This is a genomic window from Thiobacillus denitrificans DSM 12475, from assembly GCF_000376425.1.
GTDB lineage: Bacteria > Pseudomonadota > Gammaproteobacteria > Burkholderiales > Thiobacillaceae > Thiobacillus > Thiobacillus denitrificans.
In genome coordinates this window covers 1-106,863 of sequence record NZ_AQWL01000010.1, presented here as the reverse complement: position 1 = coordinate 106,863, position 106,863 = coordinate 1, and the positions used below count along the sequence as shown (strand labels likewise).

Genomic DNA, 106,863 nt, shown 5'->3' with positions numbered 1-106,863 from the left:
AAGCTCGATCGGTGTCGTGGCGCCGGGCTTATCCCGCCGGTCTCAGCCAGTATGCGTTGTATGGATGAGTGGTTTCGATCAAACAACTGGGCGATCTGTTGAAGGGACTCCCCTTTCCTCCAACGTTCCCACATCAAGGCTTTCTGGCTTTCCGTGTAATAGATCCGAGGTCTTCGTTTCATCTGCAACACTCCTTCTGCTTACGCAGTCTCTAGTGTGTTGCATCCACCGGTTGAATCCGCCGCCAATCACCGGACATCAGCGGTGTAGGAGCTGTTCGATGAGCCATGAGGCAATTACGGATGTGGACGGGAAAGCGCCTTCCCATTTCCAGCAATTGGGCGACAAGTTCCCGCCGATGAAATCACTGAGGGATATCGAGAGCGGATCCCAACGCTCCGCGGTTTCGGGATGGCGGACACGCCAAGTAAGGAATTTAAGATGAGATAGCGCATGGGCTACTTCGACGTCTGTAGTCCCATGCTCCAGTTCGGAGATGCAGTGAAGCACCTCATGGGCTGGGGATTCCTCTTCGTCTTCAAAATAGCATCGACCGATCCCGTCATAACGGGCAAGCCATGCAAGCACAACGGCCGTCCATTGGGACAGTTCGATTTGTTCGAATCGTGCCGCAATGTGTGCGAAGAGCGTGACAGGATGATCCTGGTTGTTGGGTTCTTCTGTGGAAGTCACGGGCACTCTTTGCGCGAGGAGTGAAATGTCCGTGATGCTATGGACTCGGCCTTGGCTATGCAGCAGTTAATTCAAACAAAGTTTTTTTGATTGATTGCTGAAGTGTTTTTTGTTTTGTGGTAGCGTTTTTATGGCAGTAAGTCTTGAAATATAGAATGTCGTGGCCTTATGCGTATTCCAGTGAAACCCGCCACCCCAAGCGTTGGAGTTAGCGGTCATCATTCTGTCATTCGCGTAGCCGAGCATTGCGCCGTTCTCAACGCCCGCATGCACCATGTCCATTCTCACGCACAACGATTTGTCGTATCTGCCCGATGGCCAGTGCGACAACGAACCGCCACAAACGCCGTATCCCTTGTGGCTTTCGCTGGTGATTTTTCTTGGCATGTTCGCCATGCTGCAATGGGTATGGAGCGAATCACGCGACACTTGGGTCGAACGGCTGGTCATACATGAGGCCACGGTCAAGCCAGCCGCCGCGCTGGTGCAAGTCATCACCCCTGAGGTGAACGCCAGGCCGGTCGCTGCCAGCATCAAGGCGTCGGGCGGCGGGCTCAACATCCTCAACGGCTGCGAAGGCACCGAAGTCATGTTCCTGCTGATCGCCGCCTTTGCCGCCGTCAATCTGGGCTGGCGGCGCAAACTGATCGGCTTGGCCTTAGGGCTGGGCCTCGTGTTTGTCCTCAACCAGGCGCGCATCCTCGCCCTCTTCTATGCCTTCCGCAACGAGCGCAGCCTGTTCGACGTCTTGCACACCACCGTCCTGCCTGCGGTGCTGATCGCGGCGGTCGCCCTGTATTTCTATGCCGTCCTCCACCGCAGACGCCTGGCCTAGCCCGGGCCGGTTCGCGCTGGCGCTGATCCTCGGTCTTGCCGTCACGCTCGCGGCCGCGTGGGCGTGGGGCGAATCCCTGATCGAAAGCGTGCTGCCCCTTACCAGAATCCTGCTGGGCTGGATCGACGACCGCTTCGGCATCCTGTTTCTCGGCGTCGAGCACAACTGGCAGGACACCGTGGTGAGGCTCAGGGTGAACATCCTCCAGCTCTTCGTCATGGGCGGAAAGGTGATCGGGGAGAGCCCGACGGGATGGCTCGAAGTCACCACCACCACCGGCGCGATGCTGCAACCGCTGGTCATCGCCCCCGCCATCGCCTTCGCGTTGCCGGGCGCGCTGTATACGAGAGCCCTTGCCTTCGCTCTTGCCGCGCTCTTGGCCTTCGGCTTCCTGCTGATTGATCTGCCCATGACTTTGCATGCCTACGTGTGGGACATGTTCGTCGACAACCTCGACCCCAGCCGCTTCTCGCTGCTGATGGTCTGGCACGAATTCCTGCACGCAGGGGGGCGGCTGGGCGTGGCGGTAATCCTGGGGCTTGCCGGGTGGAGGCTGGCGCGCAAGGCTGCCTGAATGGGTTTGCTCATAAATTCGCCGCGCTGTCTATACAACTTTAGTTTAAGAGCCGTTTGGCTCAGGCACTGGCCGAATCCGGGCGTGACCAACCGTCACAATCTGTGCGTAGCCTCCCCGCTGTCCAGCCCTTGGGAGAAGGCTCGTGAAGTGCCATCGCATTGCCTATTCATTTTTACTCGCCCTGATCGCCGCTTCCGCGGCGCAGGCGGGCGTGTATGCGACCCCGGCGCAGCGCGCGGCTGAATGGCTGGAAACTCAACAGGATGCAAGCGACGGCAGTTGGCACGACGTTTCCGAAGCACGCACTTTCCTGCAGACCGCCGAAGCCGTGCTGGCACTGCATCAGGTCAATCGCCGCCGCGCCCCGTACTATGCCGGCCAAACCTGGCTCGAAAACCACGACCCGCAGAATCTGGATGCGCAGGCGCGCCGCCTGCTGGTGCTGCGTGCCACCCAGTCCAGTGCCCAGCCCGACATCGACGGCCTCCTCGCCGCAACGACCATCCCGGCCACAGGCCAAGCTGGCTGGGGGCTTGCCGAGCGTTACCAGGCTTCGCCCCTAGATACTGCCCTGGCACTGGATGCCCTGCGCACGGCGGGCGCCAGCTTCGACAGCGCGCAAGCCGTTGCGTACCTGAAAGCGGCACAGCTCACCGCCACGGGCGATAAAGGCTGGCCCACGGCAGCGGGCAGCACCACCGATGCCTACACGACCGCCCGCGTGGTCATGGCGCTCGCGCCGTACAAAGCGACCGACTCAACCCTGGCTATCCCGCTGGCCGATGCCGTCGCCACCCTCAAGACCCTGGTCACCACGTCCTCCGCGCCGCATGTGCGCGCTGCGGCCGCGCTCGCCTATCTGCGCATAGACCCGGCTTCGGCGGACGCGGTGACGCTGCTCGATTCGCTGGTCACGCTCCAGCGCGCGGCCGACGGCGGTTTCGACGCCGGCGTGTTCGCAGCGGGGCTGATCGCGCAGGCCTTCGCCGCCGGAGAAGGCGCGGACGCCGCGACCAGCCGAGAGCGGGTGAACGTGCCGGACGCAGCGCTAAGGGATGCCATCAACGCGGCGCTGGGGCGCGGCGCGATGGACCAGCTCAACCGGGGCGAGCTGTCGCAACTGACCACCCTCGACATCTCGAACAGCGACGTGAGCAGCCTCGAAGGTCTGCAATACGCAACCAGCCTCACCACGCTCAACGCGTCGAACAACAACATCTCGGACACTTCGCCGATCGCAGGCCTGACCAATCTCACCAGCACCAACCTGGCCGGCAACCCGGTATCGAGTCCGAGCGACGGCGACGTGCCGATCCCGCTGTGGGCGCTGGGCGCGCTGGGCGCGGCGCTGATGGGTGCTGTCAACCGTGCCAACCGCCGCCCGACGAACGAACAGGTTTAAGGAACCGCCATGCCGCCAAATCGTACCCAATTGCTTGCTGCCGCAGTGCTGGTCATTTCGCTTCCCGTGCATGCCGCACCGCCTGATGCCAATGCCGAGCCTGCACCCAAAACCTCCGTTCGCGAGCTTGCTCCTGCGCAATTGAGCGCCATCCGCGCCATCGGCCGCAACGTGCTCGCCGCTAAGAAAAGCGCGGTGGACGATCCTGCCGACGCCGAGCAGCTCGGCAGTCTGCGCACCGCCGTGAATACGCTCGTCGCCGCCGAACTCAATGCGGACGATCGGGCCTCGATCACCGTTCAGGGCGGCGAAGCGCCCACTCGCCCCCAAGCGCACGCGCTGGCCGCCGAACAACGCAACACCGCCCGTGCCGATGCCCGCGCGCTTGCAGCGCAATTACGCCAGCACGGCGGCGTATTGGCTTCCCGTGCGCTTGCGGGCGTCGATTCCGGAACGGCTTCGGCAGGACTGCCCGTGGCCGGGCAGCGCGCGCAACTCTTCGACCGCCTGGCGCAAAAGCTCGATGCGGCGCTCGCCGACGGCGAGCCCGAGCGTCTGGCGAAACTGCTGGATCTGCAACAGCAGCTTTCGCCCTCTACCAACCGCTTGCGCGATGCGCCGCCTGTTGCCACGCCCACCCTGCAAGCCATGCCGTCCACCAGCGCAACCCCGATCCGCGCAGTGGGGGCTTCTGAAGCGAAGCCGCAGGTAGCGCCGGTCAAGGCCAAGCCGCGCAAGCCCAAAGCAAAATGAGCAGGAGCCCATCCATGATATCCATGCCTTTCATTCGCGCGGTCCGGCTTGCCGCTTGTGCGCTGGCGGTTTGCCTGGCCGCGCCCGCCCTGGCCGCTACCCTCGGCGAAACCCCGGAAATCGTCTACTCCGGCGCTGACGCACAAGCCCTGGCCGACAAGGCCACGGCGCTCGGCACCGCGGTCGGCATCTACGAATATCTGCACAACACCGTCGAATACTCGGCCTACCACGGTTCGCGCTCGGGCTCGGTCAACACTTTCCTCGGCCAGCGCGGCAGCGACGTGGACATCGCCACCACCCTCATCGCCATGCTGCGCTCGCAAAACATTCCGGCGCGCTACGCCGTCGGCACCGTGCGCATTCCCGCCGCGCAGCTGACCAACTGGCTCGGCGTCGGCAGCCTGGACGTGGCCGTGCAGGTGCTGAAAGACCAGGGCATCCAGGGCGTCACCCTGGCGTCCGACAGTAGCAGCGTGGACTTCGAACACACCTGGGCCGAGGCCTACGTGCCTTTCGACCAGTACCGGGGCATCAACACCGTCACGCCGGCGGTCGATTGTTCGCAAACAGCCAATGCCGCGCGCTGCACCTGGGTGGCGCTGGACGCGAGCTTCAAGCAGAAAACCTACAACGGGCTGAACCTCGACCCCTACAACGCCGTCTCCTTCGACTACACGGCCTATTACAACGCCATCAAGAACAACGACACCGCGCGGCGCGACAAGAACCCGCTCGCCATTCTCGAAACGCAGATCGGCGACTGGCTGCGAACCAACCATCCCGGCAAGACGCTGGAAGACGTGGAAGACGCGGGCGAGATCGTCGAACTGAACGAAGGACTGCTGCCCGCCTCGCTGCCGTATCAGGTAGTAGGCGCCACCCGCCGCTACGATACGGTGGCTGACCACGACGCCGCCGTGCCCGCTACCGAACCCAAGAAGTGGGGGAAGCGCCTCTCGATCAGCTTCTACATGGTCGCGCCGCTGGATGGCGGCGGCACGCTCACCGTCACACTGGGGGCGGGGAATGCGCTTCTGGCCGAAATCAACACCAAGCGGCTGACCCTATCTACCGAGTTTCCGGCACCGGGTAACATCCCCAATGTGGTCACCCGTCTGGGCGGCACCGAGATCGCCCGCCCCTTGTCGGGCAACGGCACCATCGTTGGTTATACGCCGAGCGTCGGCGACCCCTTCACCCTGACCGTGAGTATGGACGGCGCGCCAGGCGCAACCAGCAGCGAAACCGACCGCACCATCTCCGCAAGCTATTCCGGCATCGTCGGCGGCTATTACCTGGTGGCCACTGGAGGCGAATCCTCCAACTGGTCGCAGGTGCACCGTGCCGCCGACCAACTGCTCGACGCCAACGGCCAGTACAAGATCGTCTTCAACCCCGGCGAAGCGGGCTGCCTGGCCGACGGCGTCAACTGCACGCCCTATGTGGACGCCACCGGCAACGGCTGGGACGCGGCCGACAAGAAACTGTTGGAGGACAAGCCCGCGCTCGATGCCCTTACCGGCGGCCTGCTATACGTGGGCGCCACTCAGTATTACGCCAAATTCCGCGAACAGATCGAACGCAGCGACCGCCTCATGAAAACCCGTACCCCGGTGATCGGCTTTCTCGGCGTGGTCAGTTCCGTCTACGAGGCCGAGTACATCGACGGCACCGCCTTCTCCATCCTGCCCGGCGGTCTGCTCATCGACATGAAAGGCATTCTGGTCGGCGGCGCCTATCGGGCAAACGATGCAGGCGTCATCTACTCCAGCCGTCAGTTCGAATTCATGGGGCACGTCGGTTCCTCGCTCGAACACGAAATCTGGCAGGAACTCACCGGTTACGATGCCGTGTCCACGGTGCGCGGCATCCAGATGGCGCTGGCCAACGGCGCGACGCTGCTCAACCCCAAGAAAAATGCCACCGAAGACACCTTGCCCAGCCTCTACGCTTCGTTCGGGTTCGCCTCGACTGCACCGTCGGGCTTCACGTCCTACCCTTACACCATCTTCTCCACCGCGCCCGCAACTTGGAAACACACGGTCAATGGTTCGTTGTTCGATACCTTTCTTGCCACGGTCGACTTGACCACGAGTTCGCTGAGGCGCCTGTATGCGAGCTATTACTATTCCTCGCCTACCGGCCAACTCTACGGCTGGTCGAAGTGCGTCTCGGACCAGATCGCTTACATCAACAGCCTGCCGAACGGTTTCTACACCGGGTCTACCTGTTCCGGAGAACCGTTCAACAACGCCACGAAGACGACCATTCTGGGCATCATCAGCGACGACTGGAGCACCTACATCATCCCCAGCATCCTCGGCCAGACCTACTTCGACTACTTCGACCGCAACCAGGGCTTCACCCTCGCCAGTCAGGTCTACCGCGCCATCCCCGCTGCGATCGACGCGCACGATACTGCGACCATCGTCGGAATCCGCAACACCCTCTACCTGCGCGACATCACCCAGACCTGGTTCGAGTACCTGATCCCCTCCAAGCTGACCACAGGCTCGACTTATCGCTTCTCGGTCAACATAAGCAAGGGCTACATAACGGCGGGGGACAAGCTCACCAGCATGGGCATGAGCATCGCCAACAAGAGCTTCGTAGCGGGCGGCGGCTACGTCGGGCTGGACAGCCCGGCGCCTGCCGCAGACAACATCGCCGCCGACACGCAAACCGCAGAAGGAAACTGACACCATGCGCCGCCATCCTGCCTCGTCCGCCATGCAATCCGGTTTCCTCGAACGCCACCGACGCCCGCTTGCCGCCCTCACGCTCGCCTGCTTCACGTTGACGAGCGCAATGCCCGCCCTTGCCGGCGGCTACGTCGACGGCGCCGCCGTTCTCAACCCCGCCAAGGCCATCAACACCGGCGGCGTGTCGGTGCTGCCCACCTTCAACAACGACCAGTTCAACGACCGCGTACTGGTGGGCACGGTCAACAACGACGCCATCCGCACCCCGTCCACCGCCGATCCCATCTCCACCGTCTCCGGCAACAACTACCACGACGAAACCGACTTCGTCATTCGCGGCCGCAATGGCTTGAACCTCGTCTTCACCCGCACCTACAACAGCGCGCCGAGCAGTACCTCTGTGGACCGCGGCCTGGGCTACGGCTGGACCCATTCCTATCTGATGCAGCTCAAGTCCAACGACTTCGGCGACTGCCCCAACTGCACCTCGGCGCAGAAGCCCGAGAACGCCAACAGCAAAACCAGCTCCGTCACCTACACCGACGAGCGCGGTGGCGAGCAGGCCTACCTGGTCGACGAAACCAGCTATGCCGTCACCGCGCCCAAGGGCGTCTACGACACCCTGACGCTCGACAGCCCGGCTGCGGGGCAGCACACTTTGGTCTTCCGCAACGGCGTGAAGTACATCTTCGAAGTGCCAAGCGGCAGCCTCAAGACCACGCCCAACCTCGTCGCCCGCCTCAAATACATCGACAACGCCTGGGGTGACCGCCTGACGCTCGCCTACGATACCAACGGCCGCCTCTCGACGATCACCGACAACCTCGGCATCTCCACCCGCACCGGGCTTGTCTTCACCTACGACGCCAATGGCCGGCTCAAGGACGTGTCCGACTGGACCGCCAGAAAATGGAGCTTCGCCTACGATGCTTCCGGCAACCTCAGCACCCGTACCAACCCGCTCGCCGAAGTGCTGACCTACGCCTACGACGCCCCCCGTCATCTGCTCACCGAAGTCGTCCAGCCCCTTGCCCGCGATGGCCAGCCCGTCAAGACCGTCTTCCAGTACTACCAGAACGGCCGCGCCTTCCAGCAGACCAACGGCCTCGGTCAGGGCGACATTCTCGACTACGACCTCTACCGCAAGAGCACCCGCGTCACCGACGCGCGCGGCGGAATCCGGGAGTATTTCTACGACGACAACGGCCGCATGACGCAGCTCAGGGAGCCCGACGGCGGCGTGCTGCTGTTCGAGAACCAGGGCGACGCCATCAGAAGCAAGAAATACGACGCCCAGGGATATGCCACCAGCTACAGCTACCGCGCCGACAAGGCCTTCGCCGGCGCCAGCGACGCCAACGGCAACGTCACCCGCGAACAGGACGCCCTGAACCGCACGGTGGACATGACGTATGGGCCGCTGGACCAGGTGGCCACGGCCAAGGACAAGCGCGGCACGGTCACCACCACGACTTACGCCACCGCGACCTCCGGCTGCGACTACGCCAACCGCCCCAAGGAAACCCGCATCGGCGCGCTGGCAGGCTCGGCCAACGTGCTGCTGGCCAGCCAGTGCTGGAACAGCGACGCCACCCTGAACTACAGCCGCCAGTATCTCGACGCCACCCGCTACCGCGAAACCCGGCTGACCTACGAAACCGGCAGCGGCGGCCTCAACGTATCCCAGCAGCAGACCGTCGGCCAGCCCGCCAACATCGCGATCACCCAGACCTACACCTGGGACAGCCTCGGCCGCAAGAAAACCGAAACCCTGAAACGCCGCACCAGCCCCACCGACGCCACGCTGATCGATCTCACCACCAGCTACGACTACGACGCGCTGGACCGCGTCACCAAGGCCACTGACAGTCTCGGCAACGAAGTCGTCAACAGCTTCGATGCCAACGGCCAGTTGTGGAAGGTCACCCATCGCTACAAGAAGCCCGACGCCACCTTCGACGTGCGCGATGTCGTCACCCGCACGTTCGACGCCGCCGACCGGGTCAAGACCGAGACCGACGCCGAGGGCAACGTCACCACCTATACCTACGACGAAACCGGCAACGTCGTCGCCGTCACCGACGCCGAAGGCCACACCGCCCGGGTCGAATACGACGCCATGAACCGCCGCACGGCGGTCATCGACGCCACCGGCTACCGCACCGAAACCAAATACAGCCTCAGGGGCGACGTGGTGGCGGTGACCAACGCCAACGACGAAACGGTCAAATTCGAGATCGACGCCCTCGGCCGCAAGACCGCCGCCGTCGATCCGATGGGCTTCCGCAGCGAATTCCAGTACGACGAGAACGGCAACCTCACCTGCACCATCGACGCCAATGCCCAGGCCGGGCTGCAGACGAAGAACACCCAGACCCCGGCCTGCTCCGAGACCCGGCAATACGACGAACTCAACCGCGTCACGAAGATCGTCGATGCCGACAACGGCGAAACCGTCTTCACCTACGACCTCGCGGGCAACCGCCTCAGCGTCAAGGACGCCGAACTCAAGACTTGGAGCTTCGCCTACGACGACCTCGGCCGGCTGAAGAGCGAGACCGACCACAGCGCCAAGACCATCGGCTACCAGCCCGACGAAGCCGGCAACGTCTACGAGCAAACCAACCGCCTGAACGAGGTGACCCGCCTCACCTACGACAAAGCCAACCGCCCGACCCGCGCCGATTACCTCAAGGACAACAGCGCCGAGACCTTCGGCTACGATGCTGCGGGCAACCCCAATGCCGCCGCCAACGGATCGGTCGGCTACGGCTTCGCCTGGGACCGCCTCAACCGCCTGACCCAGAAGACCGACGGTCGCGGCAAGAGCCTGTCCTTCACCTTCGACAAGGTAGGCAACATCCTCACCAAGACCACCTACCAGGGCTCAACCACGAGCTACACCTACAACGCCGCCAACCGCCTGGTCATGCTGCGCAACCCCGACTACCTGCAAGTCGATTACCAGTACGACCCGGCGGGACGATTGCTGTCCAGAGTCACCAGCGCAGGCGCCAGAACCACCAGCCAGTTCGACGCCAACGGCTGGCAGACCCGGCTCACCCAGTACGACGCCGCCAATGCGCTGATCTCGGATACCAGTTACACGAGAGACCGCACCGGCAACATCCTCACCAGCGTGGATGGCAGCGGCACCACCACCTACGCCTACGATCCCCTGTATCGCCTCAAGACCGCCGACTATCCCGGCACGGCCAACGATGAGCTGTTCACCTACGACAAGGCGGGCAACCGCAAGACGTACACCAAGGGCAGCCTGACGGCGAACAGCAACACCCGTTACTACAACTACACGGCAGATACCAATCGCCTGCTGGACATCCGCATCGGATCGGCAGCGGGCACGGTTGAATCCAGCTTCAGCCATGACTTCGAGGGCCGGTTGACCAGCCAGATGGGAACAGGCGCGAAGACCCTGACTTGGGACGCCAAGGGCCGGGTGAAGACCGTGGGCGCGGAAACCTACAGCTACGACTCGATGGACTACCGCATCGGCAGATCGGGCGGAAGCTTGGGCAGCCTCGACTACTTCCTCGAAGGCGAGCACCTGGAGTCGGTGTACTCGGGAACGAACCTGTACGCCAAATACTTCCGGGGCAGCAGTACGGACGAACTGGTGGCGGGCTACCTGTACGACACCGACGCCAAGCTGAAACCCTTCCTGTTCCATCACGACAATGTGACCAGCACCACGGCGGTCAGCGGGCATAACGGCGGGACGTTGCAGAGCACGACCTTCAGCGCCTTCGGCGGCACGCAGAGCACGACGGGGACGAGCCCGAACCGGTTGAAGTACACGGGGCGGGAGGACGACGGGACGGGGCTCTACTACTACCGGGCGCGGTATTACGACCCAGTCATCGGGCGGTTCGCCAGCGAAGACCCGCTGGGGTTCGAGGCAGGGATCAACTTCTATGCCTATGTGGGCAACAATCCGGTCAATGCGAATGATCCGGACGGGATGAATCCGGTATCCATCGTTAAGCTTGCTGAGAAACTTACGGCAAAGGGTATTGAAGGAGTTGAGAAACTTATCGCGAGACGAGGCTGGCGTGTTTCAGAGAGGGAAGCTGTTGAGCAGGCGGCAGTAAGGGGACAGAACGGCGGGATTGTCTGTCCTAGTTGCGGAAAGGAAGTCTTAAAATACGACATCAATCATGTGAAGAAATGGGGCGAAACTCAGAGAGAGTTTCTGAACACGCTCGACAAGGGCGGGACGGTCACCCGATCCGAGGTTAGGGACGCTTACGGAAAGAACATTGAAGCTATGTGCCCGGGGTGTAACCGGGCTGATAATAAATTGCCCGCAATTGCAGCAGGGACAGTAGCAGCAGGTGTGAGTGGAAATGCACAGGCGGGTGACAGCGGTATTTTTGGTTCGGGAATTACTTTGCGCGGCATCTTCGAAGGTGTTCTCGACTTCTTCGTCTCTCCAGGAACGGCAAATGCGCCAGGGTTGCCGAGCACTCAAGGTGGTGCTTCCAGCTCATGGGGCGGCGGCGCTAACGGTGGCTTCCTGCTTTACCCGAATAAGTCCAACACGAATATGATGCGGTCGGTCTACAGTAAATGACAAATTTGTATTGATTGGAGTTCTGGTTGTGGAAGTGAATCTGCAAGGAGAAACTGTTCTTCGCCATCTTGAGCGATTCTTAGGGCCGTTAAAAAAGCGATGGCTGAATAATGCTGCGCCATCGTTCCAAGTGTTGTTGTTTTCGGAGCGCCCTAAGCAGGATAGCCAATGTTTGGTCACGTATGGCTTGTCAGCTCATCTGTTGCAAATCGTCGGTAACGGCGACAACGCGATCAAAATGGAGCTGCTGATTTGCGCCGACTCCTCCTTTGATCCTGATGCGCTGGCGGCACTGCTTTTCGCAGTCGGACAAGATGCCGTTACGCAGCACGCGACCCCTGGAGTTCGTAGGGTCTTGATGGGATCGGGTGCTATTTTGCTCAATCCAGTGTTCGAACATTTCTATTTGGCACTCCCTGGATATTTCCCGGCTGAATTCGAAGTGTGTGAGGCTGTGTCTCCGCCAGTGGCAATTGTCCAGTTAATTCCAATATCGTCCAAGGAACGCGAAGCAATAGAAAAACGGGGATGGCGTGCTTTCGAGGAAGCGATGGTTGAACAGCACATCGACTTGTTGGCGTTCGATAACCGCCGAGAACTGATGACCACTTAATTGCGATATCTGACCCACCGTCAAGGAATACCAGGGATTGGTTTGGAATTTTAGGGTCAGGTATATTACTTGGGGCGATGTGGGCGACTTCGTGCTTGACTTTCTGGTGCCTGGAGGCATTGGTGGAGCAGGTCAAGGAAGCGACATAGTGCCCCGCGCACAAACTTCCAGTTACGCGCCATATCAAGGTGGCTACGGTGGCGCCGCGGGTGGGGGCTTCCTGCTCTACCCGAACAAGGCCAATACCAACATGATGCAATCAGTGTATTCAAAGTGAGTCAACTCTTTTACGGCACTGTTTCTGACATGAGAACACATTGGATTAATTCAAACGGCGGACCGTACATATTGGCAAGTAACCGTGTCGCTTCGTTGTGGCGAGCCACGAATGGAATATCTGTGGACCATGGCGATGGTTGTGCTAACGATTATCAGCGCGCCTGCGAAATAAATGGATACGCTGGTGTGATACAAAGCGATGGCGAGTCAATACTTGTTATTGGTGATTTGCCGAGCGACTTGGCTGTGTATCTGAACACTGACACAGAGGTCGTCCTTGTTAAATGGGTCGGAGCAGAATCTGAAGAGCAAATTTTGGCAGCTCTTGATATTGAAAGGGAATTGCCCTTTCAGAGACTAAATTTTGACCTTAGAATTACCGAATCCGAATTGGTGATCTTTGATTCATCGGAGTTGTTTGCTGATGCAGGCGAAAACAAACTTTCTCTAAAATTATCTCTGGGCACTTATTCGGTAGAGGTTCTAAGTTACGAACCTCACGACCAACTGATGCTACAGTTATTTCGACTTCGGAAACTTCTGCCAATACCAATATGATGCAATCTGTCTACTCCAAGTAAGAGCGCAGCGCATGTCACGTGGACATTCGATTTACCACTATGGAACTAAGGCCGATTACGAACTGGTAATCGCAGATGTCGCGGCTCAATTTGCGGTGAAATACGCAGTGGATGAATGGAGACTTGAACCAGACCATCGGGTCTATACGTCGCCACTAGATGCGCCGGATTTCGACCTCTTCAAATGGGGCTGGTCGCCAGGCACGATGTTTATTGTTTTACCGGAAGACGCCGCCTTGCCCTTCTCGCACATGCCGCATCGGCAGGTTCCGGAGAAGTACGGAATCATTCCGTCGTCAGTCGATGAGAACTACCGCTGGATTGGCTTCCACCCGAGCGGCCTCCACAAAAGCGAGCAATGGGGCGAGGGATTGTTAGGGGGCTGGCTCGCCACTAACTCTGAACACCCGGACTCGCTCGCCATCTTTAATGCCTTCAAGAAGTCGATCAAGAAACGCTTCGAGTATTTCCGTTTTTCCGGCGTCTATGTCGGCCCCGAAGCAGTGAAGTATTTCGAGGCGGGCGGTCGACTGACAGGTGATCTTCGGAGCCCACGGGAGGGCGATGTGAAACGTGAGCCACCGCCCGCTTCGAACATTGCATAGCGGGTCTTGTTTGATATGAGAGCACATTGGATTAATTCAAACGGTGGACCATACATATTGGCAAGCAGTTATGCCGCCTCGCTGTGGCGGGCAACAAATGGAATATTTGCGGACAATAGCGATGAGTATGCTAACGATTACCAGCGCGCCTGCGAAATAAATGGATACGCTGGCGTGATACAAAGCGATGACAGGTCAATACTTGTTATTGATGATTTGCCGAGCGACCTAGCGGTGTATCTGAACACAGACACAGAGGCCGTCCTTGTGAAATGGGTTGGAGCGGAATCTGATGAGAAAATTTGGGCAGCTCTTGATGCTGAAATGGAATTTCCTTTTCAGATATTAGATTTTGACTTTCAAATTACCGAATCAGAATTAGTGATATTTGATTCATCGGAGTTGTTTGCTGATGTAGGCGAGAACAAACTTTTTCTAAAACTATCTCTGGGTGTTTATTCGGTAGAGGTTCTAAATTACGAACCTCACGACCAACTGATACTACAGTTATTTCGACTCCGGCGATTTCTATCGACTACGACCCCATGAACCCCGCACGGCCAACACGAATATGATGCAGTCGGTGTATTCAAAATAGAGATACAGAGCAATATGGCACGCGGAAAAAGGATTTGGCATTTTGCAACAAAGGCTGACTATGAACCAGTGCTGATGGATGTTTCGGAACAGATGCGACTGAAATTTGTCGTTTATGAAGAACGGTTGCAGCCTACTGATTTCCGTGTTTATGGATCGCCACTAGAAGCGCCAGAATTTGGTGTTAGTAGTCAGCCCGATTGGATTCAAGGAATTCAATTTCTGGTGTTGCCTGAGACCGCACCTTTACACTTCGAATATTGGCCTAACCGACAGGTGCAAGAGAAGTATGGGTTCTTCGGTCAGCAGGGCAATGACCAATCCGTCGTGTTCCACCCGAGCAGCTTCTATCATGGTGAAAAAGGTGAAGGGTTGCTCTGGGGTGAAATCAATACCATTTCCGAACACCCTGATTCCCTTGCAATATTTGATGCTTTCAAGAAATCCATCCGAAAACACTTTGAACGCATTGACGTCTGTTACGTAGGGGTTGAGGCCGCGAAGTATCTCGATGCGGGCGGACGTCTTACCCAAGATTTGAGAGCACCATGCGAGCGGGACATTCAACGTGCGTGATGTGGGTGCCCCGTTCATCTGTCCGATGATTCCCAAGCTGAAGACTGACGCTGCCGCAGCGGGTGTCGCAGCTGGGCTTGGTGCGGGAAGCGCGCAAGCATCTAATGGTGGCATACTGGGTTCGGGCATCACATGGGGCGATGTGGGGAATTTCTTCGTCGATTTCTTTACGCCGGGTGGCGTCGGTGAAGTTGGCCGAGGAAGCGATATTGTTCCAAGTGCTCCGGCAGGTTACATGCCTTCGCAAGGAAGCTATGGCGGCGCAGCGGGTGCCCAATACATTCCTTGGAGGAGAGACGCATGCGCAAGCTGAAGACAAATTCACAGGATGATTTTCGCGTCAAAGCCTATGCGGGCACCAACGGTGTGCTGCTGGCCTTTGATCTCGCGGCATCGCGGCGGCAGGGCCTGCTGGGCTTCGCGATCCAGCAGAAGGAAGGAACGCGAAAATGGCAGTGGCTGCTCAACAGCCTGACTTTCCCGGACCGAGCGCACACCTTGCCGAAGTGGAATGCCACGCCAAGCAACATTGCACCGATCCAGAAATTCCGATGGGCGGACTACAGCATCGAAGCGAACACAGCATGCAAGTACCGTGTGCACCTGGTCTACGGTACGCCGGATGCGCCCGTGCTGGGCGAGTCGCTCGAAGTGGCCGTGACCACTGACGACGGCAAGCCCAAGGACCATCGGGTGATCTTCAATCGCGCAGTTGCCGCAAGCCAGTCCTTCGGACGCCAGTTCCCCAAACTCGACGCGCTGCTCAGCGCCAATAACGACCTGCCCATCGAGGACTGGCCGGCGAAGCCTCGGGACTGGCTGCAGCATGGCCTGCTCGATCAAATCCTCGCGTTCATCGAGCGCGCCAAGAGCGACAAGTGGACGCTCGACATTGCCATCTATGAGTACGAACTCAAGGCCATCGTCGATGCCGTGAACGCGGCGCACAAGCGCGGTGTGAAAGTGCGAGTGCTTTATCATGCCAAGGCGGGAGACGAGCAGACGGAGCAGAATGAAGCGAGTCTCAAGAATATCCCCGCAGCAAAGAAGCGTGCACGGGAAACGCAGAAGATCTTTCACGACAAGTTCATCGTACTCGGCAAGATCAACGCCGCCGGCGATCATGTTCCCCGTGCAGTTTTGTGCGGCAGTACCAATTTCACCGAGAACGGTGTCTACCGGCAAGCCAACGTCGTGCATGTGGCCGATGACAAATCCATGGCTGCAAGCTATCTGCAACTGTTCGACGTGATCTGGGACGATCCTGCCGACGTCGCCGCCACTCGAAAATGGATTGGCACGAACAACCCGATAGACCCGACGCAGGCGCTGTTCGCGGGATTCTCGCCGCGCCCCGGCGGCGCGGACCTTGCCGAGTTCATCAACGTGATCAACGCGGCCGACAAGGACCTGCTGTTCGCCACGGTTTTCAAGCTACCCGAGGCCATCCTCGATGCCCTGCTTGGAACCGAGAACGACGATGTGCTGCGCTATGGCATCCAGAATACTGCCAGCCGCATCACGGGATTTCATGCGGACAGAACCGCTGAATTCACCGCCACAGCCTTGCTATCGAAAGGACTGGAAGGTTGGGTGAAAGAGGGCTTGAAAGGGCAGCGGGGCAATCTACTCGTGCACCTCAAGGCCATCGTTGCCAACTTCACCACCGACGCCCCCGTGGTGATCAGCGGCAGTCACAATTTCAGTGCCGCCGCGAGCAACGGCAATGACGAGAATTACCTCATCATCCGGGGCGACACCGATCTAGCGGATCGCTATGGCCTGGAGATTCTGCGCTTCTACGAGCACTACCGGTTTCGCTACTACGCCAAGCTGCTCAAGCTGAAGCAGGTCCGCCCGCTTGCCATTGACGGCAGTTGGGCTGATGCCTACTACACGGATGGTAGCCTCAAGGCGCTGTCAAGGCTGCGCTTCTCCGGGAGGTAGGTTTCAGCGGGCTTCGCAGCCCGCGTCAACCTGACGCAGGGATGTTAGGCGATGGACGGGCCGCGCTGCCGCCCGAACTCCCAGGAGACACCCCACTGCTGCGCACCTCGGCCGTCATCGAGAAACGCGAAGCGTCCGCTGGCGAGTTGCGCTCTTTGTCCAGCCATTTTTAGCCCTTAACCAGTAAGCCGTTCCCCCTTAAGCCCCCCGTATTCCTTTGTGTTCGCGTCTATTCAAGCGAACAAGCCCTTTCGGGTAAGTCCCTTGGCCCTTATTGGGTTTTCTTTTTTCGGGCAACCAATCATTTTATCCATTTCTGATTTTATTTTCAGCAATCAATCAGAAAAACATTCTTTTGATTTCCGCTGGAAGCGGGATGAGCGCATCCCTAGCATTCGCCCCATGGTTTCCCTCTCCTCCCCTTGGGTTGTCCTCCTGACGGCCCTTTTTTATACCCAAGCCCACGCCTTCTGTTTTGATGAGGCGGGGGCGATGTATGGGGTCTCACCACTATTGCTGAAGGCAGTGGCCCAAGTTGAGTCGAATATGAGACCGCATGTGGTTAACAGCACTCACACAGCGAGTACGCAGTCTCAGGACATTGGGCTGATGCAGATCAATACCCGGTGGCTGCGGAGGAACCCTATCAAGTCGCTCGGATACACCGAGGCCCACCTCTACGATCCCTGTACCAGCGTCAAGCTGGGGGCCTGGGTGCTGGCGAACAACTTCACTCGATATGGCGCTTCGTGGGAAGCGGTCGGTGCGTACAACGCGGCATGCACGCGACTAAAAGGCGATGCGTGCCGCCGCGCACGAAATGGCTATGCCTGGAAAGTCTACCGGGCAATGAGGAAATCCTCATGAAACGCATGTTCACATTGCTTGCCCTGGTCTGGGCAGGTTCGTCGATGGGTGCCGACTGGCAGGTGACGCAATCCGATTCCATTAGCGCTTATGTCATGTGTCATGAAGGCGATTGCCCTGTAAGGACGGCGAAGGTGCTTGACCTGCCTGTAGCCGTTCCCATGCCCGCGAGGGTATCGGATAGCGCTGCTAAGCCGGTCGCCGTGCATTCCTCTACTTCAGTTCGTTTTGCGTTGGCATCGGCCAGGCTCAGTCAGACCGAGAAAGCCACGCTCAAGGCTTTTCTCGAACGGCATCGTGACGCGAGACGTTTTTTGATTCTTGGCAGCACAGATCAGGTTGGCAAGAAGCGATTTAACGAAAGCCTGGCGTACAAGCGCGGGATAGCGGTCGCGGTTTTTATGCACGCCAACGGAGTCCAGAAACGGAATATCAAAGTCGATTCGCGATGCTGCATCGAGCATCCGCCCAGAACGAACCCTGGCGCAAGACGTGCGGTGATCAGCATTAACGAATAGGGATTGGGAATGACAAAAAACACTACCGAACCGGGATACAAGGCAGTCCTCGTGCGCGAGGAAACCAAACTCAAGCTGCAGGAGCTTGGGAGAGCCCTTCCCAACAGGAACCTGTTCTTGGAAAGGCGGCTGGCCACAGCCGCCATTGAATACTGTCTGAACGATGGGACAGCGAGGCAAGCCATGCTGGATTTGGTGCGCCACATCGTGATGCGAGACCTTGAGACTGCTGAGACACCGGGACCATGAGACCCATCTTTCAATACACACGCTCAAGGAGAATCAAATGAAATTTATGAAAATGTTCAGCAAGAAACAAGTCGTTGTCAGCGGGCTTCTCTCCGCTCTGATGGTCAGCTCGGCATGGGCCACCACCGCCGGCGGTGGTGTGACCGGTACAGAATTCCAAGCCCTGTTCGACATGCTGGTGGGTTGGGCCGAAGGCTATCTGGGTAAAGCGCTGGCGATCGCCGCGTTCGTGGTCGGTGCGCTCATTGGCTTCGCCAAGTCTACCGCCATGCCGGCGCTGGTTGGCATCGTCTTCGCCATCGTGTTTGGCCTTGGCCCGACGATCATCAACGGCATGTTCGCCGCTGTGATTTAAGCGAAGCATCACCGGATTGAACAGCATGGCCAATCAAGATTCGCCAACGATCCCGACCCGCCTGGACGACCCTCCCAAGTTCATGTGGTGGGATTTCGATGTGGCCATGCTGTTCATGTCCTTCTTTGTATTCGGCCTCATTACAGGCTGGCTCGTGAGCTTCACGGTGTTCGGGTTGGTGATGGCCTGGCTTTACCGCAAAGCCAAATTCGGCCAGCACAGAGCTTATGGCATGCACCTGCTGTATTGGCATCTACCCGTCAGTCTGGGAATGAAGGCAACACCGCCTTCGAGCATACGAGAGTTCATTGGCTGATGAGAATAGACAAACTGAGCGGCCAAGTGGCCGTCACTCTCGGGGTGCGCAGATGGGCTGTGATGATGTTCGCCCTGTCGCAGATCGCATTGCTACTGATGTTGATCGCCTTCCTTACGCGAGGCGACACACACCGCGAAACACTGGTTCCACCGACGATCCACACAACATTCTGGATCGAGGATGACAAGGTTTCCAAAGAATATCTGATCGAGATGGGCGTGTTTCTGGCCCAACTCTACTTCGATGTGACACCGCAGAACGTGGACTTTAATCACCGCACACTCAAGTCCTATATCGACCCCCGCTTCTACGGGAAGCTGGAAATCGAAGCCGGCGCTTATGCCCAAAAGATCAAGGCGGATAACGCCAGCACGTTCATGGCGATCGCGATGGTCATGCCGGACGAGGCAAAACAACGAATCGCTGTTCAGGGTGTGCTCAACACCTATCTGGGAGACAGCAAAACATCACAGGTGAACAAAACCTACGTATTTGAGTTTGGCCAACGCGGCGGCCGTGTGCTGCTGACCGGTATGAGAGAAGGTAAGAATGCTGCCCGACCGTTTGAAGAAATCACTGCTCCTTAGCCTTAGCCTTTTTTGCTTATTTGCCGTCCCATCCTCTCATGCTCTGCAGGTAGTGGAAGGCGTCGAGGGCAAGACCCTGTTCGTCAAGGTGAGTCTGAGAGACTTGAACCGCATCTCGATCGAGGGAGGCCGGGTTCGCCTGGTCAAGTCCGCCGACGACGGAATGCTCACTGGCAGTGCGGACGCCACCACCGGGCAGGCCCTGATTCAGCCATTGGCCAAGGATCCGTTCGGAGTGTTTGTGTTCAGTCAAAGCGGGAGAACCTACACGCTGGTGTTGCAGCCCCAGGATATCCCAGGGGAAACCATCGTGATCAAGGAAGCGGCTGCCCCTGCTTCTGTTGCAGCAAAGCCAGGCGAGATTGAACGTGCCGCCAGTTACCAGCAGGCGATCAAGAAAATGATTCAGGCATTGGCAGGTGAAGGTTTGCCTGAAGGCCTGGAGGTAAAGAAGACCTGGGAGGAAATCCGCCTCTGGAAAGGCTCCCGTTTTGCGCTGGAGCATGTTCTCACCGGACATTCACTGGTGGGTGAACAGTATCGCCTGTTCAATATCAGCGACGCCCCGGTTCGGGTCGCCGAACAGGAGTTCTACAAAAAGGGCGTGTTGGCCGTGTCGGTGCGCGACTTGACCGTTGAGCCGGGTCGCAGCACCCAGGTCTTTGTGGTGAAACGGAACGAGGGGGTGCGGTAATGGCGCGAATCATACCCACCCTCAAGGCGTCGCCTGCCCGCAAGAAGCAACTAATGATGGCGGTCGGCGTCGGCGCCGTGATTGTCGGGGTGGCCTTGGCTGCGGCATGGTTCGCCGACTCCGGGAGTAATAAAACTGATCTGGCTTCTGTGGACAAGCCTGAACAGGTCAGCCTCATGGCTGTTCCTGGTCAGCAGCTGAACGACAAGGATGTTTGGCGGGCGAACGAAGCATCAAAGATCGAGGCGCTGAATAAGGAAATCGCTGCGATCAAGCAGAACATGGTGAATATCCCACAAAGCAGTGGTGGATCCATGCAAGGCACCGCCGGAGCGGGAATCAACGAAGTGCCGATGCCTCCCCCGGCAGCGGTAAATCAGCCCGGAGGCAATTTACGCCCGCTGCAACCCATGGGTTCGGCGGCATTGCCGCCCCCTCCCCCACCGCCTCCTGGAAGGCCTGGGCAGTTCGCACAGCCTGGCATGGATCCGAATGCGCCGATGCAGCCCGTGGTGAAGCGCGCGTTCACGCTCGAAGTTTCCAATTCGACGGTGGCTGCGCCTGCCGCACCGCAGGCGCAGCCACAAGCCGCTGGCATGTCGTCCGCCCCAGATAAGGAAGAGAAGACATCGGCTGAGAACTATCTTCCTGCCGGGACGTTCATGCGCGTGGTGTTACTGGCAGGTCTGGATGCGCCGACGGGTGGACAGGCGCAAAACAATCCTCATCCGATTCTGATGCGAGTGCTCGATCTAGCCCAGTTGCCCAATCGCTACATGGCCGACATGAAGGATTGCGTGGTCACGGCCAATGGCTACGGCGACATATCTTCTGAGCGTGCATATATCAGGACAGATCGTCTGTCGTGCATCGACCAGAAAGGCGGGGCAGTCGACGTATCGCTTAAAGGGTATGTAGCCGGTGAGGATGGCAAGGCCGGGATGCGCGGAAGGCTGGTTTCCAAGCAGGGGCAGGCGCTGGCGAATGCCTTCCTCGCGGGGATTGGCTCAGGCATCGGGCAAGCGTTCAAGGAATCTTCGAGCACTGTATCGACCTCACCGCTGGGTTCCACCAGCACGGTGACGGACGGCAAGGAGTTGCAGGCTGGACTGGCATCCGGCGTTGGCAGCGCGATGTCACAGCTATCGAAGTATTACATCAAGCTGGCCGAGCAGGTATTTCCGGTGATTGAAGTGGACGGCGGCCGCGTGGTCGACGTGGTACTGACGCGCGGCCAGAGTATCGAGAGGCGGTAAAGAACATGAGACCCCAAACCCGAATGAAAACCCTGCTGTCCAAACTGTTGATTCTGTCCTGCATGCCAGGATTTACGCTGGCTCAGGATGTAGAAGCCCCCCCCGTTCTGCCTTCTCAAAAAGTGATTGCTGAAGCCGCAGCTACGGCCGTGACGGATGCCGGCGAAGCTGCGCGTGCGAACGATCAGGTCGCGGTCCAGCGCAATCTGCGGCTGATGTACCCGAAGACACGCTTCGGAAAGATTTCCACCACCCCGCTGCCGGGCATCTACGAAGTCGTGATGGGCCGCAATGTCGCATTCGTGGAAGAGTCGGGGCGGTATTTCATTTTCGGGCGCATGTTCGACATGGAGAAGCAGGAGGACATCACCTCCGAAGCCGAGGCTGCGCAGCCGACGTCACCTGCCGTCGAATTCGCCTCACTCCCGCTGCAACACGCGATCAAGAACGTGCATGGCCAGGGTCGGCGGGTGCTCGCCGTGTTCTCAGATCCGGACTGTCCGTACTGCAAGAAGCTGGAGCAGGAGCTGGCGAAAGTGGATGACGTGACGGTCTACACCTTCCTTATGCCACTGGAGCAGCTTCATCCTGATTCGCGCGCGAAGGCAGATGCGGTCTGGTGCAGCAAGGATCGCTCGGCCGCCTGGTCCGCGCTGATGCTTGAGGGCAAGGTTCCCAAAAAGACCAAGGGTTGTCAGGCGCCGCATCAAGCGGTGCTGCCTCTGGCTGAGATGTTGGGGATCAACGGTACGCCATTCCTGGTGGCCGGTGATGGCCGAACCATGCCGGGGGCTGCGGCTGCCGCGCGGATTTCCACCTGGCTTGATGCCGTGAAGAAGCCTGCCGCGGCCAATATGCAGGGAGGTACACAATGAAAATCGGGTATCTGTCGCTCGCCGCCGTGACCTTGCTGGCTGCGGGCTGTTCTTCATTCTCCGGACTCTCTGGCTCTAAATCGGAACTGGCTTGCAAGGCCCCCGATGGGGTGATCTGCACGTCGGTTTCCGGCATTTACGCGAACTCTCTGGCCGAGGCCTTGCCGGGACAGCAACTACCGAAATCCCAGGATAAACCATCTCAGGATGCCGGCAGCAAGGATCCAAGGGATGACGCGACGATGCCGCCTCCTGTCTACTTCTCCCCACGCGACCTGGCGACGCCGAACAGCGGCGATCCGATTCGCATGGCCCCGTTAATGCTACGGGTGTGGATCGCTCCCTGGGAGGATACGGAAGGTGATCTGCATGATCAGCACTATCTCTACACCGTGGTCCACCAGGGTAAGTGGTTAATCGAGACCAACCAGCAGCAGATTCGTGACGCGTACAAGCCGGTGTTCCCGCTCAGGGGTCAGGAAAAGCCAGATCAGGAACGTCCGGATGCAGCAAGCTCAATGCCCGGCGTATCGGTTCAGGGGGGCGGCAATCCATGATGTCCGCGCTGGCGCAACCATTTGTTACGCTGAAATCGTGGCTGATGCGCGAGGACGAACTGGCGACGCCATCCCCGGTGGCGGACGAGAACCATTTCACTACGCGACAGAACTACAACCGCTTCTCTGATCTCTTGCCATGGACGGGGTATTGGGAGACCGAGAAAATTTTCGCCATTGAGGGCGAGGCAGAAGGCAGCATCGAGGCGATTGGCTACGCCATCGAAATGAACCCGCAGACAGGCGCTACAGACGACATGGCGCGCCTGATTCAGGAAATCTATCGGGATATGCCAGCCGGAGCCGGGGTGCAGGTTCAGTTGTGGGGAAGCCCGGACATTGATGCCTTCCTGAACAATTTTAAGAAGGTGGTGCGCCCCGAATTGCTGCAGGACGACGCCCAGCGGTCATTGATCGCGCGCATGACAGCCGAACGTTCTGCCCATTACCGTAAGGCATCCCTCGTTCCGCCCGTCAGCTCGCGCCCGAGCGTGATGCGACGCTACCGGGTGCTGCTGTCTGTCACGATGCCGGTAAAGGATGTGGAATACCGCACGCTGGAACGCATCATCGCCTTGCGCGATGCCCAGGTATCCAAACTCAAGACGTATTACCAGTTCGAGCGGGTCTGGGGGGCGGAGGATCTCATGGCCTGGGTGCGCACCATGCTGAGTCCCGCACAACATTCAGCCGATCCGGTCTGCTATGACGACGGACAGGCATTGCGCTACCAGATGATTACCCGTGACACCGTGGCCTCGGTGGGCAGGCTCGGCATCACCCTGCGCTCGCCAAACGGGGATGCAGTCTGCGTACGAGCGCATTCGGCGCAAGGTTATCCGAAGCAGTTCGACCTGCATCAAGTCGCCAGCATGCTGGGAGACGCCAATAAGGGATCCATGGGCTACCCCTGCCCCTTCCTCATCACCATGGGGGTGCAGATTCTGAATTACGACGAGCACAAGAATCTGACGCAGATGAAAACGGCTCGGGCGATTCAGGTTTCGGAAAGTCCGATGGGGAAAGCGCTACCGGACGTGAGCAAGCGGGCGGCGGACTGGAAATTGTTGCAGAACGCCTACGACGAGGGGGGAGGTGCATTGCGTCTGTACCATCAGGTGCTGCTTTTCCCCAGTCCGGATGCCGTAGCCGAAGCGGACGAGGCGGCCAGAGCCATCTGGCGCAGCCTGGGCTTCGCACTGAGCCCCGACACCTATATGCAGACCCAGGCGCTGATGTCCTCGCTGCCGATGGCACTCGGTCCCTCCCTGCAACGCGACATCAAGATCGCGCAGCGGTTTTCCACCAAAACGACCGCCAACGCGGCCAATCTGTCGCCTGTTCTGGGCGAATGGCGCGGTGTCGGGGCTCCGGTGCTGACCTTCACGGGGCGTAATGGCCAGACCATAGGCGTGAATCTGTTCGACAACCCGTCTGGCAACTACAACGGTTGCGTGGTGGGCACGTCCGGGTCTGGCAAATCCGCATTCCTGAACGAACTTGCCGAACGCTATCTGGCGATGGGGGCGAAGGTCTGGATTATCGACGTGGGCCGTTCCTACGAGAAGCTGTGTCACGCGCTCGGCGGTCAATACATCGAGTTCACCAAGGAAGCGAATGTCGTCCTCAATCCGTTCACCATGGTGAACGAAATCGACGAAGACATGGAGATGTTGAAGCCGTTGATCGCCCAGATGATCTCCCCTGGACGCCGACTGTCAGATTACGAACTGTCCCAGCTCGAACTGGCGATTCGAGGACTTTGGGAAGAGCGCGGACCGCGATCGAGTATCGACCTTCTTGCGGAGAAGCTGAAGCTCGCCTGTCACGATGGCGGCACGCTTGAGCATGGCGAGGAAGAGGCCTGCGATCCACGCATCCGCGATCTGGCGGTGCAGCTGACTTCCTACACCTCGCTGGGCAGCTACGGCCATTACTTTGAAGGCCAGCACACGGTCAATTTCAATTCCAATCTGGTTGTTCTGGAGTTGGAAGAGTTGAAATCCAAGAAAGACCTGCAGTCGGTGGCCCTCTTCATCCTGATGTACCGCATCACCCAGGAAATGTACCTGGCGCCGCGCGAACAGCCCAAGGTGGTGATCCTGGATGAAGCCTGGGATTTGCTCACGGGCGGTCAGACGGGTGACTTCATCGAGGCGGGCTACCGCCGCGCCCGGAAATACGGTGGTGCCTTCCTGACGGGCACGCAGGGCATCAACGACTACTACCGTAGCGCAGCCTCACAGGCCGCACTGGAAAACGCTGACTGGCTGTTCATGCTCAGGCAGAAGCAGGAGTCCATTGCCAAGCTCGAAGAGAAACTGGCCTTCACGCCGCACATGGCTCACCTCGTCAGCAGCTTGCGCACCGAACAGGGCAACTATTCGGAAGTGTTCGTCTCCTGTGGCCAGGCTGGTTACGGGGTCGGGATGCTACTGCTTGACCCCTACTCCCAACTCATGGGTTCGGCCAACGCACGCGATTTCTCAGCCGTGCGGCAGAAGCTCGAAACTGGCTTGTCCATGGCCGATGCGGTCGATGCCGTTCTGCAGGATCGGAAGGCGGCGATATGACCGAGATTACAAGGGCCGGGAGTAATTCTGCTGAAGTATCGGCTACGGAAGATCAGGCTGTGGCTCAGCCTGAGATGGGGTGTGATTTTCTTATGATGAGCTGGATTTCGCTGTTGATGGGATTTCTTGTCACAACAGTGACGCTTGCGGCATACCACTTCTGGCTGGCGAAACCGACCGCGGGATTCGCGGTGGTAGACCTCGCCAGTGTCGTCAAAATCAAGGAAACCGAATTCACCACTTTGCTCTCCCGGCCGAACGTCAGCGACGAGGACCGGAAGGCTGCTTACCTGCTTGTCAGCAGGATCGGCCCTACGATCGAACACGCAGTGGACAGGCTGCAGAAGGAATGCGGCTGCACCATCATGGTGAAGTCGGCGGTGATCGCGGGGCCGGCCGATGACCTGACGCCGCGTTTGAAAGCGATGCTCGGCATGTCGACAGGGACTGAGGCTCAAGGCTTCGGAGTGAAACCATGACGAAGGCTGTAGTCACCCCAAGCGCGGGCAACTTATGGAATCGTTGGCTGGTTTACTGGCACACCGAGATGATTCCCCATCTCCGACGCAACTGGCTGTTTTGGAGCGGGCTGGTGGGCGCCATCCTGCTCTTCAATGCGTTCTTCACGTTGGCGATTACGGTCACGGAAAGCCTGCCATACCGGGTATTTGTGGTGATCAAGGGCGACCTGAGTATCAAGCGCGGTGATTACATCGCCTGGCGCTGGGCGGGCGGTGGTCCATACAAAGCCGGGCTTTCGTTCGTGAAACAGGTGCGTGGCATTGCGGGCGACACCGTGACCTCAGAGGGTCGGGATTTTTTCGTAAACGGCGAGTTCATGAGCACCGCCAAGCCGCGTACCCGGACAGGCGAGCCGTTGGCGCTTGGCCCGACCGGCGTGATTCCGGCCAACCATTTCTATGTTTACGCACCCCACAAGGATTCGCTGGATTCGCGCTTTGCGCTGACGGGCTGGATTCCGCTTGAGCGTGCCTCCGGGCGTGCGATTCCGCTGTTTTGACATGATCAAGAAGGCTCTGGCGATGATTCTGTGTGGGTTGATCATGTATCCGGCCTGGGCTCAGGAGATTTTGGGGCCGTCCTATCCCATCACCGAACCGGACATGCTTGAAGCGATACAGGACAAGCTCAAGTCCATGGAAAAAAACGGTCGTCTCGGTCAGCTTCAAAGAGAAGCCATCGAGCGATCGAAACAAAGCATCGAGCGGCCGGACCCAGTGAAGGGCATCGTCAAGACGCGCCAGCCGCGCACCTTCTACTTTGATCCGTCGTGGCGCGTCTCGCGCGACATCACCACGCCAGATGGCAAAGTCATCGCGCGTGCGGGTGACATGGTCAACCCGCTCGACTATGTGCCCCTTTCCAATCACCTGATTTTCTTCGATCAGAGCGACCCGAAGCAGGTAAAGAAAGCCGCCGAGATTATCAAGCGATTCAACGGAGCGGTGAAGCCGATTCTGGTCGCGGGTGAACCCTTGGCGCTCACCAGACAGTGGAAACGGCAGGTGTACTTCGACCAGAGCGGGCATCTGGTCATGCGCTTCGGGATCAAGCAGGTCCCTGCGCTGGTGTCGCAAGAGGTAGCGCAAAGGCGCTTGCGCATCGACGAAATGAAAGCTGAGTGAACGTGAATACTTTTACCTGTATTACCGATCCCGGACTGACCCTGCAAATTGCTGAATGGTCAGATATCGACAGGCCGCATTGTGGCAGCACCAGGATCGTGGTGGCCTGGGACGACAACCGGCTGCAAAGCCTGATCATCAAGCAGACAAAGAAACCCGTGGGCTTGCTGGGAAGGTTCAACTGATGAGCTCGCTGCTCCGGAACATTCGTGCTGTTCTGGTGCTTGCCTTTGCGGTTTCGCCCAGTTCATGGGCGGCAACGACCACTTGCACCGGCAAGTTCATGAATCCGATCACGGATGTTTGCTGGTCGTGCGCGTTTCCGCTCAAGGTCGGCGGCACCACGATCATGGATTTTGGCCAGGAGGATTTTGATAGCGGTGTGAGCAACCCGCTGTGCGCATGCTCAAGTCCGCCCAAGGTGGGTTTGAGCATCAGTTTTTACGAACCGGCGCGGCTGGTCGAGGTGGTGCGCAAACCCTACTGCTTCCCCTCCCTTGGCGGGATCACCATTGATCCCGGCGTGCCGGCGCCAGCGCATGTTCAAGCGCGTGGGGGTAAATCGTTCTACCAGGCTCACTGGTACATCAGTCCCCTGATGTTCTGGCTGGAAGTCATCGTCGACAACCCGTGTCTGGAACAGAATGTTTTCGACCTGGTGTATTTCACCGAGCTTGATCCGCTGTGGGCGGATTCGGAGCTGACCTTCATCCTCAATCCTGATGCAGTGCTGTTTGCCAATCCGCTGGCTCAGGCCGCCTGCGCCGCAGATTGCGTGGCTGCCACGGCTGGCTTTCCTCTGAACGAGCTTTTCTGGTGCGCGGGCTGCCAGGGATCCATGTACCCGCTCAATGGCTGGGTGGGCAACCATGTCGGCGCCGTGCAGGCCTCGACACTGATTGCCCAGCGCATGACCAACAAGATGCACCGCGAATTGCTGGTCTGGGGCGCGCACGGAACGTCTGGGCAGTGCGGCTACTACCCCATTCCGCTCATGGACAAGCGCGCCTACAAGACCCAGATGACCTACCCCATCCCCAACACCAAAAAAGAGGATGGCAAATGCTGTTCAACCATGGGACGCACAACGGTCATTTCAGGCGCAGGAAAGGAGTTCCCATACAAGGGCGAGGATTTCGCTTACATGCTCTTCCGCAAGCGGGACTGCTGCCAGGGGGCCTTTGGATTCTGATCGATGAAGAAGCCTGTGATGAAAATTCTGTTGCTTGTTCTGTTCGTTGCCACCACATCCGCTGGGTATGCGGCTGACAACCCCCCTACTCTGCCAGAGACAAATGGCTATGGCGATAACGCAGTGGCGCGGCAGAAGTCGAGTCAGGCGATCGATGCTGCCAGTCAGGCGGCGCGCAATGGCCTGGTTCGTGCCTTCCCCAAAATCAAGGTTCCATCTTCCGGCGTGGACATCGGCCAGATCGCGGCCCGCTTCAACCAGACAGCGCAGAAGCCGGAAGACGACAATCTCATGATCTTCGTCACTCTGGGCATGCCGGGCAAAGCGCTGATAAATCTGGCCAGACAAGCCGCGCGCACGCGTGCCGTGCTGGTCTTGCGTGGGGTCGAAGGCGGGCTTGCCAAGGGGAACTGGCCGCGTGCGATGGAGGCACTGAAGCCGATTGCCGAAACGGGTGCTTCCATCATCATCCACCCCGATTTATTCCGGGCATACAAGGTTGATCAAGCCCCCACGTTTGTCCTGACGACAGGACGGCAGGGCGAGGCCTGCCTGAACAACCTGAGAAAGGAATGCACCCAGAGCCTGCGCGCTACTGGCGATGTCACCCTGGATTACGTGCTTGAGCGCTGGGCACAAGGCGGCAGTCCACTGGCCGCTGAGGCACGATCACGGCTGTCCATGCTGGAGTACCGGCCGTGAAGGCTTTACTGCTACCACTGTGTCTGGTCTCAAGTGTGACCTGTGCCGACATGACCGCGAACGATGCCTTCAATGAGGGCAACACCTTCGGCAAGGCGAATGTTGGAACAGCCAAGAGCAAGATCAGCACCACCACAGCGAGCGACTCCAACACGGGAGTGCCGAACTATACGGCCACCGATCCTGCTTCCAGCTACTACATGGGCGGCACAGGTAGCCTGACGGCGCCAGCCACCGCGGGGGTGACAGGCTGTACATCCACCGCAGGAACGGCAGATCCCGATCCACATACCCACGGGAAGTGCGAAGGCGTCAGGATGCTTATGAATGACCCTGGCAAGAAGAACGTGATGTTCCCGCTCAATTCCACTACCGATCCGCTGGTTGTCAAACGCAACATGGTGTCGGGCGATGCAGAGACATATCTCGGCAGTCTGATCGTGAGCGGGGGTTATGCCGGATGCGCAGAAAAGACGGTCAAGGATCCAGACAAGTACCAGACGGAAACCTGTAATCAATACCTGACGGCAGGTGAGGAATCCTGCAATGAAATTTTGACGGTTACGATTACGACATCTGAGTCTTGCGTACCAGGGACATGGTATGGCGGCTATTCATTGGGTATTCCGGTTTACGGCTGGGTAAATCAGGTCGACATCTACTGCGACATGAATCGTTCGGATGGAATGCTGAGACTGCGTTTCACTCCGATTGGGCTACACGGTGTTTGCAGTATCGGGTACCTGGATGTTCCAAAATCGCCATTCACCGTGGCAGATTCAGTTGGCTGGGGTGTAATTGGCCAGACATGCGACGGCGACGGAAACTGTTCCGATTCTTACGGCCCAGTCAATTATGAGTTGACCAGCATTCACAACTGGAAGGGAGCTTGCACCGTAACGAATTACATCGGATACGAACCAGGTTATGCCCAAGGGTGTGTCGGAGATACGTGTAATTTCACCTTCAGAGCACTGGATAGCCGCTGGGGCAATCAGGCTGTGGCGACTGGCGGTCCATTCACGCCGCCGAAGATAATCGTCACAGAAACGGACTCCTGGGATAACCAGTGTACGGCGCTGGAGGCCCGGCTTCCATGATGCCGCTTACCTTGATGCGGCTGATAGCTCGGCTACTCATCGTCACTCTCCTGTTCCCCTTGCTCTCGTCTCCGGTGCTGGCAGGGGATGGCTCCTGCACAAAGAATTCCAGGGTCTGCATAGAGGGGCCGGAAACACGCATGATCAGCGGCTATCCGGTGACTCGCGATTGCTGGAAATACGAAAGCAAGTACGACTGCATCTCCCAGAACTACGTGGACGATTGCGCGCCTCTAGCTGCGCAGGGTTGTGCGCAGATCGGCTCAAGCTGCGTGGAGTATGTGGACGGTGATCCAGCCAAGTGCTCGCTCTATGAGCAGACGTATCAATGCAAGGTGGCGGATGGCGAGTCTAAAACCATCACGGATTGTGGCGGACAGACCTACTGCGTTGATGGCACGTGTTTTGATGCGGGGTACACGCCGGACGGTGATTTTGCGCTGGCGATCACCGGTATGGAGGCGCTGCGGCAGGCCGGCAACTACATGGATCCGGACACCCTGACGCTGTTCAACGGCAAGAACAGCAAATGCAGAGTGACGCTCGGGATTTTCAGTTGCTGCAAGACTAACTCGATGGGGAGCAATCAGAACAACAGCGACATGATGACCAGCATGGGCGCGAGTCTGGTGAAGAGTTTCGGAACGGAATCAATCCAATATTTAGGGTCTACAGCAGTCTACGATTCGCTGTTCCAATCGGACGCCCCGAATTTCCTGATAAATGGAATGGAGTCAATTCTTGGGGGAAGCGGATCTTCATCGGTCTTTAGTCCTTCGTTCAGCTATTTTGGACTGACCGTTGGATACGGCGCCCCTGCAGCCGGAACAACCGTGCTGCTTGGGGAAAGCGGGACGTTCTTCATCGGTTTTGATCCCGCTTCGTTTGCGATTGCCATCGCAATCTACATCATTATGGAGCTCGTTTCATGCGAACAAGAAGAGCAAATTCTTGGCATGAAGCGCGGGCAGAATCTTTGCGTTCATGTCGGTACCTATTGCTCCCAAAAAGTCCTTGGTGTCTGCGTGCAGAAGAAGCAATCGCACTGCTGTTTCAACTCCCGTATCGCACGATTGATCGCCGCTTCTGGGCGATCTCAGCTTGGCAAATCCTGGGGGAGCCCCCAAAGCCCGGATTGCGGTGGCCTAACCCCCGCTGAACTCCAGAGCATCGACTTTAGCTTGATCGACTTTTCCAGCGTGGTGGCGGATGTGAAGGCCAGCGTCAAAATCCCGGATTACGCGATCGACCGTGCCACGGCAAAGATCAACAGCTACTACGGCACGCCTTAGATTGATTGGAATGAAAGGCGATTATGAAGTCATCTTTGTCACTAGCCATGCTCAGAACATGAATCGGACAATCGTAATGCTGCTTCTAACTCTTCTTGGATCCAGCCTTGAATCCGTGGCTGCTCCGACGCTACCTGAGACAGCCAATGTGCGAGGCTTGTTACTTGCGGCCATTGACTCAGGGGACGGGACTGCCCAAGCCTGGCTCATCGGTGATATGGCTCAGAAGCTTAAGAACGACACGAAGGCACCTCCGAACACGCGGGTCAAGGCATCCGTAACGACTGTGCAGGTTATCCGGCCCGGCTGTAAGCGGTTGAGGCTGGTGCTCGGCATGCCAGACCACAAAATGAGAACGGTGAATGGCACGATGGAGCCGTTCAGCATGTTCTACGAACTCAATCTATGCAGGGATGGCCAGCCGCCACAGGTCTCGCCTGTCGGGACGGGAGAGGCGCGTTGAAGCGACCGATTGCCCTGCTTGCTGCAGTGGCATTGTTGATAAGCCAGGCAGTGTTTGCTATCGCCGACTCGGGCCCTGCAAGTAAAGGCTGGTGGGACGATACACCGTGGCAAAACCCGGAGCGCGGGTTCAACTGGTATCCGCCGGATGCACCACCGGTGAAGAAGGACAAGAAGGCTGATGCCAAGCCGAAGTCCATCAAGGCAATGACAACGATGGAGGATCTGCAGAAGGAGTTGGCCAGGCTAAAAGACCTGGCAATCATGCAGCCCACCCAAGCGAACGTGCGCAGTTACCTTGAAGCGCAGACCTATGTGATGGACAAGAGTTCGGTCTTCGCCGATACCGCACGCCGCGTGGTATGGGCCACACCATCGGTTGATTACAACAACCGGTCACCGACGGCCACCTTCGCCCAGCTCAACAAGAAGGATATGCGGCGTGAAGCGCAGGAGCAGACTCTGGCCGAGCTGTCGCGAGACTACGGCCTGATGTTTTTCTTCCGATCTGACTGCCCCTACTGCCATCAGCAGGCGCCGGTGTTGCGCCTGCTGGAGCGAAATTATGGCTTGCCCGTGATGGGCGTCAGCATGGATGGTGGAATCCTCCCCCAATTCCCTGATGCCAGGCGCGATAACGGCATCTCGATGACCGTGAGCAATGGCCAGGGCATCCAGATGGTGCCTGCGCTGTTTCTCGTTCACCGGGAAACCCGGCAGGCCGTGCCGATCGGAAGCGGCGCGCTGGCGATTGATGAAATTGTCGAGCGTCTCCGCGTGTTGACCCGCACGCAGCCCGGCCAAGAGTTCTGAACAAGGAGTCCATCATGAAAATCAGCACACGTCTGAAGCCCGTCACTCTCATGCTGGCCCTGAGCCTGGGACTGGCCGTTCCTGCCACGACCTCGATCGCGGCCGGGTCGGACTGGATGAACGACTACTTCAATTCAGCAGGGGCGGCGATGAATGTCACGCCTTCCGCTGTGTATGAGTCGCAGGGACAAACGACGATGGCGCTGGGGGGCTTCTCTTACCGCGCGCCTCAGCGCGCCACCAATCTCTTCAGTTTCTCCCCGCCAGGCTACAAAGCGGGCTGTGGCGGGATCGACGCCTGGCTCGGAGCCTATGGCTTCGTCAACATGGATGCGTTCGTTAATGCGCTGAGAAACATCGGGCAGAACGCCGTGGGCTACTTCTTCCAACTTGCTCTCAAAACCATGGCACCCGAGATTGATGGACTGCTGACCGATCTCTCAAAGACGATGAATCAGCTCAACCAGTTCCAGATTGGCAGTTGCCAGGCGATCAAACAGTATGTCGGTACCACGCCGGATACCCGGAACATGGATATGGAGCAGCGTGCCCAGGTCTTCGGCTCGGCCCTCACCGGCTCCTATGGATCGTTCTTCAATGCCAAGGAAGATACTCAAACCAGTCCAGCGAATACGAAAGCCGCCTACGACGCGGCATGCACCGTGAATGCCGCGCTTTGCCTGGACAGCGCGGGGAAACCGGTACTGAAATCGGATTTCAACCTCGTTTACGACGCCCTTGAACGTGCGGGCGGGTATTCCAATGAAGAAATCGAACTGTACATTTCGCTCTTCGGGACTATCACCTTTATCAGGAATAGCAGCGACATCGCCAGCGGCTTCACCACGGAATATTTCAAGCCAACCATCACGTGGGAGGATTTTCTGGGGCCGTTGTCCGGCACGCACACCATGAGGGTCCGTGAGTGCCCGTCCGGTTCCGATTGTCTTCCCTATGCCTCGGCAACGGACGAAGGAACACCGCGTACAACCGTGGGGATGACGGCAATCGTGTATGAGCAGCTGAATAAGCTGAAGGATGCCATTGTCACCAGAACAGCGCTGACGGACCCGAAAGCGTTACAGGTGATCGCCATGACCAGCACGCCGATTTATCAGATGATCGCCCAGTCCATCCACAGCGGCCGTGGCTCGACGATTGTTGCCGATCGCATCATTGATGGCTTCTCGGAAGCGATCGCTACTGAAATCGCATTCCGCCAAATGCAGGACATCAGCCGCGAGGTCGATGATGCGCTCAACAAGACCAAAACAGTTTCGGTTAAGGCCGATGTCAAGGCGATAGACGACTTCCAGGGGAAACTGGCCGAAATCAAGAACACGGCCATCAAGATCTACGGTCTCAAGCAGGAAGACATCTCCAAGAAGATGGGCAATGTAGCGATGATGATGGACTTCCAGCGTCAGATGTACACCAGCCTTGGCCCGCGCCTGACCTCCAATATCGAATTCGGCAGCCGCTGATCAGGCATGGATACGATCTACGCCTATTGGGACGCCCAGCAGATCAAGTACGTGCTCGACGCTGTAGCGATGCTCACCTCGATGAGCGACTACACCGGCTTGATGAAAGTCTTCGCGATATTCGGGTTGTTCGTTGCCGTCGCCACGACGTTCGTGAAGGCACGCGGCGAGGATGCAGCAATCTATATGCTGATGCTGGCCATCTGGTATGTGGGCCTCTTCTTGCCCAAGAAAGACGTGGTTGTGGTCGACGTGGCTGGTGGTTCCGGTACGTATACAGTGGCCAACGTCCCTCTGGGGCTCGCGGTTTTTGCCAGTGCGGAAAGCCACATCGGCTATTGGCTCACCAAAGTCAGCGAAACGGTATTTGCGCTTCCTGGCGATATTTCCTTTGAGAAGACCGGCTTCATGTTCGGATCGCGTGCCATCAAGGATAGACAGAGCGTGCGCTTCTACGATCCCAATCTGGTCAGCTCCCTGACCAACCTGACCAAGGATTGTGTTTATCCGGAACTGAACAACAACGGGCCTTTTTTCGATCAGATCATGAAGTCTGGCGACATCTGGGCAGACATCGCCCCCCAGATGAACCCCGGACTGCTGGTTCAGGTTTATGACAACGCTGCAGGCGTCTACAAGGTCGTCGGCTGTGATCAGGCCTGGTCTTACATTGATGCCCAGATCAACCCGCATGTTTCAAATGACATCCTGCCCCGCCTGGGTAGGATGCTCAACCCGAGCTCGCCCACCTCTGCAGCTGCCTCCGCACTGGTGGCCGCTCAATTACCTGCCGTAGACAACTTTATTTTCGGGGTGAGTCAAACCGCGCAGGAATCCATCAAGCAGGCGGCGATGATCAACCTGATCGCGGACTCGACGGTTTTCGTGCCACAGATGATCGGTGATACGACATCGGCGCAGGTCGCGCTATCGACGGCGATGGCATCCGCCAGCGCAAACAGCAGCTATCGGACCATGGCCAAGATCGCCGAGTCGTCCATGCCCCTGATCCGAAACGCCATCCATATCGTGATTCTGGCGCTGTTTCCCATCGTCATGCTCCTGATCATTGTGGCTGGATCAAAGGGTGGCCTGGTTCTCAAAACCTATCTCATGGCCTTGTTATGGATCAACCTCTGGGCGCCGGTTTACGCAGCGCTGAATTTCTTCACGAGCTGGTACGCGACGCTCGGTGCCAAGGCTGCCGTCGACGGGATGAATCCCCTCTCCTACGCAAGCCATCAGGCGTTGATGCACTCCATGATTTCCGATCAGGGGGTTGCCGGTATTCTCACGCTCTCAGTACCGGTCATCGCCTACATGCTGACCAATGTCAGCGCGGCATCTTTCACCAGCGTCATATCAGGCGTCATGAGCCCGGCAAATTCCTCAGCTCAGGCCGCCGGTGCGCAGGTCGGCACCGGGAATATCAGCGCTGGCAACACCCAATGGGGCAATGTCACCATGGGGAACTGGAGCGCGAACAATAGAAGTGCGGATCAATGGAATACCGCGCCGATGAACCGGCATGGTGCCGCGATCGACCAGGCTGTTGGAGCGGACGGTACGGTGATGTCGTCCTATGGAAATGGAACATCAACCGCAGCGCAACCTATGAATGCCCTGAGGGTGGGGGCTTCTGTCACAGCCGGTCAGAACGCCGGTCTGCTCAAGCAAGCCGGTAAACACGCATCGGCCGGGCAAGCCCATACCATCGCTGCAGGGAAGGCGGAAGAAAGCATTCTGTCAAAAGCCCGTGCCCATCTGTCGTCGCTCGCCACCACCAACCAGAGTGGCTTTGGCGGCAGATCGAGCTCGGGAGGGGATTTCACGGGATCATTTGGTACGTCTGCAAGTTCAGGAGATGAATCAGGGAGCGACGCCAGTTATACGACCAAAAATCAAGCTTCGCAGAAAGGTTCGGTACGGGCTAACGCCGGTGGCGATATTGCTCTTGGTGGCAACCAGACCGTGACACCGGCAACCATCAAGGATTCGGCTTCCAGCGACGGGGGGGGTATCCAGTCGCGGGATTCGAGAAACGGGAAAGCGGCAGTCACAGGCAGCCTAAAAGGTGGAATTGATATTGCACAGGAATATGCGGCCGGGATCCAGAAGCAAAGCCGCACTGGTGAGAAAAGCGCGGTACTGGGCAATGCCGATGCAAGGCAGGCATTCTTCGATCGGCTGGAGAAAGACCGCGATTTCCGGCATTCGGTGCTTGGCCAGGATGCGGACAGCCAAACTACAGGTGCGACACTTAGCATCCGGCGCACGCACCTCGACCAGGCGCAAGCTGAATTTCGCCAGGCTGAAGACCTCACCCAACAAGCCAATCAGAGCTCATCCCGCGGAGTGGGCGTCAGTTACGATCCGCTCAAGGATCCGGGAAATACGAATGCCGCGTTGGCATTGGTCGAAGCCGTCGAAGCCGCGCCAGCTGGACAGCGCGACCAAGTGGCGCTCAATGGCCTGAAGACCATAGGATACGATCAGGGCGGCCAATTGCCATCTGCTTATCAGGATGGCACAGCGGTGCGTTCCACTCCAGAGGAAGTCCAGGCGCTGGCACAAGCCATGATGGACGATCCGGCTTTGGCAAATCAGATACGCGCCCTGCATGCGGGCCATCTCAGGGATGTGCCCAATTCAGGCGCGCCAGTAGGCGCCGGATCCGCAGCCGCCAACTCCAACAGCGATCTGCCGGGCAAAGCCCAGGACTATCACGACCAAGGCAAGGAGAAGCAGCAAATGGCGATGGACTACCACGAGGCGAAACAGGAATCAGGCGAGTTGCGCTACCAGGGGGAGGCAGGCGATGCCGCGCCCCAATCGCATAGTGTGGCGATCTACAACAAGCTCATGAATACAGCGGAGGACGCCGCCACCGCCGACATGAGGCTCTCGCTGCAGCAAGCGCTTCCAAATGAAATCGCGGGAATCAAGGTGCCAAGAGCAAAACCTACCCTGGAGCAGTTCCAGGAAAAGGTCGGCTACCGGCCTGATGGGGCAAAGAAAGAACCGAAAGAATAGGGCTGGGCGATGAACCCTTCAGTCATCGTCATACATGGGGAATCCATTTGTGGAGTATCCATAACCATATGGGCCACCCACACTTGATATGCCATTTGGATAAATTTCATCCTCCTCCATCGCCCCGTCAGCAGGCCAGTCCCGCTTCTCATCGATCAGACCGAAGGTATTTGCAGCAGCGTAGACGACGAGTGCGAGCAGACCGCCGATGGCCGGGCCGACAGTCAGCGCGATCGCGGCAACTTGCGCCAGGCTGGCGGGCGTAATGCTCGCCAGCCCGAATACCTGGGGAGCCATCAACCAGGCAAATCCGATGATCGGTGCCAGGAAGGTCAGCAGCAGAGCCAGGGCGGTTTTGCGGTTGCGTTTCCAGTTGAAGTCATGCAGAGCGTAGCCCAGGCCTAAACCTACAAAGCCGAAGAAGGCCGCACTTTCAGCGATGCCTTTGTCCATGCCAAAACCGGCACCGGCAAGCATGCCCAGCGCCGCTCCCCCAAGCGGGAACAGAATTCGGCGGGTTTGAGTTTTCATGTTTTTCTCCTTTTTCCTGCTCTCCTGCGATGTTACTCAGGAGGGCATACCACCCTCCCCATCTAACGCATCATCTGCTCGCGGATGCGTTGCGGCACGAGTTGTCGTGGCTTCTGATACCTTTGCACACGCAGCAGCGAGAAAAGTCACGATTATGATTTTATCTACTTTCACAAACTACTTTTTTCTCTCGTCAGTCAGTCGGGTTCTGACCCGGCGCGCTTTTCCTTGAGGGCCCGCCTTCCGAATCTCGGTCAACCGTTTCTCGGTCAGTTCACCATCATTCGCCTCATAGGCGGTAATGGTCCACGGATTCAAAACCGGTACGCCGGTTGACTCAAAGTCGGCCACGTTTCGTGTTACGACGGTCATGCCATGTACCAGCGCCGTTGCTGCTATCAGGCAATCCCTGACTGGACGCGGGTCTGGTACATGAAGCCTCGCACTACACAGCGCAACCGCTGTATCGATGGGCAAGATACGACCTGAGAAAGCTGGCATGACGTGGCTACCCAGCCATGCCCGGAAAACTTCACCTTGCGCCGCATCCCGCCGCTCTGCAAGCAACACACCGATCTCCAGTTCCTGGATCGTGATCACTGACAGATAAAGATCTACGGCTTCGACACTATCGGCCCATCTGGCAACGTGCGCATCGGCCTTACCAAGGCGAATTTTGCGAAGTTCCGATACCACATTGGTATCGAGGAGGAACATCAGGCGAGTTCCGCTGGCCGAGCGATATCCCGCAGTTGCGGAATCTCGAATTCAACGTCCTCGATACCCGGCATCGCCAGCAGATCGGCAATCTTCTGATGGCCACCCGTTATCCGCTGGTACTCCTCAATGCACAGCAGCACATGCGCAGGTTTGCCGCGATCCGTGATGAATACTGGGCCATGCTTCGCAGCCTTCTTGGCCCGGCTAGCATCCTGGTTAAACTCGCGGCTCGATAGGGTCGTGATGGACATGGTGTCACCTCAAAGCAAACATTATGTAGAAATGTTACTACTTTAATTTATTTTTGCAATTGCTGTGGCGAATGACTATATGGCTAGGAATTCTCGGTGTCGCCCACTGGTTTGCTGCGTCTGGCCCTGGGGTGAGCCGAGTCATATACCTTCGCCAAGTGTTGCCAGTCCAAGTGGGTATAGATCTGGGTGGTGGTGATGTTGGCGTGGCCGAGCATCTCCTGAACCGCCCGGAGATCACCTGACGATTGAAGCATATGGCTGGCAAAGGCGTGGCGGAGCATGTGCGGGTGTACCGATTGCCCCAGCCCGGACTGCGAGACCCAGTGATCGAGGCGCATCTGTACGCTTCGCACCGAAAGGCGTCTCCCCCAGCTGCTGAGGAACAATGCCGGAGTATCGTTCCCGCCAAGGAGTGTCTGGCGCCAGCTCAACCAGGTCTTGATCGCTTTACACGCTTGCCTGCCTACCGGCACCACGCGCGTTTTGCTGCCCTTGCCGGTAACCCGCGCCTCTCCTGCTTTCAGATCAATATCGATGAAATCCATGCCCGTCAGCTCGGACACTCGCAAGCCTGAGGAATAAAGCAGTTCGAACATGGCGTGGTCACGTGCCAGCAAGACATTCGAGTCAATATCCTGTTCCTTCTTGCCATCGAGGAGTTGGGCGCAACTATCGGGTGAAAGCGTCTTGGGAAGGGCCCGCTTTACCTTCGGACCTTTTTGCCCGACACACGGGTTGTTCAGGTACCCGAATCTCTGGATGGCGTATGAATAGAATCCTCGCCAGCTTGATATATGTCTTGCCACGCTCGCCGGCGACAGACTTTTCTTCCTGAGCTTGACGATCGCGTCCCGCACATCGGATGCCACTGCGTCAGCCAGTGCTTTCCCGCATTCTTCAGTCGCCTGGAGCAAAAAAAGAAGGTCCCGCTGGTAACTTTCAAGCGTGTTCGGAGAAAGCCGCCTCTCGGCCGCGAGGTGTTGCAGGTAGGCCGCAACATGCTGCCGGGAAAGCGTCGTGGCTTCCTTATTGTCCGTGTCGGACATCATCAAGTCTCATGGTCTCAGTTTCTCAACCGGGCGGGGATGTCTCCGCCCGGGTACTACCGCTTACCCAAAGATCCAGACCGCGATCATGAAGATCGCCAATCCGTGCCATCAGGCCAATATACCTAACATCTCCCTACACCATAAAGCGCAATTTGGAGATGAACTTGTATCAATGCATAGTATTTATTTTTAATACGATATAAACATACCGCATGTGCTTCCGCGCGACCAGGTCAAGTGGTTTGATGCCCACGGCTCAAGCCGGATTGAAATTTCCGGTGCTGCGTAAAAATGGGGAGATGTCCTCCGCCGGCAGCGGCTTGCTAAAAAAATAGCCTTGCATGGCATCGCAGTCCCGCTCAAGCAGGAAGTCGAACTGTTCCTGCGTTTCCACCCCTTCGGCCACGACCTTGAGGCGCAGGCTGTGAGCCATGGCAATGATGGCGGTCACGATCGCCGCGTCGTCCGGGTCGGTCGTAATATCCCCTACGAAGGATTTGTCGATTTTGATGGTGTCGATGGGCAGGCGTTTGAGATAGCTCAACGAGGAATAGCCGGTTCCGAAATCGTCGATGAAGATGCGCATGCCCTTTGCGCTCAATGCTTGCAGGGTCATGGCCGCCGTCGAGAGGTTCTGCATCAGGATGCTTTCGGTAATCTCCAGTTCCAGGCAGGACGGATCCACCCCCGTTTCCTCCAGCACCCGCTCGATGGTTTCAACCAGGTCGTGAATTCCGGTTGCTTCACCGCTAGCCGAACGGTGCCTGAACTGACGCGCCGACAGGTTTACCGCCACTGGCAGCGGGGGCACGCCTTCCCCTTGCCAGGCCTTGATCTGCAGGCACGCTGTCCGCAAGACCCATTCGCCGATCGGGATAATCAGGCCGGTTTCCTCCGCCAGGGGAATAAACTGGTCGGGCGGGATTATGCCCCTGACCGGATGCGCCCAGCGCAGCAATGCCTCCAGCCCGATCACGGCACCGCTCGCGAGATTCACCTTGGGCTGGTAGTCAAGCTGCAATTCGCCACGCTCCACGGCGCGGCGCAGGCTGTTCTCCAGCGTGAGCCGCTCCGACGGCAGGTTTTCCAGATCGGGCCGGTAGAACTGATACCCTTGGCCTTGCTCCTTGGCCTGGTACATGGCATTGTCGGCGCACCGGATAAGGTTGCCCGCATCGATGGCGTCCGAAGGATAGAAGGCGATGCCAATGCTGGCGGAGACGAAGACTTCATGCGTTTCCAGTTGAAAGGTATGAGCAAAGGTATCCATGATTTTCTGGGCGACGAGCGCGGCATCCTGTGTCCCGGAAAGCCCTTGCAGCAGCACCACGAATTCGTCACCCCCCAGCCTGGCCAGTATGTCGCCCTTGCGGAAGCAACCGGCGAGCCGTTCGGCCACCATCAGCAGCAGCTTGTCACCCAGCGCATGACCAAAGGTATCGTTGATCAACTTGAACCGGTCCAGGTCGAGAAACAGCACCGCCAACTGCGCCCCGTCCAGCGCCGCCTCGTCCAGGCTGATGCCAAGGCGCTCCCTGAAGAATTTTCGGTTGGGCAGATTGGTGAGCGGGTCATGGTTGGCCAAGTGCACCAATTGGCGCTCAAACTGCTTGCGCTCGGTCAGGTCGCGCAGCACGTAGGTGATGAAACGCCCCGTGGACCCTTCGAACACGCTGCTGGATCCCTCCACCATGAAAACCGTGCCGTCCTGGCGCAGCCCCTGGGTTTCCCACACCTGGGCATGCTGCAATCCTTCATCCAGTTGGCAGGACAGCGGTTCCGGCAGCACCGTCCCGATCGGCCGTTCCAGCGCCTGGTTGCGGCGATAGCCGAACATGCGCTCCGCCGCCCGGTTGAAATAGGCGATTTCCCCCTGGGGATCGGTCATGATGATCCCGTCGTGGGCGGTTTCCGCCAAATCCCGGAAACGGCGTTCGGATTCCAGCGCGGCTGCGCGCAACGCTTCCTCCTCGGTAAGATCCTCCACGATCAAAAGAAGCCGAGCTTCTTCTTCTTCTTCTTCTTCTTCCGCAAGCCGGATTCCAGTCAGCGTCACGCGCACCGGTTTGCGCTCGTCGCCGCCCGCCTGCCCCATGGCGAAAAGCACGTCATGCTGGGCGACGCCGGTGGCCAGAACTTCCAGCGCCCGTCCCCGCAAGCCGTCGGCCGCGAGCACTTCCATCAGGTAGCGGCCGTGCACGGCCTTCTCGGTGAGTTCGAACCGTTCCAGAAAAACCCGATTGGCGGACAAAACGGTGAGATTGGGCGAGAGCACCAGCAGTCCGTCGGGAATACTTGTGAATACGATGTTGGCATACTCTTTTAACGCAAGGATCGTTTGCTGGTCGGCCTGGATATAGGTGTCGATGGCGAGTCCCATGTCCAGCAGAACGATCTTGATCAGCGCCTGGCAGGTGGCGACAAACGCCTCGGGGTCTTTTCCGAGCCGCTGCCAGAGTTCGGGAAGCAACCCCGACAGGTACTTGCTGTAGGCGCCCAGATACCATTCCGGCGCCAGGCCGACGCGCTGGTGTACTACGCCGACGCGTAGGCGGTGGAGGATGTAATCCGGCCCGTAGTCGCCCGCGGTGAGGCTGTCGAAGTATGCCGCCTGGGTGCGCTTCAAACGTTCGAGCGTTTGCGCGCCGGGCAACAACGCCCGTGTTTCCTCGAAGGCCAGGAGATGGGTGTAAAAGGCATTGGCGAAATCCGGCGCGAGGGTTCGCAGGGCTTCGTGCAGCGTTCGCAACCGCGCGACGTCGTCATCGGTGAATTCCAGAAAGGCCTTGCGCCGGACGACGGCAGCATCGTCCAGTCCAAGCGTGCGCACCACGGCCTCGACGGCCATATCCAGAGGCTTCATGTTTCCGGACCTCGCAGCAAGCCAGGAAAGGGAGATGAAATCACTGTCAAGCTTGCTTGCTTGCTTGCTTGCTTGCGCAAGATTTCTTCCATATCACGCCACTGAACCTTATGGTTGTTCTTGTTCATTTCTTAAGTGCCCGAAATCGGTTCGGGTAGTGCTGGATTTGGATGCATGATATATCGATATATCGACGGGCTGCGCGCTTCCTTATAACGGCCATGGCGATAGCGCCGTACCGAATAGTGATCATCGCTCTCGCCATGACCGTACCCACCCTGGCCTTTATGCCCTTCAGAGTGCTCCGCGCGCGGAAGGTTATCGTGTGGCTGCGCGAGGTTCACAGGGAGCACAGAAAACAATCAATATGTTTCGTGAACAAACCGCTTTACCGCGGATGCAAGTATTCACACGTACGGCTTTGATCATCCCCCATGAACCTCGTGGTTAACTGCTTTATATCGTTTTAAGGACTCATGCGGTTACATGGCGGCGGCTCGCCGAACGTCTCGCAAAACACCCGGTACAACTCACGCTCCACCCAACGCCAGCCTTCGTTCACCAGGCGAAACCGCACCCGCGCGGCGCCGTCGGCCACGTGACGATACAGCAGCGCATTATCGCTGCTGCCTCGCAGGTGGTCGCCGAGGCGCTTGCGCAAATCACCGGCCGATCCGATATAGACCACGCCATGCGGCACGACCGGCACACTTTTCCCCGGCCAGTTCTTTTCTTCACCACTGAGGCGGAAAGTGAAAAGCGTCCTGATCTCATACACGCCGGAATGAGCCGGAACCGCAGTCCGCAGTGCTTGAGCGGTCAGCGGCACCAGAGCGGAAAACCCCTCGGTCGCGGCCAGGTAATCCGTGCGCTGGCTGCGGTGCTTGTAATCGGGAATCGCCAAGTCATGCCGAATATTGGCCACTGTACGACGCGACAACCGGATGCCATGTTCCCGCTTGAGGATAGCGGCGATAGCCTCGTCTGTCAGCGGCCCCCGAATTAACCCTTCTTCTACAAATGTTTTTTCTGTTTTTATCAGATGATCCACGAAATGACAATGAACTTGCCGCGGTTTCGGGAACAGGGTGCTTAACGGCACCGCTTTCCCGTTTGCCAGCGCAATCGACAATCCACGCACCAGCCGGGAGATCCGGCCAGGATCCGCCACCACGGAAAGATTCGACTCCGACCGCAGCCGGCTGGAAGTCTCCGCCTGGGTCAGGGCGATGAGCGACAAGGCTTGCCCGGAGCGCAGATACGCCGCTTGTGATACCAGCACCGCCTGTATCAGTGCATGGGTGAGCCGGTTCCGGGTATTGATGAGGCGTAGCCTATGTAACGTCCCTGTGAAATCTCTGGGGGTTTCCTCGCGTGCCATCAGGCGGTTCATCCCCTCTTCGTCGAACCGGTACTCACGCGCATAACTGTTGCGATGGTAAAGGAACATCAGGTTCTGGCCCGCCTCGTGAATTTCTCCCAGGATCGGGGATGCTTTGGCTTGGGGTATGCCGGCCGCATCATGCACCACCCGTGCATCTTCCAGTCGCCCGACGGTGACCCAAGGGCGCAGTGCGTTAAACCCGATGGATGACTCCGTCTGGGTCACGAGGCGGTCGAAAGCCCGCAGCGGCAACTCCAGAAAACGGGCGAGCATGATTTTGCCGAGCAGTGCGGCGTCGATATTGTTATTGTGGTGCTGCAAGCGCTGTCCCGCCGACAAAATGTTTGAGGTTCTTCTTCTGCTAAGCCTGCGGAGAGACGGGATGATCGATGACTCGGGAGTGTTTGTCTACGGGGGGTTCCGGGACCCAGCAAAGCTGGATTCAAGAATATTCTTTTCAATGCGGGAGCTTAGCCGGTGCGTCGACCGTTCCCCGTCTTTCAACGGGGGCTGCCAAGGCTGCTCGATGACATAAATGACCGGATGGGGCGTGATTCTGTTCGCCTGGCGGTAGCGAATCAATCCAGACCTTGGGCAATGAAACGAGGGAATGTCTCGCCAGCGTATACCAGCTCATGGAAGCAGGTGGCGATCGTCCGGTAATCTCTACTCGGTCGTCGCAAGGGGCTCGATCAAATCGGCGCCTTCCTCGGCCGAACGGCTGACACGCTTGCTTACTGGCCAAGCCTGCATCGCTTCAGCCCGGAAGGGTTTTACAAGTGCGAAGGCATCCACCGGTGGAGCGGACAACCAAGCCTCGTACTGCACGGGAGCAATGATCACCGGCATCCGGTCGTGAACTGGCACCATGATTTCGTTCGCCCCTGTCGTGATGAGGCAGCACGTCCGAAAAATGTCGCCGTCAGGCGCACGCCATGACTCCCAGATGGCACCGAACGCGAAGGCCTCGCCAGCGCGCATACCGAAATAATACGGCTGTTTGCTGCGGCCTTCAGTTTTCCATTCATAGAAGCCATCGGCGGGCACGAGACAGCGCCGGCGCTTGAAGGCGTCACGGAGGGGCTTGTCGGCCACAGTTTCGCCTCTGGCGTTGCTTAGGCGGGCGCCAATGGCTGGATCCTTGGCCCAATGTGGAACTAACCCCCAGCGCAGCAGGTGTAGCACACGCTTGCCTTCCGGTGATTGGCGTATAACCGGGATGTCCGTGCCGGGCGAAATGTTGTAGCGAGCTGGGAAATCCTCGGACTCGTCAAGACCGAACCTAGCAACCAGCTCGCTGGCGGGAGTCTTGAGCGCATAACGTCCACACATGCAATAAACCTCAGTGAGGGGCTCGTATCTGCCCGTCCAGTATTCTATCCACACAACACCAGTTCATGAGCTGCAAGCTGCTCTATCTGCTCGGGCAATCGATACATTCCTGACCTACCACCCATAGCGCGCCTCATGAAGCGCTGCGTAACCGGGTCTTCCAAGATTTCGTGCCAAGAGACTCCTTTGGCGGATGAAGAGCCTGTCGTCACACAGTTCCGGCTACGTGTAGACCACTTCACGACATCACGCAAAATAAGTGTTATAAGAATATATATGTTATATTTTTCCATAACATATGGACAAGCACATGGACCAGCGGAACGACAGCCCACAGCAACGCCTCTCTTTACTTGAACTGCTTTTGATTTGGGAAGGACGCATCTACCGTTCGCGGGTATGCGAACTATTCGGCATCGGTCTTCCCCGGTCTAGCCAGTGGATCAAGGAAATCCGCGATCTGAATCCCACCTGGATGCAGTGGGACAGCAAATCCAGAAGCTATAACGCAACGGCTGATTGCTACAAGCGGTTCGCCAAATCCAAGGCTTCTCAGGCCGAAATTTCTGAATCGCTCTCAAAATACCTGTCCATGGTCGGCCTTCCGTATGCATCGGCCATGAACGAAGGTGAGGGAGTGATGTGGTCCGCCGTACCGAGCATCACTGCCCCGTCGCCCAGGATTTTCTCCTGTCTCGGGACCGCGATCCGACAGTCCAAGGCCGTCGACATCGAGTACATGTCCCTGAGCGAGCCCGCTCCACATCGCCGCGTGATTTACCCGCACAGCCTGGTTCTCGCCGGCCGTCGCTGGCATGTGCGCGCCTACAGCGAGCCCCATCAGGAATTCCGGGATTACGCGCTGGGGCGAATCATCGAGGTGAAACCTCTGGCCCAGATTTCCAATCGCAACCGCTATGACGACCTTGCCTGGAACACCAAAGTCACAGTACGCCTGGTCGCTCACCCGGAGTTGTCGCCCGAACAGGCGAGGGTGATTCAGGCCGAATACTTCAGAGGGACCGCGAGCCGTGTGGAAACGTGCCGGGCGGCGCTGGTCCCCTACTTCATCCAGGACGTCCGCGCGGCGATGGACACGCAAACCCAGCATGCCCCCGATTACCTGATCGCCGTTGAGAACGCACGGGAGGTGTCCAAGTGGCTGTTCAACCGCTAGGGACCGGCGGCGCTGCCGTCTCTCTTCTGTTCAGAAAGCTGGCTTCAACAAGAGAGTTTATGCAGGAAGTGCCAAGAAAATCCTGCGATTTATTAACCAATGCAATAGCGTGTCCCTGATGGAGTGGATCCCACTAATTGCTTCTACTCTGAGGCTGGTCGATCTTCACGACAGCGATCGTGCGTATGGTAATCCGCCCAACTACACACGCGAGTCGAGAACGGGTAACTCTGACGGTGTTTATCTCGACATTGCCCTGCACATAGTCCATCGCCTGAAGTTACTGGATCAAAGTGCAAGCCAGGACTACTTGCCGTTTACAGTCATATTTAACGCTATTCACGAAGACCGGCCAGATGTGGCCGAGGTGGATGTGCAATATGTCCTCAATGTCTTGCGGCGTCCTTCAGAGCTTTTTTACCTCACGAGCGTTGCCGGCCATCAAGCCAAAGTTTGCCATTCTGAGAAGCGCGAGACTGCGCTGATCGAAAAGACCGACTATGCCGACGAATACAGGCTGTCGGCATCTGGCCGGATGCTGCTTTCTCTCGCGAACGTGGCCCGTGATGCCACGTATTTGCGTGGAGACGCTTACAACCTGCTGCACGCTATCGAATTTTACGATTTCCCGAAAATCCTCACCTTTTCGGACGGGATCATCAGCCAACTTAGAAACGAGATCCTTGAAGTTCGGTCGGCACTGGAGCGTGTCGGCCGAACGGAGAGCATTGATAAGTACCTAAACCGCCTGGATCAATACAAGCAGGTCATTGAAGAGACGATTGGCATAGCCCAGAAAGCGGAAGCACAACTGGAAAAAAGCGAAGTTCTGGAAGCATTCGAACGCTGGCAAGAATTGGCCGATTTGGATATCACCTTCGAACACCTGCGCAACCAGATCAACCATGTGCGGCAAGTGCTGGTGATCTTCAACCGGCTCCTATCCGAGTTGGTGAGCCTGGCTCTACAAGGAGCCCGTTCGGCCGTGCCGCCGCCCTCATTTGTTGATGTCGCCGCACATTTCGTCAGGTCACCTCTCAAGCTTGGTAAAGAGGGATTTCTGCTTGCACAGTGGGGAGCACTCAGCTTGGAAACGCCATTTCATTCGTCGCTCGATGGTCTGGGCGCGGTGAAGCTGCGCACGTTGGCAGAGTCGGTTCCTGCCATGACCTTCGTGGATGAAACGGTGGAGCCAATCTCGGTTCTCGGCAAAGCGAGGTTTCTGGAAAAGCACGGGCACGACATCGCTTCGGCACTCAAGGTCGGGCCGCTGCGCCTGTCCGAAGCCATTGAAAGAGGCTGGTTCATGGTGGACGAGGAGATGATGCTGGGTGACCTGGTTGGCATTTTCGTGGCGCCAAGCAGCATCCCCATCGAGTCCAGCATCTTGATCGGCGTCAGCCCCACCCTTGACACAAAAGCTGCTGGGGACGGTGAGCTCTTGTTCACGGACATCGAAATAACCGCAGTGGAGAAAACATGAATAACTCGGATATGGGGCGCGTCCATGCCTATTTGCTGCGCCATCGCTTCATCGAAACCAAATCTGGCCGCCGCAATGTCAGCAGGGAAGAGCGCGAGATAGCAACCCTTCTGCGCGACGCGGATTTCGCCATGCGCAGACAATTTGAAGAGATCCTAGATGGCCAAGGCCTGCAACTGGTGGCTTTTACGTCCTTCGATGTCAAAGGTATCGCATCCGGCGCCACGGTGTTCATGCTGGCCAGGAAGCCTGATTCAGCCCCGCCGTTCTGGGGAACAGAACGGCTAGTGAGCCGCATGCTGCAAGTGCGCGGGATCAATAATGATGCGGAGGCAAAGACCTGGTTCACCCAACTCTGGTTTGTGCTGCTGGATCTGCTTTACACGCGCAAAAACCGGAGCCCCAATGCTATGCAGGATTGGGTGGACACGACCTTCACCAAAGAGGTTTTCATCGATGCGGTCAAAGACTATCTGAATGACCAGGTCAGAAAGATCGACCCTGGCACCCTGGAGGTTGATCAGGTGTACAAGACATTGACCAGCCTCAAGACTGGGGCGGAAGCCCAGGTTTGTAATGCGTTTCTGGAGCTGATGCTTGATGCCGGCCTAATTGAAGAGGTCAACAAAGACGCCTACAGACAGAGTCTGTTGTTCGCCTATGAGATGAAGACCAATTTTGACCGGCAGCTCGCACATCTCCTGCCGTCACTAGACCAACTTGCCGCCGCGACCGAGATTCTGGTCGAACGCACAGAAGAAGAAACGGAGGCCAAGTAATGGCTTCGATATCACGAATTCAAGTCGCCAATTTCCTCACCGATGGCTACATGGCAGGGAAGGAATGGACTCCGCTCTATCGGGGCGAAACATTTCGTCTATTTGGTCAGCCCACGGCTATGCAAATCGATAACGGCGGTGGCAAGACCAGTCTGACCGAAGCCTGTCTGTACCTGCTGAGTCGGGATCGCCGGCTGAAGCCCAAGGTCGAAGACCGGATCGCACCCATAGATCGTGGTTGGACCCACATACGGATCGAGTTCATTGAAAAGTCCCATGACGACGATGTTCTTCAGGTTAATTTGATCACCCAGGATCCCGAGGATATCCCCGGCATCACTTACGTCATGGGCATGTGCTGGAGCCGCACCAAGGAGCCTTTCTTCTATTCCTACCAGGGGTCTTTGGACGACGCGCCCTGTTTTACTCAGGATCCAAAAGGATTGACCCTCATTGCCAACGACGACTTCCGAAAATCCATTGAACGGATGCCTGGCGCCAAATGGAATCGCTGGCGAAACCAGTCGGAATGGCTGGACGAGATCAAGCAATTCACCAATGTCGATGTCATCAAGCAAAACGTCGAGTTCCAGCTGGAGGGCGCCGGCGACTACTCGGCCATGGTTACCAAGGTGAAGCCGGAAGGTGGCGAAACTTATGACGCTGCGTTTTTCCGGCAGTTCGTCGCACCCGAATTACTCAAGCATGCTATGGGGGCCGAAGGGGATCCTGACGAGCAGGGATTCGAAGACACGATCCTCAAAACGTTGAAGCCGGCCGCCGATGCCTTGCTGGACATCAATCGCCGCCAAAATGAACTCGACGACACACGACAGGCGCTGCTGAAGTTCGATCCGGTCTTGCAGAAAGCCGGGGAAGTCGTAAGCGCGAATACGGAATACGACAGGGTAATGAATGATCTCGCAAGGAACGCGGCGATCGTGCATTCCCTGGCCTTGGCCGCCCCACTACCAGGCATGCCTGTGGTTCCGGCAGGAACGCAGTGGGCCAGCGATAAGCGCATCATGGAGGCCTTAGCCCACATGGTCATTGACAAGAAACATGGGGCATTGATTACTGATGAGGGGCTTTCCTGCCTAACGCGCATCCCGACCGGCGAGATCAATAGAAGAGCAACGGCCGGCGCTGGAATTGCCGTAGGCTCACAACTCATTGATATTAAAGATCATCTCAAAACCTCAAATGGTTTTTCCTCATCGTCGGCAGACATTGCCGATGAATCGCAAGCCATTGAAAACAAAGATCATCTCAAAAAAGGTGGCCGTGGCGGCAGGCGCTATGAAACGAAGTTCTATGACTTGGAGCAGGCGCGATCGATCGTCTCAGCATCAGCCAATCTCTCAGGTGCCCAAACAAACGGCCTCGCTGACGTCTTGAGCCGCGCATTCGGCATAACCACAGGTGAGATCGATACCAATCCATACCGTGCCCGCCTGCGAGTGCTTGCTGCTGAATTGAAGGTTCAGAAGACACGACAGGCCACGGCCAAATCTGATTACACGCACTATCAGGAAGAGCATGAGCGCCTGACCGCGGAAAACCGCGAGACCAAGGAAAACCAGATCGCTTACGAGACATTCGCCTCAAGAAAAGGAGAGTTCCCGGAAGAATTCTGGGGGTCCCCCATCGCCGCGTTGAGCTGGGCAAAAGATGAATCATCCAGGGCCGGGAATGAGCATACAGAACACATCAAGCGCAGCGGCGAATGTCAGGCCGGATATTCGGCATGGAAAGCCTTGACCGCAGCGCATGGCTTGACCCCTTTAACGGAAGCGCATGATGCGCTGGTTCGGCAACATGCTGACGCCACGAATACAGATCAAAGCGCCCGCCTTGCCCTCGGCAATGCCAAGGCAGAGCTTCGTAAGAAACAGACGGAGCAGAAAACCGAGGAAGAGAAGTTCAAAGGCGCAGAGCAACGCCTGAACAGGCTGAACGAATTGGCAGCGAGCCTGCCCGCCTTCCGGGACTTCTTTGGAGACGCAGACCCTGCAAGCCTGGATCCGAATGCCGAGATGCAGTCTCAGCAGGACGCACGATCCAAAAACCAAAGCCTCCTGCAAAGTGCATCTTCCAAGAAGCAGGAGCTCTCCGATCTGCGCTCGAAGTCCCGCCTGTTTCTTGAAATCTTTGGCGATGTGGATCCCGTGCTGCTCGACCCGACCAAGGACCTCCAGAATCACAGAGAGGCGCTCGCTATCGAAGATGGCACGGTGGCCGAGCACCTACCGTATACCGAGGCACTAAGCTATTTCCGTGAACAGCACCCCGGCATGACCCCGGACGCCTGGCTCTCTGAGACAGCCAGTCAGCGCCAGTTACTGAACGAAGAACGCATCGAAAAGAACAAGGCGATCAAAGACCTTGAGGGTGAGTTGGAAGACCTGGCGGCCTTTGGTGCGGCCGACGACCGGGTCTACGCCAAGGCGCTGCAACTGCTTGGCAGGAACGGCATTGCGTTTGAGCGTCTGCACGACCTGGCTTCTAGGACGGTGAAAGGCCCCCGCCTTGAGCAGTGCCTGTCGCTGTTCTCAGCCGCCTTGTCCGCACCCGTGATCGCGTCGCTTGAAGCAGCAGGGGAAGCAACCCGCCTGCTCGAAGAGGCCAGGCTGACGGTACCAATTTTTTTCAAGCCGGCACTGGAACACCTCCTCCGTGAAGACGAGATCCACCAGATTGGCGAGGTTGCGCACGCACTTCTGGTGGGCCGGCATACCCAACAGGTTGCGATCCTGCTCAATCCATCGCTTATCAAAGAGGAAAGAAGTCGGACACAGACTCAGATCGGTACCCTCTCCAAACGCAACGAGACTATCGGGAAGCTGCTCGCTGACATCTCCGAGGAAAGTGCCGCCGTAACTACGGCGGTAACCGCCAAGGAAGCGACCCGCCGCGATTCTGAGCGCAAATACGCCGAAGCCATGGACAGACGTGACGACCTCCAGCAGAAAACCGCTGAGTTCGTGCGCCGCGCCTCGACTGAAGCACTGGAGGCAATCTCCTACATGAAGCGCTTCCTGAAGGCCGGTGGTAACGACGAGTTGAGGAAGTTGGCCGAGGAGACCATCCCGGAACTTGAAGGTGAGAAAGTCCAGATCCAGGGCAGGATCGACAAACTGAATCGCCAGACTTCCGAACCGGCTATACGCGCGCTACATGCCGCCAAGGATTACCTACTGGAAGGCGGTGAAACGGCGCTTGCCACTGCCAAAGCCGATGTCGAGGCCTTGAGGCATGTCGTCGAGATACTGAAGGCGGCCGTGAACAATCTACAGAGCCAGGTGGATGGGGAACTCAATCAGGCCGCAACCAATGCAACCGACGCATTGAACCAACTTAACGAGACATTTCAGACGGATAAGCGTGACCTCGAAACGGCCATCCGTTTTGAGATGGATGGTCACGTTAGGTTCATGGAGCAATCACCTGCTCGGGAGCAGGAGCTTGATGCCGCCGTCAAGGCAGCACAGGCGCGGCTGCAAGGAATCGAGTTCGATCGTGCCAATCGCTACATCCAGTCCACTCGCGCAGAAGAGCGGAGTCTTGCCGAACGCATCGCAGAGGCACAAGGAAAACGGGATAACGCCAAGTTCGACGAAGAGAAGGCCGGAAAAGAAATCACCCAAATAGAAGGCAAGATTGGCTCCTTAACCCCATTCATGGAAGCCATGCATGAAATGGTCATCGCCGTCCGTGAACAGCATGCCAAGATTGCGGTGTTTTCCGAAGACATACTTCGCCTGATGCAGTCGTCGTCTATTACGGACCCGGAGATACTAGGTTACGCCGAAACCATCCGTATTGCCTGTCTTGGGGACACACCCGGCATCGATACGGAAATCCGTTCCGCAATGATCAACCTGGCGCAATGCGTCAGGGAGCTCGATATCAATACCGCCGATCTTCAAAAGATCGACGAGAACAGGAAGCGGCTTTTCCGTGACTACGTCGACCGCCGTGATGGATTCTGTGACAGAGCCCGGAAAGGCGAAATCAAGGGGCTAAATCAGCTGGAGATCTCGACCATCGCAGAAGCGACGACAATCGAGCAGCTTCAACTTATCCAGAAAACACGGGACAAAATCGAGGTTCAGATCGGCGAGATTGAATCCAACCTCGACAAGATCCGTGAGGCCATGGAAACCAACAAGCATGCCTCGATCAACAGCTTGGCGAGTTTTGCCCGTCAGGCAAAACTAAGCCTCGACATTCTCGATCGCGTCATGAAACAGAACCCGAAGGCCCGCTTCCATGTTGAAACACCCGTGGCGGACGAGCAAGAGATTGAACGGATTATCGGCGAGTTGCTCGCGCAGATCGAGGACAAGGAACGTGCGCTCCGAGAGCGGTCGGCCTTTATGCTCAACGATGAAATCGATCGTAGGGCTGCCGACTACAAGCAGTTGATCCATGACACGATCTACAGGCGGATCTTCTCTGCGCGGGACAAAAATAACAACCCAATCCAGCCCAAAGTGTATTTTACTCATGCCTCGATCCGCGGCATGGAAAAAGTGCCCTTCACGGATCGTGGACTCTCCACGGGACAACGAACCGCGTTGGCCATGATGTGGCTGATCAAGCAGGCCGAATTCGCCATCGCTCGGGCAGCATCCTTCTATAGCACCAGGAAAGAACAGAAAGCAGCCTTGAAGGGGGCCCAGCGAATCATGTTCTTCGATGGGCTGTTCTCCAACCTGTCCAACGAGGATTACATCAACGACGCATTTCAGGGCTTGCGCGGCGTCGGTGACAATTTCCAACTGATCGGCTTGATCCACAACCCCTATTACGTGAACAACAAGGACATTTTCCCTGTGCACCTGGTCGGCAAAAAGAAAGTCGCCAACAAGGGTGACCCCGGGCGGGAGCGCGTGTTTGTCTCTGTCGAGCCATGGCAGGATAGCAACGGGGTGATCTTGTACACCAGCGCCTACAAGCACAAAGCCAAAATGGCAAGCGAGGAGGCCTTGAATGCCTGAATTCGAGGAAAGAATTCAGCAATGGTTTTTTAAACGAACCAAGGGCAATTCCACTGGCAAAGTCCTTACGAAGGGCGTCATGGGCAAGTTGCGTGCCGAGGTGATCAATGACCCTGTCGCCATTAGAAAAGCACTCATGCTACTGCGAGAGGATGGTCATCTGGAGTTCAGCTCGGATGATCGGGGAGAGCCCGTCAGTAGCTATATCACGGTGACGAAACCGGTTCAGGATGTCCCGGAATATGTCCTGCGCTGGTCTTTTGCCCTTGAGGATAAGGGCGGGATTAGCCAAGCAGATATCGATGCGCTATTGCCTATGGCAGACACCATTCAAGACCTTTCGAGGGACGACATGGGGCTGCTGCTAGACGGTCTCGTGAGGCTCCGCCAGGACCAAGCCAAATTGCTCGGCCAACCCGCTTATCTTGTAAGTGCCAGATACTTGCTCGGCTCATCGAAGATGCTCAATAGCCTCCCCAAACGCCACCTCAAGATCTTCGGTATTGATCCTCAGAAATTCCCTTCACACCCGTTATACGTCGTCGTTGCTGGATGCGCCTCACCCAAAACGGTTGTTCTTGTGGAAAACCCCGCCGCCTTCGAAATGGCGATATCCACGCAGGCAGTGAACCGATGTGCCTTCATCGCTACGTTCGGATTCGGGCTCAGCACGGCCGAGGATGACTACGGCAAACAGCTCGCGAATATGGTTGAAGAGCGGTTTTCTGGTGCGATTACCCTGACACGTGAGGGATCGACGTGTCCGAGCGCGAAAGCTCTTTTGAAACACCCCAGCATCACCTTCTGGGGTGATCTTGATATAGCGGGGATCGAAATATATATGAGGCTCAGGAAGGCCATCCCCAACCTTCAACTCAGTGCACTCTACAAGCCAATGGCTGCCTCAGTGGGGGATCCACCACAATCGCATCCATACGTTAAGGCCGTGAGTAAAGAACGCCAGCCAACTATGCCAAGATCCGTTTTAAAAGACGATCCTGTGGCCACTGGGCTTCTCAATATCTGCATATCACGAGGCGTCGACCAGGAACAGGTATCACCCTTGGATATTGAGTTACTTGCGCCGTTTGCACTTGAGATAGACAGTAAAGTTCCTGGTTTCCTAAACAGATGATGTCGATTTCTGAAACTATTGAATCGCTCCGGGTCGCATTAAGTACATGCACAGATGAGCACAAGCTCCTCGCGTTGATCAGCGAGCAACTTTCCCTGCTTCGATCCAGTCACAGGCAATCCAAGTCAGATTTCACGAATGAATCTATTCAATTCTTGAAATCGCTCAATGTCGTTGAAAGCGCTTTACGCGAATTCATTGAGGCTCTTGATGAGAAAGACTGGATTCACACCCATGATGACGCCCAAGAACTCGCCTGCAGATTTGGCGAGCTTGGAGAGCAGCTCGCTCCGTACCTCGTAGCAAAACGCGCAGAAAAGGAAATGCGCGAACTCATTTCAAAGGCAAAGACTCTTCCCTTTTCAGCCGTCAGGGCAGGCGAGATTGATTTCCACCATTGCCTTTCCCACCTTGAGAACTCCGGAAAGAAATGTCGCAAGTGCGGCGCCAAAATGGTGTTGCGGGAAAGCCAGCATGGTTACTTTTGGGGCTGTAGTACCTTCCCGAAGTGCTTTGGTAAGCGCTGGCTTTCCAGCGAAGAAGCCATGCTACTTGACTTGTGAGTATCGCAATACCATGTGCAAATTGAACTTTGCTATCGAAAGACAATAAACCAGATAGCCCTGACCGGCTGGTCATCGGCCTTATGTGGAGCTCCACATAAGGCCGATTATGTAGACACCTCGATTATGTGGACTTGATGCCCTGCGCTTACCCTGAGACCTTAGCTGGCACGGGTGACGACAAGACCACGGTCAACATAATCCACAAGTCACCAAGCATATGGAAATGTAGTCGAGGTGACATTCGGAGGCCAATCATCGTGGCACTACCAGTCTTTGTGCGGCCCCACGGGATACCAACGACCGATCTTGCCTCTTCCGGTAGCCGTCAAACTTCAGAAATTATGATGACTTCGTACAGCCAATTACTTTGGAAAAGCCGCACGGTACATGGCTCCCGAGATAATTCACTGTGGCAACTCCACATAATCAGATGGTCTACATAATCGGCCGAAGCAGCCGGTCCCCACTTTCCACACCCGGTCATTCAGGAACATCTGCTTCTGAAGATGCCGAATCGTCATTTTCGACTCATTGCAGACGGGTTGATGGAGAACGCCAGCCTTAAACGGACAATCACCGATTGCAGCATCGCATGTGCCCACACAAAATCGAAGGGCTGCGCGTCGTTATCTGGGCACAGCCTTTATCATTGCCAACCACCGCCGAGCACCTTGTACAACGCCACCCGATTAGTGGCGTCGGCCAGCCGCACGAAGATCAGCTCCTGTTCGGCAAGGTAGAGCGAACGCTGGGCATCGAGCAGGCCGAGGAAGCTGTCCACCCCGCCCTTGTAGCGCGCTTCCGCGAGGCGGAAAGCTGCCTGCGTGGCCTCGACCTGCTGGCGCCGGGCGTCGAGCCGCTCGGCGAGCGTGGCGCGGTCGGCGAGCGCGTCGGCCACCTCGCGGAACGCGGTCTGGATGGTCTTCTCATAAAAGGCCACGTTGATGTCGCGCTGCACTTCTGCCACATCGAGACTCGCCTGCAGGCGGCCGGCCTCGAAGATCGGGATGCGGATCAGCGGAATGAAGTTCCAGGTGCCGGAGCCGCCTCCGAAAAGTCCGTCCAGCGTGCTGCTGGCAGTGCCGGCGGCGGCGGTCAGGCTGATGCTCGGAAAGAAGGCCGCGCGCGCGGCGCCGATGCTCGCATTGGCCGCGCGCAGGCTGCGCTCCGCCTGCAGGACGTCGGGGCGGCGGGTGAGCACCTCGGAAGGCACGCCCGCAGGCAATTCGGCGACTGCGCTGACCGTGTCGGTGAGCGTGTCGGGCAGCAGGTCGGCGGGCACCGGTGCGCCAACGACGAGCGCCAGCGCATTCTCGTCCTGCGCGACGAAGCTGCTGAAACGCGCAACGTCGGCACGCGCGCTTTGCAGCAGCTGCTGCGATTGGTGCACGTCGAGTGCCGAGACCGCACCGGCTTCGGAACTGCGGCGGATCAGATCGTGGGACTTCAGCCGCGATTCGTAGGTGTTGCGCGCCAGCGCCAGGCGTTCCCTGTCGTACGCGAGTGTCATCCAGATGCTGGCGACTTCGGCCACCAGGCTGATCTGGGCGCTGCGGCGCGCTTCTTCGGTGCCAAAGTAGAGTTCGAGCGCCTGCGCATTGAGGCTGCGGATGCGGCCGAAGAAATCCAGTTCGTAGGCAGAAAAGCCCACGGTGGCGCTGTACTGGCGGAATACATCGGCGTCGCCGCTGCCGCTGAGATCGCCCGGCAGGCGCTGCGCGGTCTGCTCGCCGGTGGCGCCGATCGTGGGGAACAGATCGGCGCGCTGGATGCGGTACTGCGCGCGCGCCTGCTCGATGTTGAGTGCGGCTACACGCAGGTCGCGGTTGTTGGCGAGCGCCAGCGCAATCACGTCGCGCAGCTGGGCATCGGCGAAGTAATCACGCCAGGCGATGGCGTCGGCCGGCGTTGCCTCAGCTGCCTGGGGCGCATTCGGAAAATTCGCCGGTACTGGCGCCACGGGCCGCTGGTATTCCGGGATCATCGTGCATGCGCTCGCGAGGCTGGCGGCAATTGCGACGGTCAGGGTGCGTAACGGGCTCATCACTTGGCCTCCTGTTGGGTCGCTGAAGAGGCTGCGTCAGCCGCCTGTGGCTTGCTCTTGAACAGGCGCATGATCACCACGTAGAACAGCGGGATGAAGAAGAGGCCGAGCAGGGTGCCGGCGATAGTGCCGCCGAGCACACCGGTGCCGATCGCGTTCTGGCTACCCGAGCCGGCGCCGGTGGCGATCGCCAGCGGCAGCACGCCAAGACCGAAGGCGAGCGAGGTCATCAGGATCGGGCGCAAGCGCATGCGCACCGCTTCGAGCGTCGCCGTGATCAGATCCTTGCCCTCCTTCTCCATCTGCGCCTTGGCGAATTCCACGATCAGGATCGCGTTCTTCGACGACAGGCCGATGGTGGCCAGGAGGCCGACCTGGAAATAGACGTCGTTCGACAGGCCGCGGCCGGAAGCGGCAAGCAGCGCGCCGACCACCCCGAGCGGCACCACCAGCATCACCGCGAACGGCACCGACCAGCTTTCATATAGCGCCGCCAGGCAGAGGAACACCACCAGCAGCGACAGCGCGTACAGCCCAGGCGCCTGCGAACCGCTGCGGCGTTCCTCGTAGGAGGTGCCGCTCCATTCGTAACCGATTCCGGGCGGCAGCTTGGCGATGATCTCCTCGACCGCCGCCATCGCGTCGCCCGACGACAGGCCGGGCGCGGCCTGTCCTTGCAACTCAACCGACGGCTGGCCGTTGAAGCGCTCCAGCCGCGGCGAGCCATAGACCCAGTGCGCGGTGGCGAATGCCGACAAGGGCACCATCTCGCCCTGCTTGTTGCGCAGGTACCACTTGGACAGATCCTCGGGCTTCATGCGCGCATCGGCGTCGGCCTGCAGATACACTTTCTTGATGCGGCCACGATCGATGAAATCGTTGACATAGGTGCCGCCCCAGGCGGTGGCGAGGGTGTCGTTGATGTCCGCCACCGAGACGCCGAGCGCGCCGGCCTTGGCATGGTCGATGTCGAGCTGGTACTCGGCGACGTCATCCTGGCCGTTGGGGCGCACCGCGACCAGGCGCTTGTCCTGCGACGCCATGCCGAGGAACTGGTTGCGCGCCGCGATCAGCGCGTCGTGGCCGAGACCAGCACGGTCCTGCAACTGCACGTTGAAACCGCTGGCGGTGCCGAGCTCAAGCACCGCCGGCGGCACGAAAGCGAACACCATCGCCTCGCGGATCTGCGAGAACGCCGCCATCGCACGGCCGGCGACCGATTTCACGTCCTGCCCCGGCTCGGGGCGTTCGTCCCAGTGCTTCATGCTGACGAAGCCCAGGCCCATGTTCTGGCCCGTGCCCCCGAAGCTGAAGCCGGCTATGGTGAAAATCGAGTTCACGTTGTCCTTCTCGCCCTCAAGGAAGTGGTGCTCGACCTTCTTCAGCACCTCGACGGTGCGCTCCTGGGTCGCGCCGGCCGGCAGCATGACCTGGGTGAACATCAGACCTTGGTCTTCCTCCGGCAGGAAGGACGTCTGCAGGCGGAAGAACAGCAGCACCAGCACGCCGATGATGGCGACGTAGATCGCCAGGAAGCGCAGGCTGCGCGTGAGGATCTTGCCCACCGCCGATTCGTAGCGCTCGGTATTGCGGGCGAACATGCGGTTGAACCAGTGGAAGAATTTCCCGAAGGTCCCGCCCTCGCCGTGTTCGTGACCTTTTTCGACCGGCTTCAGCATGGTTGCGCACAGCGCCGGCGTGAACACGATCGCCACCAGTACCGACAGCGCCATCGCCGCGACGATGGTGATCGAGAACTGGCGATAGATAACGCCGGTGGAACCGCCGAAGAAGGCCATCGGCACGAATACCGCTGACAGCACCAGGCCGATGCCGACCAGCGCGCCGGTGATCTGGCGCATCGATTTCTTGGTCGCCTCCTTCGGCGACAGGCCTTCCTCGCTCATGATGCGCTCGACGTTTTCGACCACCACGATGGCGTCGTCCACCAGCAGGCCGATGGCCAGCACCAGGCCGAACATGGTCAGCGTGTTGATCGAGAAGCCGAACGCCGCCATCACGCCGAAGGTGCCAAGCAGTACCACCGGCACGGCGATGGTCGGAATGATCGTGGCGCGGAAATTCTGCAGGAACAGATACATCACCAGGAACACCAGGATGACCGCCTCGATCAGCGTCTCCACCACGTTCATGATGGAAATCTTGACGAAAGGCGTGGTGTCGTAGGGCACCACCACATCCATGCCCGCCGGGAAATACGGCTTCATCTGCTCGATTTTGGCGCGCACCGCATCCGCGGTATCGAGCGCGTTGGCGCCGGCGGCGAGCTTGATGCCGATACCTGCTGCGGGTTGGCCGTTGTAGCGGCTGAGGAAACCGTAGTTCTCGGAACCGATCTCGACTTTTGCGACGTCCTTCAGGCGCACCTCGCCGCCCTGTGCCGAACTGCGCAGCAGGATCTGCTCGAACTGCTCGACGGTCTGCAGCCGGCTCTGTGCCGTGACCGATGCGGTAAAGCCCTGGCCCTTGACCGCCGGCGTGCCACCGAGCTGACCGGCCGAGACCTGGGCGTTTTGCGCACGGATCGCGGCCTGCACGTCACCTGGCGTGAGCCTGAGGCTGTTCAGCCTGGCCGGATCAAGCCACACGCGCATGGCGTACGGCGCGCCGAACACCTGCACCTCGCCGACTCCGGTGACGCGCGACAGCGGATCCTGCACCGTGGCGCTGAGGAAGTCAGCGAGGTCCTCCCGACTATGGCTGCCGTCCCTGGAAACGAAGCCGAGCACCATGAGGAAGTTGCGCGCCGATTTCGCCACCTGCACCCCCTGCTGCTGCACTGCCAGCGGCAGCAGCGGCAAACCGGTCTGCATCTTGTTCTGCACCTGCACCTGGGCAATGTCGGGGTCGGTGCCGGCGTCGAAGGTCAGACTCAGCGTGGCGCGGCCATAGGAATCGGACTGCGAGCTCATGTAGAGCAGATTGTCGAGGCCGGTCATCTTCTGCTCGATGATCTGGGTGACGGAGTCTTCCACCGTCTTCGCCGACGCGCCGGGATAGGTGGCGTTGATGGCGATGGTGGGTGGCGCGATGGCCGGATACTGCGACACCGGCAGCGACAGGATCGACAATCCACCCGCGAGCATGATGACGATGGCGATGACCCACGCGAAGATGGGGCGGTCGATGAAGAAGCTGGCCATGGTCCGTTACCTCACTTTGCCACGGTCGCGGCGGCAGGCGCTGAACCGGCCTCCTGCGCCTGCACTGGCGCACCCGGTTTCACCTTCTGCAGGCCTTCGACGATGACACGGTCACCCGCGGCGAGGCCCTCGGTCACCACCCATTTGTCGACGATCGATTGCTCTGCCTTGACGGCGCGCGGCTCGACCTTGTTCTCGGCGTTCACCACCATCACCTGCGCTTCGCCGCGTGGCGTGCGGCTGACGGCCGCGTGCGGCACCAGCATGGCAGCGCGATTCACGCCCTGCGTCAGGCGTGCGCGAACATACATGCCGGGCAACAAATCACCCTTCGGATTGGGAAACACCGCGCGCAGCGTCACGCTGCCGGTGCCTTCGTCGACAGATACTTCCGAGAACGCCAGCCGGCCTTCGGCACCGTAGACGCTACCGTCTTCCAGCACCAGTTGCACCGGTACAGTATTGCCCGTCGCTCGCTGCAGCTTACCGGATTCGAGATCGCGTTTCAGGCCCAGCAGCTTGGCACTGGACTGCGTCACGTCGACATAGATCGGGTCGAGTTGCTGCACCGTGGCGAGCGCTGCTTGCTGGTTCGCGGTAACCAGTGCCCCCGCCGTCACAGTCGAACGGCCAATGCGTCCGGCAATCGGCGACGTGACACGGGTGAAGTCGAGATCGACGCGCGCCTTGTCGAGTGCCGCCTTCGCCGTGCCGACATCAGCCTGGGCCTGCTTCTGTGCGGCCTGTGCTTCTTCGTTGGCCTGAGCGCTCACCGCCTCGATTTTCACCAGATCGGCGTAACGCACAGCCTTCTGCCGCGCGACTTCCAGGTTGGCATCCGCCCGTGTCAGACTCGCGCGTGCACTGTCATAGGCCGCCTGGTAGGTCGCCGGGTCGATCCGATACAGCACCTGACCTGCCTTGACATCGCTGCCCTCCTTGAACAGGCGCTGCTTGACGATGCCGCCCACCTGCGGCCGCAATTCGGCCACCAGATAAGGCGAAGTGCGCCCGGGTAGTTCGGCTGTTACCGGCACGGATTCTGCCCGTACCGTCAGCACCTTCCATGTAGGCGGTGGCGACCAGCACACTCATGCCGGGCCGGTTGGCACGGATGCGCTCGACGAGTTCCCAGAACTGCCGTCGCGACAGCGGGTCGACGCCGGTGGTGGGCTCGTCGAGGATCAGCAGGTCGGGATCGTGGATCAGCGCGCAACAGAGGCCGAGCTTCTGCTTCATGCCGCCGGACAGCTTGCCGGCGAGGCGCTCGGCGAACGGTGACAATCCGGTGGCCTGCAACAGATCGGCGATGCGCCGTTCGCGCTCATGGCGGGCGTGGCCGAAAAGCCGTCCGAAGAAGTCGACGTTCTCGAACACCGACAGCGTCGGATAAAGATTCTTGCCAAGGCCCTGCGGCATGTAGGCGATGCGCGGGCATACTGCGTTGCGGTGCTGTGTATTTGACATGTCGCCGCCCAGCACCTCGATCCGGCCGTCCCGGATCGCCCGCGCGCCGGTGATGAGCGAGAAAAGGCTCGATTTGCCGACGCCATCCGGTCCGATGACGCCAACCATGCAGCCGGCCGGCACCTCGAGCGTGACCGAATCCAGCGCGCGTACCTTGCCGTAGGCGAGGCCGACCGCGCTCAGGCGGACCACAGGTGCTGCGGCCGGCGATGCGATCACGTCGCCGGTTTCGCTCATTGCGGCAGCTTCACCTGGAGCCGCTCGGGCCAGTCGGCGTCGGGGGCACTCCGCACGTAGGCGACGCCGGGCAGGCCCGTTTTCACCTGGAGAATATGTTTCTTGAGCAGATCGGGCGGAAGCTGGGCGCGCACGCGGAACATCAGCTTTTCGCGCTCGCTTGCCGTCTCCACCGTTTTCGGCGTGAATTGCGCGACGTCGGCGACGAAGGACACGCTCGCCGGAATCACATACTGGGGCGCGGCGTCGAGCACGACGCGCACCTCGGTGCCGAGCGCCACGCGCCCCGCCACGGCGGTCGGCAGGAAGAAGGTCATGTAGACGTCGGCGAGATCGACCAGGTTCAGGATGCGTCCACCGGCGCCGACCACTTCCCCCGGCCGGGCGACGAGGAAGAGGCCGCGCGCTTCGACTGGCTGGTCGCCATGAACGACGGGCGGGTGCTCGCCACCGGCACGCCGCAGGACCTGCTGGCGCGCACCGAAACCCGTACGCTCGAAGAGGCCTTCATCGCGCTGCTGCCGGAGGTGCAGCGCGAAGGCTACCAGCACGTGGCAATCCTCCCCCTGGAGGCAGGTGAGGAAACGGAGGTAGCCATCGAGGCGCGCGATCTCACCATGCGCTTCGGCAGCTTCACGGCGGTCGATCATGTCAGCTTCCGGATCAGGAAGGGGGAAATCTTCGGCTTCCTCGGCTCCAACGGCTGCGGCAAGACCACCACCATGAAGATGCTCACCGGGCTGCTGCCCGCGAGCGAAGGACAGGCGTGGCTGTTCGGCCACCCGCTGGATCCCCATGACATCGACACGCGCCGCCGCGTTGGCTACATGACCCAGTCCTTCTCGCTCTATGGCGAACTCACCGTGCGTCAGAACCTGGTGCTGCACGCGCGGCTGTTCGGCATACCGTCGGCACGCATCGGGCCAAGGGTACAGGAGATGGCCGAGCACTTCGGGCTCGCCGAAATGATGGATGATTTGCCGGCCGCGCTACCCCTGGGCGAGCGCCAGCGCCTGTCGCTTGCGGTCGCCATGATCCACGGGCCGGAGATGCTGATCCTCGACGAACCGACCTCCGGCGTCGACCCGGTGGCGCGCGATGCTTTCTGGCGAATCCTGATCGACCTGGCACGCCGCGACAACGTCACCATTTTCATCTCGACCCATTTTATGAACGAGGCCGAGCGCTGCGACCGCATTTCGCTGATGCACGCCGGCCAGGTGCTGGTGAGCGATACGCCGGCAGCGATCATCGAGAAACGCGGCGCGCGCAACCTCGAAGAGGCGTTTATCAGCCATCTCGAGGAAGCGGTGGCGAAGAACCCGCCGGCACCTCCGGCTGCCGGAGCCCCCCGGCAACCGCAGGAGCAGGCGGCTCCTGCGGCAGCAAACCTGGCCCCACGCCGCCAGGGTTTTAGTTGGCGTCGTTTGTTCAGCTACACCCGGCGCGAATCGCTCGAACTGCGCCGCGACCCCATTCGTCTCACGCTGGCTTCACTGGGCAGCGTGATGCTCATGCTGGTGCTGGGCTACGGCATCAGCATGGACGTGGAAGACCTCGCCTTTGCCGTGCTCGACCAGGACCAGACCACTCTGAGCCGCGACTACGCCCTCAATCTCGCCGGCTCGCGCTACTTCATCGAACATTCGCCAATCCGAAACCACGCCGAGTTGGACCAGCGCATGCGCGCCGGCGAGATCAGCCTGTCCATCGAGATTCCGCCCGGCTTCGCACGCGACATCGCACGCGGCACGCCAGTGCAGATCGGCGCCTGGATCGATGGCGCCATGCCGATGCGCGCCGAGACGGTGCGCGGCTATGTCCAGGGCATGCACCAGCACTGGCTCACCGCCAAGGCGCGCGAGGCTTACGGTTCAGAGGCGACAGCCGGGCTGTTCAGCATCGAAACACGCTTTCGCTACAACCCGGAGGTGACCAGCCTGCCGGCCATGGTGCCGGCGGTGATCCCGCTATTGCTGATGCTTATCCCGGCGATCCTGAGCGCGCTGTCGGTGGTGCGTGAGAAAGAGCTGGGCTCCATCGTCAATCTTTACGTCACCCCGGTCACCCGGCTGGAGTTTCTGCTCGGCAAGCAGATCCCCTACATCGCGCTTGCCATGATCAATTTCCTGCTGCTCACCGCGCTGGCCGTCTCCCTGTTCGGCGTGCCGCTAAAGGGGAGCTTCCTCGCCCTGGCAGCCGCGGCATTGCTCTATGTGATCGCAGCCACCGCCTTCGGGCTGCTGATGTCGGCCTTCGTGCGCAGCCAGGTCGCCGCCCTGTTCGGCACCGCTCTGCTGACCCTTCTGCCGGCCGTGCAGTTCTCCGGGCTGATCGATCCCGTCTCCACCCTGGAGGGTGTGGGCGCCTTGATCGGGCAGATCTATCCGACCACCCACTTCGTGACGATTGCGCGCGGCACGTTCTCGAAAGGGCTCGGTTTCATGGATCTCCGGGCGTCTTTTGTCCCGCTGCTGATCGCCGTGCCCGTACTCATCGGGCTCGGCGCAGCCCTGCTCAGGAAGCAGGAGCGATAGGCATGCGATCCGCACACAACATCCTCCACCTGGGCATCAAGGAACTGCGCAGCCTCGTGCGCGACCCCATCATGCTTGTTTTGATCGTTTACGCGTTCACGTTTTCGATCTACACCGCCGCCACGGCAATGCCGGAAACGCTGCACAAGGCGCCTATCGCCATCGTCGACGAGGACCGCTCTGCGCTTTCCAACCGTATCATCGACGACTTCTATCCGCCCTATTTCCTGCCGCCAGCCCTGATCACGACAGCCGAGATGGACGCCCGGATGGATGCAGGACTCGACACCTTCGCCCTGCACATCCCGTCCGGTTTCCAGCGCGATCTCCTCGCGGGGCATAGTCCCGTGCTGCAGCTTAATGTCGATGCCACCCGGATGAGCCAGGGCTTTACCGGCAGCAGCTATATCCAGGCGATCGTCTCGGGCGAGGTGAATGATTTCATGCGGGGGTATCGTGCCGAAACGGCTCCAGCGGTCGATCTGGTTTTACGGGCACGCTTCAACCCCGAGCTGGACAAGTCCTGGTTCGGCGGCATCATGGAGATCATCAGCGCCATCACCATGCTTTCCATCGTCCTCACCGGTGCCGCACTCATCCGTGAGCGCGAGCACGGGACGGTGGAACACCTGCTGGTAATGCCGGTGACGCCTTTCGAGATTATGAGCAGCAAGGTATTGGCCATGGCCCTGGTCGTGCTCGCGGCCTCGTGGTTCTCGTTGACGTTCATTGTCCGCGGCCTGCTTGCAGTCCCCATCGAAGGCTCAGTCGCGCTGTTTTTCGCGGGTGCGACCCTGCACCTGTTCGCGACCACGTCCATGGGCATCTTCCTCGCCACCCTCGCCCGCACGATGCCGCAGTTCGGGCTGCTGCTGTTGATGTTCCTGCTGCCGCTGCAGGTCCTGTCGGGTGGCATGACGCCGCGCGAAAGCATGCCTGACGCCGTCCAGTTCATCATGCAGGCCGCGCCCAACACCCACTTCGTCATGCTCTCCCAGGCCATTCTCTATCGTGGCGCCGGCCTCGATGTGGTCTGGCCGCAGTTCCTCAGCCTGGCGGCAATCGGTGCGGTCCTGTTCACGCTGGCCCTGGCGCGCTTCCGTAAAACGCTGGCAACGATGGCATGAGTTCGCGCACCGAACAAACTTCGCCTCGTTCGCGCGTCCCGGGCAAATGGCGCGCACTGCCGACCGGCATCTGGGCACTCGGATTCGGCTCACTGTTCATGGACATATCCTCCGAGATGATCCATAGCCTCCTGCCGGTCTTCATGGTCACCGTACTGGGCGCCTCCATGGTGACCGTCGGCGTTATCGAAGGGATTGCAGAGGCTACGGCAGCCATCTTGAAAGTGTTCTCGGGTGCGCTGAGCGACTATCTTGGCAAGCGCAAATTCCTGATGATCCTTGGCTACGGACTCGCGGCATTCACCAAGCCCATTTTTCCGCTGGCCTCGTCGATCGGCTGGGTGTTCACGGCGCGTTTCGTCGATCGCATCGGCAAAGGCATTCGCGGGGCGCCGCGCGACGCCCTGATTGCCGACATTTCGCCAGCACCATTGCGCGGCGCGGCCTATGGTTTGCGGCAGGCGCTTGATTCGGCTGGCGCCCTGCTCGGTCCGCTACTGGCGGTGGCCTTCATGATATGGCTTGCCGATGACATCCGTGCGGTGATGTGGATAGCCGTGGTGCCAGCCTTCATTGCGGTGGCACTGCTCATGATTTACGTACGCGACCCTGAGCGCACGCATGCAACCGGCGACGTAAAATCCCCACTCGCACGGGCCAACATCAAGCGCCTGCCGCTGCGCTACTGGCTGGTTGTGCTGTTGGGGGCGGTCTTTACGCTCGCCCGCTTCAGCGACGCCTTTCTGGTGCTGCGGGCACAGGACATTGGCCTCGCGCTCGGCTATGTGCCGGTGGTCATGGTCGTGATGAACGTTTTCTATGCCGGCGCCGCCTATCCGGCCGGGGCCGCCGCTGACCGCTTCCACCCGCGCACCTTGTTGCTGATCGGACTCGCGCTGCTCATCGCAGCGGACATGGTGCTGGCCGCAGCCCGAGGCGCACTGGGCGTCTTTGCCGGTGTCGCGCTGTGGGGCCTGCACATGGCCTTTACCCAGGGCCTGTTGTCGAAACTCGTCGCTGATACGGTTCCGGCGCAATTGCGCGGCACCGGGTTCGGCATCTTCAATCTCGTCAGCGGCGGTGCGTTACTGCTTGCCAGCGTACTGGCTGGCGTTCTGTGGAGCGCCATCGGACCTGCTGCGACGTTCCTGGCCGGTGCCGGTTTCGCTGCCCTCGCCGCAATCGGGCTCTTGGCTGTGGACGCTGGACATCGCAATCGAGACAAGGAATGATATGGGCAGACCTGTTCCCCCTGCACCCGGCGCGATCCCTCATAACACTGGCAACGATGGCATGAAAAGAATAGTCGGACTCATAGCGTGGCTTGTTATCGAGGGCGCCAGCCCGGCTGTGGCCTGGTCGGTGGAACCGGAAAAGACCGGGACGCTGAGCTTCGTACTCGAAAACGACATGTTCCAGGGGAGCGACAGCCACTACACGAACGGCGTGCGGGTGGTCTGGGTACCGGGACCGGATGCCTCCACACAGGAATGGGCCATCAAACTGGCCCGCCTCGTGCCGTGGTTCCCCGAGCAAGGCGAGGTTCGCCATGGCTATGCCTTCGGCCAAAGCATGTTCGTGCCGAGTGATATCACCATCGCAGATCCGCCCCCGGGGGAACGCCCCTATGCAGGCTGGCTGTATGGGACGGTGGGCCTGGGCGTGGAGTCGGGCAAGCAGCTCGACCAGTTCGGCATCACCCTCGGCGTGGTCGGCCCGGCCTCTCTGGCCGAGCAGAGCCAGAAATTCATCCACAATGTTGTCGGGTCTAATGAACCACGCGGCTGGGACACCCAGCTCCGCAATGAGCCGGGTGTCATCCTGACCTACCAGCGCAGCTGGCGGGAATTCGCGACCACGACCTTCCTGGGGAACCAGTTGGACTTCACGCCCCACGCAGGGGCCGCACTCGGCAACGTGTTCACCTATGCCAATGCAGGCGTCACGCTGCGTTACGGTAAACGACTGCCCAGCGACTACGGGCCGCCGCGCATCCAGCCCGGCTTGCCGGGCTCGGCAGCCTTCGCCCCGGTGTCCGATTTCGGCTGGTACCTGTTTGCCGGTGTCGAAGGACGCGCGATTGCCCACAACATCTTTCTCGACGGCAACACCTTCCGCGACAGCCGCAGCGTGGACAAAAAACCCCTGGTCGGCGACCTGCAGTTCGGCCTGGTACTGGACTGGTCCGATATTCGTTTCAGTTACACCCACATACTGCGCACGCGCGAGTTCCGAACCCAGGAGAAATTCGACGGCTTTGGCGCGCTCAGCGTATCGATAAAGTTTTAAGCCATCCTGCACCATGGAGCGTAAATTGCCCCACAAACCATACGGACTTGCAGATGGCCGATGCGGCTAGAATGACCTTTTTGCGCAGGAGCCCCATGTCCGAACCGTTGTATACGACCGCAATCTCGCCGAACTCGAACCCGGCGAATACTGGTGGTGCTCGTGCGGCCGCTCGATGACGCAACCGTTCTGCGACGGCTCGCACGAAGGCACCGACATGGAGCCGATGTCGATCGTCATCGAAGAAAAAACCACGGTATGGCTGTGCAGATGGCTCTCGGCTGAGAGCCCCCAAAAAAACCGCACTTCAATCGGCTCGGAGTTATCGGAAAAGCAGGGGTGATTCAGGAAGGGATTGTTTGTGACAAAGAAAAAATAGCACCGACGGCGCTTGTCAGGGAAACCGGGACATCAAGAACGTCCTGAGTGAGCTCGCGACTATCCCGGCGGATATCCGACCGGGGGTGCCAATCCGCTTCCAGCCGCAATGGGAGGCCTTGCCGACGGCCCCGGAGCCTGAGCTTGGGCGTTGACGATCGGCTTTTGACAGACAATCAGACCTTCTCCGAGATTTACCGGGTCGTTCGTTCCTGGCCGAACGCAGAAGCTCAAGGCCGACATCCACTACGATTCGCGCCTGCGTCTGCTATCAGGAAAGACGTACTTCCCGACCCTGAAGAGGCCTTCAGTCGTCTGATTTGTGACTGCGACACGGCATCCTCCTAAACGAATCGTGCAGGAGGATGCCGGCTAAACGCTGGCCTCTTGTCACACTAGCAAGCCACCAATATAATAAGTACTGCTTACTATAAGAGCGGTGACTCGTGGAATTGCGACAAGACAGTCTCGGCTTTCTGCTGACGGATGTTTCCCGCCTGATGCGTCGGGCCTTCCAGCAACGCCTGGAAGGAAGCTCTCTCACACTGGCGCAGGCGCGTGCACTCGTTTACGTCTCTCGCCATGAGGGTGTTCGCCAGGTCGATTTGGCGGAAATGCTGGAAGTCCAACCCATCACGCTCGCCCGTTTGATTGACCAGCTCACGGATGCCGGTTTAGTCGAACGTCGCCCTGATCCCAACGATCGGCGGGCATATCGGGTGTTTCTGACGCCTGCCGCCGCCCCCCATCTGGCCGCAATCGAGCAGGTCGCAGCGGTGATCCGGACGGTCGCTCTGCACGATCTGGACAAGCAGCAAGCCGCCACGCTCCTCCTCGCCTTGAACAAGATGCGCGACAACCTGGCCTCACGCTAACGCCCTTCAGCAGAACATTTATCCCGGAGTATTAAGTTCATGAGAGATGTCCCAACCAGTGACGAATCATCTCGCACCGAGGTGGCACGTCCGTCGAAACGCCGCCTGAAACGGCTGGTCCTGCTTGTCGTGGTGCCGCTGATCGTCGCACTCGTCATCGGGGTCGTGTACCTCAGGAGCGGCCGTTTCGTCGATACCGACAACGCCTACGTCAAGGCCGACATGGTGCCGGTCAGTGCCGAGGTGTCCGGAACGATCAAGCAGGTGCTGGTCCGGGAAAACCAGTCTGTCGCTGCGGGTCAGCCGCTGTTCCGGATCGACCCGGCGCCGTTTCAGGTGGCGGTCGCCAAAGCCGAAGCCAAACTGGCGCAGGTGCGCGTCGATCTTGCAGCAACGAAGGCGGGCTTTCGCGAAAAGCAGGCCGAAATTGCCCTGGCGCAAACCCGCTACGCCTTTGCGCGAAAAGACCAGCAACGACAGGCCGATCTGGTAGCACGCAAATTCATTTCGCCTTCCCGGTTCGACGACGCGAAACAAACCACCGACCTCGCCGGGCAACAAATCGGCGCGCTGAATCAGGACCTGAAACGCATCGCGGAAACCCTGGGCGGCAGCGTCGATGCGCCGGTCGAGCGCCATCCGGCGTATCTCGCCGCGCTGGCCGAACTCGATCAAGCGAAGCTCGATCTGGCGCGCGTCGAAGTACGCGCCTCGTTGCCCGGCACCGTGAGCAAACCGCCCAAGCCCGGGCAGTTCGTCGCCGCGGGCGCGACGGCGATGGCCCTGGTGGTCAGCGGCCATGCGTGGATCGAGGCCAATTTCACCGAGACCGATCTCACCTACGTTCATCCGGGGCAGCCGGTCACGATTCATATCGACACCTACCCCGACGCAGAATGGACAGGCACGGTGGACAGCCTGAGCCCGGCCACCGGTGCGGAGTTCTCGGTCATCCCCGCGCAGAACGCCACCGGAAACTGGGTCAAGATCGCCCAGCGGGTGGCAGTGCGGATCAGACTCGACGCCGCGCCGGATCTGCCGCAATTGCGCGCGGGCCTGAGCGCGGTGGTCGAGATCGACACCGGCCATCGCCGTCGCCTGTTCGGATACACGCTCTGAGGCCGCGCGCATGAACGCGCCTGCGGCAGCCGTCCAACCGGAAAGCGCCAAGCGCATCTGGGTCGCCATGTCGGTGATGCTGGCGACCATCATGCAGGCGCTGGACACCACCATTGCCAACGTTGCGCTGCCGCATATGCAGGGGACGATGGGTGCGACCCAGGATCAGATTTCCTGGGTGCTCACATCCTATATCGTGGCGGCGGCCATCTTCATGCCGCTGACCGGGTTTATCACCGCGCGCTGGGGGCGCAAGCGCGTTTTCATGTGGTCGGTAGTCGGCTTCACGCTGGCGTCGATGCTGTGCGGCGCGGCGCAAACCCTGCCCGAGATCGTGTTGTTCCGCCTGCTGCAGGGGATTTTTGGCGCGAGTCTGGTGCCGTTGTCGCAAGCCGTGCTGCTCGATACCTATCCGCCCGAACAACACGGCAAAGCCATGGCGATGTGGGGCGTAGGCGTGATGGTGGGGCCGATTCTCGGGCCCACGCTTGGAGGCTGGCTGACCGAGTACTATAACTGGCGCTGGGTGTTTTACATCAATCTGCCGTTTGGCGTGCTGGCCTGGCTCGGGCTCGCGGCCTTCGTGCGCGAAACGCCCATCGACCGCACCCGGCGGTTCGATCTGCTCGGCTTCGCACTGCTGAGCCTGGGCATCGGCGCGATGCAAATGATGCTGGACCGCGGGCAATCGCTGGACTGGTTCGCCAACCCGGAAATCGTCGTCGAGGCCCTGCTTGCGGGCCTGGCGCTGTATCTCTTTGTCGCCCACATGTTCACTCACGACCACCCATTCATCGAACCGGGGCTGTTCAAGGATCGCAACTTCAGCGTCGGCCTTGTGCTTATCTTCATCGTCGGCATCATTTTGCTCGCCACCATGGCCTTGCTTCCGCCGTTCATGCAAAGCCTGTTGGGATTCCCTGTGATCGATGTCGGCTATCTGCTGGCTCCGCGCGGCGTGGGTACCATGATCGCCATGATGATGGTAGGCAAACTCTCGGGGCGGCTGGATGTGCGCTACATGATTTTTTTCGGCCTCATCCTGACCAGCCTGTCGCTGTGGGAAATGACCCTATTCAATGCAAACATTGATGGTTGGGACATCGTGCGCACCGGCGTCACGCAGGGGTTTGGCCTCGGCTTCATCTTCGTGCCGCTGTCCACCATCACCTTCGCTTCGCTGGCGGCGCGCTACCGCAATGAGGGCACGGCGCTGTTCAGCCTGATGCGCAACATCGGCAGCAGCATCGGCATCTCGGTGGTGATGACTTATCTGGCGCAACGCACGCAAGCCAATCATGCCGCATTCGCCGACTACATCAATCCGTTCAATCTGGCGCTCAGGCAGGCGGTCGAAGCAGATGCCTACAACCTGACCACACCCCAGGGACTTGCGGCAATCAACGGCGAGGTGACGCGGCAAGCCGCCATGCTGGCCTATTTGCAAGACTTCAGACTGATGATGTGGATCACGCTGATCGCGATCCCGCTGGTTGTGCTACTGCGGGCGCCGGTCAAGCAGGCTGCCGCGAGCGGGGCGCACGCGGCAATAGACTGACTGAAGCACGGTTGGGCAGTATGAGCAGCTATGCCCGCCCGATTGCTCAAACGCTTACAATGCTATCGGAGGAAGATGCACATGTTCCAGACCATTATTTTTGCCTACGACGGCAGCGCCGAGTGCCAGGACGCGCTCGAGGAAGGGATCGCCCTGGCAAGCCGCTTCAACGCCCGCTGTCATCTGCTGGCGGTCATTCCGCCGCCGCCCGCCATGGCTTTGGCGAACGGTCCGCTGCCCGGCGAATACATCGAGGAACAGCAAGCTCGCGTCAATGCCATTCTCGAGACAGGGCTCGCGCGCCTGCGCCAGGCCGGGGTGGAAGCGACAGGCATCCTGAGGACGGACGAATCGTCTGTCGAAGCCATCGGAGCTGTCGCCCATGAGACCGGTGCCGATCTCGTCGTCGTCGGCCATCACCAACGCTCGGCCCTCGACCGCTGGTGGCGCGGCTCGGTCGGCCACTCTCTGCTGGATCATCTGCCATGCAGTCTGCTTGTTTCCATGCCGGGTGGCATGGTGATGAAGGCGGACGCCAAAGGCATATAGCACGCCGCCTGACTGGCGCGACCGCATGGGGATTCAGGGCATCAACTGAAAATTGCCTGGACCCAAGCCTTGGTGAGTTCCCCGGGATGGTCGGGAACTTGCCTCGATGAATTGATTGGCGAGGCTGTCCTTCCGGGCGTCACTCACCTGTCGTCGAGTGGCACAGCCAAGCAAATGGAACCGCTTCTCCTGGTGTGTGAGTGGCTCGCACTTTTCACGCTACCCGATTCACTCATCATGTCCGCCCGAATCCAGACAATGGTGCGGTTGGAATTAGAGTCTACCGAACTAACTACTATAGCTTCACGGTTTTCATGCCAGGAGTATCGATGCGAATGGAGAAAGCGTCTTCTAAGCCGCTGAGATCGGATGGGGTGTCGATGTCGGCGAAAATGCCGGGATCCTCGCATTCAAGCATCTGAATCCGCCCGGCATGGGCGGCGAGCAAAGGATGCGCGCCCTGGTCGCTGCTGAGTTGGGCGAGGTCGTGGAAAAATGCTCGCGCAAAACCGACCGGGTGGCCGCGTCGTCCCTGGTAGCGGGGTGCCGCGATCGGCGCGCCGGCTCGAAGCAGGCTGGCTACGCCGTGGATGGTGTCATGCTGGATGAACGGCATGTCGGCCAGGGCGATCAGCCATCCGTCCTCGTCCTGCGCGGCAGTCACGCCGAAAGCAAGGCTGGTTCCCATGCCGGTTTCTGCTCCGGGACAGAATGCCACCTGCATCCCTTCCGCTTCCAGTAGATGCGCAAGCTGCCGATCTGACGGACGCAGCACCGCAACGCCATGATCAACGCCGCTTAGCAGGTTGCGTGCCGCCTGTACGCCGACCGGGGTGCCGTCGGCCAGGGGGAACAACAGTTTGTCGCCGCCAAAGCGCGTTCCAGTACCCGCCGCCAGCAGAATGCCGACGATCATATGGCTGCGGCCATCGACTGGCGCGAGGTGTGATTCCCGCTTGCTGTGGCGGGCAGAACGCCAAGCCGGATGCCGTGTCGCACCGCGGTCAATTCCGCCAGAATGGATATGGCGATTTCCGGCGGGGTGCGGCTGCCGATAGGCAGACCCACCGGCCCATGCAGGCGGTCAATTTCCGCTTTCGAAAGATCGAACAGGCTCAACCGTTCGCGCCGTCTCAGGTTATTGGCGTTCGAGCCGACGGCGCCGACATAGAATGCCGGCGATTTGAGCGCTTCCAGCAAAGCCATGTCATCCAGCTTGGGATCATGGGTCAAGGCCACCACTGCACAGCGGGCATCGGGCATCAGGGCGTTCACCGCGTCGTCCGGCATGCCGGGAACGAGTTCGGCACCCGCAACATCCCAGGCTGCGCTGTATTCCTCGCGGGGATCGCACACCAGCACCTGATAATCCAGGGCTTGGGCGATCTGCGCCAGATGGCAGGATATCTGGCCGGCGCCGATCACGAGCAGCCGCCAGCGCGGCCCATGTACGGCGATCAGCGTCTGCCCGTCGAACTGCGTGGTTTCGTCGATGTGCGGGGTGTAAAGGTGGATATCGCCGGTGACGAGATCGAGGCGCCGCCCGATCAGCCTGTGCTGCGCGATGTCGTCCTGGATCGCTTGCAGCAGGGGCTTGCCAGGCGCCGGCTCCAGCACCAGTTGCAGCGCGCCGCCGCAGGGCAGGCGGAAACGCTCGCATGCCTCGGCGGAGCCGCCGTAAATGAGCACTTCCGGCCGGATGGGCGGCGCGGCGCGCACCCGCTCGATCAGATCGGCCTCGATGCAGCCGCCGGAAACCGATCCGGCAAGCAGTCCATCGTCGCGCACTGCGAGCATGGCGCCCACCGGGCGCGGGGATGACCCCCAGGTTTGGGTGACGGTGGCGAGCGTCACGCGATGGCCGTCATGCTGCCATTGCAGGCACGTGCGCAGGACTTCCAGGTCCGAGCTTTCCATCATGCACTCCGTAGTTCCGAGGTTTCGAACGGCAGCTTGCGCAGGCGCTTGCCGGTCGCGGCGAACAGCGCGTTGGCGACCGCCGGCGCAAGCGGCGGCACGCCCGGTTCGCCGACGCCGGTGGGCGCCGCTTGAGACGGCACGATGTGTACCTCGACCCGGGGCATTTCGCTGATGCGCAGCAGCGGATAATCATGGAAGTTGGATTGCTCGACGCGTCCCGCCTTGAGGGTGATGGCGCTGTGCAGGGCTGCGGAAAGCCCGAAGCCGATGCCGCCTTCCATCTGTGCCCTGACCTGGTCCGGATTGACCGCGATGCCGCAGTCCACGGCGCATATCACACGATCCACGCTGAACGAACCATCCGGCTTGACGCTGACTTCCGCCACCTCGGCGACAAAGGAGTTGAACGATTCATGCACCGCGATGCCGCGCCCGCGCCGCACCCCGCTTTTCGGCGCCAGCGGTGTGCCCCAGCCGGCCTTGGTCGCGGCCAGTTCCAGCACGCCATTGAGACGCGGATGTTGAATCAGTGTGCGGCGGAACGCATAAGGATCCTTGCCTGCCGCCGCTGCCAGCTCGTCGATGAAAATCTCGGTCGAGAAAGCGGTGTGGGTATGGCCGACGCTGCGCCACCACAGCACCGGCACGCCCAGCTTGGGCGAATGCAGCTCAACGTGCAGATTGGGGATGGCGTAGGCGAGGTTAGATGCGCCCTCGACCGACGTCATGTCGATGCCGTCCTTGACCAGCCCACCTTCGAACGCCGTGCCGGCGGCAATCGACTGGCCAACCAGTCGCTGGTTCCAGGCTACCGGGTTGCCTTGGGCATCCAGCCCTGCGCTGATGGCGTGGACGAACATAGGCCGGTAATAGCCGCCACGGATATCGTCCTCGCGCGTCCACATGAGGTGGATCGGCGCGCTGAGATCGCGTGTGGCCTTCGCCACCGAGACGGCTTCCGCGATGTAGTCGGAGGCGGGATTGGCGCGCCGGCCGAAGCTGCCGCCGGCCAGCAGGGTATGGATTTTCACCTGCTCCGGCTTGATCCCCAAAATTTGGGCAGCGGTGGCCTGATCGCTGGTCTGCGACTGGGAGCCGGCCCAGATTTCGCAACCGCTGTCCTTCAATTGCACGACGCAACTGAGCGGCTCCATCGGTGCGTGGGCGAGATAGGGGAACTCGAATGTCGCTTCCAGTTTTTTTGCCGCCTGGGCGAGGGCCTGCGCCGCATCGCCTTCGCTGCGTGCCACCTTGCCGGGCTGATTCAGCAGCGCCAGGTACTGGTCGCGTTGTTCAGTCGTCGAAACTCGTGCGCCGCCCGATTCGTCCCACTCGATTTGCAGCGCGTCGCGGCCTTTCTTGGCCGACCAGAAGTCCGTCGCGATTACCGCGACGCCTTGCGGCACTTCGACTACGGCACGCACACCGGGTACCGCCTTCGCCCGCTCGGTTTGGACGCGCCTGAGCCTGGCGCCGAAGACCGACGGGCGCGCAAGCAAAGCGGTGAGCTGGCCGGGAAGCCGCACGTCGGAGGCGAATTGGGCGCTGCCGTTGGATTTTGCCTTCGAGTCGGTGCGCTTGAACTGCTTGCCGATGTACTTGAAATCCTGGGGTGATTTGAGTGCTACTTCGGCGGGCTGGGGCATCGTTGCCGCCTTCTCCGCCAGTTGTCCGTAGCTTGCTTTGCGGCCGCTGGGGCGGTGCAGCACCATGCCATCCAGGGTGACGAGGGTGTTGGTATCCACTTTCCAGTTATCCGCCGCTGCCGCGATCAGCATGGCGCGCGCGGTGGCGCCCGCCCGGCGCAACTGCTCGAATGAATTGGCCATGGCGGTACTGCCGCCGGTGCCCTGCATCGGCCCCCAGAGCAGGTTGTTATACAGCTTGGCGTCAGCCGGCGCTGTTTCGACCCTGATCTTTTCCCAGGGCACGTCCAGTTCCTCGGCCACCAGGGTCGGCAGACCGGTATTGACCCCTTGCCCCATTTCCAGATGCTTGACGATCACCGTCACGGTGTCGTCGGGCGCGATCCGGATAAAGGCATTGGGCGCAAAGGGTTTGTCTGTGCCTTGGCCCGCCTTCATCCTGGCGGCGCCGCCGACAGGCAGGTAGAACGCGAGGGTGAGGCCGACGCCCAAGGTGGTGCCGGTTTTCAGGAACGCGCGCCGGCTCGGGTTAATGATTTTGTCCATGGCTCATCCCCTCATCGTTCTGGCAGCTTGATGCACCGCCGCGCGTATGCGCTGATAGGTGGCGCAGCGGCACAGGTTGCCGTCCAGCGCCGTGTCGATGTCGGCATCCGTCGGCTGGGGGTTGCCCGCGAGCAGCGCCGCCGCCGACATGATCTGCCCCGACTGGCAATAGCCGCATTGCGGCACGTCGAGCTTGACCCAGGCATCCTGCAGGGCTTTCACGGCCTTGCCCTGGGCGCCTTCGATGGTGGTGATCTTCTGCCCGGCGGCAGCGGAAACCGGCGTCATGCAGGCGCGAACCGGCGCCCCGTTCAGATGCACGGTGCAGGCGCCGCACTGGGCCATGCCGCAACCGAATTTGGTGCCGGTCAGGCCCAGATTGTCGCGCAGCACCCAGAGCAGCGGTGTGTCCGGTGTGGCATCGACGCTGCGCGGCGTGCCGTTGACGATAATAGGGATCATGCGTATTCCTTCCGTTACAGGTTGTATAGAAGATGGAAAATCGAGGATAGCGAGGCTGACGGGTAGCGCGTTACGTCATGAGTTCAAAATTAGTGAGTTCAAAGTTAGATTCTAGATAATTTGTCAGCGAATCGCCCAAGAGGCCCTGTAATCTGTAATCTGTAATCGCATACTAGGGCGTCCAACTCAGCGTACACTACGTTCTTTTCCGTTGCAGTCATCACGCAAGGTGATCAGAAGCATGCGCCCGAAGATGCCTCAGGAACTCGTCCAGCAACTGCTTTAGTGCGATCGCCTTGTCGGGATCAAAGCCCAGCCTTTTCTGCATCTCGGTTGGTATGCAGGCGCATTTCGATTTCAACGCACGGCCGTGCTCGGTCAAGGCGATCATCACGACACGCTCATCGCCCGAATCGCGTGTGCGGGTGATTACACCCTGCTGTTCGAGGCGCTTGAGCAGCGGCGTCAGCGTGTTCGAGTTAAGCAATGCCCGCTCGCCGATTTCGGTGACCGAACACGGCGTTTTTTCCCACAGGATCATTAGCACGATGTACTGCGGATAAGTCAACCCGTACCGTTCCAGCAACGGTTGATAAATGCGGGTCAGCAGTCGCGAGGCCGCATACAGTGGAAAACACAGTTGCTTGTCGAGATCCAGCAGCGTAGCCGTGTCGGGGGGCGTTGCGAGAGCTACCTTCATGTCATTCTCCGAGGGCTTCACAAATGGCACGCTCCAGTTTTTCCGGTTTCGTTACAGGCGCGAAGCGCTTGAGTGGTGTGCCATCGCGGCCAATCAGAAACTTTGTGAAGTTCCATTTAACCGCCTTGCCGAGCACGCCGGGCAGTTGGTCTAGAAGATAACGGAAGATCGGGTGTGCGCCCGCGCCATTGACATCCACTTTCGCGAACACGGGGAAGGTCACGCCATAATTCTTCTCGCAGAAAGCGCCGATCTCTTCTTTCTTTCCCGGCTCCTGGGCGCCAAACTGGTTGCAGGGAAAGCCGAGCACGACCAGGCCCTTGTCGGCATACTTCTCGTGCAGTTTCTGCAGTCCTTCATACTGCGGCGTCAGGCCGCATTTGCTCGCGGTATTGACGACCAGAACCACCTTCCCGGCGTAGCGCTGCATAGGGATTTCCTCATCTTGCAGGCTCTTCGCTGAGAAACGATGAAACGCGTTCATGGTGAACACTCCTTCTGAAAAAAGACGTGAATCAGACACGCCGCCGACATGCTGGATCAGATCATAACTAGATCGACAGCGATTATTGTCAACATCTGATCGCGCGCTTCTAAGATTCGCAATTCGGGGGTGACGAGCCTATTGATCCGGTCGGATGAAGAAGATGCGGAATCGGAAGTGAACATACGGCCATTGACTATAGTCCTAACCCAAACTATATTGGTTCGCACTAGAACTACATGAAGGCATCCCATGGTCGAAGCCCCGTTTCTGCCGAGCCTGCGTGCGCTGGTACGCTGTTACCAGGCCTTCTCCACCCGTTCGGCGGCGCACCTGCGCACCCTCGGCCTTACGCCGCCCCAATTCGACATCGTCGCCACCCTGGGTAATACGCCTGGTATGACGCCCAAAGAGTTGGGCGAAAAAACTCTGATCACCAAGGGCACGCTGACCGGGGTGGTGGACCGGCTGGAGGAGAAAGGGCTCATCAGGCGCATTCCCAGCGCGCTGGATGGCCGCAGCCAGATCGTGCAGTTGACGAAAAAGGGCGAGCGCCTGTTCGACAAGGTATTCCCGGCGCATGTGGCGTATTTCAGCCGCGCTTTCGCGGATTGGAAAGCGGAAGACTACGCCCGCATCGAAGCCGCCTTGCATGACTTGCGCGCCGTTTTCGAGTCAAGTCGAATCAAGCAATAAACCCCGCCGCCGGGCAGTACACCCGTACCGCCTGTTGCCGTCCAATTGGAGGAAAAATATGAGCCAGACACCCGATTCGAACATCACGCTTTTCTCGTCGATCCAGCTCGGCCCCTACGCGCTGAAAAACCGCATGGTGATGGCGCCGATGACGCGCAACCGCGCCGGCGCAGGCAACGCGCCGCAGCCGCTGAATGTGGAATACTACGTGCAGCGCGCCAGTGCCGGATTGATCATCACCGAAGGTTCGCAGGTCGCAGCGGAAGCGGTGGGTTATCCCGCGACGCCGGGCATCCACAGCGCCGAGCAAGTGGCAGGCTGGAAGAAAATCACCGACGCGGTACATGCCCAGGGCGGCAGGATTTTCCTGCAGTTGTGGCATTGCGGACGCATTTCACACCCATCGCTGCTGCCCGGCGGCATGCTGCCGGTAGCGCCTTCGGCGATCAAGCCGTCCGGCCAGGCGGTCACCCCTGAGGGGATGAAGCCCTTCGAAACGCCGCATACGCTGGCACTCTCGGGAATTCCGGGCATCATCGAGCAATTTCGCAGTGGCGCCAGGAACGCGCTTGATGCCGGTTTCGACGGCGTCGAAATCCACGGCGCCAACGGCTATTTGCCCGACCAGTTTTTGCGCGACGGCTCCAACCAGCGCAGCGACGCCTACGGCGGCTCGATTGCCAACCGCGCGCGCTTGATGCTGGAAGTGGTCGATGCGGTATGCGGCGTGTGGAGCGCGAATCGTGTCGGCATCCGCTTGTCGCCGTTGCAGCCGTTCAACGACATGCGCGATTCCAATCCCGAAGCGACGTTCGCCTACATTGTCGAACAGCTCAACCGCTTTGGGCTGGCTTATCTGCACGTCACCGAAATGGGCAAGGAGTCGCCCGGTGCCGCCGGCCCCGCGTTTGATTTGCAGAAGCTGCGCACAATCTGGCAAGGCGTGTACATGACCAACGGCGGCTATGACCTGGCGCGCGGCAATGCTGCGCTGGCTTTAGGTTTCGCCGACATGATCGCATTCGGCGTGCCGTTTCTGGCCAATCCGGATTTGCCAGCGCGCTACGCCAAATCGGCGCCGCTCAACGAACCCGACCCGGCGACGTTCTACGGCGGCGCCGAGCAGGGCTACACCGACTATCCGTTTCTCTTAGCTTAAGGAGGCAATACCATGAAACTCTATTACAGCCCGGGAGCCTGCTCCCTTTCCCCCCACATCGTGGCGATCGAGACTGGCGCACCCGTGGAACTGGTGCGCGTCGACCTCGGGACCGGCCAAACGGAAAGCGGCCAAGACTACCGCAAGATCAATCCGGACGGCTATGTGCCCGCCCTGGTTCTGGCGGACGGCGATGTGCTCACGGAAGGTCCGGCCATCGTGCAGTATCTGGCGGATCAGGCTGCGGAAAAGGGGCTCGCGCCGCCGCCCGGCAGCCGGGAGCGTTACCACCTCATGCAATGGCTGAACTTCATCTCTACCGAGTTGCATAAAACCTACGCAGCCCTGTTCGATCCGCGCGTCCAACCTGACTGCAAAGCCCTGTTCACGGAACGACTCACTCAGCGTTTCGCCCACGTCGCGGCGGTGCTGGAGACGCAGCCCTACCTCATGGGCGAGCGCTTCACCGTGGCGGACGCCTACCTCTTCACGGTGAGTTCCTGGGCCCCTTATGTCGGCTTCGATCTCTCGCCCTGGCCCGCGCTGACCGCCTATCAGGGCCGCGTGGCAGCGCGACCGGCGGTGCAGCAGGCGCTGGCCGAGGAAGGGCTGCTCAAGTAAACCGGATGGCCGCATGAATTCGGAGATGATCGCGGCTGCGCGCCAGCCCGTGCTGTTCATTCCGCACGGCGGCGGGCCCTGTTTTTTCATGGAATGGACCCTGGGGCCGCCGGATACCTGGGATCGCATGGCGGCCTGGCTGCGCGGCCTCGCCGCCACCCTGCCGAGCCGGCCCACCGCCGTGGTGGTGGTCTCCGCCCATTGGGAAGAAGACGCCTTCGCCGTGACGCGCGCCGCCCATCCGCCGCTGATCTACGACTATTCCGGATTTCCCCAACACACCTATCGCCTCGCCTATCCGGCGCCCGGCGATCCAGCCTTGGCTGACCGGATCATCGCGCTGTTGACCGAGGCCGGTTTGCCTGCCCGCGCCGACGATCGTCGCGGCTTCGATCACGGTGTGTTCGTTCCCTTCAAGCTCATCTTTCCCGATGCCGATGTGCCGATCGTGCAGGTGTCCTTGCATCGAAGCCTGGATCCGGCCCTGCATATCGAGGCGGGTCGCGCACTGGCCCGGTTGCGGCAGGAGGGCGTATTGGTGGTGGGCAGCGGCATGAGCTTTCACAACATGCGCGGCTTCGGCGACCCGCGCTTCGCACCCGTCGCCGACGCGTTCGATGCCTGGCTCGTGGAAGCGCTTGGTCAGGCCGATGCCGACCGCCGACACGAGGCGCTCAAGGCTTGGGGGCAAGCGCCTGCTGCGCGTCTGGCTCATCCGCGCGAGGAGCACCTCCTGCCGCTGATGGTGGCGGCCGGGGTGGGCGAAGCAAGTGCCGGTGTACAGGTTCTAGTGGATCGCCCGATGGGGAATCGTGTCTCGGCCTTCCGCTTTGCCTAGACGGCGATAGCCTGGCCGGAGATGCGTCCGGCTTGCCGCGCGTCAGGACGCGCCCGATAAAAACAAGAGCAGGTCAACGCGAACGTGGTTTACTTCAGACCCAGCCCATCCAGAAAGTCCGTCACCGCCTTCACCATCGCGTCCTCCTTGCCGGCGAAGAAGTGATCCGTGTCCGGCACCACCACCTGCTTTCCGCTCACATTACCCTTGAGCGAGGCGCTCCGCTGCTTCGCGGTGGATAGCACCACCGGCAGGTCATGTGCGCCGTACAGGTCGAGCACCGGCGCCTTGATCCCGGCGTAGGTTTCCGTCCCACCCAAACCCAGAGCGGCCCACGCCTTGATATCGCCGGGGTTCTGCGCCATGAACGCATGGCTCATGCGCGAACCCATGCTGTGCGAGACGATGGCGATATTGCGGTAGCCCTTGCCCTTCAGATGGTTTGTCGCGATTCGCAGGCGTTCGACCGCCTCCGGATAAGTCGGCGGATAGGCTTCGGGCTGGGCATCCACCGCGAGGATGGGCATCTGGATCGAGAGCGTCGTGTAGCCGTGATCGGCCAATTGCTGGCGCAGGGTGCTGATCATCCCCCATTCCGGATGGACGCCGATGCCATGCACCACGATCAAGCCGGTCTTGGCGCCTGCTATTTTAGTATAGATACCCAGAAATTTATGCCCGTTCGCCTGTTCCAGATAGACCGGGTCGCCGACCACGATGCCCGGGGTGATTTCATCCGCCCATTTCTTTTCTCGCGCGTAATCCGAAACCGCAAATGCAGGAATCGATACGACCAGCAAGAGGGACATCAACCATGCACGCATTTCTGCTCCATTCATAATCAGAATAACCGCCCAACACCTGGTCTGCGAGGGATTTGCGCAATACAACGTTCCGGTTACAATGTTCCGGTTTGCGCCAGCCTACCCTACCAAGAATCGATCGCTGGCGCAAGACAGCTGAGTAGCCTGACAACCTAGCTCCTGTCATTTGAGGCGGGCCAGAATATTGTCGATCGCCTTGCGCATTTCGTCCCAGGTCTTTTCCGCGCCCTCCTTCATATCTTCCCAGGCGCTATCGCCGCGCTGGCGTAACTCATGCAGCTTGTCCTGGGCCGCTGCACGCTTCGCCCGAAGGGCTTCCACCTGCGCCTCGATGTCATGGCGTAGATCGGCCTTTGCCTCCTTCGCCACCTTCATCAGGCTGTCGAGCTTTTTATCCCACTCGTCGAGCTGCATTTCGAGCTTTTCCTCGAACGCTTCCTTCACAGTCTTTTTTTCATCAGGCTCGCCAGAGCTTCGCAACAGAGCTTCGGTTTCAGCTTCAGCGTCCAGCCAGTCTGCCACCGGATCGCCGCCGTCGAATCCTCTTCGCTCGGCACGGTAATAGGCGGCTTCTGCAATCATGCAATGGCGTTGTTCTGGGGCATGTGCATGGTTGCCCTCCACGCGCGTCTCGTCAACAGAAACCGACTTATTGTCTTGCTCGTTCATGGTGCATCTCCTATCTAGTGATTCGTAAAATGCGGCGCAGTAAACCGCTCTTTGGTTGGCGATTCGAGTTGCAGGATCAAGAGAATTTGTATTAAATGAACGTTCATTAATCAACGTTTAGAATATAGGCAATATTCAATGGCGAAGCAAACTTTCAAGAATACGCGTGAAGAGATACTCGGGCTGTCGGTTCCGCTCTTCGCAACGACCGGATTTGACGGGGTTTCGATGCGTGATATTGCGGCTGCCGTGGGCGTGACGCCTGCCGCGCTCTACCATCACTTTTCAGACAAGGAGCAGCTCTATCTGGATGCGGTTGGACATGCATTCGAAGAAAAAGTGGGACCTTTGAAGTCCCTTCTCGACGGCGGAGGAAAACCCTGGGATCGGCTCGAAACATTCGTCGTCATGTTCACGCGCACGCTCTCCAAGGAGAAAGACTTTAGACGCCTGATGCAGTGGGTGCTGCTGGACAGCGATGAGCGGCGGCTACAAAGCCTGGTGGACTGTGTCTTTCGAGACCTGTTCACCGCACTGCGCAATCTTGCCGGTGAACTCGCCCCGAGCCATGACGCCCACCTGCTTGCCGTTTCGATAATTGGTCTGGTGATCTATCCCTTTGAAACCCAGTCGGTGCGACGTTTCCTGCCGGGCTACCAGCGCCAGCACGAAGACCCCGAGGTCATTGCGCGGCATGTCATTGACTTGCTACGCAACGGCCTTGGCGGAAGCAACGAGGAAAAATCTCAATAACACCCTGTCCAGGGCAAACGTGCGGCGCAGACGTAGCCACCAGGGAAGCCGCACAGAAAGCCGGGGAAGCCGCCAAAAAGACGGCCAAATCTGGCAAGGAGGCTGCGCAGAAAGCGGCCGAAGCCACGCGGGACGCCGCACAGAAAGCCATGGAAGCCACCCGGGAGGCTGCCGACAAGGCGCTTGAGGCAACCAAGGAAACGGCTCGGAACGTCAAAGATGCCGTGACGAAGTAATCCTTGGTGGGCAGGCTGCCTGCTTCAACGCGGTGTCGGAAAGAGGGGATCGATAGGCCGGCTCCGTGGCTGCATGTCTTTGCCAGTCCGATAAATTTTCACAGCATTGCGCTTTCATTTTTTATTTTTATCACTGATCGAGAGGTATGCCATGTCTGAATCCAACACACCCAGTTCCACGACCAAAGACAAACTGATCGCCGACATAAAGCAGATTGTCGCCGATGCCGATGCGCTCTTGCAGGCTACTACCGATCAAGCCAGCGAGAAGGTCGCGGGCTTGCGCATCGGCCTTCGGAAAAACCTGAAGACGGCCCAAGGCCGACTTGCCGAGTTCGAGGCCACCGCCGTCGACAAAACCACGGAAGCCATCCGGGAGGCACTGCAAAAAATCTCGGAAGCGGCCAATCAAGCGACTGTAGCCACCATGGAAGCGGCGCAGAAGGCCGAGGAAGCGGCCAAAAAAGCGGCGGGGTCCGGTAAAGATGCGGCACAGCACGCCGCAGAAGCCGCCAGGGATGCAGCCCAGAAAGCAGTTGCCGCCACCAGGGAGGCCGCCAGCAAGGCACTGGATGCGATGCAGGATTGGATGCGGTGACGGAAATGGCCCGGAAGACCAAAGACACCATCAACAAGTAGTTCTTGGCACGCACGACCTGGTCGCATCGGCGGACGGGTCGTGGAAGGCCCGCGCTAGGCGACGATGAGGTAACAACTATCGCAGCCATCAGGGCTGCCGATATTTTTTATGCGCGGCACCGCCATGACACCCGGTTGTTCAGGTCATCACTTCAGGAGGATCACCATCATGCAAAACGAAACAGGCAACAATATTGGCGGCAGTGACGATACCGGCACGCTCGAAGCTGAAGTGCGTAGCGCCGTCGAGCAGGGTCACGATGTGCAGGAAATGGTGCGGCAGCTCACCTTGCGCAGGATCAGCGCGCGCTCGCTCGATATCGAATCCCTGCGGCAGATCACGCGTGCCGTGCTGAGCGGCGCGCGGGCAGGCGCGCAAAAGGAATTGCAGCAGTCAGCGGCACAAACCGACATCACGCGGAAACGTCTCAAACAGGCCGTCGCGGGGCTGGACACGGCGCTGGCGCAGTTTTCCGAAGCTTCTAAACTGGCGCTGGAGGAAGCGGCGGGCCGGGCGCAGACATTTTCCAGCGATGACCTCGCCCGCGCGCGCAGCGACCTGGAAAGCCTGGAGGCGATGTTCCTGGAAACCCTGCAAAGCGCGGCTTCTGCCACCCAGGACGTAGCGGGAGAAATTCTCCACGACCTGGCTGCGCACGCTCGCGTCCATGGTTCCGCCGTCGGCGCGCAGTTGAAGGAAACCCTGGTCGTCATGACGCACCAGCTCGGCGCGACGGGACGCACTCAGATTGGGGCCGGCCTGCATCTGGCACAAGCCACTTCTGTCCTGTTGCGTCAAATTGCTGCCGGCATGCTCACCGGCCTGGCCGATCACGTCAAACCCGGCCATCCTCAAGGCAAGGAAGACTGATGCTGTGGCAGGCACTAACGGCGGTGCGCGACATCGGCCGCCTGCACGACATCGCCTCGATCCTGATCCGCTACGGCTTTGGCGACATGGTGCGCCGGATGGGGCTGGCGAATGCCCTGGAACGGGCCGGACGGGCATTGCACTGGAACGAAGCGGAGGAACTGGCTCACCTCGAACCTCCCGCCCGGGTGCGGCGGGCGCTGGAGGAGATGGGACCGACCTTCGTCAAGCTCGGTCAGGTGCTCGCCACCCGCGTCGACCTGTTCGACCCGGAATGGATCGCCGAATTCGGCAAGCTGCAGGACAGCGCCCCCGCCGCGCCCTGGGCCGATATCCGTCAGCAGCTCACCGAAGACCTGGGCGCGCCGCCCGAGGAGGTATTCGCTACCTTCGACCCCGAGCCGCTGGCGGCTGCCTCCATCGCGCAGGTGTACCGCGCCCGCCTCGAAGATGGCAGCGAGGTGGTGGTCAAGGTGCGCCGTCCCGGCATCCGCCCGATCATCGAAGCCGACCTGCGCTGGCTCTCGAGGCTGGCAGCGATTACCGAGACGGAAAGCCCGGAACTGCGCAGTTTCCACCCGCAGGAAGTGGTGCGCCAGTTTACCCAGTCGCTGCGGCGCGAACTCGATTTTGCCGGCGAATGTCGCAATGCCGAGCGCATCGCGGAAAATTTCGCCGGCTATTCCGACATGGATGTACCTTCCGCCGAAGCCTCGGCCGCAATGGCAGAAACGGCGCCTGAACCGCAACCTGCGCTTCCGGTCATCCTTATCCCCCGCGTCCACTGGCATTGGACCGGCGAGCGGGTGTGCGTGCAGGAATTCATCGACGGCATTTCCGGACGCAAGCTTAAGGCCGTCGATCAGGCTGGCCTCGACCGCAAGATCCTCGCCCGGCGCGGGGCTCACGCGGTGTTGAAGATGATCGTGGAGGACGGCTTCTTCCACGCCGACCCGCACCCCGGCAACGTGTTCTATCTGCCTGGCAACCGCATCGCCTTCATCGATTTCGGCATGATTGGGCGACTCACCGAAGAGCGCCGCGACCAGTTGATCCGTCTGCTGTTGGGGCTGGTGCAGCACGAGCCACAGCGTGTCGCCGACGTGATGCTCGATTGGACGGGCGACGGCGCGGTGGACGAGGCGGGCTTGATGCTGGAAATCCAGACCTTCGTCGATCAATACCACGGGGTGGCGCTCAAGCAGCTGCGCCTCGGCGCAATGCTGTCCGACCTGATGGCGATCGTGCGCCAACACCAGTTGGCACTTCCGGCCGACCTGTCGCTGCTGATCAAGGCTTTCATCTCGCTCGAAGGTATGGGCCGCGAACTCGACCCCGACTTCGACATGGCCGGCGATGCAATGCCTTTGCTGGAGCAGGCGCTGCGCGCACGGTATACGCCAGCCGCACTCATCAAACGCGGCTGGCAGGCGGCCGGTGAGGCGCTGGCGCTTATCGCCGACTTGCCCCACGACCTCTCCCAGCTACTGCGTGCCGCCCGGCGCGGCCGGCTGGAAATCCGCATCGATGTCACGCACTTGAAGCGCGTCGGCAATCAGCTCGACAGCGCCGCCAACCGGCTAGTGGTCGGCATCGTCGTCGCCGCCCTCATCATCGGATCCTCCATCGTCATGACCGTCCCCGGCGGCCCCAGCCTGCTGGGGCTGCCCTTCTTCGGCCTGCTCGGTTTCCTCAGCGCGGCGGCCGGCGGCATGTGGCTGCTGTTGTCGATCTGGAAGAGCAGCAGAGCGGACCGGGAGTGACCGCGATGACGAGAAAGCACATCGACAGCAACCCCGATCGCCGTCCCAGAGTCGGCCTGGTGCTGGGCAGCGGCTCGGCGCGCGGCTTGGCGCACCTGGGCGTGATCCGGGCGATCGAGGACGCCGGCATCGAGGTGGACTTCATCGCCGGCACCAGCATGGGGGCGCTGATCGGGGCGATCCATGCCGCCGGCAAGCTGAATGAACTGGAAGCCACGTTTCAGGCGTTCGATTGGAAAAAGACGCTTTCTTTCTTCGACGTCGTACTGCCCAAGTCCGGCTTGCTCGACGGCGCCAGGGTCAGCGAACTGGTGCGTGCGCATGTTCATGCCGACGCTATCGAATCGCTACCGAAGCCCTTTGCAACCGTGGCAACCGACATCGTCAGCGGCGAGGAGGTCGTCATCCGGTCAGGCGACGTGATCGAAGCAGTGCGCGCCAGCATCTCGGTGCCCGGCATCTTTACGCCGGTGCGCAGCAACGGACGGATTCTGGTGGACGGCGGACTCACCAACCCGGTACCGGTGAGCGCCGTACGCGCCATGGGCGCCGAGTTCGTGATCGCGGTCGATCTCAACCACCAGATCGTCGCCGGGAAGAACCTGAAGCCGCTGCTGAACACAGGCAAAGCGAACAGCGAAGGCGACAATCCAGCGGGTGTGTTCTCGCGCTGGGTCGACGACTATCGCCTGTCGATGAAAGACATCAAGCAGAAGCTGCTCGCCGGAAATAATCCGGTCTCGGCGCAGTTTTCGCGCTGGGCCTCGACCGAAGAGCCGCTGCCCAGCATTTTCGAAGTGCTGCTCGCCTCGATCAACATCATGGAAACCCGCATTACCCAATCCCGTCTGGGTCTCGATCAGCCGGATGTGATCATCCAGCCGCCGCTGGGGCACATCCGTTTCCTGGAATTCGACCGCGCCGAAGAAATCATCGAAATCGGCTACTGCAGCGCAGCCGAACAACTGGCCCATTGGCCAATAACGAAAAGCCCATGAATGATGACCATCCCATGAACTTCCCCGAGACCGTGATCGCCGGCGTCCACACCGCCGTAGCGAGTGCCTTGCCCTGTGAGGCGTTACCGGTTCGCAATGCCTTGTTCCTGTTGCTATCTGGCCAAAATATTCCGATCAGGGCGCTGGTGACCTGCAGCCTCTATCCAGAGCAGTCGGGCATCGACGCCGGTACGGCTTTGGACCTCATCCACATCGGCCTGCAGCAATTGCATTCACGCGTTGACGCGACAACCGGCGCGTCCGCGCTACTCGGTACCGGCGCGACCGTTTTGGCGGGTGACTACTTGACCACCGGGGCCTTTCGCTTGCTGGTCCGCTGCACTGACAGGCAAGTTCTGGCCCTGGTTTCCGATGCGGTCAACCGGGCTTCGGAGCTGGAGGCAGCCAGTCTGGGACTGGATCAACGTTCGCCATACGACCCGTCGCGGTTGAGGCTACTGGCTGCGCCGCTAGGTGAGGCGGCCGGCACCACGGGCGCCACCCTCGCGGGCTATCCAGAGCTTCTTGTCGGCACGGCCCGGCGTTACGCCGAATATCTCGTTTCAAGCTACGTTTTGCGTCAAGAAGCCGATGACATGGCACCCTCCCAGGCGCGCACGGCCCTCCATGGCGCCGCGCTCGATCTGTGCCTCCTGGCGACGGAGGAAGCGTGGGCCATCATGACGGCCACGGGGAACGGGCGTCCGCTCGAACTGGCTGAACTGATCGCGGCAAGAATCGGCGCGAAGGCATCTAAATGCAATCCAAAAATCTGTACATCGACATCATCATGAAAGTCCCTCTCGTGGAAAAAAATAGAAAACTTCTACTTACCTTCCTAGCGCCACTTGCATTGTCCGCGCTCCTGAGCGCCTGCGGCAAAGCGCCGGAGGCACAGCCCCAGCCCGCCCCAAAAAGTTGGGACCTCGCCGTAGTCAAAGTGGCTACGGCCGGACTCCCGATCGACTATACGACCGTCGGTTCCGTAGTGTCCGACCAGCGCATCGAGGTGACTTCCAGGATGAGTGGCTACATCCACGAGTTGCTGGTGCGCGAGGGCGACCGGGTGCGGCGCGGACAGATTATCGCCAGGCTTGACGGCGCCGACGTCGAAGGCTCGATCCGCCAGAGCCGGGCGGGCGTCGGTGCGGCAAGTTCGGCGCTAGCCGATGCCCAGATCGATTTCGAGCGCTTCCAGCGCCTGTATGAGCGTGCCAGCGTTTCCGAGAATGAGTGGCGCAAAGTCCGCCTCAAGCGTGACGCTGCCAGGGAGTCGCTGAATCAGGCGCAAGCCGCGCAGGACACGGCGAATGCGCAGCGCGCCTACGTCGACATCAGGAGCCCCGACGATGGTGTCGTGGTGGCACGCCTGAAGCAGGCCGGGGATCTCGCTGCACCGGGCGCACCGATGCTCACGCTGGAGGTCGGGCGCGCGTTGCTGTTCGAAACTTCCGTCAGCGAAGCCCATGTGGCCGCCATTGCCGTGGGGAGTCGGGCGCGCGTCAAGATCGATGCCCTGACCCAGGTTTTCGAAGGCACCGTCAGCCGTGTCGTGCCGTCGGGCGATCCGGTCACCCGCAGCTATCTGGTCAAGGTCGCGCTGCCCGAAACGGCGGGCCTGATGCCGGGCATGTTCGGGCGCGCCAGCTTTGCCGTCGGAGATAGCCCATCGCTGCTGGTTCCGGCGCAGGCGCTGGTGGAACGGGGCGGGCTGCGCGGCGTGTTCCTGGTGGACGAAGCAGGCCTGGCGCGCTTCCGCTGGTTGCGCACGGGGCGCGAGTGGCCTGACCGCATCGAGGTCACGGCTGGCCTTGCGGCTGGCGAGCGCATCGTGGCGGCAGTCGATCCCGGCTTGCGCGAGGGCGACCGCATCGCCGGAGAGGTTCGTCCATGAGCAAACTCAAACTCAACAGTGCCGGGCGCTTGGCTGAAGCCTTCGTCACCTCCAGGCTGACGGTGCTGTTCATGCTGGCCTGCACCTTGCTGGGCGCGCTCGCCATCACCCTCACCCCGCGCGAGGAAAACCCGCAAATCATCGTCCCCGGCGCGCAGGTGCGGGTGTTCCTTCCCGGTGCTTCCGCCGCAGAGGTGGAGCAGTTGGTGATCAGGCCTTTGGAGGGCATCGTCAAGCAGATTCCCGGTGTCGACCATACCTTCGCCACAGCGATGAACTCTGTCGGCATCCTCGCCGTGCAGTTCAAGGTGGGGCAGGACAAGGAAAAATCCCTGGTCAAGCTCTAGATGGTGTCGTCACGAGATAGCTAACCAAAGGGTAAGGCAGCGAATTTGCACGGCAGCAACGAAGGAAGATAAATTCTTCGCATAGCGAGTAGCGATCCCCCTCCACCGTTTGAGATGCAAGAACGCGTTCTCGACCAAATGGCGGAGCTTGTAGAGATGCTTGTCGTACTCCCTGAGTTGCTTACGGTTTTTGCGCGGCGGAATAACCGCTTTTGCACCTTGCGCCTCGACTCTCACCACGATCGCATCACTGTCGTAGCCTTTGTCGGCAAGAAGATGCGCCATTTGAAAGCCATCAATCAATTTGTCAGCCTCAGCGCAATCTGCTCGGGTACCTTCTGTAATAACTGCTCTGATCGGCATACCATGCGCATCCACGGCCAGATGTATCTTTGTGTTGAGCCCCCTTTTGTACGGCTCATGCCTTGATTGCCCCCGCGCGCGCCTGCGGCATGGGGGTGAACCTTGCAATGGCTGGCATCGATCATGAGCCATTCGTAATCCGGATCGACAATGAGTTTTTCCAGCAGCGACTCCCAAATGCCTTGATCACGCCAACGGCAAAAGCGTCGATGGGTGTTTTTCCATCCCCCATATGAAGCAGGTAGGTCTCGCCACGGCGCGCCCGTGCGAAGAATCCAAAACACCGCATTGATAAATTGACGGTTATCTTGTGCTACTCCGCCCCAAACACCTGCCCGTCCAGGTAAATGCGGTTCGAGCAAGGCCCAATGTTTGTCCGTAATGTCGTGTCGATGGATGGTTTCCGGCATTCGTTTACAGGTTTTTTACGAAAACTCGATTTTACCACATCTTGTGACGACAGTATCTACGACCGGATCCTCGGTCAGCGCGACCGCCTGCCCGCCGATGCCGGTGCCCCGCTCATCGTCAGCGTGGACGTGGACGACGTGCCAATCGTGACCGTTACCCTGGCCTCGCAGACGTATGACGATTACGCCTTGAAGCGGCTGGCCGATCGCTTGCTTGACGGCTTGCGCAGCCTGGAATCCGTTTCTGCCTCCTACGTAAAAGGCGGGCGCGACCGGGAAGTGCGCGTGGAACTGGAGCCGGATAGTTTGCAGGCGTTCGCCGTGACGGTCGATCAGATTCGCGGCGTCCTCGCCGCCGCCAATGTCTCGGCACCTTTGGGCAGCGTGGTGCAACAGGGGCAAAACCGGAGTGTGTTCCTGGACGGGTTTCTCACCTCGGCGGACGACCTGAAACGGGTGATTGTCGGCAGCCACGCCGGTCGCCCGATTTATCTCGGTGACGTGGCGACGATCATCGATGGCCCGCCCGAGGAGCGAACCAGGCTGTCGCGCTTTGCCTTCGGCCCCGCAGATCCGCGTTTCGGCAAGGGCCTGGATCCGGAAATTCCGGCGGTCGCCCTAGCGGTCGCCAAAAAACCCGGCACCAATGCGGTTGTTGTCGCCGACGAGGTGCTCGCTCGCATTGAGCGGATGAAACAGCAGTTCATCCCCGCCGGGGTGGAACTCGTCGTCACCCGCAACGACGGCCAAAAGGCCGACGCCGCCGTGAATGTGCTGATCGAGCATCTGGGCATCGCGGTGTTCTCGGTGTTCCTGGTGATGGTCTTCTTTCTCGGCCTGAAAGAGGCGTTGATCGTGGGCCTGAGCGTGCCCCTGATCCTGGGGCTGACCCTGGGTGCGAACTACCTGTTCGGCCCCACCATCAACCGCGTGACCCTGTTCGCCCTGATCCTGTCTCTCGGCCTGCTGGTGGATGCGGCCATCGTGGTCATCGAAAACATCCACCGCCATTACGCCCGCCTGGGCCGGCGCGACAAGCGCGCGGTCACGGTGCAGGCCACCAATGAAATCGGCAGCCCCACCAATCTGGCAACCATCGCCGTGATGCTGGTGTTCGTTTCGCTCCTGATGGTGACCGGCATGGCGGGGCAATATTTTTACCCGGTCGCCTTCACCGTGCCGATTGCCATGCTCGCCTCGCTGCTGGTGGCCTACACCGTCACCCCCTGGGCGGCCAACCGCTGGCTCAAACCCGGCGAGGGGCATGACCTTGAAGACCACAATCCCAAGGATCGGCTGCACCGTTTCTACCATGCCTTGATGGCGCCCATGATCGATCGCCCCCGGTTGCGCCGGGGCGTCCTGCTGGGCGTGGTCGCCGTTATTCTTCTTTCCCTGCTGCAACCCGCGTGGCAGTTCGTGCGGCCCGGTGGAATAAGCGGGGCGCAATCCTGGCTTGGCGTCGAGATGGCCATGCTGCCAAAGGACAACAAGAATACCTTCAATATCACTCTCGACATGCCCGAGTCCACCCCGTTGGAAACCACCGACAGGGCGCTGCGCGAGATCGGCGCCGTGTTGCGGGAGAACGCGCTGATCCTCAATTACCAGAGCTGGATCGGCGAGGCCGGGGTGATCGATTTCAACGGGCTGTTGCGCGGCGCCGGCAACAAGGCGGGGCCAAACGTAGCGGAGATCCGGGTCAACCTGATCGACAAGGCGCAGCGCAGCAAGACTTCGATCGAGATGGTGCGCGAACTGCGCCAGCGCCTGATGGCGATCCAGTCGCGTTATCCCGGCAGCGTCATCCAGCTGCTCGAGGATTCCCCTGGACCACCGGTACGCGCCACAGTCATGGCCGAAATCTACGGGCCGGAGCTGGGGCAACTCAGGGCAATCGGCAAGCAGGTCAAGGATGCTTTCAAGCACACCTACGACATGGTCGAAGTGAACGATTCCGAACCGGATGACGTGCAGGAGTACCGGCTGGTGGTGGATCGGGAAAAGGCGGCCCTGTCCGGCGTGACCACGGGCGAGGTGGCCATCGCCTTGCGCCGCCTGCTGGACGGCGAGGAACTCGGGCGCGTACATATTGCAGGGGAAAAGAACGCTGTCCCCATCCGCCTGCAAATCCCGCGCCGCCACCAGATCGACCCGGCGCTGCTGTCGCGGGTCTACCTGACCAGCCGGGAGGGAAAAAGCGTGCCGTTATCCGGGCTGGTCCGCATCGAATCGGCCTGGGCCGACCGACCCATCCAGCACAAGGACGGCGAGCGGGTCGTGTTCATCGGCGGCGAGCTTGGCCACACCGCCCCGGTATACGCCGTGCTCGACCTGGACCAGCGGCTGGACGGGATGCCCCTGGCGAACGGCGAGCGCCTCGGCACCGCCAATCTGCGCCTCAATCCCGCGATACCGGACACCATCGACGGCTACCGTCTGCTGTGGGATGGCGAGATACGGATGACGCTGGACACCTACCGCGACATGCTCGGTGCGCTGGGGATCGCCCTTACCTTCATTTATCTGGTGCTGGTGGCCTACTACCAGTCCTTCGCCATTCCGCTGGTCGCCATGGCCGCGATTCCCCTGGGGCTGGCGGGTGTTTTTCCGGGGCACTGGCTGATGGGGCAACCCTTCACCGCCACCTCCATGATCGGAGTCATCGCGCTGGCCGGTGTGGTGGTGCGCAATTCCCTGCTCATTATCGATTTTGTGCTGGATTATCGGCGCCAGGGCATGGACTTGCGGGAAGCCATTCTGGAGGCAGGGGCGGTGCGTCTGCGGCCGATCCTCCTGACCGCATTGGCCATCATCCTCGGCAGCATGGTCATGCTCAGCGACGCCGTGTTCGGCGGGCTGGCGATCTCGCTGATTTTCGGCACCCTGGCCGCCACGGTGTTGACGCTGATCGTGGTACCAATTCTGTTCTATTTACTGCTCGAACGCCGCTCGCCCGGAGGCCATGCGGCAGAAACACTCAAAGAGGAAAATTCATGATGTCAACGACAACCGCAGCCATTCGCCTAGGGCAATTACGGCATGCGCTTCTAGTCGGCTGCCTGCTTTCCGGCAGTGCCGGCGCCGAGACGCTGCAACAGGCCTGGGAGGCCGCTCTGACGGCTGATCGCGGCCTGCGGGCGGCGCAGCAAAACACCGCCGCCGCTGCCAGCCTGGTACAGGCCGCCGAGGCCGCCCGTCTTCCCGGCGTGTCGCTGGAGGCGGGATATACCGCACTCGACAATGCGCCGACCTCACGCGTCGAGCTGGGCGGCGCCTCCCAGCAGTTTGCCGTGGCGCAGCGGGAAAGTTACGCCTACCGGGCCATGGCGACGCTGCCTTTGTACACCGGCGGCCGTATTACAAGCGGTATCGAGGCGTCGAAGGCGAGTCTGAATGCGGCCCGCTACGGCGAGGCGGGCGAGATGCAGGAACTCAAGCTGCGCGTCGCCGAGGCCTTTACCACCGTGCTGCGCACCACGCAGGGGCTGGCGGTGGCCAACAGCCATGTCGCCAGCCTGCAGGCCCACGCCACCGATGTGCAGAACCTGTTCGAGCAGGGTGTGGTGGCCCGCAACGACCTGCTGGCCGCACAGGTCGCCCTGGCTGACGCTCGACAGCAGGCGATCCGGGCGGCGAACGCCGTGGATATTACCCGCGCCGCTTACAACCGCCTGCTCGGGCGGCCGCTGGATCAAGGGGTTACGCTGGACGAGATCGCCCCTCAAACGGCGAATGATCCTCTGCCCGCCGTGACGGAACGGGCGCTCAGGCAACGGCCGGAACTCGGTGCATTGGCTGATCAAATCCGCGCCTTGCGCCACCAGGCAACCGCCGTGCGCGCTGAAACCGCGCCGCAGGTCGCGCTGAGCGGCGGTTATGGTTATCAGGAGAACCGTTATCAGGTTTATCCGGGGCAGTGGTCAGCCACCCTGGGGGCGCGCTGGAACCTGTTCGACGGCGGCATGGCGAATCACCGCGCGGATGCCGTCAATCGCCAGGAGGCGGCGCTGCAGGAGCGGCGCGACGATTTTGCTACCGTCATCGAGCTGCAGGTGCGCCAGGCCTGGCTGGATATCCAGGAAACCCGCAAGCGTGTCGAAGTCACCCAAAGCGCGATTGCGCAGGCGGAGGAAAACCTCAGGGTCAATCGGGATCGTTATGCCAACGGACTCGCCACCAACACCGAGGTGCTCACGGCGGAGACGCTACGCCTGGTCAGCCAGAACAACCACGTCAATGCACTCTACGACGCCGTACTGGCCGGACTGCGGCTGAAACGCGCGGCGGGCGAAATATGAGAATGTGAAAAGGAAACCGACCATGAAACTATCGCCCAAACTGCCGATGGCAGCCCTGGCAGCCCTGGCAGTGATCGCTGTCGTCGCCCTCGCCGCCGGGTGGCTGTGGCTGCGCCAGCCGCCCCTGCCGGAGGGCCTGATCCAGGCCAACGGCCGCATCGAGGGTGACCACTATGCGGTGGCCGGCAAAATCCCGGGCAAAGTCGCCGAACTGCTGGCTCGCGAGGGCGACAATGTGACCCAGGGGCAGGTGCTGCTCAGGCTCGACGATGCGCAGACCCGCGCCCGGGTCGATCAGGCTCGGCAGGCGGCCGCCGCCATGGAGGCGCAATTGAAGGCGGCCCAGACCGCGCTGGCGGTATCGAGAAAGGAAGTGCCGCTGGTCGTACAGACTGCCGAAGCCACTGTGGTTCTGGCCCGATCCCAACTGGCCACGGCGCGCGCCAGCGAGGAGCAGGCCGGGCGCGATGCCAGCCGTTTCAGCAGGCTGGTGGAGACCGGCACGGTGGATAGGCGGCGTTACGAGCAGATGGAGCTGGCCTGGCAGGTGGCGCGAAACCAGATGATTTCCGCGCAAAAAGAGGTCGAGCGCGGCGAGAAGCAACTGGCTCAGGCTCGCCTGGGTTGGGAGCGGATTCAAGCCAAAGTGGATGAGGTGGCGGCAGTGGCGGCGCAGTTGAAGCAGGGGCAAGCCGCATTGGCCGAGGCGCAAAGCGTGCAGGACGATCTCACCCTTCGCGCCCCGGCAGCGGGCGTCATCACCCAGCGCCTGGTGGACGTGGGCGAGGTGGCGGCGGCGGGCGCGCCGCTGTTCGACATCGTCAATCTCGACCGGCTCTATCTCAAGGTGTATGTCCCGGAAAACGAGATCGGCAAGGTGCGTCTGGGCTTGCCGGCGCGAATCTACACCGATGCCTTTCCGAACGAGCCCCTGTCCGCCACGGTGCGCTACATCGCCGCCCGGGCCGAGTTCACCCCCAAGGAGGTGCAAACCCCGGATGAGCGCGTCAAGCTGGTGTACGCGGTCAAGCTCTATCTGGACGCCAACACGCAACATCGCGCCACGCCCGGCTTGCCGGCCGATGCCGTGATCCGCTGGAAAGAGGACGCGCCATGGGCCAGGCCGCGATGGTAGGTAAGGACGCGCCCGTCGTGCGGGTGCAGGATTTCGTCAAACGCTATCGCAAACAGATGGCGGTCGACGGCGCCAGCCTCAGCATTGACCGCGGCGAAATCTATGGTCTGATCGGCCCCGACGGCGCAGGAAAAAGCAGTCTGATGAAAGCGATCGCCGGTGTGCTCTCCTTCGATGGCGGCACGCTTCACATCTTCGGCGAAAAGATCGACTCCGAAGCTGCTGCCGAAAGGGTCAAGGGCCGGCTCGGTTTCATGCCGCAGGGCCTGGGCCTCAATCTCTACCCCGAACTTTCGGTGGAGGAGAACATCGATTTCTTCGCCGAACTGCGCGATGTGCCGCCCGCGGAACTTGCCCAGCGCAAGCACAAGCTGCTGGCCATGACGCGCCTGGACAATTTCCGCGACCGGCCGATGAAGCAGCTCTCCGGCGGCATGAAGCAAAAGCTCGGCCTCGTCTGCACGCTGATCCACGAGCCCGAGCTGATCATCCTGGACGAGCCGACCACCGGCGTGGATCCGGTGTCGCGGCGGGATTTCTGGATGATCCTCACGCAATTGCTGCGCGAGCGCGGCGTCACGGCGCTGGTCTCCACCGCCTATATGGACGAAGCGGCGCGTTTTCACCGCCTGTCCCTGATGTTCGACGGGCGGGTGCTGATCGAGGGTGAGCCGGACACGATCCTGCGCGAGGTGCCGGGCGCGCTGGTCGAACTGGTGGCCGAGCCGCAGGTCGAGGCTTTGTTGCGGTTAAAAACGCGCTTCCCGCAGGCGGAAGCGGTGGGACCAAAGTTACGCGTGTTTGTGCCGGGGGCGACGCCGCAGCTTGCCCGTGCGCAGGTCGAAGCGCAGCTTGAGGGGCTGATGGTGAGCGAGATGCAGGCCGTGGCGCCCGAGCTGGAAGACGCCTTCATCGCCCTGTTGCAGCAGCGGCAACCGGCCGGGCAGGACGATGCCCGGCAGACACAGGTCTGGCTGGATGGCGATCCGCCCAAGGGCGACGGCATCGCCATCGCAGCGCGGGAACTGAGCCGCGATTTCGACCACTTTCGCGCCGTCGACCGGGTCAGTTTCGAGGTACGCCAAGGGGAGATTTTCGGCCTGTTGGGCGCCAACGGCGCCGGCAAGACCACGGCGATCAAGATGCTCACTGGCATCCTGCCCCCCACGGGCGGCGCGGGTACGGTGGCGGGCGCGGACATGCGCCGGGCCGGCCTGGCCATCAAAGGGCGTATCGGCTATGTGTCTCAAGCGTTTTCCCTGTATCAGGACATGACGGTGCAGGAGAATCTGCGTCTGTTTGCGCGCATTTACGGCGTGCCGGGCAGTCGTCTGGCTGAGCGCATTGGCCGCGTGGTGGCGCTGGCGGGACTCTCCGGGGTCACAGCCCAGCTTGTCAGCAAGTTGCCGATGGGCATCCGCCAGCGTCTGGCGCTGGCCTGCGCCCTGGTGCACGGGCCGCGCGTCTTGTTCCTCGATGAGCCAACCTCTGGCGTGGACCCCATCGGCCGGCGCCGTTTCTGGGAGATCCTGGTGCATCTGGCGCGCATCGAGCAGGTGGCCATTCTCATCACCACCCATTACATGAGCGAGGCCGAACATTGCGACCATCTCGCGCTGATGCACGCCGGCCGCATCATCGCCGACGACACCCCGGCCGCGCTCAAGGCCGCGCTGCAACAGGAGGCCGGGCAGGTGCTCGACATCGGCGCTGAGCCGGTGCTGCCGGCACTGGAAGCGTTGGAGCAGGCGGGATTTTCTGATGCGGCCCTGTTCGGCGAACGCATCCATCTGCTGGCACGGGATATCACAGCAGCCGAGGCGCGCATCCGCACGCTGTTTGCCGAACGGGGCATCCAGTTGCGTGACATCGCCCCGCGCACTCCGACCCTGGAAGATGTGTTCGTGCATCGCATCCTGCAACAGGAACAACAGGAGGCATCCGCATGAAGATCCGTCGCATCGTCGCGCTGGCCTACAAGGAATGGCGCGAGATTCTGCGTGACCGGCTGTTTTTTGCTCTGGCCTTCGTGGTGCCGGCGTCCCTGATGCTGATATTCGGCTACGGCCTCACCCTCGATGTGGAGCACATCCCGTTCGCGGTGGTCGATCACGACAAGAGCGCCATGAGCCGCGATTATCTGCATCGTTACATCGACTCGCGCTACTTTGACTACAAAGGGGACGTGGCAAGCGAGCGCGAGATCGAACCCTTGCTCGCCGACAGCCGCATCCGGCTCGCCATCGTTATCCCGCCGCGCTTCCAGGAAAACCTGATGTCCGGGCGGGCGGTGGAGGTACAGACCCTGATCGACGGCACCTTCCCGTTCCGCACGTCCAGCAGCAAGGGTTACGTGGTCGCCATCAACGCAGCTTTCAACGGCGAACTGCTGGGAAGTTACATTTCGCGCCGGCTCGGCGTGTCTGCGGAAACTGCGAAAGCCATGGCGCAGCCAGTCGGGGTGCAGCTTCGTTACCTCTATAACCAGGAGGTGAAGAGCGTCTGGTCCATCGCGGCCGTACTGATGATGTTCGTGCTGATGATTACCCCGCCTTTCCTGACCGCGCTGGGCGTGGTGCGCGAAAAGGAGAATGTCTCCATCTACAACATCTATGCCTCGACGGTGACGCGCGGCGAGTTTCTGATCGGCAAGCTCGCACCCTACGTGGCGATCTCGGTGATCAATTTTCTGATTCTCTGGCTCATGGCCACGCAACTCTTTGGCGCGCCCTTCAAAGGCGATCCGCTGTTCTTCTTGCTCGCCTCGGTGATCTATGTGACCTGCACCACCGGCATCGGCCTGCTGGTGTCGCTCTTCGTGCGCACCCAGGTGGCGGCGATGATGCTCACCGTCATCGTCACCATTGTCCCGTCGGTGCTGTACTCGGGGCTTTTGGTGCCGATTGCCTCGATGGATGCGGCCGGGCAGTTCGAAGCCCACCTGTTCCCCGCCATGTATTACACCGACATCGTGCTCGGCAGTTTTCTCAAGGGCGTCGGGCTGGAGCAGTTGTGGGGCAAGGTGCTGGCGCTGCTGATCTACGCCGTCGGGCTGTGGACGGCGAGCTTCCTCATGTTTCACAAGAGGCCGAAATCATGAACGGCGACCCGGCAGAAAGCCGCGCGCGGCTTTACCTGTGGTGGTCGCGACTCGCAGCGATGACGGCGAAGGAACTGATCCAGTTCGGGCGCGATACGCTGCTGCTGATCGCCATCGCCTATCTGTTTATCTTCGACATCTATATGGCGGGCAGCGTCAGCATGCAGCTGAATCACGCCGTGGTGGTGGTGCATGACGCCGACCACAGCGCTGCCTCGCGCGAGCTCGTCTATCGCTTCCGCCCACCCTACTTCAAGCTGGGCGGCGAAGTGCTGGACAACCGCGAAGGACAGCGCCTGCTGGATCAGGGGCAAGCCTTGGTGGTGCTCGACATCCCGCCCGATTTCGAGCATGACATCAGGAAGGGGAAGCCGGTTGACGTGCAGGTGCAGGTGGATGCCAGCAATACCGTGCTGGGCTTTCTTGCCGCCAGCTACAGCGCGCAGATCATCGGCCAGTATGGTTTCGATCAGGCGCTCTCCCGCCTGGGCGTCACCGAGCGTTCGATACAGAACGTCCCCATGATCCAGAGCCAGCACCGCGTCTGGTACAACCCGAACCAGAGAGATGCCTGGTTCATGCCCATAGCCGAACTGCTCACCGTCATCACCATCATGGCCATCATGCTGCCCGCCGCCGCTGCCGTGCGCGAAAAAGAGCGCGGCACCATCGAACAGTTGCTGGTGTCCCCCCTGACGCCGATCCAGATCCTGCTGCCCAAGGTCATCGCCATGACCCTGGTCATCTTGCTGGGCACTGCGGTAAGCCTGTTCTTCGTGCTGTACGGGATGTTCGATGTGCCGATGAAGGGCAGCCTCGTGCTTTTCTTCGCCGTAACCACGCTCTACACCTTCACCACGGCGGGCCTGGGCCTCTACATCGCCACTTTGAGCCGCAACCTCGCCCAGGCGGCTCTGCTCGCGATTCTCGTACTGATGCCGATGATCTTCCTCTCCGGCGCCTGGACCCCGCCGGAAGCCATGCCCGCCGGGATGCGCACAGCGATGTTTCTCTCGCCGCTCTACTACTTCATCGAGATGGGCTACGGCATCCTGTTGAAAGGCGCGGGGCTGGACGTGCTGTGGGATTCGCTGCAGGGCTTGGCGCTGCTGGGGATGGTGATCTTCGGCTTCGGCGTCTGGCGCTTCAAGCGGCAGTTCGGATAAGAAAGGCTTCGATGGCGCAAGACCGCAATGCGAACAGCGCCACCGGCGCATCAAGCACCATGGTCGCCATGCTGTCCATTTTTTTCCTGCTCTATGGCGGGATGCATGCGTATGTCTTCGCCAAGCTAGAGGCCGCTCTGGGCCTTGCACCGGTCGGCGGTCTCGCCGTTGCGGCCTGGATGGCGCTGATGACCTTGTTGCCGCTCATCGTCTGGTGGCTGGAGCAACGCCAGTGGCATGCGCTGGTCTGGGTCGGCGCGTGGGTCGGCTATATCTGGATGGGTTTCATATTCCTGTTTTTCTGGATCGCGCTGGCATTCGACGTGCTCGGGCTGTTGGCAGCCTATGTCGGCACTGTGCTGCATTGGAATCCCGGCGCCTTGCGATTCACGGATTCATCCCTCTTTTACGCCACCACGGCCCTGGCATTAGGCGCAACCGTGTACGGCTATTTCGAGGCGCGTGTGGTCCGCGTGGAGCGCATCCGCCTGCGCACCACGAAGCTGCCGGCTGCTTTTGGCCCATCGAGCCCATTGAAGATTGTCCAGATCGCCGATGTGCACCTCGGCGATCTGATCGGCGCGCGCCAACTGCGCCGGATCGTGGCGCAAATACAAGCGCTTGATGCTGATCTGCTGGTTTCGACCGGCGACCTGGTCGATGGTCAGGGCGATCATCTGGACGGGCTGACCCGGCTGTTCCAGGAATTGCATCCGCGCTTCGGCAAGTTTGCCGTGACCGGCAACCACGAGTTCTTTGTCGGGGCTGACCGGGCGCTCGATTTCACGGCGCGCGCCGGCTTCACCGTCCTGCGCGGCGAAGCCGCATCGCTCGCGGGTGTGCTCACGATCGCCGGCGTGGACGATCCGGCCGGGAGATGGATGGGTGTGCCCGTCCGTACCGACGAGAAAGCACTATTGTCCGCATTACCGCGCGAGCGCTTTACCCTGCTGCTCAAACACCAGCCGGTAGTGGACCGCAACAGCCTGGGGCTTTTCGACCTGCAGCTTTCCGGCCACACCCACGGCGGGCAGATCTTTCCCTTCGGCCTGTTGGTACGCATAGCCTATCGGACGCGCAACGGCCTCACGTCGCTCACCCCTCACGGCCACCTGTACGTGAGCCGCGGTACCGGCACTTGGGGGCCGCCCATGCGGCTCGGTACGCCGCCCGAACTTACGCTTATCGAGCTGGTGGGGGCTGGATGATGCTCAATATTTGCCTTGTCGCGGTTCCCGTACAGGAATCCGGGTTCACTTTTCCGGGGTTTGATGTTGGACCTGCCTTGTTCTCCATTCAAGCTCCCGACAGTGTGCAGACGACCATCTGGGGGATCCTGTCCGAATATGGCTTCGGCTTCGGTTCCGAGATAGTCATGATGGTGATTGCGATCGTCGTGGCGGCGGCAGCGATATATGTGATAACCAGAGACTGAGATATGCCAGGTTTGAAGTGTTTCCTGATGCACCGGCGAATCACACTCTCGAGTTCGCCAAAGACTGATGGCATGCAGAGTTTGGTGCGTTTTCCGCCGCAGGCAAGGGATGTTCCGGGCTCGGCCCCGCCCAATGCCGGGCGCGACGATGTTCGGCGTGGCCTTCAGGCGCCACCGTGGCAGCCTGCTGGCAGCGGGCGTGGGCTGCATCATCGCCGCCGACCTCATCCTGGCTCTGGCCGGCAACGTCTGGCTGGTGGGTGCCGGCGCGGCCCTGTGGGGCCTGCACATGGGTGCGACCCAAGGGCTGCTGTCGGCACTCGTGGCCGATGCCGCGCCGGCCGATCTGCGCGGCACGGCCTTCGGCGTGTTTATCCTCGTCACCGGAGTAGCCTTGCTCGCCGCAAGCGTCATCGCCGGATGGCTCTGGACGGTATTCGGGCCGGCGGCGACCTTCCACGCGAGCGCCGCGCTTGCCACGGCGGCGCTGGTGGGCCTTCTGGCAAGGCCGCGTACCTAACACCGGCGGGGCTCGATGATGCGTTGGGTCCAGGTGGGGCATGATTCTGCCTGGGTTGTACCTTGGTGATCCAGGTGGAGAGAGAATCTCGGGGCTGCTCGGTCAGTTCTAACTGCACAGCCCGCACCGACTTAAATGGCAGCTACCCGGTGCAGTTTCATTGAATGTGTATCATCTCGGGCCTGATGCATAGCGCATAACTCTCGGTATTAATGCGGTGGATTTGATGGCATCAGCGGAGAGCACTTACAACACCTCGGCGCAAAAAACGGCGGGCGTAACAATCCGGGTGCGCCCAACATGCCCGCGTTGCAGCAAGCCCGCACGGCGATCACCTGTCACCAGGTAGTCCGCATCGCTAGCCGTGTCCATAGCCATGGCTAGCAGAAATGCATCGTCAGGATCATCGGTTTCAACCTCGATGGTCAGGCGATCCAGTACCACGGCACGCTGCAAATTGTTGACCATGACCCCTACTTTGGCAGGCTGTAAAACAGCCTGGAGCTTGGGATAACGACTGGCTCGGCGAATTTTGTCGAGCTGCGCTCGTGATGTCACCACCTCGAAGCGCGCAGCACGCCAGGCACGATAGATCGCATCGGGAACCCCATGCGGAGAGATCAGAGCGCTGAACAGAATGTTGCTATCCAGAACAACCCGCGCATCAGTTCTTACGAGCCCACTGGAGCGCCTCATCGACCATGGAGGTCAAATCTACTTCGCTCACATTGGCATTGGTGGTCTTGACCTGCTCGGCCGTCAGTTCGAGGATGTGTGCCCGTACTGCTTCTTCAATGAAGCGTGATAGGTCGCCGCCACCCCACATCCAGGTCAGCGCCCAGTCGCCCCGCCAATCCTGTCCAAGGACACAGTGATAGCTCGTTTCGGCCAGCCTGCGATCGACCCCCAAGATCGTATGTAATTCATGATAAGGTTAATTATCAAGAATGCTGTTTTTGTGATTTAACTCAAGGATTTATGGCTTATATTTCCGGTTCCCTCTTGATTTCAGCCAGTTAGCCATGGAATCCACTCGCAAAATCGGGCGTCACCACCTCGCCTTCTACCGCGGCTGGCTGCAGGGCCTCGACCTCAAGGTCGCAGCGGACCGCTACCTCGAATCCGGCCTCGATCAGCGCATCGCGCGCTCCACGCTGGCCTGGGTCCAGCAAACGCTGACGATGGCTGCCCGCCGGCATGGCCGACATGCGCTGGCCCGGCTGCTGCGCCTGCCGCTCGGCACCCTGCCCGAGGCAGTCCGGTCGACGATCGCCCTCCCCTCGCTCGAAACCTTCCGCGAAGAAAACGACCCCGATCACTTCTATTCGGAGAAGGAACTGGCCGCGATGTATGTCGAGGCCTATCCGCAGAGCATCGACCGCCGCGCGAGACGCTACGCCCGCCTGGTCGAGCGCCAACTGGCCGCGCTGGTGTGGGTGGAGGAACTGCTCGCCACCGATCCGCAGCCGCAAGACCCGGTTGCAGCCTGGTTCGAGGATCGACTTGCCGCCAGACTCATCCTCGCTGACATTCACACCATCGAGGAACTCCATCAGCGCGTCCGCACCCAGGGCTACCGCTGGTGGGTGTCCGTCCCCCGCCTCGGCGAAAAAGGTGCGCGCCGGCTGGTGACCTGGCTTGCCACCCACGAAGGCAGTCTGGGTGTCATGGCGCCACAGGGGCTCGCCCCGCTGCGGTCGCTGTCGCCGATCGAACTGACCCGGCCCTCAGCCACCGCCATCATGCCGCTGGAGTCGTTCTCGACGCCGGCGGAGCTGGACGGCTCGCTTGGCGAGAACCGAGGCCTCGGCCGCAGCCGCATCAATGCTGAAAATGACTATCAGGCGATCCAGGCCTGGCTGAAAGCGCGCGCGTCGAATCCGAATACCGAGCGCGCCTATCGCCGCGAGGCAGAGCGCCTCCTGATCTGGTCAGTGATGGAGCGCAGACGCGCCCTGTCGTCGCTGTCGATCGAGGATGCCATCGCTTACCGGGATTGGCTGGGCGGGCTCGGCCGCACATTGCCTGCGGCATGGCCATGGCGCGTCCCCCAGCAGGAATGGATGGGTAAACGCGGCACGCCGCGCTGGTCGGCCAACTGGCGGCCCTTCGAGGCGGCTGCCTCGCTGCGCAGCCAAGTCCAGGCCCATACCATTTTGAAGTCCATGTTCGAGTGGCTTGCCAAAGTGCGTTACCTCGACAGCAATCCCTGGGACGGCGTGCCGCCACCACAGCGGACGATGGGCGTGGCCACGGCGCCTGATTTGGAACTGACGCACGCTTTCACACGCAGCCAGTGGGCGTTTCTCATGGAATACCTGCATCGACAGCCTTTGGAAGAATCCATTCGGCGCTTGCGCTTCGTGTTCCCCTTCGCTTATGCCACGGGACTGCGCCTGGCTGAACTGGTGGATGCCCGCCTGGAAAGACTCTATTCGGTCCCGTTCAAGCATGACCTGGGGGTCCGCTGGATGCTGAAAGTGCTCGGCAAGGGTGGCAAATGGCGTGCAGTCCCGATGCCCGGCATGGTGATGGATGCATTACGCGATTATCTGACCTGGCGGGGCTTGAATGCCGATCCTCTGGACAACCCTGGAGATATTCCCCTGATTGCCCGGCTGCGGCTTGGGCAGGATACCGGCACCATGGATCCCACAACGCTGTACAAGGCCTTGAAGACGCTCTTCAGGGAAGCGGCTACGGAGCTTGCCACGCAGGGGCATCATGACGATGCCAAAAAGATGGCGAAAGCCTCGACGCACTGGCTGAGACACACGCGCGGCGCGCATTCCGCAGAGACGATGCCGGTCAACATGATCCAGCGCCTGCTCGGACACGCCAGCGTGGCAACCACCAGCATATATACGTCGACGGACGACGAGATGCTGTTTCTGCTACTGGATGACAGCCTGAAAATAGAAACACAACCGGGCAACAGGGTCAGCTGAATGGCCATGCCAATTCTTTTGGGCTCTGGCAGACGATAGAACGCTGAACCCGGATACCCAGAAATCCTTCTCCACATTCTGGATCGGCGTGCCGAGCAGGGTTGGCGGTCGCCAGGAACAGGCCGCGACGATCCTCGGGGGAGGCCGGCGATGATGCGAAAAAAGCTGGCGTTCACGGTAATGCCTTGGTGCTTGCCTGTTCGGACCTGGCAAGGGGTCTCCTCGTTTTCAGTGCAATAAGTGACGGTACGCAAAGCTAGCACTGGCGCGGGGGTGGTCTGGGTAGACCGTTGATTTCATTGACTTTCCTGTTCGCTTTGTAAACGGGTATGGTGGCCTCCCACTTTTGAGGTTCACGATGCAGGGTTGGCACACAACGTTTTTGGGGATGCGTGGGCTCCCCCGCGATATCAGCGACTTCGAGATGAAGGCATTTTTCACCTTCGATGGTGCCGAGCGCGACGCAAT

Annotated in this window: 97 protein-coding genes and 3 pseudogenes; 73 read left to right on the top strand and 27 right to left on the bottom strand. The window is 60.0% G+C overall.

Features of this window, described 5'->3' with window-relative positions:
• Positions 1-182, bottom strand: a pseudogene (locus B059_RS20430) (IS30 family transposase); the annotation flags it as partial.
• A 76-nt stretch (positions 183-258) separates the two neighbouring features.
• Positions 259-693 (bottom strand): hypothetical protein, encoded by a 435-nt coding sequence (locus B059_RS20870; protein ID WP_157273730.1) that lies wholly within the window; start codon positions 691-693, stop codon positions 259-261.
• 274 nt (positions 694-967) lie between these two features.
• Here B059_RS20870 and B059_RS0114775 point away from each other — a divergent pair, with 274 nt between their 5' ends.
• The 12 genes from B059_RS0114775 to B059_RS0114730 all read left to right on the top strand — a co-directional run bounded on the left by B059_RS0114775 (position 968) and on the right by B059_RS0114730 (position 16,757).
• The gene (locus B059_RS0114775; protein ID WP_018079027.1) at positions 968-1,528 is read left to right on the top strand and encodes a hypothetical protein; all 561 of its coding nucleotides are present in this window, start codon (positions 968-970) and stop codon (positions 1,526-1,528) included.
• Positions 1,497-2,102 carry a hypothetical protein gene (locus tag B059_RS0114770; protein WP_018079026.1) on the top strand — a complete coding sequence of 202 codons (606 nt, stop codon included), beginning with the start codon at positions 1,497-1,499 and terminating at the stop codon, positions 2,100-2,102. The genes B059_RS0114775 and B059_RS0114770 overlap by 32 nt, the downstream gene beginning before the upstream one ends.
• A gap of 145 nt (positions 2,103-2,247) precedes the next feature.
• Positions 2,248-3,507, top strand: coding sequence for a leucine-rich repeat domain-containing protein (locus B059_RS0114765; protein WP_018079025.1), 1,260 nt, complete (start codon positions 2,248-2,250; stop codon positions 3,505-3,507).
• A gap of 9 nt (positions 3,508-3,516) precedes the next feature.
• Positions 3,517-4,260 carry a hypothetical protein gene (locus B059_RS0114760; RefSeq protein WP_018079024.1) on the top strand — a complete coding sequence of 248 codons (744 nt, stop codon included), beginning with the start codon at positions 3,517-3,519 and terminating at the stop codon, positions 4,258-4,260.
• Between the two features lie 14 nt (positions 4,261-4,274).
• Entirely contained in the window at positions 4,275-6,962 is a 2,688-nt protein-coding gene (locus B059_RS0114755; protein WP_018079023.1) for a transglutaminase-like domain-containing protein, read from the top strand.
• Between the two features lie 4 nt (positions 6,963-6,966).
• A complete protein-coding gene (locus B059_RS19260; RefSeq protein ID WP_018079022.1) occupies positions 6,967-11,559 on the top strand; it encodes an RHS repeat-associated core domain-containing protein in 4,593 nt (1,530 codons plus the stop codon).
• Positions 11,560-11,587: 28 nt separating this feature from the next.
• The gene (locus B059_RS0114745; protein WP_157273729.1) at positions 11,588-12,172 is read left to right on the top strand and encodes a suppressor of fused domain protein; all 585 of its coding nucleotides are present in this window, start codon (positions 11,588-11,590) and stop codon (positions 12,170-12,172) included.
• A 306-nt stretch (positions 12,173-12,478) separates the two neighbouring features.
• Entirely contained in the window at positions 12,479-13,009 is a 531-nt protein-coding gene (locus B059_RS20425; protein ID WP_081601643.1) for an Imm21 family immunity protein, read from the top strand.
• A 34-nt stretch (positions 13,010-13,043) separates the two neighbouring features.
• A complete protein-coding gene (locus tag B059_RS0114740; protein WP_018079020.1) occupies positions 13,044-13,637 on the top strand; it encodes a hypothetical protein in 594 nt (197 codons plus the stop codon).
• Between the two features lie 15 nt (positions 13,638-13,652).
• Positions 13,653-14,186 (top strand): Imm21 family immunity protein, encoded by a 534-nt coding sequence (locus tag B059_RS20420; RefSeq protein ID WP_081601642.1) that lies wholly within the window; start codon positions 13,653-13,655, stop codon positions 14,184-14,186.
• A gap of 63 nt (positions 14,187-14,249) precedes the next feature.
• Positions 14,250-14,810 carry a hypothetical protein gene (locus B059_RS20865; protein ID WP_157273726.1) on the top strand — a complete coding sequence of 187 codons (561 nt, stop codon included), beginning with the start codon at positions 14,250-14,252 and terminating at the stop codon, positions 14,808-14,810.
• A gap of 300 nt (positions 14,811-15,110) precedes the next feature.
• Positions 15,111-16,757 carry a phospholipase D-like domain-containing protein gene (locus tag B059_RS0114730; RefSeq protein WP_018079018.1) on the top strand — a complete coding sequence of 549 codons (1,647 nt, stop codon included), beginning with the start codon at positions 15,111-15,113 and terminating at the stop codon, positions 16,755-16,757.
• Between the two features lie 44 nt (positions 16,758-16,801).
• Here the strand turns inward: B059_RS0114730 and B059_RS21685 are convergent, their stop codons facing one another.
• Positions 16,802-16,924: a hypothetical protein gene (locus B059_RS21685; RefSeq protein WP_272867470.1), complete on the bottom strand. Its 123-nt coding sequence runs from the start codon at positions 16,922-16,924 to the stop codon at positions 16,802-16,804.
• Positions 16,925-17,021: 97 nt separating this feature from the next.
• Between B059_RS21685 and B059_RS0114725 the strand changes: the two genes are divergently transcribed.
• From B059_RS0114725 to B059_RS0114615, 23 genes are read left to right on the top strand one after another with little or no spacing between them, the layout of a single operon-like run.
• Positions 17,022-17,624, top strand: coding sequence for a lytic transglycosylase domain-containing protein (locus tag B059_RS0114725; protein ID WP_211206920.1), 603 nt, complete (start codon positions 17,022-17,024; stop codon positions 17,622-17,624).
• On the top strand, positions 17,621-18,142 hold the full coding sequence (locus B059_RS0114720) for an OmpA family protein (RefSeq protein ID WP_018079016.1): 522 nt from the start codon (positions 17,621-17,623) through the stop codon (positions 18,140-18,142). The genes B059_RS0114725 and B059_RS0114720 overlap by 4 nt, the downstream gene beginning before the upstream one ends.
• Positions 18,143-18,151: 9 nt before the next feature.
• Entirely contained in the window at positions 18,152-18,391 is a 240-nt protein-coding gene (locus B059_RS0114715) for a hypothetical protein (protein WP_018079015.1), read from the top strand.
• Positions 18,392-18,428: 37 nt separating this feature from the next.
• Entirely contained in the window at positions 18,429-18,746 is a 318-nt protein-coding gene (gene traA / locus B059_RS0114710) for a TraA family conjugative transfer protein (RefSeq protein WP_018079014.1), read from the top strand.
• A gap of 25 nt (positions 18,747-18,771) precedes the next feature.
• Positions 18,772-19,062: a type IV conjugative transfer system protein TraL gene (traL, locus tag B059_RS0114705; protein ID WP_018079013.1), complete on the top strand. Its 291-nt coding sequence runs from the start codon at positions 18,772-18,774 to the stop codon at positions 19,060-19,062.
• The gene (gene traE / locus B059_RS0114700; protein WP_081601640.1) at positions 19,062-19,652 is read left to right on the top strand and encodes a type IV conjugative transfer system protein TraE; all 591 of its coding nucleotides are present in this window, start codon (positions 19,062-19,064) and stop codon (positions 19,650-19,652) included. Before traL ends, traE begins: the two co-directional genes overlap by 1 nt.
• A complete protein-coding gene (locus B059_RS0114695; protein ID WP_081601639.1) occupies positions 19,615-20,346 on the top strand; it encodes a type-F conjugative transfer system secretin TraK in 732 nt (243 codons plus the stop codon). The genes traE and B059_RS0114695 overlap by 38 nt, the downstream gene beginning before the upstream one ends.
• 53 nt (positions 20,347-20,399) lie before the next feature.
• Entirely contained in the window at positions 20,400-21,602 is a 1,203-nt protein-coding gene (locus B059_RS19255) for a TraB/VirB10 family protein (RefSeq protein ID WP_157273725.1), read from the top strand.
• 23 nt (positions 21,603-21,625) lie between these two features.
• Positions 21,626-22,477 carry a DsbC family protein gene (locus B059_RS0114685; RefSeq protein WP_018079009.1) on the top strand — a complete coding sequence of 284 codons (852 nt, stop codon included), beginning with the start codon at positions 21,626-21,628 and terminating at the stop codon, positions 22,475-22,477.
• Positions 22,474-23,034, top strand: a complete 561-nt coding sequence (gene traV / locus B059_RS19250; protein WP_018079008.1) for a type IV conjugative transfer system lipoprotein TraV — start codon at positions 22,474-22,476, stop codon at positions 23,032-23,034. The genes B059_RS0114685 and traV overlap by 4 nt, the downstream gene beginning before the upstream one ends.
• On the top strand, positions 23,031-25,607 hold the full coding sequence (traC, locus tag B059_RS19245; protein ID WP_018079007.1) for a type IV secretion system protein TraC: 2,577 nt from the start codon (positions 23,031-23,033) through the stop codon (positions 25,605-25,607). The genes traV and traC overlap by 4 nt, the downstream gene beginning before the upstream one ends.
• Positions 25,604-26,086 (top strand): hypothetical protein, encoded by a 483-nt coding sequence (locus B059_RS0114670; protein WP_018079006.1) that lies wholly within the window; start codon positions 25,604-25,606, stop codon positions 26,084-26,086. Before traC ends, B059_RS0114670 begins: the two co-directional genes overlap by 4 nt.
• Positions 26,083-26,628, top strand: coding sequence for a S26 family signal peptidase (locus tag B059_RS19240; RefSeq protein ID WP_081601638.1), 546 nt, complete (start codon positions 26,083-26,085; stop codon positions 26,626-26,628). Before B059_RS0114670 ends, B059_RS19240 begins: the two co-directional genes overlap by 4 nt.
• Position 26,629: 1 nt before the next feature.
• Entirely contained in the window at positions 26,630-27,253 is a 624-nt protein-coding gene (traW, locus tag B059_RS0114660) for a type-F conjugative transfer system protein TraW (RefSeq protein ID WP_018079004.1), read from the top strand.
• Complete coding sequence (locus tag B059_RS0114655) at positions 27,250-27,438, top strand: hypothetical protein (protein WP_018079003.1); 189 nt, start codon at positions 27,250-27,252, stop codon at positions 27,436-27,438. The genes traW and B059_RS0114655 overlap by 4 nt, the downstream gene beginning before the upstream one ends.
• The gene (gene traU / locus B059_RS0114650) at positions 27,438-28,445 is read left to right on the top strand and encodes a conjugal transfer pilus assembly protein TraU (RefSeq protein ID WP_018079002.1); all 1,008 of its coding nucleotides are present in this window, start codon (positions 27,438-27,440) and stop codon (positions 28,443-28,445) included. Before B059_RS0114655 ends, traU begins: the two co-directional genes overlap by 1 nt.
• 18 nt (positions 28,446-28,463) lie before the next feature.
• Positions 28,464-29,147, top strand: a complete 684-nt coding sequence (locus B059_RS19990; RefSeq protein ID WP_157273724.1) for a type-F conjugative transfer system pilin assembly protein TrbC — start codon at positions 28,464-28,466, stop codon at positions 29,145-29,147.
• Positions 29,144-30,247, top strand: coding sequence for a hypothetical protein (locus B059_RS0114640; RefSeq protein ID WP_026177558.1), 1,104 nt, complete (start codon positions 29,144-29,146; stop codon positions 30,245-30,247). Before B059_RS19990 ends, B059_RS0114640 begins: the two co-directional genes overlap by 4 nt.
• A complete protein-coding gene (locus tag B059_RS19230; protein ID WP_051068532.1) occupies positions 30,244-31,539 on the top strand; it encodes a conjugal transfer protein TraN in 1,296 nt (431 codons plus the stop codon). Before B059_RS0114640 ends, B059_RS19230 begins: the two co-directional genes overlap by 4 nt.
• Before the next feature lie 10 nt (positions 31,540-31,549).
• Entirely contained in the window at positions 31,550-32,002 is a 453-nt protein-coding gene (locus B059_RS0114630) for a hypothetical protein (RefSeq protein ID WP_018079000.1), read from the top strand.
• Positions 31,999-32,814, top strand: coding sequence for a conjugal transfer protein TraF (locus B059_RS19225; protein WP_157273723.1), 816 nt, complete (start codon positions 31,999-32,001; stop codon positions 32,812-32,814). The genes B059_RS0114630 and B059_RS19225 overlap by 4 nt, the downstream gene beginning before the upstream one ends.
• A 14-nt stretch (positions 32,815-32,828) precedes the next feature.
• A complete protein-coding gene (locus B059_RS0114620) occupies positions 32,829-34,298 on the top strand; it encodes a conjugal transfer protein TraH (protein ID WP_018078998.1) in 1,470 nt (489 codons plus the stop codon).
• Between the two features lie 6 nt (positions 34,299-34,304).
• A complete protein-coding gene (locus tag B059_RS0114615) occupies positions 34,305-37,331 on the top strand; it encodes a conjugal transfer protein TraG N-terminal domain-containing protein (protein WP_018078997.1) in 3,027 nt (1,008 codons plus the stop codon).
• A gap of 18 nt (positions 37,332-37,349) precedes the next feature.
• Here B059_RS0114615 and B059_RS0114610 read toward each other — a convergent pair whose 3' ends face one another.
• The 7 genes from B059_RS0114610 to B059_RS19215 form a co-directional block, all read right to left on the bottom strand.
• Positions 37,350-37,862, bottom strand: coding sequence for a hypothetical protein (locus tag B059_RS0114610; protein ID WP_018078996.1), 513 nt, complete (start codon positions 37,860-37,862; stop codon positions 37,350-37,352).
• A gap of 177 nt (positions 37,863-38,039) precedes the next feature.
• Positions 38,040-38,579 (bottom strand): type II toxin-antitoxin system VapC family toxin, encoded by a 540-nt coding sequence (locus B059_RS19220; protein WP_018078995.1) that lies wholly within the window; start codon positions 38,577-38,579, stop codon positions 38,040-38,042.
• Positions 38,579-38,833, bottom strand: coding sequence for a type II toxin-antitoxin system Phd/YefM family antitoxin (locus B059_RS0114600; protein ID WP_018078994.1), 255 nt, complete (start codon positions 38,831-38,833; stop codon positions 38,579-38,581). The genes B059_RS19220 and B059_RS0114600 overlap by 1 nt, the downstream gene beginning before the upstream one ends.
• 83 nt (positions 38,834-38,916) lie before the next feature.
• Complete coding sequence (gene xerC / locus B059_RS0114595; protein WP_018078993.1) at positions 38,917-39,885, bottom strand: tyrosine recombinase XerC; 969 nt, start codon at positions 39,883-39,885, stop codon at positions 38,917-38,919.
• Between the two features lie 256 nt (positions 39,886-40,141).
• The gene (locus tag B059_RS0114590) at positions 40,142-42,733 is read right to left on the bottom strand and encodes an EAL domain-containing protein (protein ID WP_018078992.1); all 2,592 of its coding nucleotides are present in this window, start codon (positions 42,731-42,733) and stop codon (positions 40,142-40,144) included.
• Positions 42,734-42,744: 11 nt separating this feature from the next.
• On the bottom strand, positions 42,745-42,876 hold the full coding sequence (locus tag B059_RS21680) for a hypothetical protein (RefSeq protein WP_272867469.1): 132 nt from the start codon (positions 42,874-42,876) through the stop codon (positions 42,745-42,747).
• A gap of 338 nt (positions 42,877-43,214) precedes the next feature.
• Positions 43,215-44,453, bottom strand: a complete 1,239-nt coding sequence (locus B059_RS19215) for an RNA polymerase factor sigma-54 (protein ID WP_051068533.1) — start codon at positions 44,451-44,453, stop codon at positions 43,215-43,217.
• A 156-nt stretch (positions 44,454-44,609) separates the two neighbouring features.
• On the opposite strand from B059_RS19215, the gene B059_RS21785 reads away from it, so the two are divergent.
• Positions 44,610-44,795 carry a DUF4113 domain-containing protein gene (locus B059_RS21785; RefSeq protein ID WP_157273722.1) on the top strand — a complete coding sequence of 62 codons (186 nt, stop codon included), beginning with the start codon at positions 44,610-44,612 and terminating at the stop codon, positions 44,793-44,795.
• A 3-nt stretch (positions 44,796-44,798) separates the two neighbouring features.
• Here the strand turns inward: B059_RS21785 and B059_RS0114575 are convergent, their stop codons facing one another.
• The gene (locus B059_RS0114575; protein ID WP_026177556.1) at positions 44,799-45,464 is read right to left on the bottom strand and encodes an SOS response-associated peptidase; all 666 of its coding nucleotides are present in this window, start codon (positions 45,462-45,464) and stop codon (positions 44,799-44,801) included.
• A gap of 310 nt (positions 45,465-45,774) precedes the next feature.
• Here B059_RS0114575 and B059_RS19985 point away from each other — a divergent pair, with 310 nt between their 5' ends.
• The 6 genes from B059_RS19985 (at position 45,775) to B059_RS0114545 (ending at position 55,604) form a co-directional block, all read left to right on the top strand.
• Positions 45,775-46,641 carry a helix-turn-helix transcriptional regulator gene (locus B059_RS19985; RefSeq protein ID WP_157273721.1) on the top strand — a complete coding sequence of 289 codons (867 nt, stop codon included), beginning with the start codon at positions 45,775-45,777 and terminating at the stop codon, positions 46,639-46,641.
• Positions 46,642-46,750: 109 nt separating this feature from the next.
• On the top strand, positions 46,751-48,124 hold the full coding sequence (locus tag B059_RS0114565; RefSeq protein WP_157273720.1) for a hypothetical protein: 1,374 nt from the start codon (positions 46,751-46,753) through the stop codon (positions 48,122-48,124).
• On the top strand, positions 48,121-48,903 hold the full coding sequence (locus tag B059_RS0114560) for a hypothetical protein (RefSeq protein WP_157273719.1): 783 nt from the start codon (positions 48,121-48,123) through the stop codon (positions 48,901-48,903). The genes B059_RS0114565 and B059_RS0114560 overlap by 4 nt, the downstream gene beginning before the upstream one ends.
• The gene (locus B059_RS0114555) at positions 48,903-53,906 is read left to right on the top strand and encodes a coiled-coil domain-containing protein (RefSeq protein ID WP_018078985.1); all 5,004 of its coding nucleotides are present in this window, start codon (positions 48,903-48,905) and stop codon (positions 53,904-53,906) included. The genes B059_RS0114560 and B059_RS0114555 overlap by 1 nt, the downstream gene beginning before the upstream one ends.
• Positions 53,899-55,041, top strand: coding sequence for a Wadjet anti-phage system protein JetD domain-containing protein (locus tag B059_RS19200; protein ID WP_018078984.1), 1,143 nt, complete (start codon positions 53,899-53,901; stop codon positions 55,039-55,041). The genes B059_RS0114555 and B059_RS19200 overlap by 8 nt, the downstream gene beginning before the upstream one ends.
• The gene (locus B059_RS0114545; RefSeq protein WP_018078983.1) at positions 55,038-55,604 is read left to right on the top strand and encodes a topoisomerase DNA-binding C4 zinc finger domain-containing protein; all 567 of its coding nucleotides are present in this window, start codon (positions 55,038-55,040) and stop codon (positions 55,602-55,604) included. The genes B059_RS19200 and B059_RS0114545 overlap by 4 nt, the downstream gene beginning before the upstream one ends.
• Positions 55,605-56,253: 649 nt before the next feature.
• Here the strand turns inward: B059_RS0114545 and adeC are convergent.
• The 5 genes and pseudogenes from adeC to B059_RS21500 all read right to left on the bottom strand — a co-directional run bounded on the left by adeC (position 56,254) and on the right by B059_RS21500 (position 62,890).
• On the bottom strand, positions 56,254-57,651 hold the full coding sequence (gene adeC, locus B059_RS0114540; RefSeq protein ID WP_018078982.1) for an AdeC/AdeK/OprM family multidrug efflux complex outer membrane factor: 1,398 nt from the start codon (positions 57,649-57,651) through the stop codon (positions 56,254-56,256).
• Positions 57,651-60,815: an efflux RND transporter permease subunit gene (locus B059_RS0114535; RefSeq protein ID WP_018078981.1), complete on the bottom strand. Its 3,165-nt coding sequence runs from the start codon at positions 60,813-60,815 to the stop codon at positions 57,651-57,653. Before B059_RS0114535 ends, adeC begins: the two co-directional genes overlap by 1 nt.
• An 11-nt stretch (positions 60,816-60,826) precedes the next feature.
• Entirely contained in the window at positions 60,827-61,906 is a 1,080-nt protein-coding gene (locus B059_RS19195) for an efflux RND transporter periplasmic adaptor subunit (protein ID WP_157273718.1), read from the bottom strand.
• Positions 61,907-61,991: 85 nt separating this feature from the next.
• Positions 61,992-62,519, bottom strand: a pseudogene (locus tag B059_RS20410) (ATP-binding cassette domain-containing protein); the annotation flags it as partial.
• Positions 62,516-62,890: an HlyD family secretion protein gene (locus B059_RS21500; protein ID WP_018078978.1), complete on the bottom strand. Its 375-nt coding sequence runs from the start codon at positions 62,888-62,890 to the stop codon at positions 62,516-62,518. The pseudogene B059_RS20410 and the gene B059_RS21500, both read right to left, overlap by 4 nt.
• Before the next feature lie 54 nt (positions 62,891-62,944).
• On the opposite strand from B059_RS21500, the gene rbbA reads away from it, so the two are divergent.
• The 9 genes and pseudogenes from rbbA to B059_RS0114475 all read left to right on the top strand — a co-directional run bounded on the left by rbbA (position 62,945) and on the right by B059_RS0114475 (position 72,951).
• Complete coding sequence (gene rbbA, locus B059_RS0114515) at positions 62,945-65,056, top strand: ribosome-associated ATPase/putative transporter RbbA (protein WP_018078977.1); 2,112 nt, start codon at positions 62,945-62,947, stop codon at positions 65,054-65,056.
• 2 nt (positions 65,057-65,058) lie between these two features.
• Positions 65,059-66,183 (top strand): ABC transporter permease, encoded by a 1,125-nt coding sequence (locus B059_RS0114510; RefSeq protein ID WP_018078976.1) that lies wholly within the window; start codon positions 65,059-65,061, stop codon positions 66,181-66,183.
• Entirely contained in the window at positions 66,180-67,415 is a 1,236-nt protein-coding gene (locus B059_RS0114505) for an MFS transporter (RefSeq protein WP_018078975.1), read from the top strand. Before B059_RS0114510 ends, B059_RS0114505 begins: the two co-directional genes overlap by 4 nt.
• 61 nt (positions 67,416-67,476) lie before the next feature.
• Positions 67,477-68,472: a lipid A deacylase LpxR family protein gene (locus B059_RS0114500; RefSeq protein ID WP_026177555.1), complete on the top strand. Its 996-nt coding sequence runs from the start codon at positions 67,477-67,479 to the stop codon at positions 68,470-68,472.
• 139 nt (positions 68,473-68,611) lie between these two features.
• Positions 68,612-68,815 (top strand): annotated as a pseudogene (locus tag B059_RS19190) (CDGSH iron-sulfur domain-containing protein); the annotation flags it as partial.
• 481 nt (positions 68,816-69,296) lie between these two features.
• Positions 69,297-69,725, top strand: a complete 429-nt coding sequence (locus tag B059_RS0114490) for a MarR family winged helix-turn-helix transcriptional regulator (protein ID WP_026177554.1) — start codon at positions 69,297-69,299, stop codon at positions 69,723-69,725.
• Between the two features lie 39 nt (positions 69,726-69,764).
• Positions 69,765-70,844, top strand: a complete 1,080-nt coding sequence (locus B059_RS0114485; RefSeq protein WP_038058905.1) for an HlyD family secretion protein — start codon at positions 69,765-69,767, stop codon at positions 70,842-70,844.
• Between the two features lie 10 nt (positions 70,845-70,854).
• The gene (locus tag B059_RS0114480) at positions 70,855-72,402 is read left to right on the top strand and encodes a DHA2 family efflux MFS transporter permease subunit (RefSeq protein ID WP_018078969.1); all 1,548 of its coding nucleotides are present in this window, start codon (positions 70,855-70,857) and stop codon (positions 72,400-72,402) included.
• Positions 72,403-72,483: 81 nt separating this feature from the next.
• Positions 72,484-72,951, top strand: coding sequence for a universal stress protein (locus tag B059_RS0114475; RefSeq protein ID WP_018078968.1), 468 nt, complete (start codon positions 72,484-72,486; stop codon positions 72,949-72,951).
• A gap of 295 nt (positions 72,952-73,246) precedes the next feature.
• On the opposite strand, the gene B059_RS19185 is transcribed toward B059_RS0114475, so the two are convergent.
• The 6 genes from B059_RS19185 to B059_RS0114445 form a co-directional block, all read right to left on the bottom strand.
• Positions 73,247-73,867, bottom strand: coding sequence for a nucleotidyltransferase family protein (locus B059_RS19185; RefSeq protein ID WP_018078967.1), 621 nt, complete (start codon positions 73,865-73,867; stop codon positions 73,247-73,249).
• On the bottom strand, positions 73,864-74,868 hold the full coding sequence (locus tag B059_RS19180; protein WP_018078966.1) for an XdhC family protein: 1,005 nt from the start codon (positions 74,866-74,868) through the stop codon (positions 73,864-73,866). The genes B059_RS19185 and B059_RS19180 overlap by 4 nt, the downstream gene beginning before the upstream one ends.
• Complete coding sequence (locus B059_RS0114460; protein WP_018078965.1) at positions 74,868-77,063, bottom strand: xanthine dehydrogenase family protein molybdopterin-binding subunit; 2,196 nt, start codon at positions 77,061-77,063, stop codon at positions 74,868-74,870. Before B059_RS0114460 ends, B059_RS19180 begins: the two co-directional genes overlap by 1 nt.
• Positions 77,064-77,066: 3 nt before the next feature.
• Entirely contained in the window at positions 77,067-77,525 is a 459-nt protein-coding gene (locus B059_RS0114455; RefSeq protein WP_018078964.1) for a (2Fe-2S)-binding protein, read from the bottom strand.
• A gap of 220 nt (positions 77,526-77,745) precedes the next feature.
• Positions 77,746-78,246 (bottom strand): MarR family winged helix-turn-helix transcriptional regulator, encoded by a 501-nt coding sequence (locus tag B059_RS21675; protein ID WP_272867468.1) that lies wholly within the window; start codon positions 78,244-78,246, stop codon positions 77,746-77,748.
• Entirely contained in the window at positions 78,227-78,709 is a 483-nt protein-coding gene (locus tag B059_RS0114445) for a glutathione peroxidase (RefSeq protein ID WP_018078962.1), read from the bottom strand. The genes B059_RS21675 and B059_RS0114445 overlap by 20 nt, the downstream gene beginning before the upstream one ends.
• Before the next feature lie 252 nt (positions 78,710-78,961).
• On the opposite strand from B059_RS0114445, the gene B059_RS0114440 reads away from it, so the two are divergent.
• Genes B059_RS0114440 through B059_RS0114425 form a run of 4 tightly spaced genes read left to right on the top strand, consistent with a single transcriptional unit; the run spans position 78,962 to position 82,023 of the window.
• Entirely contained in the window at positions 78,962-79,405 is a 444-nt protein-coding gene (locus B059_RS0114440) for a MarR family winged helix-turn-helix transcriptional regulator (protein WP_018078961.1), read from the top strand.
• Between the two features lie 58 nt (positions 79,406-79,463).
• The gene (locus B059_RS0114435) at positions 79,464-80,564 is read left to right on the top strand and encodes an alkene reductase (RefSeq protein WP_018078960.1); all 1,101 of its coding nucleotides are present in this window, start codon (positions 79,464-79,466) and stop codon (positions 80,562-80,564) included.
• A 12-nt stretch (positions 80,565-80,576) separates the two neighbouring features.
• Positions 80,577-81,185 carry a glutathione transferase GstA gene (gene gstA, locus B059_RS0114430; protein ID WP_018078959.1) on the top strand — a complete coding sequence of 203 codons (609 nt, stop codon included), beginning with the start codon at positions 80,577-80,579 and terminating at the stop codon, positions 81,183-81,185.
• A 13-nt stretch (positions 81,186-81,198) separates the two neighbouring features.
• Complete coding sequence (locus tag B059_RS0114425) at positions 81,199-82,023, top strand: DODA-type extradiol aromatic ring-opening family dioxygenase (RefSeq protein WP_018078958.1); 825 nt, start codon at positions 81,199-81,201, stop codon at positions 82,021-82,023.
• A gap of 89 nt (positions 82,024-82,112) precedes the next feature.
• Here B059_RS0114425 and B059_RS0114420 read toward each other — a convergent pair whose 3' ends face one another.
• Both B059_RS0114420 and B059_RS19980 read right to left on the bottom strand, forming a co-directional pair.
• Positions 82,113-82,847: a DUF3530 family protein gene (locus B059_RS0114420; protein ID WP_018078957.1), complete on the bottom strand. Its 735-nt coding sequence runs from the start codon at positions 82,845-82,847 to the stop codon at positions 82,113-82,115.
• 162 nt (positions 82,848-83,009) lie between these two features.
• A complete protein-coding gene (locus B059_RS19980; protein WP_018078956.1) occupies positions 83,010-83,516 on the bottom strand; it encodes a DUF2934 domain-containing protein in 507 nt (168 codons plus the stop codon).
• A gap of 138 nt (positions 83,517-83,654) precedes the next feature.
• Here B059_RS19980 and B059_RS0114410 point away from each other — a divergent pair, with 138 nt between their 5' ends.
• The 8 genes from B059_RS0114410 (at position 83,655) to B059_RS0114370 (ending at position 91,017) form a co-directional block, all read left to right on the top strand.
• A complete protein-coding gene (locus B059_RS0114410) occupies positions 83,655-84,269 on the top strand; it encodes a TetR/AcrR family transcriptional regulator (protein ID WP_018078955.1) in 615 nt (204 codons plus the stop codon).
• Between the two features lie 387 nt (positions 84,270-84,656).
• Positions 84,657-85,103 (top strand): DUF883 family protein, encoded by a 447-nt coding sequence (locus B059_RS0114400; protein WP_018078954.1) that lies wholly within the window; start codon positions 84,657-84,659, stop codon positions 85,101-85,103.
• A gap of 210 nt (positions 85,104-85,313) precedes the next feature.
• On the top strand, positions 85,314-86,015 hold the full coding sequence (locus tag B059_RS0114395; protein WP_018078953.1) for a DUF6781 family protein: 702 nt from the start codon (positions 85,314-85,316) through the stop codon (positions 86,013-86,015).
• A complete protein-coding gene (locus B059_RS0114390; RefSeq protein WP_018078952.1) occupies positions 86,015-87,778 on the top strand; it encodes an ABC1 kinase family protein in 1,764 nt (587 codons plus the stop codon). The genes B059_RS0114395 and B059_RS0114390 overlap by 1 nt, the downstream gene beginning before the upstream one ends.
• On the top strand, positions 87,730-88,776 hold the full coding sequence (locus B059_RS0114385; RefSeq protein ID WP_245538811.1) for a patatin-like phospholipase family protein: 1,047 nt from the start codon (positions 87,730-87,732) through the stop codon (positions 88,774-88,776). Before B059_RS0114390 ends, B059_RS0114385 begins: the two co-directional genes overlap by 49 nt.
• Positions 88,773-89,570 carry an isoprenoid biosynthesis enzyme family protein gene (locus B059_RS0114380; RefSeq protein ID WP_018078950.1) on the top strand — a complete coding sequence of 266 codons (798 nt, stop codon included), beginning with the start codon at positions 88,773-88,775 and terminating at the stop codon, positions 89,568-89,570. Before B059_RS0114385 ends, B059_RS0114380 begins: the two co-directional genes overlap by 4 nt.
• A gap of 146 nt (positions 89,571-89,716) precedes the next feature.
• A complete protein-coding gene (locus B059_RS0114375; RefSeq protein ID WP_245538810.1) occupies positions 89,717-90,670 on the top strand; it encodes an efflux RND transporter periplasmic adaptor subunit in 954 nt (317 codons plus the stop codon).
• Entirely contained in the window at positions 90,667-91,017 is a 351-nt protein-coding gene (locus B059_RS0114370) for an efflux RND transporter permease subunit (protein ID WP_026177551.1), read from the top strand. Before B059_RS0114375 ends, B059_RS0114370 begins: the two co-directional genes overlap by 4 nt.
• A 9-nt stretch (positions 91,018-91,026) precedes the next feature.
• On the opposite strand, the gene B059_RS20400 is transcribed toward B059_RS0114370, so the two are convergent.
• Positions 91,027-91,790, bottom strand: a protein-coding gene (locus B059_RS20400; RefSeq protein ID WP_088178002.1) for an IS5 family transposase whose coding sequence is annotated in 2 segments (ribosomal slippage) — positions 91,027-91,418 and positions 91,418-91,790 — 765 coding nt in all. Because the reading frame shifts where the segments join, the coding sequence is not laid out codon by codon here.
• On the opposite strand from B059_RS20400, the gene B059_RS19170 reads away from it, so the two are divergent.
• The 9 genes from B059_RS19170 (at position 91,749) to B059_RS0114320 (ending at position 103,447) form a co-directional block, all read left to right on the top strand.
• On the top strand, positions 91,749-94,790 hold the full coding sequence (locus B059_RS19170) for an efflux RND transporter permease subunit (protein WP_211206919.1): 3,042 nt from the start codon (positions 91,749-91,751) through the stop codon (positions 94,788-94,790). The two genes, B059_RS20400 and B059_RS19170, sit on opposite strands and share 42 nt — an antisense overlap.
• Positions 94,787-96,091: a TolC family protein gene (locus tag B059_RS0114355; protein ID WP_018078947.1), complete on the top strand. Its 1,305-nt coding sequence runs from the start codon at positions 94,787-94,789 to the stop codon at positions 96,089-96,091. The genes B059_RS19170 and B059_RS0114355 overlap by 4 nt, the downstream gene beginning before the upstream one ends.
• A 22-nt stretch (positions 96,092-96,113) precedes the next feature.
• A complete protein-coding gene (locus B059_RS0114350) occupies positions 96,114-97,226 on the top strand; it encodes an HlyD family secretion protein (RefSeq protein WP_018078946.1) in 1,113 nt (370 codons plus the stop codon).
• Positions 97,205-99,175 carry an ATP-binding cassette domain-containing protein gene (locus tag B059_RS0114345; protein ID WP_026177548.1) on the top strand — a complete coding sequence of 657 codons (1,971 nt, stop codon included), beginning with the start codon at positions 97,205-97,207 and terminating at the stop codon, positions 99,173-99,175. The genes B059_RS0114350 and B059_RS0114345 overlap by 22 nt, the downstream gene beginning before the upstream one ends.
• On the top strand, positions 99,172-100,326 hold the full coding sequence (locus B059_RS0114340) for an ABC transporter permease (protein ID WP_018078945.1): 1,155 nt from the start codon (positions 99,172-99,174) through the stop codon (positions 100,324-100,326). Before B059_RS0114345 ends, B059_RS0114340 begins: the two co-directional genes overlap by 4 nt.
• Positions 100,323-101,492, top strand: coding sequence for an ABC transporter permease (locus B059_RS0114335; protein WP_018078944.1), 1,170 nt, complete (start codon positions 100,323-100,325; stop codon positions 101,490-101,492). The genes B059_RS0114340 and B059_RS0114335 overlap by 4 nt, the downstream gene beginning before the upstream one ends.
• A gap of 11 nt (positions 101,493-101,503) precedes the next feature.
• Entirely contained in the window at positions 101,504-102,700 is a 1,197-nt protein-coding gene (locus B059_RS0114330) for a metallophosphoesterase (protein ID WP_018078943.1), read from the top strand.
• On the top strand, positions 102,697-102,927 hold the full coding sequence (locus B059_RS0114325) for a hypothetical protein (RefSeq protein WP_157273716.1): 231 nt from the start codon (positions 102,697-102,699) through the stop codon (positions 102,925-102,927). Before B059_RS0114330 ends, B059_RS0114325 begins: the two co-directional genes overlap by 4 nt.
• A gap of 148 nt (positions 102,928-103,075) precedes the next feature.
• The gene (locus B059_RS0114320) at positions 103,076-103,447 is read left to right on the top strand and encodes an MFS transporter (RefSeq protein ID WP_245538809.1); all 372 of its coding nucleotides are present in this window, start codon (positions 103,076-103,078) and stop codon (positions 103,445-103,447) included.
• Positions 103,448-103,693: 246 nt separating this feature from the next.
• Here the strand turns inward: B059_RS0114320 and B059_RS0114315 are convergent, their stop codons facing one another.
• Positions 103,694-104,143: a putative toxin-antitoxin system toxin component, PIN family gene (locus tag B059_RS0114315; RefSeq protein WP_051068530.1), complete on the bottom strand. Its 450-nt coding sequence runs from the start codon at positions 104,141-104,143 to the stop codon at positions 103,694-103,696.
• Positions 104,112-104,357 carry a ribbon-helix-helix domain-containing protein gene (locus B059_RS19165; protein WP_018078939.1) on the bottom strand — a complete coding sequence of 82 codons (246 nt, stop codon included), beginning with the start codon at positions 104,355-104,357 and terminating at the stop codon, positions 104,112-104,114. Before B059_RS19165 ends, B059_RS0114315 begins: the two co-directional genes overlap by 32 nt.
• A 112-nt stretch (positions 104,358-104,469) precedes the next feature.
• Here B059_RS19165 and B059_RS19160 point away from each other — a divergent pair, with 112 nt between their 5' ends.
• The gene (locus B059_RS19160) at positions 104,470-106,395 is read left to right on the top strand and encodes a phage integrase family protein (RefSeq protein ID WP_018078938.1); all 1,926 of its coding nucleotides are present in this window, start codon (positions 104,470-104,472) and stop codon (positions 106,393-106,395) included.
• Positions 106,396-106,863 lie beyond the last annotated feature (468 nt).

Coding starts and splice junctions, on each gene's coding strand:
- B059_RS0114685 (WP_018079009.1), top strand. CDS start 21,626: ATGAAAACCCTGCTGTCCAAACTGTTGATTCTGTCCTGCATGCCAGGA.
- B059_RS0114380 (WP_018078950.1), top strand. CDS start 88,773: ATGAATGATGACCATCCCATGAACTTCCCCGAGACCGTGATCGCCGGC.
- B059_RS19240 (WP_081601638.1), top strand. CDS start 26,083: ATGACGAAGGCTGTAGTCACCCCAAGCGCGGGCAACTTATGGAATCGT.
- B059_RS0114500 (WP_026177555.1), top strand. CDS start 67,477: ATGAAAAGAATAGTCGGACTCATAGCGTGGCTTGTTATCGAGGGCGCC.
- rbbA (WP_018078977.1), top strand. CDS start 62,945: ATGAACGACGGGCGGGTGCTCGCCACCGGCACGCCGCAGGACCTGCTG.
- B059_RS0114420 (WP_018078957.1), bottom strand. CDS start 82,847: ATGCGTGCATGGTTGATGTCCCTCTTGCTGGTCGTATCGATTCCTGCA.
- adeC (WP_018078982.1), bottom strand. CDS start 57,651: ATGAGCCCGTTACGCACCCTGACCGTCGCAATTGCCGCCAGCCTCGCG.
- B059_RS0114600 (WP_018078994.1), bottom strand. CDS start 38,833: ATGTCCATCACGACCCTATCGAGCCGCGAGTTTAACCAGGATGCTAGC.
- B059_RS0114590 (WP_018078992.1), bottom strand. CDS start 42,733: ATGGCCGTCGAGGCCGTGGTGCGCACGCTTGGACTGGACGATGCTGCC.
- traU (WP_018079002.1), top strand. CDS start 27,438: ATGAGCTCGCTGCTCCGGAACATTCGTGCTGTTCTGGTGCTTGCCTTT.
- B059_RS0114620 (WP_018078998.1), top strand. CDS start 32,829: ATGAAAATCAGCACACGTCTGAAGCCCGTCACTCTCATGCTGGCCCTG.
- B059_RS19185 (WP_018078967.1), bottom strand. CDS start 73,867: ATGATCGTCGGCATTCTGCTGGCGGCGGGTACTGGAACGCGCTTTGGC.
- B059_RS0114775 (WP_018079027.1), top strand. CDS start 968: ATGTCCATTCTCACGCACAACGATTTGTCGTATCTGCCCGATGGCCAG.
- B059_RS0114395 (WP_018078953.1), top strand. CDS start 85,314: ATGCAAAACGAAACAGGCAACAATATTGGCGGCAGTGACGATACCGGC.
- B059_RS0114330 (WP_018078943.1), top strand. CDS start 101,504: ATGGCGCAAGACCGCAATGCGAACAGCGCCACCGGCGCATCAAGCACC.
- B059_RS0114325 (WP_157273716.1), top strand. CDS start 102,697: ATGATGCTCAATATTTGCCTTGTCGCGGTTCCCGTACAGGAATCCGGG.
- xerC (WP_018078993.1), bottom strand. CDS start 39,885: ATGATGTCCGACACGGACAATAAGGAAGCCACGACGCTTTCCCGGCAG.
- B059_RS19985 (WP_157273721.1), top strand. CDS start 45,775: ATGGACCAGCGGAACGACAGCCCACAGCAACGCCTCTCTTTACTTGAA.
- B059_RS0114510 (WP_018078976.1), top strand. CDS start 65,059: ATGCGATCCGCACACAACATCCTCCACCTGGGCATCAAGGAACTGCGC.
- B059_RS19200 (WP_018078984.1), top strand. CDS start 53,899: ATGCCTGAATTCGAGGAAAGAATTCAGCAATGGTTTTTTAAACGAACC.
- B059_RS0114545 (WP_018078983.1), top strand. CDS start 55,038: ATGATGTCGATTTCTGAAACTATTGAATCGCTCCGGGTCGCATTAAGT.
- B059_RS0114695 (WP_081601639.1), top strand. CDS start 19,615: ATGCTGCCCGACCGTTTGAAGAAATCACTGCTCCTTAGCCTTAGCCTT.
- traV (WP_018079008.1), top strand. CDS start 22,474: ATGAAAATCGGGTATCTGTCGCTCGCCGCCGTGACCTTGCTGGCTGCG.
- B059_RS0114445 (WP_018078962.1), bottom strand. CDS start 78,709: ATGAACGCGTTTCATCGTTTCTCAGCGAAGAGCCTGCAAGATGAGGAA.
- B059_RS20865 (WP_157273726.1), top strand. CDS start 14,250: ATGGCACGCGGAAAAAGGATTTGGCATTTTGCAACAAAGGCTGACTAT.
- B059_RS0114400 (WP_018078954.1), top strand. CDS start 84,657: ATGTCTGAATCCAACACACCCAGTTCCACGACCAAAGACAAACTGATC.
- B059_RS0114535 (WP_018078981.1), bottom strand. CDS start 60,815: ATGGCCAGCTTCTTCATCGACCGCCCCATCTTCGCGTGGGTCATCGCC.
- B059_RS0114505 (WP_018078975.1), top strand. CDS start 66,180: ATGAGTTCGCGCACCGAACAAACTTCGCCTCGTTCGCGCGTCCCGGGC.
- B059_RS0114560 (WP_157273719.1), top strand. CDS start 48,121: ATGAATAACTCGGATATGGGGCGCGTCCATGCCTATTTGCTGCGCCAT.
- traL (WP_018079013.1), top strand. CDS start 18,772: ATGGCCAATCAAGATTCGCCAACGATCCCGACCCGCCTGGACGACCCT.
- B059_RS19170 (WP_211206919.1), top strand. CDS start 91,749: ATGTTTGTCCGTAATGTCGTGTCGATGGATGGTTTCCGGCATTCGTTT.
- B059_RS0114770 (WP_018079026.1), top strand. CDS start 1,497: ATGCCGTCCTCCACCGCAGACGCCTGGCCTAGCCCGGGCCGGTTCGCG.
- B059_RS0114555 (WP_018078985.1), top strand. CDS start 48,903: ATGGCTTCGATATCACGAATTCAAGTCGCCAATTTCCTCACCGATGGC.
- B059_RS19260 (WP_018079022.1), top strand. CDS start 6,967: ATGCGCCGCCATCCTGCCTCGTCCGCCATGCAATCCGGTTTCCTCGAA.
- B059_RS0114345 (WP_026177548.1), top strand. CDS start 97,205: ATGGGCCAGGCCGCGATGGTAGGTAAGGACGCGCCCGTCGTGCGGGTG.
- B059_RS19160 (WP_018078938.1), top strand. CDS start 104,470: ATGGAATCCACTCGCAAAATCGGGCGTCACCACCTCGCCTTCTACCGC.
- B059_RS0114575 (WP_026177556.1), bottom strand. CDS start 45,464: ATGTGTGGACGTTATGCGCTCAAGACTCCCGCCAGCGAGCTGGTTGCT.
- B059_RS0114610 (WP_018078996.1), bottom strand. CDS start 37,862: ATGAAAACTCAAACCCGCCGAATTCTGTTCCCGCTTGGGGGAGCGGCG.
- B059_RS0114320 (WP_245538809.1), top strand. CDS start 103,076: ATGTTCGGCGTGGCCTTCAGGCGCCACCGTGGCAGCCTGCTGGCAGCG.
- B059_RS19980 (WP_018078956.1), bottom strand. CDS start 83,516: ATGAACGAGCAAGACAATAAGTCGGTTTCTGTTGACGAGACGCGCGTG.
- B059_RS0114740 (WP_018079020.1), top strand. CDS start 13,044: ATGTCACGTGGACATTCGATTTACCACTATGGAACTAAGGCCGATTAC.
- B059_RS0114315 (WP_051068530.1), bottom strand. CDS start 104,143: ATGAGGCGCTCCAGTGGGCTCGTAAGAACTGATGCGCGGGTTGTTCTG.
- B059_RS0114760 (WP_018079024.1), top strand. CDS start 3,517: ATGCCGCCAAATCGTACCCAATTGCTTGCTGCCGCAGTGCTGGTCATT.
- B059_RS19990 (WP_157273724.1), top strand. CDS start 28,464: ATGAAAATTCTGTTGCTTGTTCTGTTCGTTGCCACCACATCCGCTGGG.
- B059_RS0114390 (WP_018078952.1), top strand. CDS start 86,015: ATGCTGTGGCAGGCACTAACGGCGGTGCGCGACATCGGCCGCCTGCAC.
- B059_RS0114485 (WP_038058905.1), top strand. CDS start 69,765: ATGAGAGATGTCCCAACCAGTGACGAATCATCTCGCACCGAGGTGGCA.
- B059_RS0114435 (WP_018078960.1), top strand. CDS start 79,464: ATGAGCCAGACACCCGATTCGAACATCACGCTTTTCTCGTCGATCCAG.
- B059_RS21680 (WP_272867469.1), bottom strand. CDS start 42,876: ATGAACAAGAACAACCATAAGGTTCAGTGGCGTGATATGGAAGAAATC.
- B059_RS0114480 (WP_018078969.1), top strand. CDS start 70,855: ATGAACGCGCCTGCGGCAGCCGTCCAACCGGAAAGCGCCAAGCGCATC.
- B059_RS0114670 (WP_018079006.1), top strand. CDS start 25,604: ATGACCGAGATTACAAGGGCCGGGAGTAATTCTGCTGAAGTATCGGCT.
- B059_RS0114440 (WP_018078961.1), top strand. CDS start 78,962: ATGGTCGAAGCCCCGTTTCTGCCGAGCCTGCGTGCGCTGGTACGCTGT.
- B059_RS20420 (WP_081601642.1), top strand. CDS start 13,653: ATGAGAGCACATTGGATTAATTCAAACGGTGGACCATACATATTGGCA.
- B059_RS0114410 (WP_018078955.1), top strand. CDS start 83,655: ATGGCGAAGCAAACTTTCAAGAATACGCGTGAAGAGATACTCGGGCTG.
- B059_RS19255 (WP_157273725.1), top strand. CDS start 20,400: ATGATGGCGGTCGGCGTCGGCGCCGTGATTGTCGGGGTGGCCTTGGCT.
- B059_RS19180 (WP_018078966.1), bottom strand. CDS start 74,868: ATGGAAAGCTCGGACCTGGAAGTCCTGCGCACGTGCCTGCAATGGCAG.
- B059_RS0114715 (WP_018079015.1), top strand. CDS start 18,152: ATGACAAAAAACACTACCGAACCGGGATACAAGGCAGTCCTCGTGCGC.
- B059_RS21685 (WP_272867470.1), bottom strand. CDS start 16,924: ATGGCTGGACAAAGAGCGCAACTCGCCAGCGGACGCTTCGCGTTTCTC.
- B059_RS0114370 (WP_026177551.1), top strand. CDS start 90,667: ATGAGCAAACTCAAACTCAACAGTGCCGGGCGCTTGGCTGAAGCCTTC.
- gstA (WP_018078959.1), top strand. CDS start 80,577: ATGAAACTCTATTACAGCCCGGGAGCCTGCTCCCTTTCCCCCCACATC.
- B059_RS0114720 (WP_018079016.1), top strand. CDS start 17,621: ATGAAACGCATGTTCACATTGCTTGCCCTGGTCTGGGCAGGTTCGTCG.
- B059_RS0114615 (WP_018078997.1), top strand. CDS start 34,305: ATGGATACGATCTACGCCTATTGGGACGCCCAGCAGATCAAGTACGTG.
- B059_RS0114730 (WP_018079018.1), top strand. CDS start 15,111: ATGCGCAAGCTGAAGACAAATTCACAGGATGATTTTCGCGTCAAAGCC.
- B059_RS0114755 (WP_018079023.1), top strand. CDS start 4,275: ATGATATCCATGCCTTTCATTCGCGCGGTCCGGCTTGCCGCTTGTGCG.
- B059_RS0114455 (WP_018078964.1), bottom strand. CDS start 77,525: ATGATCCCTATTATCGTCAACGGCACGCCGCGCAGCGTCGATGCCACA.
- B059_RS19220 (WP_018078995.1), bottom strand. CDS start 38,579: ATGTTCCTCCTCGATACCAATGTGGTATCGGAACTTCGCAAAATTCGC.
- traW (WP_018079004.1), top strand. CDS start 26,630: ATGATCAAGAAGGCTCTGGCGATGATTCTGTGTGGGTTGATCATGTAT.
- B059_RS19230 (WP_051068532.1), top strand. CDS start 30,244: ATGATGCCGCTTACCTTGATGCGGCTGATAGCTCGGCTACTCATCGTC.
- B059_RS0114475 (WP_018078968.1), top strand. CDS start 72,484: ATGTTCCAGACCATTATTTTTGCCTACGACGGCAGCGCCGAGTGCCAG.
- B059_RS0114340 (WP_018078945.1), top strand. CDS start 99,172: ATGAAGATCCGTCGCATCGTCGCGCTGGCCTACAAGGAATGGCGCGAG.
- B059_RS20425 (WP_081601643.1), top strand. CDS start 12,479: ATGAGAACACATTGGATTAATTCAAACGGCGGACCGTACATATTGGCA.
- B059_RS0114350 (WP_018078946.1), top strand. CDS start 96,114: ATGAAACTATCGCCCAAACTGCCGATGGCAGCCCTGGCAGCCCTGGCA.
- B059_RS0114335 (WP_018078944.1), top strand. CDS start 100,323: ATGAACGGCGACCCGGCAGAAAGCCGCGCGCGGCTTTACCTGTGGTGG.
- traE (WP_081601640.1), top strand. CDS start 19,062: ATGAGAATAGACAAACTGAGCGGCCAAGTGGCCGTCACTCTCGGGGTG.
- B059_RS0114355 (WP_018078947.1), top strand. CDS start 94,787: ATGATGTCAACGACAACCGCAGCCATTCGCCTAGGGCAATTACGGCAT.
- traC (WP_018079007.1), top strand. CDS start 23,031: ATGATGTCCGCGCTGGCGCAACCATTTGTTACGCTGAAATCGTGGCTG.
- B059_RS0114425 (WP_018078958.1), top strand. CDS start 81,199: ATGAATTCGGAGATGATCGCGGCTGCGCGCCAGCCCGTGCTGTTCATT.
- B059_RS0114630 (WP_018079000.1), top strand. CDS start 31,550: ATGAAAGGCGATTATGAAGTCATCTTTGTCACTAGCCATGCTCAGAAC.
- B059_RS0114460 (WP_018078965.1), bottom strand. CDS start 77,063: ATGGACAAAATCATTAACCCGAGCCGGCGCGCGTTCCTGAAAACCGGC.
- traA (WP_018079014.1), top strand. CDS start 18,429: ATGAAATTTATGAAAATGTTCAGCAAGAAACAAGTCGTTGTCAGCGGG.